Raw genomic sequence first — 109,937 nt, 5'->3', positions numbered from 1 at the left:
CTGCAGTGTCGCGCTCGACCCGCCGACGCTTCTGGTGTGCCTGCGTTCGGGCAGCCCGACGCTGGACGCCGCCTTGGAGCACGGCGGTTTCACGGTCAACATGCTGCACGAAGGGGCCCGGGACACGGCCGAGTTGTTCGCCTCGGGCAACCCGCGCCGGTTCGATCTGCTTCCGTGGGAGCAGGACCCAAGCGCCCATGGGCCCCACCTCGTGCGTGACGCCCACACGATGGCGGACTGCACCGTGGTCATGACCCAGCCCTTCGGCGACCACGTGACGGTGTTCGGCCGGGTACGCAGGATCGTACGGAGCCGTCCGCAGTCACCCCTGCTGTACGGGCTGCGGCAGTTCCGGACGTGGTCCGCCACATGACGCCCCGCATGTGACCGGCGCCGCGGGCTGTCCGTCCACACGTCGCGTAGCCGGGCCCGGGCGGAACGAATTCGCCTGCCGCGCACCGTACTTGACCGACCGTGCTGCCGCCCCGGCCGTGTGATCGAGGGCTGGGGTCCGCTGCTCTCGCGGCTTCCGCTACGGAGTGCCTGCACGCATCCGCCGGGACGGCCCCGGGCCGTAGCCGACGGCGGCCGTGTATACGCGAATCGCACACAGTCTCTGGTTTCGCCTGCGTACCGTCGCCACTATGACGGAAGCTAGCCCCCCTGGCCCGCTCAATCTTTCTGCAGCAGCGGCGGGCCCGTAGCCGGCGAGGCGACCCGGGGGGTCGGGCCATTCGGTGAGCTGGTGCTTCGGCGGCTGCGGGTACGTGCGCAGAGGTGTGTTCGCTATGACTCAGCCACCTGAGGACCGCTACGGCAGCCCTCGGTACGGAGCGCCTCCCCCACGGCACGTCCCCGGGCGGCCGCCCGGGCAGTTCCAGCCCGGACAGGCGCCGACCCCCGGGCTCGGATACTGGGATTCACCGGAGCAGCTTCCTCCGCTGCCGGAGCCCGGATGGCAGTCGTCTCCGCAGACGTCGCCGTACGGGTATGGGAACCGGTACGAGGAGGAGCCGCCGGAGTCCGGGCGGGGCGCTCCCCGGCGGGGCCCACGGCGGGCCCCCCGTTCGCGGACGAAGCGGATGGTTCTCATCCTCGGCGTCTTCGTCGTGCTGCTGATCGCGGCGAGCGGTGCCTACCTCCTCGTCGGGGGGCTGGGCCGCGGTGGTTCCGGCGGCGCGAACGCGCAGGGGGACGCCCCACCGGCACAGGGGAAAGCAAGCGAGCGGCCGGGGGACGGGAAGCCGGACGGAGCCCAGGGCGACGGCTCTCCGGGAACCCCCGAGCCGGGTGCCGGCGGGAAGGACTTCGTGGGCAAGTGGCAGTCGGGCGGCGGGGAGGCGCTGACGATAGGCAGAGCCGAGCGGGGGAAGGCCGCCGGCAAGAGCGCCGTCTCCTACGACCGTCCCGGCCGCCTCAGCACCTGCACCGGCGTCGGCGAAGCGCGCGAGTCGGGCAAGACGTTCCGGCTGGCGCTCAAGTGCCCCAACGGGAAGGCCAGAAGCGACCTCGGGGGCGACGCGGTCCGGTCCGGAAAGAAGCTCACCGTCGAATGGGACGGCGGCAGCCGCCAGACCTTCGCGGGAAAGGGCCCCTAGCGCGCCGCGCGGAGAAGGTGCGGACGGCGTTCGCCGTCTGAGGGCCTCCTCATGCAGAGGCACGCGAGCGTGGGAACCGGAACCGGGTCCCGCCCTGAGCTTCGCGCGGCGATCGGTGCGGCCGGGAGATCGACTGGGCGCCGGGCTGGAGCGGTGCGGCGAGACATACGGCTGGTCACGCGTGGAGGGCAAGCCTGTGTTCTCTCGCGAGGAGCCCGCAACCGCCTGCCGCCGCTCCGCGAACACGGTCGGGACGGCTGCGGTACCAGAACTCCGGGGGCCAGCACCCCCCTAGCGACTACTACTGCGTCGGCGCCGACGGCGGAGGCGCCGGAGCGGCGTCTCCGCAGTCGCCCGGCGCCGCGCGCGGGTCGACGGCGAACGCTGTGGTCAGCCGGCGCCGCCCTGCATCGGGGCCCAGAACTCCTCGAAGGACATCGTGCCGTCGCCGTCGGTGTCGAGCACGTCGATGAACTGCTGCGCCTGCTCGTCGGTGAGGTGCTCGCCGCGCAGCTCGGCGACGACCTGCTGGTACTCCTTGGCGGTTATCTGCCCGTCGCCGTCGAGGTCGTACGCATCGAAGACCTTGCGCGCGGCCGCTTTCATGTCCACCACGTGAGTTCGCCTTTCCTCGTTGGATGTCGGGCGATCCTACTGGTCGCCGATCGCCCGCAGCGCGGTCGGCATTCGGCCTCGTGCGGGCGTGAAGAGGCCGTGAGAGAGGCGTGGTCGGTGGCCGCGCCGGAAGAGTCCCGTCCGCAGTCCGTCCCGGACGGCGAGATGTTGATCGCGTCGCATGTCATGACCGGCGCGGGTTCCGCGGCAACAGCGACACCCGGTCGTACGTGCGCTTTTCACCGGTTCTTGACGTGTTCTTGACACTGACTGTGAAAGCGGTCACTCTCTTGCCTTCCATTCGGTGCCACCGCTCAAGGAGAGGCAACCCCACATGAGTTCACGTTCTGTCAGAGCCCTGTTGTCGGTACTGGCGGGTGCGGGCCTGGTGCTCGCGTCCCCCGCGGCCGTACCGGCGAACGCAAGCTCCGCACCGGCGACAGCCTCGAAGGCGGCCGTCGTCGACGGTTGCTACACCTGGAACGGAGCGCTCAGTGAAGGCTCGTCGGGCGAAGCGGTACGGCAGCTTCAGATCAGGGTCGCCGGTTACCCGGGGGCGGGCAGCCAGCTCGCCATCGACGGCCAGTTCGGGCCGGCCACCAAGGCCGCGGTGACGCGCTTCCAGTCGGCGTACGGGCTCTCCGCCGACGGCGTCGCGGGCCCGCAGACCTTCGAGAAGATCTACGCGCTGCAGGACGACGACTGCACCCCCGCGAACTTCACCTGGGGCGAGCTGAACCGCTGCAACTCCGACTGGTCGGGCGGCAAGGTCAGCGCCGCGACGGCCCGCGCCAACGCCCTGGTCACCATGTGGAAGCTGCAGGCCATGCGGCACGCGATGGGCGACAAGCCGATCACCGTCAACGGCGGCTTCCGCAGCGTCTCCTGCAACAGCGCGGTCGGCGGCGCGGCCAACAGCCGCCACATGTACGGACACGCGGCCGACCTGGGTGCGGGCTCCCAGGGCTTCTGCGCCCTGGCGCTCGCCGCGCGCAACCACGGCTTCACGGAGATCCTCGGCCCGGGCTACCCGGGTCACGACGACCACACCCACGTCGCCGGCGGCGACGGCCGGTTCTGGTCGGCTCCCAGCTGCGGCATGTGAGCTGAGACCCGGTCCCCCGGGTCCTTCACAGACGTCCGCCCGGTGCTCACCGGGCGGACGTCCGCTGTCCGCTGCCCCGTGGTCCGCGCGGACACGCATCGGGCCCGCCCCTGTCTGGCCGTCCGGGCCCGCGAGTTCAGTCTCCGGTGAGCGTGCGGCGGCCGGCGGCGTCTCTGCGGGTCAGGCCTGACCGGTCGAGGTGTTCCAGCAGCGGTACGGCCACGCGTCTGCTCGTCTCCAGCGCCCTGCACGCCTCACCTACCGTGAACGGGGCCCGCAGGTTCCGCAGTCGGGCCAGCGCCAGACCGGCCGCGTCATGAGGCAGCCAGACGTCGGCGTACCGGGCGAGCCGCCCCTCGCGGACCAGGAGCGCCAACGTCCCGCGGGAGAGGCCGAGTTCCTTCAGGCGCCCTTCGGTCGGGGCGCAAAACGGCGCGGCGCGGAAGTCCTCCAGCAGCGCCCGGGCGGCCTCGCCGACAGCCGGCGGCAGCGGGTCCCGGTCTCTCCGGGTATACAACCGCCCTTCGCTCACGCGCAGTTGACCCAGTGCGAGCGCCTCGACGAGGGCCGGCTCCGGGAGGCCGAGCTCCCGCTGCGCCTCCGTCACGGGGAGGCCCGGTTCGAGGGGACGGGCGATGCCGCAGGCCCTCACGGCGTCCAGGAGCCTCGCCCGCAGCCCGGCCGCGTGTACGGGATCGACCAGCCAGTCCCGCACGGCCACCACGCCTTCTGAACTGCCCGGCGCGGTACCGGGCGCGCGCACGGCGCCCGGTACCGGTGCGGCTCCGTCGTCGGGTATCCGCACGCCCATCGCCCGCAGCTCGTCCCTGCGCGCCATGCCCAACCGCCGTAGCTGCACGGACAGTTCGGTGCTCGCCGTCATGGTCGCCAACTGCCCGGCGCGTGCTGCCGCCGCGCCCCTGCGAGCCAGCGGCGGCGGCGCGACGTCCAGCACCACGGCGCCGGTCAGCAGCCGGGAGCCCGGGTCGCGTATCAGCAGCCGGTCGCCGATATGCAGGTCCAGCGGCGTCCGGAGCCGGAGCCTGGCGGCCGACCGCCCCAGCGGGCGGACCCGGGCACTCGTCATGGCCGTGCCGCAGTGGACGAGCGGTTCGGCGGGCAGCACCGCCGCGTCCGCGTCCAGCCGTACGTCCACGCTGTCCGTCCGCCGCCAACTGCCGGGCGTCACCAGGGCGTTGCCCCGCTTCACCGCCTCGCGCGGGGTGCGGCGCAGGTTGACCGCGACGCGGGCGGGCGCGGCCACCTCCTCCGTCGCGGCGCCCAGGCACTGGAGTCCCCGTACGGTCACCGGCCTGCCCTGCGGGGCGAGTTCGAGTTCGTCGCCGACCGCGAGACGGCCGGCGGTCAGGGTGCCGGTGGCGACGGTGCCCGCTCCGTCCGCTGTGAACACCCGGTCCAGCCACAGCCGGACGGGCGCGGCGGGGTCGGGAGGAGGGCCGCTCGCGTGCAGCGCGTCCAGGCGTTGCCGGAGGGTGTCGAGCCCGGCGCCCGTGCGCGCGCTGACGGCCACGGACTCGATGGAGGCGAGACCGGTGCCCGAGAGGTGCTCGCGGGCGTCGGCGAGGGCGCCTGCCGCGTCGGCGAGGTCCGCGCGGGTGATGGCGAGCAGGCCGCTGCGGACCCCGAACGCGCCGAGAGCCGCGAGGTGTTCACCGGACTGGGGCTTCCAGCCCTCGTCAGCCGCCACGACGAACAGGACGGCGGGCGCGGTGGCGATGCCGGCGAGGGTGTTGGCGATGAACCGGTGGTGGCCCGGCACGTCGACGAACGCCACCGGTGCCCCGCCGGGCAGCCGGGTCCACACGAATCCGAGATCGAGGGTGAGGCCGCGTCTGCGCTCCTCGTCGAGGCGGTCCGGGTCGCTGCCCGTGAGGGCGCGGAGCAGGCTGGACTTGCCGTGGTCGACGTGTCCGGCCGTGGCGACGACGAGCACGTCAGCAACTGCCGGGCTGCGCGGCCAGCACCGCGGCCGCGAGGGCGTCGTCGTCCTCGGGCTGGACCGTTCGGAGGTCGAGAAGCAGCCTCCGGCCGTGCCGTCGCCCCACCACCGCGGGACGGCCCCTCCGCAGGGGCGCGGCCAGTCCGGAGGGCAGGCTGACGGCAGCGCTCGGCAGGACGGCGGCGGGGGCTCCGCCGCCCCCGACGCGCGCCTCGCACGCCGTGGCGTCGGCGTCGACGCCCTTGTCGCGCAGCACTCGAGCGACGCTTTCCGCCCGGGCGCGGAGCCGGGCGGGGTCCGCGGTCAGCGCCCGCTCGACAGGCGGCGCCGGGCCGCGCAGGGTGGCCTCCAGCGCGGCCAGGGCCAGCTTGTCCACGCGGAGGGCCCTGGCGAGGGGGTGCCTCCGCAGCCGCGACACGAGTACCTCGCGGCCCAGGACGATGCCCGCCTGCGGTCCGCCGAGCAGCTTGTCCGCGCTGGCCGTGACGAGGTCCGCTCCCGCACGCAGCGCTGACGCCGCGTCGGGCTCGTCCAGCAGGACGGGGTGCGGCTTCAGCAGGCCGGAGCCGATGTCGTGCACCACGGGTACGCCCAGCGTGGCGAGCCGCGCGACGTCCACGGACGAAACGAACCCCGTGGTCGAGAAGTTGGACGGGTGCACCTTGAGGACGAACGCGGTGGCGGGGCCGATCGCGGCGGCGTAGTCGGCGAGATGGGTGCGGTTCGTCGTGCCGACCTCGCGGAGGCGGGCACCTGTGCACTCCAGGAGTTCCGGGATCCTGAACCCGTCGCCGATCTCCACGAGTTCGCCGCGGCTGACGACGATCTCCCGGTCCCGCGCGAGCGCCGTCGCGGCGAGCGTCAGAGCCGCGGCGTTGTTGTTGGTGAGATGCACGGCTTCGGCGTCGGGCACCGCGTCCGCGAGGGCCGAGAGGGCGCCGCCGCCGCGCGGGCCCCGCCTCCCCGTGGCCAGGTCGAACTCGACGTCGGTGCAGCCTGCCGCCGCGGCCAGCGCCTCCCGCGCGGCGGATGACAGTGGGGCGCGCCCGAGGTTGGTGTGGACGACGACGCCGGTGGCGTTGACGACCGACAGCAGCCGGGCGGCTGTCGGCGGGAGCGCGGAAAGGGCTGCCTGCGCAGCCAGTTCGGCATCCAGGCGGCCGTCGCGGACCAGCCCCAGCGCGGCGGTGACGGCCTCCTTCACCAGGGGCCTGCCCAGCCGTTCGCACGCGGCGGCGAGCACCGGGTCCGCGAGTACGGCGTCGGTGCGGGGCACGCGTCTTCTGTCGTCGTCCATCGGGACCTCCGCGGAGGCGTACGGGAATCGAACCCGCCTGACCGGGGTTCCCGGCCACATCGGTGTTGAAGACCGTGAGGGCCACCAGGCGCCTACCCGCCTCCGCCGCGCAGTATAGGTGCTGCCGCACAGCCGCTGACCTGCTGCCCCCGCACCCCGGGCGCGGGGTCGACCTCCGTGCTGCCGGACGCAGTTGAGAGAGCGCCGGAGGCGGGACGCGCGGGCGCGCCGTGGTCGTACGCGGAACGGGACGCGTCTGCCGCGCGGGCGCCGGCGGCATTAGGTTGAGCGCCCATGAGCGACCCGACATCCGAGAACCCGCCGCGCCTTACCCAGTTCGCCCACGGGGGCGGCTGCGCCTGCAAGATTCCGCCGGGCGAGCTGGACGCGCTGGTGGCGTCCGTGTCCCAAGGGCACGGCTCCGCCGTGGATCCGGCGCTGGAGCTGCTCGTCGGGCTCGACGGGGGCGGTGACGACGCGGCTGTCGTACGGCTCGACGGTGAACGCGCCGTCGTCACGACCGCGGACTTCTTCACGCCGGTGGTCGACGACCCGTACGACTGGGGCCGCATCGCCGCCGCCAACGCGCTCTCCGACGTCTACGCGATGGGCGGGACGCCTGTCGCCGCGGTGAATCTGCTCGGGTGGCCGCGGGAGAAGCTGCCGATGGAGACGGCCGCCCGGGTGCTGAGCGGCGGACGGCACGTCGCGCACTCGGCCGGTTGCCATCTCGCGGGCGGGCACAGCGTCGACGACCTGGAGCCGAAGTACGGCATGTCCGTCGTCGGAATCGTCGACCCGGAGCGGATGCTGCGCCTCGACGCCGCGTCGCCCGGTCTTCCGCTGACGTTGACGAAGCCGCTGGGGACGGGAGTGCTCAACGCACGCCACAAGGCGACGGGGACGGTCTTCCCGGAGGCGGTCGAGACGATGGCGGCGCTCAACCGCGACGCTTCGCGCGCCGCCGTGGAGCGCGGCATCAGGTCCGGCACTGACGTCACGGGGTTCGGACTCCTCGGCCACGCCTACAAGATGGCCCGCGCGGCGGAGGTGACGCTCGTGGTCGACTCCACAGCCGTGCCCTTGCTCGCGGGCGCTCAGCAGGCCGTCGCGGACGGCTACGTCAGCGGCGGCACGCGGCGCAACCTGGACTGGATCACGCCCTTCACGGACTTCGGATCCGCGTCCGGGTACGACCGGCTGCTGCTGGCCGACGCCCAGACCTCCGGCGGGCTGCTCCTCGCGGGCGAGCTGCCGGGGCATCCCGTCATCGGCGAGGTCCTCCCGCGAGGGGACTTCCCGCTGGTGGTACGGGGCACGGTCAGCACCGAGAATTGACAGTACATTGACAACCACTGACGGCTCTCATTACCCTCCGCTCACAATCGTCACAGAGGAGGGACATGGCATCGACTGCCACCGTCGACCATCGCGCCCTCGACGGCACCGCATACCGGCTCGCGTCCGCGCTCGACCTGGAACTGCCCGCCACCTCCGTCGCCGAAGTCACCGTCGGCGGACGGCTGTTGGAGCTGACCGCAGGACCGGCCAGGCTCGGTGAGGACATCGCCGCCTCTCTCGGCATCACCGAGTTCGAGTCGGAACTCTCCTTTCAGGGCGGCACACTTCGCACCGCGGTCAAGAGCGAGTACGACGCGCAGACCAAGACCGTCGAGAAACCCATGCTGGTCGTGTGGCAGGGCAAGCGGTTCTCCCTGGTGACCCGCCTGTACAGGCTGAGCCTGCGCGACGTGCTCGGAATGCTGCGGACCCTCAACATCGCCGAACACGACGAGGGCATCGCCTTGGCTCCGGAGCGGGCCGCGGGCAGCAGGTTCGCGCGTCCGGCGAGCGTCATCAAGGAGGTCCCGGGCGTCGGCCTCGTCGAGATGTCCAGGGTGACGGCGGAGCACACCGCGCAGCTCCCGCCCTGGAAGGGCGTCCAGGTCGAGAGCGGGGAGCTGTACCGCGACACCCTCTCCGACGGCAGCCCCTTCTTCGTGCTGTCCAGCCGCGACGTGTGGGCGACCGTCGTCCCGCTGGCGGACACTGACGTCGAGCGCGTACCGGACCGGGTCGGCCGGCTCACCCTGCGCCTCGCGGACTGACCGCATGACGACGTTCCTCGCCCCCGTGGCAGCCGGCATCGTGCTGTTCAGCCTGCTCACCGGCTGCGCCTCCCACGTTGCCGGGCCGCGCACCCTGCGCGACGCGCTGCGGAAGCACCGGGTGCTGCCCCGCCGTGCGGTCCCCGTCATGAGCGCGGCCGTGCCCGCGGCCGAAGGGCTGCTCGGAGCAGCGGGCCTGGCCGCGGTGGCGGCCGGCAGCCGGACGGGTCTTGTCGCCGTGATGGCCGCGAGCGCCGTGCTGTTCGGCAGCTACGCGGGCTATCTCCGGTACGTCCTGGCCACCGGCCGCGGCGGCCCCTGCGGATGCTCTCGGGCGGACATCCCGGTCAGCGGCTGGGCGGCGGGCCGCGCGCTCGTCTACGCGCTGCTCGCGGCGGGCGGCGCTGTCCTGGCCGGGTCGGCCGTGCCGTTGCCGTCCGGCCCCGCCGAGCTGACCACGGTGGCGCTCGCAGCCGTGACGTTCACCGGGCTGCTGTGGATCCTGCCGCTCGCCCTGCACAACCCCGCCGAAGGAGACACCTCGCCGTGGACTTCGTGACCAGCGCGCTCCTCGCCTCGTGGATCGCGATCGCCCTGCTGGCGTTCGTGGTCGCCGGGCTCGTCCGCCAGGTCCATCAGCTGTCCAGGGCCGGGACGGGCCCCGCGGGCGCGCCCGCGCGCCGCGCGGGCATCGAGCCGGGCCGCCCCGCCCCCAGGATCGGCGAACTGGCCGGCACCGGCCGGCCCGCCGTCCTGCTCTTCCTCAGCGACACCTGCCGCACCTGCGACGAGGTCCTGGAGGCGGCGGAAGGCTGGGCCGGGCGCGCTGGCGGCGAAGGCCCCGCGGTGCGGGCCGTGTACGCCGAGCAGTCCGTCACCGCCTCGGGCTCCGCGGTCCCGGTGCTGGCAGGCCGCGTGGACCTCTTCGAGGAGTACGACGCCCTCGCCACTCCGTACGCCGTGATCGTCGACGCCGCCGGCCGCGTGGCGCGCTCGGAGCCGGTGGGCTCCTCGTCGGCGCTGCTGGAGCTGCTCGATTCCGAACTTCCCGGCCCGGTTAGGAGCTCCTGATGCCCGCTCTCGACGAGATCCCGATGCTGCGCAAGCCGGGCGCCCCGGCGGCCGGCTCTCCCGCCGCGTCCCGGCCCCGCCGGACGGGACGCATGCGTGCTCCGGCGGGCTTCACGCTGCCGAGACGCCGCTTCGTGCAGGCCGTGACGGCCGTCGGCTTCGCCGCGCTGGGGGTCTTCTCCGTGACGCGGGAGGCGTACGCCGACGGCTACGACATCTGGACCGGCGACTGCCCCTCCTACGCGTCCGACCACGACTGCTCGCCGGGCTGCGGTCCGAGCACGGTGTTCGCCGAGTCCTGCGAGGAGAGCGGGGAGCACGCCGGCTTCCACAAGAACGACGGCGTGACGTGGACCCTGCGCCCCAACCAGTGCTATTCCGGCTCCTACGACGGCTGGCTGTGGCGCTTCACCGGGGCGTGCGGCGCCTGCGGCTGCGGCACGGAGCGCCGGTGCCACGACGGCTACCGCAGCACCGAGTCCGGCTGGGTCAAGTCCATCTGCCGCTACACCACCGACTGCGGCTGCCCCGGCAGCGTCACGTGGCCGAAGGTCGCGAGCGGCGCCAAGGGACCGGACGTCTACACCGTGCAGCACCTGGTCACCCACGGCGGCTTCTCCACCGAGGCCGACGGCATCTTCGGGGCTGACACCGAGGCACAGGTCAAGGCCTTCCAACTCGCCGCCGGACTCGCGGATTCGGGGACTGTCGACGCGGCCACGTGGCCCGAGCTGGCGGTGACCGTTCGCAACGGCGACAGCAACCACGCGGTGCGCGGAGCACAGCGGCAGCTGAAGAAGCACGGCTACGACGTCGCTGTCGACGGCGTGTTCGGACCGGCCACGGAGGACGGCGTCACCAAGTTCCAGACCCGGCACGAGATCGGCGCCGACGGCATCGTCGGCCCCGAGACCTGGCGCACCATGACGGGCTCCGCCTGATGCCCGAACGCGCGGAGCGGGCCGGCGGCCCGGTCGCCGTCTGGCGCGAGCGGGCGACGGACCCGGCGGCCGTGACCGGCGTGCTGGCGCTGGCGGCGCTCTGCGCCGCGCTCTACTCGCCCGCGCTGACGTGGGCCGTCACCGGCGGCCTCGCCGGGTTCTCGCTCTCCGGCTCCGTTTGAACCCGCAACAGCGCGTACGCGCTGGCCACGCCAGGTTGGCGGGCACTTCACCGGCAGGCCACCGTACTGGCCGTCCTCACCGCGGGTCTGCTCCTCGGCGCTCTGCTGTCGGCCGCGGTGCTCTGGCTGCTCTCCGGTCTGTTCGCACCGGTCCCCCGGGAGTGGCGGCACGCGCTGATCGTCGCGGCGGCCCTGGTGGCGCTGCTGCGCGACGCGGGCGTGCTCCGCTTCCCGATGCTGCAGAACGCCCGGCAGATACCGCAGGACGTCCTGCAGCGCGCCCTCATGCGCGGCACGCTGCAGTTCGGCTTCGAGCTGGGCACGGGTGTGCGCACCTACGTCTCGGCGAGCGCGCCCTACGTGATCGCGCTGGGGGTGCTGCTGACGGGCGGCGGCGTCATGACGGCGGTCGCAGCCGGTGCCGGCTTCGCCCTCGGGCGCGCCCTGACGCCGGTCACACGGCTGGCCTCGGGCGACGTCGCGGCCTGGGACGCCCGTTTGACGGACCGTCTGCCCGCGGTGAAGGTCGCGATCTGCGCGACGACCGCCGCGGCCCTCGCGTTGACGGGGTGGACGGCCGTGTGGGGCGGCTGACCGGAGGGGCGGGGCTCATGGGACCGCGCCCGGAGCGCGCCGAGACCGGCGGATCTTCCCTCTGTCGCACAGACGTCTGCGGGCTGTCGAGGGATCGGACGGTGGTCACCATCCGGTCTGCGGCTCGCCCAGAACCTCACTGCCGATGTACGCGGCGAGCTTTCGAACCCGGGGCAGGTCACCGGCCTCCCCCACGTGTACGAAGACGGTGTGGTGTTCGGCCCCCTCGCCCCAGTCATTGTGATCGCCGTGGAAGATGACGTGGACGCCGTCGTACTGCTTGATCCTCTAGAGGCTCGATTCCTGTTCGTCCGGCCACAGGCCCGCCCGTTCGACGGTGGCCATGCCTCGGCCGAGAGCCCTGACGAAGAGTCCCTCCACGCTCCCTGGCGTGACGTCCGCCATGACGTGCGGAGGCAGGTGCCGCTCCAGCGTGGTGTCGTCCGCCGCCGTCTCGTCGAGGTCGAACCGGAGACGCTCACCCGCCGGACCGACACGCGTGAAGCCCGCGTAGTCGAAGTGCGCCTCCGGCAGGACCACGGCCATGCGCCGGACGTCTGCGACGGTCCGCAGGTCGGCCATGAGCGCACCTCGCCGTCACACTTCGCCAACAGGCCCCGCAGGCGGACGGCTCGGGTGTAAGCCGAAGTCGCATCGGTGGTCCGGAGAACGGGATACGCCACGGAGTTGCCCATGCGCCCGAACCGTCCCACGGTCCCGCACGCCTGCGCCAGGGCCCGTCCCGGCCGATTCCGCCCGAGGGGCCCTGCGCGGGCGGTGCCGGGCGCGCGGGCCTCGAAGCCCCCGCGCCCGGAGCGCCCTAAGTCACCGTCCACAGCGCCGCCGCGACGACGAACGCCGCCACGCCGAGCGTCGTCTCCATCACGGTCCACGTCTTCAGCGTCGTCTTCTCGTCCATCCCGAAGAAGCGGCTGACGAGCCAGAAGCCGGAGTCGTTGACGTGGGAGAGCACGGTGGCGCCCGCGGCGACCGCGACGACGAGGAGAGCGATCTGGAAGTCGCCCAGGTTCGCCTCCCCGACAGCCCCGCTGATCAGCCCGGCCGTGGTGGTGAGGGCGACCGTCGCGGAGCCCTGGGCGACCCTCAGCAGCGTCGAGATGATGAACGCCTGGACGATCAGGGGCATCCCGAGACCCGCGAGCGAGCCGCTCAACGCGTCCCCGATGCCGCTGAGTTCGAGGATTCCGCCGAACATGCCGCCCGCACCCGTGATCAGGATGATCGAGCAGACCGGTCCGAGCGCCTCGTCCAGGAGCTTCGTGATCTGCGGCAGCGACGCGCGGGGGCGGCCGAGCACCACGATCGCGACGAGAACGGTGACCATGAGGGCCACCGGGGTGTCGCCGAGGAGCCCCAGGAACGCGACCCACGCGGCGTCCTTGTCGACGCTCTTCGCGGTGACGAGGGTCTCCATGACCGTGCCCAGGGAGATGAGCACGAGCGGCAGGAGCAGCAGGAGCAGCACCGTGCCGAAGGCGGGGGCCCGCCGGGCGCTCCCCTTCCCTCCGCCCTCGCCCTCCGGGCCGTCGGTCCCGTCCGCGTCCGAGTCGTCCCGGCCGTCGTTGATCTCGCCGAACAGCACCTCCGGTACGGAGACCTGGATGCGGGCTCCGAGGTAGCGCGCGACGGGCATGACGCCGGCGTACCAGGCGACCACGGCCACGGGGATGCCCACGAGCATCGTCACGGCGATGCTGCCGCCGAGGGCCTCCGCGGCCGCCACGGGTCCCGGGTGCGGCGGCACGATGGCGTGCATCGCTGCGAAGGCGCCCGCGGCGGGCAGCGCGTAGTACAGCAGCGAGCCGCCGAAGCGCCGCGCCACGGTGAGGATGATCGGCAGGAAGATGACCAGCCCGGCGTCGAAGAAGATCGGGAAGCCGAACAGCAGGGACGCCACGCCGAGGGCCAGCGGTGCGCGCTTCTCCCCGAACCGGGTGATGAGCGTGTCCGCGAGCGCCTGCGCGCCCCCGGTGACCTCGAGAAGCCGGCCCAGCATGACGCCGAACGCCACGAGCAGGGCCACGGGGCCGATCGTGTCCGCGAAGCCGTACATCAGCGCGTCGGGCACGTCGGCCAGGGGGAAGCCGACCGCCACTGCCGTGATCACACTGACGAGGACCAGGGCGATGAAGGCGTGCAGCTTCACTTTCATGATCAGGAACAGCAGCAGGGCCACCGCCCCCGCCGCTATCAGCAGCAGCGTGGCGGTGCCGTATGCCGGCTCGATCGCTTCCATGTGCAGGGGGCTCCCATTCCGGCGTCGCGAGTTCGTGACGCCCGCACGCCACTGGACTGCGCGCGGACCGTCGTGACTGGGCACTGTGCTGCCCCGCCGGGTGCCTAGGGAAGGGGTCGTGCGCCATTGATCGCTCGGGGCCGGAAGAAGGCGCCTCCGAGAGCGGGCATGACGGGCATACCCGGCAGGGGTCCGGCCCCGACCAGGCAGGGGAGCGCACGGCGCGAGGCCCGCGGACGCGCTCGGCCCCCGGCCGGCTCCCGCCGTCGGCTCTCCTGGTCAGCTCTCCCTGCGGCGGCGGCTCGGGCGGCCGCGGAACGGGATGGCCTGCGCGATCCGGGCCAGCCTGGGGGACTGCTCGCGGGTGTAGCGGTCGAGCTCCTCCGCGAGGCGCTGGGAGCGGTTCTCGACGGACAGCTCGTCGAGGATGCGGTCGATCTGGGCGAGCAGCGCTCCGCGCAGCTGCCACTGCTCCGGGTCGCGCCGTACGCGCTCCAGCAGAAGCAGCGCGAGCCGGTCCCGGGCGAGGTGCGCGCCGGACAGCTCTTCGACCAGCCGGGCCTCCGCGGTGTCCGCCTGTGAGCTGACGTCGGTGGTGACCAGCACGGTGAAGGCCCGCATCGCCCCGTCCAGATGGGAGTACACCTCGCCGAGGACGGCGGACTCCTCCTCGGTGACGAGGCGCTGCGTCTTGTGGGTACGGGCCAGGTCCGTGAACGTCCTGGCCATGACACGCAGGACGACCGCGCAGATCTCCAGGGTGTCCAGGCCGGTGCGCAGGACCACGCGGGACAGCAGGCCCTCCTTGACCCGCGGGTTGAGCTTCAGGCTCTCCTCGGCCTGGACGAGGGCCGCGTCCACCTCCGTGACGTCGTGGTCGAGCCGGCGGGCTTCCGCGAGCCGGCCCGCCGCGTCCTCGACCGGCCGGTGGCTGTCGAGCTCCTCGCCGATGAGACGCAGCAGGTGGCGGAGCCTGGCCCCGAGGTCCTCGATGGACTCCCCCGCGCTCTCGGTCCACACCGGCGGCACGAAGAAGACGTTGAAGAGGAGCCCCACGACCGCGCCGATCACCGTCTCCAGTACGCGGTCCAGTGCCGTGTCCGCCACACGCGTCACGCTGACGCCCAGGACCAGCATCGCGCTGATGGCCACCTCGGGGACGAACTCCTTCACCCGGACGAGGTGGCCGACCGACAGCGACGCGAGGATGAGCACCCCCAGCGACCACCAGCTCAACCCGACGAGGGAGCTGAACCCGACGGCCACCAGCACCCCTGCGACGACGGCGTTCACCCTGCGGATGCCGCGGGTGAGAGTCGCGTAGAGCGTGACCTGGACGACGAGCAGCGTGGTGAGGGGCGCGAGCAGGGGCACCTTCGCGTCGCTCAGCCAGAGGGCGGCGAGGTAGCTGAGGACGGCTGCGGCGGTGGACCGGACCGTCTGTACGACTGCGGGGTCGTGGCGGCGCCGGGCGAGGTCGGCGAAAGACTGGGGAAGATCCGGCACGCGCTGCCCTTCCCGGTCAGTGGAGGGGTCCGTGGGGTCCGTGAGATCCGTGAGGTCCGTGGCGGCAGGGAACAAGGCGACAAGGCGAGGGCGCACTGCCCGGCTGCCGCCGGGAGCGGTCGGTGCGGCCGTCCTTCCGGGGGCGCCCGGTCCGCACGGCTTCCGCGGCGGGCGCCGGCTCCGGACTAGCCGCTGAGCTCCGGACTAGCCGCTGAGCTCCGGACTAGCCACTGAGCTCCGGTTTGCCGAACAGGGGCGCGAAGCCGGACGGAAGCTGGCTGAGGACCTGGTTCAGCTCTCCGCCGGAGACCGCCTCCGCGAGCGTGGAGAGCACGGCGCTGGCGTCCCACTCGGCGGTCCGCGGCCGTGCGCCGGTGAGGCGGCCCACCCGCCGGAGGAACTCCTCGACGCCGAATATCCCTGCCTGCGTCCCGGCGCCGTCGATCAGCTGCCGGTCCAGCGGTTCGGGGAGCTGGGCGGCCAGGTCCTCCGCCTCGCTGCTCGTGATGCGGGAAGCGAGCACACGGAGGACGGACGCGGTGACCTCCTCGGCCTCCTCCTGGCCGTGGTACTCGCCGCGCTCGCGCATCTTGGCGAGGAACTCGTCGTGCCTCATGGCGACCCTCCTTCTCCCGGGACCCACTGCGTCGCGGGCGGCCGGGTTCCCTCCGCTCCCCCGCTCACGCCCCGCCGCGTCCGGCTCACCCGTGTGCGTGACGTGCGGGAGCGGGACGCGGCGGACCGGCCGATGCGCACCTCACTCGTTTCACCCGCCCACCGGCGCGCCATCGGCGGGCCTCCCCCGCACCAGGAGCCACGGTGGACTCCTGTCCCCGCTCCGGCTCTCCGCGGGCCGCGCGCTGGCTCTCGCGGCCGGGCGGTGCGCCGGACGGAGCCCGGCCTGTCGTCTCCAGCGTCCCCGCTGGGAAGGAGTCGTCGTGAGGCATCAACCCACCGGATCTCCCTGCGCCGCCCCCCACGGCTCCCCGCCCCGCTACCGCCTGCCCCGCGGCCTGCGGCCCCCGCTGCCACCGGGCCGGGGGAAGCGCGCGGGGGCCCGCCGATGAGAACGCTGCGCGGACGTACGGACCATGTCGTGATCGTCGGCGCGGGCCTGTCCGGGCTCTCGGCGGCGCTGCACCTCGCGGGCGCGGGCCGGAGCGTGACGGTGCTGGAGCGCGCGGACCAGCCCGGCGGGCGGGCCGGGCGCGTCGAACTCGGCGGCTACAGCCTCGACACCGGGCCGACCGTGCTGACCATGCCGCACCTCGTCGAGGAGGCCATGGCCGCCGCCGGATCGCGGATGTCCGACCACATCGAGTTGGTGCCGCTGCATCCCGCGTACCGCGGACGCTTCGCGGACGGCACCCACATCGACGTCCACACCGACGCCGAGGCGATGGAGGCCGAGGTCCGCCGGGCGGCGGGCGGCAAGGAGGCGGAGGGCTACCGGCAGCTGCGGCAGTGGCTGGAGCAGGTCTACCGGGCGCAGATGCGGTCCTTCATCGACGCCAACTTCGACTCCCCGCTCGGCCTGCTGACGGCCGACCTGGCTCGGCTGGCCGCCCTGGGCGGGTTCGGCACCTGGTACGGGCGGGTCGCGCGTTTCGTGCAGGACGAGCGGCTGCGCCGGATCTTCTCGTTCCAGGCGCTCTACGCCGGGGTACCGCCGCACCGGGCCCTCGCCGCCTACGCCGTCATCGCCTACATGGACACCGTCGCCGGCGTGCACTTCCCCCGCGGCGGCATGCACGCAGTGCCCCGGGGCATGGCCGCCGCGGCGCGGCAGGCCGGCGTCACGTTCCGCTACGGCGCGACCGTCACGGCAGTCGAACGCTCGGCGTCCGGGCGGGCGTCCTCCGTGCGGACGGCGGACGGTGAGCGCTTCTCCTGCGACGCGCTGGTACTCACCTGCGACCTGCCCGTGGCGCACCGCTTGCTGGGCGGGGCGCCACGGCGCGTGGTGCCGCTGCGCTACGCGCCGTCAGCCGTCGTGCTGCACACGGGAGGGAAGCGCCACTGGCCCGGTCTCGCGCACCACACCCTGTCCTTCGGCAGCGCCTGGCACCGCACGTTCCGTCAGCTGACGCGCTCCGGGGAGCTGATGAGCGACCCCTCGCTGCTGATCACCAGCCCGACCCGCACCGACGCGTCCCTCGCTCCGGAGGGCCGCCACCTGCACTACGTTCTGGCCCCCTGCCCCAACCTCGCGACGGGGCCCCACAACTGGCCCGCCATCGCGCCCCGTTACCGCGACAGCCTGGTGTCCGTGCTGCGCAGCCGCGGCCTGGACGGCTTCGGGGAGGACCTGGAGGTCGACCGCCTCGTGACACCCGCCGACTGGGCCGCGCAGCACCACGCGGCGGGCACCCCCTTCTCCGCCGCGCACACCTTCGCGCAGACGGGCCCCTTCCGGACGCGCAACCTGCCCGCCGGCTGGGACAACGTCGTACTCGCCGGCTGTGGCACCACTCCCGGCGTCGGCGTCCCCACCGTCGTCATCTCGGGGAAGCTGGCCGCGGCCCGCGTCACCGGCGTCCACCACCGCGCGCCGACGAGCCCCGCGGTGCCGGCACCGGCCACCCCGACGGCGGCCGGCCCCCGGAAGGCGGGCGCCCGATGACGTCGCGCGAGCTGACCGCCGCGGGCATCGGGGACCCGGCGCTGCGCTCCGCCTACTCGCGGTGCCGCGACCTCAACTCCGGCCACGGGAAGACGTACTTCCTCGCCACGAGGCTGCTGACGCCCGTCCAGCGCCCGGCGATCCACGCGCTGTACGGGTTCGCGCGCTGGGCCGACGACATCGTCGACGCCCCCGACCCGGCCCTCACCGCGGAGGAGCGGGGCGCCCGCCTCATGCGGCTGGACGCGGAGCTGCAGTCGGCGCTGCGCATCGGGCACAGCAGCCACCCCGTCGTGGCGGCGCTCTCCGACACCGTCCTCCGGTACGGCATCGACCCCCGCTACTTCACCGCGTTCATGCAGTCCATGCGGATGGACCTGCACGTCACCGAGTACGGCACCTTCGAGGAGCTGCGCGGCTACACCTACGGTTCGGCCGCCGTGATCGGGCTGGAGGTCCTTCCCGTCCTCGGCACCGTCGTTCCCGGGCCGGAAGCCGAACCGCACGCCGAATCCCTCGGCCTGGCCTTCCAGTTGACGAACTTCCTGCGGGACGTGGGCGAGGACCTGGACCGCGACCGCGTCTACCTCCCGCAGGACCTGCTCGCCGCGCACGGCGTCGACCTGGGCCTGCTGCGCTGGTGCCGGCTCCACCGCCGCACCGACGCGCGGGTACGCGCCGCGCTGCGCGACTTCAGCGCCACCACCCGGGGCGTCTACGGGCACGCCGCCCTCGGCGTCCCCATGCTCCATCCCGTCTCCCGGCCGTGCGTGGGGACGGCACTGGTGCTCTACCGGGCGATCCTCGACGAGATCGAGAAGGCGGACTACGCGATCATTCACCGGCGCACCGTCGTCCCGCGCGGCCGCAGAGCGCGCGCGGTGCTGCCCGCACTCGCCAGGATCGCCGCGCTGCGCACCCGGCACGCGCTGCAGGCCCCGCTGCCGGCGCCGCCGCCGTGGAGCGGCGCACCAGCGCTCCAGGCGCCGTCCGCCGCACCGGCGCCCGGGAGCGACGGCGGGAGGAGCGGCGACGGGGACGGCGACGCTCCCGGAACGAGGGTGATGTCGTGAGCGGCGGTCAGATCCGAAGCGCCCGCGGCGAGAGCAGGACGGCGCTCGTCCGCCCGCTCTCCGTACCGCCCTGGGAACGGCAGCCGCCCACCTGGCAGGCGGCCAGGCCCTCCGTCATCGCCGACGCGCTGAAGAGGGCCGTCAACCGGCCCTCGGGCAACTGGTACGTGATCGGCGCCTCGCGGGACGTCCCGGCGGGCCGCCCCAGGGGCCGTACCGTCGCGGGCGTCGAGCTGGTGGCGTGGCGCAACGCCGCCGGGGAGCTGGCGGTCGCGCCCGGGGCCTGCCCCCACCTGGGGGCGCCGCTGTGGGAGAGCGCGCTGTGCGGAGGACGCCTGGTGTGCCGCTGGCACGGTCTCGCCCTGGACGAGCGCGGCATGGGCGGCTGGCAGCCCTTCCCCGCATACGACGACGGCGTCCTGGCCTGGGTGCGCCTCGACCGCGCCGGCGGCGAGGAGCCCACGCCCGCGCCGGTGCTGCCCGCCCGGCCCCGGCCCGGCCGCACCCTCGACGCGGTGACCACGCAGGTGGGCCGGTGCGAACCGGAGGACGTCGTCGCCAACCGCCTCGACCCGTGGCACGGCTCCTGGTTCCACCCCTACGCCTTCACCCGCCTCACGGTGGTGGAGGAGCCCGACCCGCGGGACGGCGACCGCTTCGTCGTCGACGTCGCCTACCGGCTGCCCGCCCGGACCGGGGTCCCCGTCCGCGCCGCGTTCACGGCTCCGGAGCCGCGGACCGTCGTGATGCACATCCTCGACGGGGAGGGGGCGTCGTCCGTGGTGGAGACCCACGCGACGCCACTCACGCCGCCCGGGGACCCGCGGCCGCGGACGGCCGTCGTCGAGGCGGTGCTCGCCACCTCGGACCGGCGGGGCTTCACCGCCGCGCGCCGCATGGCGCCGCTGCTGCGGCCGCTGGTGCGGCGTGCCGCCGCGCGGCTGTGGCGCGACGACCTCGCCTACGCGGAACGGCGCTGCCGGCTGCGCGCCGAGGGCCGGTTCCCGGGATGACGGCGCCCGGGCGGGACGCGCGCCGGGTCCGGGCGGCGGGCCCGGCGCAGGAGGCCGACGTCGTGGTGGTGGGCGCCGGGGCCGCCGGACTGTCACTGGCCTGGCGCCTGGTCGCCCCCGCCCGGGAGGCGGCGGGCCGGGCAGGTCGCAGGGCCGCGGCACGGAGTGCGCCCGAGGTGCTGCTCGTCGAACCGCCTCCCGGGCCGGTGAGCAGCCCGGCGCGCACGTGGTGCTTCTGGGAGGAGGGCGCGGGCGAGTTCGACGAGCTGGTCACCGCCTCCTGGAGGCGTATGTCGGTGACGGGCGCCGACGGGGACACGACGGCCGGCACCTGCGCTGCGGCGTACAAGATGCTCCGCTCCTCGGACTACACGCGCCGGCTGGAGGCCCGTCTGGCCGCGTCGGGACGCGTACGGCGGGTGGCGGGGACGGTCCACGCGACCTATGACGTGCCGGGCGGCGCCGAGGCCGCCGCCGTGGACGCGGGCGGCAGGCCGTTCCGCGTACGCGGCAGGTGGGTCTTCGACTCCCGTCCGCCCCGCCGGCTGCCGCCCGCCCGCACCACGCTGCTGCAGCACTTCCGCGGCTGGTTCCTGCGGACCCCCAGCCCCCGTTTCGACGCCTCCACGGCCCGGTTGATGGACTTCCGCACCGGACAACCGCACCAGGGGCTCGCGTTCGTGTACGTGCTGCCGCTCGCGGCCGACGCGGCCCTCGTCGAGTACACGGTCTTCTCGCCCTCGCTGCTGCCGTCGGACGCCTACGACCGCGCCCTGCGCCGCTACGCCGAGGAGACCGGTCTCGGCCCGTACGCCGTGACCGGCACCGAGCAGGGCGTCATCCCCATGACGGACGGGCGCTTCCCCCGCCGCCCGGGCAGACGCGTGCTGCGCATCGGAGGCGCCGGCGGAGCCACACGGCCCGCGACGGGCTACACCTTCGCGGCGCTCCAGCGTCAGACCCGGCACGTCGCGGCGTCCCTGCGCGCGGGACGCTCACCGGTGCCGCCTGACCCGCACCGCATGCGCCACCGCGGCATGGACGCGGTGCTGCTGCGGGCTCTCGCGGCCGGACGCGTCGACGGGGCCGCGTTCTTCACCGGCCTCTTCCGCCGCAACTCCCTGGAGAGCGTGGTGCGTTTCCTCGACGGACGCTCGACCCTGGCCGAGGAGTGGGCGATCGGGCTCCGCACGCCTGCCGCGCCGATGGTGAGGACGCTGGCCGAACTCCCTTTCGTCCCGCGCCGCTCAGGCCCGCCCCTGCCCGTCATGCCCGCGGTGCCCGCCCCGCCGGGGTGCGGACCGGGCGCTCCGTCCGCCGGAAACGAGCACGCCGGGGCCGAGCACGCCCGGGCCTGCGAGACAGGGGAGGACCGGGAATGAGACGTGCGGCGGCGGGGCAGCGGCGGCCCGTCCACGTGCGCGACAGGCGCGCCGTCCTGTGGCCGGCCGCGCCGGGCGCCGCACGTGCGGGCCGGCCGGTGCCGCACGCGGCGGTCGTCGGCGGCGGCATCGCCGGCATCGCGGCGGCGACCGCACTGGCCGAACGGGGAGTACGCGTCGACCTGCTGGAGCGGCGCGCGTCGCTGGGCGGACGACTCGAAGGCTGGCCCGACCGGCTGTCCGACGGCACCTCCGTGACGATGAGCCGCGGGTTCCACGCCTTCTTCCGGCAGTACTACAACCTGCGCGCTCTGTTGCTCCGGGGCCACGGGGCCGCCGCGTTCGTCCCCCTCGACGACTACCTTCTGCAGCGGGCCGGAGGTGCCCGCGAGAGCTTCCGGCGGGTGCCGCGTACGCCCCCGTGGAACCTGCTGGGCTTCGTGGCGCGCAGCCCCGCCTTCTCGCTCTCCGCCATGGCGGGCCTGAGCCCCCGTGCGGCGCTCGCGCTCCTCGACGTACGGGTGCCGCACGTCTACCGGCGGCTCGACGGCGTCAGCGCCGCCGACTTCCTGGACAGGGTGCGCTTCCCGGAGGAGGCACGCGATCTCGCGTTCGAGGTCTTCTCCCGCAGCTTCTTCGCCGATCCGCGTGAACTCTCCGCCGCCGAACTGGTGCTGATGTTCCACATCTACTTCCTGGGGTCGGCCGAGGGCCTGCTCTTCGACGTCCCCGGCGAGCCGTTCCCAGCCGCCCTGTGGGAGCCCCTCGCCCGCCACCTCGAAGCCCTCGGCGTGACGGTCCGCACCCGACGGCGCGTGCACTCCGTATCGCCCGACGGCGAGGGCTTCACCGTGACGTCCTCCCCCGCCGGGGGCGGCCGCCGCGAGGAGGCGCACTACGACGCCGCCGTCCTCGCGCCCGACAGCGGCGGGCTGCGAAGCCTCGTGGACGCCTCGCCCGGCCTCGGACACCGCGACTGGCGTGCGGGCATCGCCCGGCTCCGCCAGGCCCCGCCCTTCCTCGTCTCCCGCTACTGGCTGGACCGCCCCGTCCACTCCAGGCGGCCCGGTTTCCTCGGTACGAGCGGCTACGGCCCCGTCGACAACGTCAGCGTCCTCGAGCGGTGGGAGGGCGAGGCGGCCCGCTGGGCGGCGCGCACCGGCGGCTCCGTCGTGGAGCTCCACGCCTACGCGGTGCCCGAAGGCTGCGACCGGGGCGCCGTCGAAGCGCGCATGGTGCGGGAGCTGCGGCGGATCTATCCCGAGACGGCGCGGGCCGCGGTCCTCGACGTACGCCACGAATGGCGCGCGGACTGCCCGCACTTCCCCGTCGGCGGATATCCGCACAGGCCCGGCGTGCGGACGAGCCATCCCCGGCTCGCCGTCGCCGGCGACGCGGTCCGCACCGAGCTGCCGGTCGCGCTGATGGAACGCGCCGCGACGACGGGGTTCCAGGCCGCCAACGCGCTGCTGGAGACGTGGGGAGTGCGGGGGCACGACCTCTGGTCCGTGCCCGTGGCGGGCCGTTCGGCGGCGCTGCGGCTCCTCGCCCGCCTGGCGTGACGCACCGGGCGAGGAACCGCCCCGCGTGCGGCTCAACCCGCGGGTGCGGCGGCCGGAAAGCTGCCGCACTGTGGACGGATGGCAGACGCAGAACGGCGCTGGTGCTTCGCGGACCAGCTCGGCCCGCACTTCCTCGACCGCGGGGACCAGCCGGTCCTCCTCATCGAGTCGCGGGCGGTGCTGCGCCGCCGCCGCTTCCACCGGCAGAAGGCGCACCTGCTGCTGTCGGCGCTGCGCCACCGGGCCGCCGAACTCGGCGAGCAGGCCGTCTTCCTGCGCACGGACACCTACCGTCAGGCCCTCGGCCGTGTGAAGGAGCCCCTGAGCGTGTGCGGGCCGACGTCCCGTGCGGCGGCCGCCTTCGTGCGCGGCCTCGACGGGGTGACGGTGCTGCCTTCCCGTGGATTCGCCACCTCCCGCGAGGAGTTCGAGGAGTGGGCCGGCGGGCGGGACTCGCTGCTGATGGAGTCCTTCTACCGCAGGGCCCGCGTGCTGACGGGCACCCTCGTCGACGGTGACGACGCGCCGGCCGGCGGCAAGTGGAACCTCGACAAGGAGAACCGCGAACCCCCGCCCCGTGACGGGCGGCTTCCGCTGCCCGGGCCCTACCGCCCGGAGGAGGACGAGATCGACGAGGAGGTCCGCGCCGACCTGGACGCGGCCGAAGCGGACGGGGAGGTCTCCTTCGTCGGCCGCGACGGCCCGCGGCGCTTCCCCGCCACCCGCGCCGAGGCCCTGGCGGCGCTGGCCCACTTCGTCGAGCACCGGCTCGCCGACTTCGGTCCGTACGAGGACGCCATGCTCTCGGGTGACCCCGCCATGAGCCACAGCCTGCTCTCGGCGGCGATGAACCTCGGGCTGCTGGACCCCGTCGAGTGCGCGGCCGCCGCGGAGACCGCGTGGCGCGAGGGCCGCGTCCCGCTGCGCAGCGCCGAGGGGTACGTCAGGCAGCTGATCGGCTGGCGCGACTACATGTGGCACACCTACTGGCACTTCGGGCGCGCCTACGCACGGAGCAACGCGCTGCGTGCCAGGCGCAGGCTGCCGCAGTGGTTCGCGGAACTGGACGCCGACAGCGTCCGGGCGCACTGCCTCTCCAGCGTGCTCCGCGACGTACGCGACCAGGGCTGGACGCACCACATCCCGCGGCTGATGGTCCTCGGCAACTACGCCTTGCAGCGCGGCTGGCACCCGGCGGCCGTCAGCGACTGGTTCCACCGCTGCTTCGTCGACGGCTACGAATGGGTCATGGCCACCAACGTCATCGGCATGTCCCAGTACGCGGACGGCGGCCGGATCACCACGAAGCCCTACGCGGCCGGCGGCGCCTACATCAACCGGATGAGCGACTTCTGCCAGGACTGCGTCTACCGTCCCAAGTCCCGCACCGGTGACGACGCGTGCCCGTACACGGCCGGATACTGGTGGTTCCTCGCCCGCAACGAGGAGCGGCTCGCGGACAACTGGCGGCTGGCGCCCCAGCTGCGGAACCTGGACCGCATCGACGACCTGGACGAGGTCGTGGCACGCGAACGCAACCGGAAGCGGCCCTGATCCGCCGCCGTCCGCGCACTCCGCCTTGCGCGCACACGCCGTCCGCGCCGCGCGCCCGCCCGGCGTGAGGGGCAGGCACGGCGGCGGTCCGGGTCAGCCGTCCCGGCGGTCCAGCCAGCCGGTGACGATGAGGTACTGGCCGAGGAGGTATCCGGCCATGATCAGCGTCTCCTGCGACGGCAGTTCATGGCCCGCGGCCTGCAGCCCGATCAGCAGGTCCGACCCGAGAAAAGCGCCGGCGCCCGCCCCGACCCGGCCCCCCACGCCTATCGCCGCGGCGCCCATCAGCGCGAGGGCGAGGCTGTAACCGGCCACGGGGACGCGCAGCCGCTTGTCCAGCGACGGCCCGAGCAGGGCGTTCGCCGCGGCCCATCCGGCGAGGCAGCCGACGGCCGGCCACGGCTTGCGGCGTATCCCGCGGAGCGCTCCGAGCCGGGCGTATCCGGCCGTGTAGCTGACCTGGGTGCCCAGGAAGGCCGCCATGCCGAGCAGGAACGCCGGTTCGTGCTCGTCGAAGAGGAGCGCGGTGTCGCCCGCCGTCGCGCAGGCGAGCCCGGCGAGCAGGGTCTTGGGCACCTCCGCGTCCTGCCCTGTGCGGCGGCGCAGCGCGTACGAGGCGAGCGCCGGCATCAGCAGCGGTTTCGCGGCGCGGCTCATCCCGCGCGGCCGCCCTCCCGCGACGGCAGCGAGGTCGGCGGCGGCCAGCGCGCCGAACGCGACGAGTGAGCTGCGGCCCCCGCCGTCGGGTCGGCCTGCCCGCGAGGCGGCGGCTCTGGCGGCGCCGAGGATTCTCTGCCGTGCGGGACGTCTGGTGATCGTCATGGCGGGAAGTCTCCAGCCCCCGCTCACAGCCGGTCAACAGGGCCCGCATCACCCGGACGGGCGGGCGGCGACGGGCGCCGTCGCCGCCCGTACCGCGCGTGGGAGAAGCCCGCCGGGATGCGAAGCCCCGGCGTCGGGAGCAGCCTGGAGGGCATGACACCTCCGATCGTCGTGCATCCACCGTCGGAAAAGGGCGGCAGGCGGGTGACGGCGCACGCCGAGCAACTCGGCGTGGCGTACCGCCTGGAGGACGTCGCCGAATTCCTGCGGCACGCGGGCCTGAGCGACGACGAGATCCAGCTCGACGACCCGAACCTGATCGAGTGGCGCGGCGGCGGCCCCGACTCCTGGCGGTGACGGCCCGAGGACGGTGGACGGGACGGCGGCGGCCGGTCCGGCACGTCCGTGATGAGAAACGGCGCAGCGACGAGTCCGCTCCCTCGGGACACGCGGAACGGATCCGGGACGGATTCAGACGCGATGCACAACGGAATCCGGGACGGCTTTCCCCGGACGGCTTCCTCGGACGGCTTCGAGACGGTACGGGCACGGCGGCCAAGGAGAGGTACATGCAGAAGATCACTACGCACCTGTGGTTCGACGACCAGGCGGAAGAGGCGGTGCGGCACTACACGTCCGTCTTCCCCGACTCGCGGGTACTCGACGTCCAGCGCTACGGGGAGGCCGGGCCCGGCGAGCCCGGCACGGTCATGACGATCTCCTTCGAGCTGGCGGGGCAGCGCTACATCGCGCTCAACGGCGGCCCGGAGTTCCACTTCAACGAGGCGGTCTCGCTCTACGTGGACTGCGCCGACCAGGACGAGGTCGACATGTACTGGGCGAAGCTCGGCGAGGGCGGCTCGGAGGGCCCGTGCGGATGGCTGAAGGACAGGTTCGGCCTCTCGTGGCAGGTCGTCCCCCGGGCGCTCCCCGACCTGCTGAGGGACCCGGACCCCGCGCGGTCGGCACGCGTCATGAAGGCGATGCTCGGGATGGGGAAGATCGACGTCAAGGGCCTTGAGGACGCCTACAACGGTGAGGCCGCGCCGGTGAGTTGACCTCCGGCGCCGGTCCCGCGCGCGGGGCCGGCGGCACAGGGCAGATGCGGAGCCCCCAGCCGGGGGACGAAGGCGCGGGACCGGGCCGGGCCCGGTCCCGCGCCTCTATGCTCGTGCAGCCCGCCCCCGGTGCGCCGGGGCCGCCCCGCTCCGCCCCGCTCCGCCCCGAGAGGACGAGACCGATGACCCCAGAGCAGTGGGCCACCGTCCGCCGCCTGGTCGACTGGCTGGACGCCGCGAACGGCCGCGGCGAGCAGGAGACGGCGGCGCGCCTGCTGAAGCTGGGCGAGGAGACGGGCGAGGTGATGCAGGCGTACATCGGCACGACCGGTCAGAACCCCCGCAAGGGCCGCACCCACGCTGCCTCGGACGTCGCGGACGAGCTGTGCGACGTCATCCTCACCGCCGCCGTCGCTCTGCACCGCTTCACGGACGACCCGGCGGCGGCGCTCGACCGGAAGATCCGCCAGGTAGCGCTCCGTTCGCTCCCCTCCGCCTCCGACGCCGTGGACTGAGGCGGGCGACGGCGGGCCGGCCGCGTCGCAGCCGTACGGCCCGCTCCGCCGTGCCGTTGACGTGCCCGTACCCCCTGCCTAGGTTCGCCGGGGCGGAAGCCTCGTTGCGAAGGAGCGCCGAATGGAAGTCAGCGGCCGTACCGGCACGGGCTCGGTGACCAGCAGGGCCCTCCGCGTGCTGGAGGTGTTCTCCGCGGCGGAACCGGTGCTCACCCTCACCGAGATCTCCCGCCTCTCCCAGCTGCCGCTCACCACGGCGCACCGGCTGGTGAACGAACTGGCCGAGTGGGGCGCCCTGGAGAGGTCCCCGGACGGCGGTTACCGGATCGGGCTGCGCCTGTGGGAGGTCGCGGCCCTCGCGCCGCGAGGTCTGGGCCTGCGGGAGACCGCGCTGCCGTACCTGTCGGACCTCGCCCGCGTCACGGGCGAGAACGTCCAGCTCGCTGTGCGCGAGGAACTCTCCGTCGTTTACGTGGAGCGGCTGGCGGGCCGCGGATCGGTGCCCGTGCTCACCCGCGTGGGCGGACGGTTCGCGCTGACCCCGACGGGCGTGGGGCGCGTGCTGCTGGCCCACGCTCCGGCGGAGGTCCAGGAGAGCGTCCTGGCCCAGCCCCCGGCCCGCTACACCGAGCGCACCGAGTGCGACGCGGGGCGGCTGCGCCAGGCCCTGGCGGAGGTGCGGAGGACCGGCGTCGCCGTCTGCGAGCGGCAGGTCACCATGGACAGCGTCTCGGTGGCCGCCCCCGTGCACGGGACGGGGGCCGAGGTCGTCGCGGCGGTGTCCGTCGTCGCGCACGTGGACGCCGTCGAGGCGCACACGCTGGTCCCGCTGGTGCAGGTGGCCGCCTCGGGCATCTCGCGCAGCCTCGGCGCGCCGTCACCGGCGCCGCCCGCCCGTTCCCGGCGCTGAGAGCACACGTCGGCACGTGGGGCGTCCGGCCGGTCGCCCCCGTCCCGCCGCAGGTCAGCGGCCCGCCGGGGCGCCGCCCGTCAGGGACCGGCGGGCGCGTCCCTCAGGCGCACCGACAGGCACGTCACGCAGCCCTCCAGTTTCTCGAACTCCCCGATGTCCACGACGACCGGTTCGTAACCCCGCTCCGCGAAGAGCTCCGTCGTCCTCGGCGCGCTCGCGGCCATCAGCAGCCGGTCCTCGCCGAGGAGCACGACGTGCGCCCCGGTCTCCTCCGGTACGGCTTCGAAGCGGGGGAAGACCTCGCGGAGTCCGGTCAGCGCCGGATGTCCGACGACGGTGCCGTCCGGCAGCGCCGTCACCGCGGACTTCAGGTGCAGCACCTCGGTGAGCGGTACGGGAACGACCCGCGCGCCCAGCGGTTCGAAGGCGGCGCGCAGTTGCCGTACGCCTTCCTCGTTGGTGCGCCCGCCCGTCCCGACGTACACGGTGCCGCCGGTCTTCAGCACGTCGCCGCCGTCGAGCGTGGCGGGGGCGTGCATCCGCCGGACGGTGTACCCCTGCGCGCGGACCGCCTCCTCCACGGCCTCCGCCTCCGCCCTGCGCTCCGGTGCGCCGGAGCGGCACAGAAGCGCGACGTCGCGGAGCACGACCACGGCGTCCTCGACGAACACGCTGTCGGGGCAGTCGTCCCGGGACGGCACGTGGAGGGTGTGCCAGCCGTGGTCCCGCAGCGCCGCCACGTACTCCTCCCACTGGCGCACGGCGCGCTCCACGTCGACCGGGACCCGCTCCACATGGGTGACGAGCCCCTCCGCGAGCCGCGGGCCTGGCGCGCGTACGAGGGCTTTCCGGGTGGCCATCTCGCTCTTCCTCCGGGAGACGTCGGTGCGGCGGTGCGGGCCGGCGGTCAGTTCCCGGACGGGGCGGGTACCGGCAGGGGGCTCTCCCAGTCCAGCTGCGCCGTCAGCAGGTCGTCGGCCTGGGACGGGGACGGGCCGGGGCCGGGCTTCTGGAAGCGCGCCCGGTAGTTGCGCACGGTCCTGCGGAGGCGGTTCGGCGCCTTGCGCGTCGTGAGCCGGGCGCTGCTGACGATGTTGCGCTCGACGCGCGGGCGGCGGAGCTGCTCGTACGTGTCCAGCGCGGCCTCCGTGGTGGGGGCGTCCCTCAGCGACTTCGCCAGGACCACCGCGTCCTCCAGCGCCATGGACGCGCCCTGGCCCGTGGCGGGCGAGGCGGCGTGCGCGGCGTCCCCGATCAGCAGCATCCGGGAGGTGCGCCACCGTGTGACCGTCGACAGGTCGCTGGCGTTGGTCACCATCAGGCGCTCCCCCGTCGCCGCGACGATCTCGGCCGCGGCCGTCGCGTCCGGGCGCAGCATCGGCAGGAGGTGGTCGCGCCACTGCGCGGGGGTGGTTCCGTCGATCTCGGCGCGGCTCAGCTCGTCGCCGGAGACGCGGGCGAACCAGTAGGTCTCTCCCTGGGGCGAGACGGCGTAGCCCATGGCGGCGGTGCTGCCGCGGAGCATGTCGATGCGTCCGGGCTCGCTGGGCGGTGCCGCGTCGGTGGTGTAGCCGTAGAACACGCGCTGGCCCGCGTAGCGGGGCGCCGGGGCGTCCGGGTCGGTGAGGGAGCGTACGGCGGAGCGGATGCCGTCGGCTCCCAGGAGCAGGTCCCCGCGGGCTGTGCTGCCGTCGGCGAAGACGGCGGTGACGCCCTCCTCGTCCTCCTCCGCGCTGACGAACCGCTTGCCGTGCTCGACGGCGATCCCCCTGCGCACGGCCTCCGCCCGCAGGGCCGCGGCGAGTTCGGCCCGGCGCAGGCAGCGGTAGCGCCGCAGCGGGTCCTCCGCCTCCCCCAGCGGGACCGTGGAGACGACCGTGCCCGTGTCGCCGGTGATGCGCATCGTCGTCAGGTCGAAGCCGACCCGGGAGACGGCCTCCGCGGCGTCGAACTGGGCGAGCGCCAGCATGCCGTTGCTCGCGAGAGTGAGGAAGGCGCCGATGTCCGCGCCCTCTTCCGGATGGGCCTCGTGGACGGAGACCGCGATGCCGGCCTTGTCCAGGGCAAGCGCGGCTGCGCTTCCGGCGATACCGCCACCGATGATCAGGATCCGCATCTTCCGAGCCCTCGTTCGCTGGTCGGTATCCCCGGGTCGTGCACCGTCAACGCGCCCTGCACGGCGGCGAGTTGACCGCTCTGCCGGTTCGGCGGCGGCCCTTGCCGGGTGCGGGCCCGAAGTCGTTCTGGTGAACCGTACCCGCTGCCCGCCGCGGCAGTCCGGGGGCCCGCCGTCACTGCTGTGCGTACGCTCCCGTCACGCTGCGTGGTGCGGCTCCCCGCGCCGGGGGTCACCACAACTTGCGTGCCACGCCGCCCAGCACGGGAAGGTCCGCGCCGCCCGCCGGGGGCTCTCCCGGCGAAGGGCGCCACTGCGGGACGGGGACGACGCCGGGCTCGACCAGTTCGAGCCCGGCGAAGAAGCGGGTGATCTCCTCCGGGGAGCGCAAGCGGTAGGGCAGCGCCCCGGACTCGCTGTAGCGGCGCATCGCGGCGCTGTACGCCTCGTCCGTGTCCGTGCCGTCCCGGATCGCGAGGCAGCTGCCCACGGGGAGGTCCTGCATCAGCCTGTGCACGATCGCGCGGGCCTCGGTGTAGCGCTCGACGTGGGCGAGGATCCCCATCAGCAGCACGCCGACGGGTTCGTCCAGGTCCAGCGTCGCGGACGCCTCGGCCAGGATGCGGTCCGGGTCGTGTGCGTCGGCGTGGAGGTAGGCGGCGGCGCCCTCCTCGGAGCACGTCAGCAGCCGGCCCGCGTGGGCCAGGACGAGGGGATCGTGGTCGACGTAGACGATGCGCGCCTCGGGCGCGAGCCGCTGCGCGACCTCGTGGGTGTTGCCGGCGGTGGGCAGCCCCGTCCCCACGTCGAGGAACTGCCGCAGGCCTTCCTCCACGACCAGGTGGCGCACCGCGCGGCCGACGAACCCCCGCGAGGCGCGGGCGACTTCCGTCATGGCGGGGAAGTCGGCGAGCACCTGCTCCCCGGCGCTGCGATCGGCTTCGAAATGGTCCTTGCCGCCGAGCCAGAAGTCGAAGATCCGGGCGGAGTGGGGCACGGTCGGGTCGATGGATGCGGCTTCGGAGGCTGCTTCGTTCTGGCCTGTCAACGCGGGGTCCGTCCGTGTGCGAGGGGGATCGGGGCGGGACGGCGCTGAGGCGTGTGCTCCCGGGTCCGGTGAACTGCCGCAGGGCGGGGTCCCGGGGTCAGGAGTGAGCCGGGAGGCGTGCGCGAGGTCGCACTCCCCTGCAGTGCGACCTCGCACGCCCCCCTCCCCGGCTCGACGGCGGAAGGCTCCCGTGCTCGTTTCCGCACGCCGGTGAAGAGCATCACGGAGCCACTATGTCCCTGTGGCCTTCAGGCCGCAAGCATCGTTCTGATAATTTCAACGGTAAGTCGCAAAGAAATCAGCTGTGTTGAGCACTGCCGGCTGAACGAGAGCGGCCTGCTGTTGTGCGTGCCGAACCCCCGGCCGTAACGATTCACCTCCGTAAGGAGTCCGACGATGAACCCCGAGGCTGTCACCGACACCACAACCGGCCGTGTGTACAACGGCATGCCCGCCCGGGAGCTGGGCACCGAGGGCTGGCACAAGCCCTGGAGCGGACAGAACGGGGGCGCCTGCCTGGAGGCGAAGAAGCTTCCCGACGGGCACGTCGCCCTGCGCCAGTCCACGGACCCGGAGGGGCCCGCCCTGCTCTACACCCCGGAAGAGATCAACGCGTTCATCCAGGGGGCGAAGGCGGGCGCGGCCGACTTCCTCACCAGCTGAGACGGCCTGAGGGTGAGCGCGCCGTCCCGCCCCGGAACCCCGCGGACGGCGCGCCCTCCCCTGCCGCCAGGGCCTGCCTCCCGGATCTCCTGGGACCCGCGGGGTGCCGGACGACAGGCCTTGCCCTGGAGCGCACTCCAATTCGTAGCGTTCCGTCCATGACCACACCTCAGCAGAGCATCGGCTCGGGCTTCGGAGCCCGCAGCACCGCCGCGGACGTCCTGCGGGGCCTCGACCTGACCGGATCGCTGGCCGTCGTCACCGGCGGCTACTCGGGGCTGGGCCTGGAGACGACACGTGCGCTGGCCGGGGCGGGGGCCCGCGTCGTCGTGCCGGCGAGACGGCCCGAGGCGGCGGCGAAGTCCGTCGGGGGCATCGACGGGGTGGAGGTCGACACGCTCGACCTCGCCGACCTCGGCTCCGTGCGTGCCTTCGCGGACCGCTTCCTGGAGACCGGCCGCACCATCGACATCATGATCGACAGCGCGGCTGTGATGGCCTGCCCCGAGACCCGGGTGGGCCCCGGCTGGGAGGCCCAGTTCGCGGTCAACCACCTGGGGCACTACGCGCTCGTCAACAGGCTGCGTCCGGCCCTCGAACCGGGCGGCGCCCGGGTCGTCTCGGTCTCCTCGGCGGGGCACCGGCACTCGCCCGTCCGCTGGGACGACGTCCACTTCGAGAAGGGCTACGACAAGTGGAAGGCGTACGGGCAGGCCAAGACCGCCAACGCGCTGTTCGCCGTCCGGCTCGACGCGATCGGCCGTGACCTGGGCGTACGGGCCTTCTCTCTCCATCCCGGCGGCATCCTCACGCCCCTGCAGCGCCATCTGCCCGTCGAGGAGATGGTCGCCGCGGGGTGGATCGACGAGTCGGGGACTCCGGTGAACCCGTCCTTCAAGACGCCGGAGCAGGGCGCGGCGACCCAGGTGTGGGCCGCGACGTCTCCCCTGCTGGACGGCGAAGGAGGCGTCTACTGCGAGGACTGCGACATCGCCGGACTCGCCTCCGAAGACCCCTCGGCCCCCGGTGGCGTGCAGGGCTACGCCGTCGACCCGGAAAAGGCCGCCCGGCTGTGGGAGCTCTCCGCGGAGCTGACCGGGCTCGACGCGTTCGGCGGCTGAGCGGAGGGGCGGGCGGTACGTGTCATTACCCGCACCGCCGCGCGAGCGGCTGCCCACCTCAACTCCCTCACCTGCTCGGTGAGTTCAGGCGCAACGGGGTTCCGGCGGCCTCGGCCCGCCGCACGCCCGGCGCGCCGGCCGGGAATGCCGGGGCGGGCGCGACTGCGGGGAGACGGGCCCGGACCGCCGCAGAGGAAGAGGACGGTCGACGGGGCCGACGTCCGCGGAGCGGGACAGGCGACTGCCGGCATCGGCGTCTGGCGCCCTGTCACCTGACGGAGCAATAGCTCGGAGCATCCGGCAGCGGTGAACTGCTGTGCCGTGCCAGGCCGTTGCCGTCTCCAATGGGCGCACCACGGGAGGCGGAGCCCGGTTCGCTCTGCTACAGGTGATTCGTGGCCTGTTCCCGCTTTCAGAATCCGAGAAAGTCGCGACGCATCCCCTCCTTGGGGTTGTCGCGTTCATGGCGGACTGCTTTTACTGGCCGGGCGCGGAACCCGATTTCAGCCCGTGCGGGGACGGGCGCGACTGCCCGTCCCCGCACGGGTCCCCCCACCCGTCGGTGACGGAACTCCGAGCGAGCGAGCCGCCGTTGCCACTCCCGAAGGAGATCGAGATGGCTTCACAGCCAGGTTTCGACCGCCGCTCGCTGCTGCGCGGTGGCGCGGCCGCGACCGCCGCGGGCGCCATCGGCCTCAGCGCCGCCGGCACCGCACACGCCGCCGGGCCGGCCGCGGCCCGCGGCTCGCGGAGTGCGGCACGCGCCGAGGTGGCCGAGCCCCGCATCTACAGCACGGAGGAGTGGGGGGCGCGTGCGCCGTCCAGCGCGATCGTCGTCGAGGACCACCGTCCGACGTTCATCGTCGTCCACCACACCGCCGAGCCCGGCAACAGCGAGGACTACTCGCTGGAGCACGCGAAGAAGATCTGCCGGGACATCCAGAACTTCCACATGGACGGCAACGGCTGGGCCGACAGCGGCCAGCAGTTCACCAACAGCCGCGGCGGCTTCCGCCTCGAGGGCCGCCACCGGAGCCTCGAAGTGGTCCGCGGGGGCACCCAGCACGTGCAGGGCGCCAACGTCGGCAGCCACAACAGCGAGGTCATCGGGATCGAGAACGAGGGCCTCTACACCGATGTGGACGTGCCGCAGGCCCTGTGGGACTCCCTCGTGCAGCTCGTCGCCTGGATCGCCGCGCAGTACGGGACGGATCTCGCCAACATCAAGGGGCACCGCGACTTCAACTCCACCGAATGCCCCGGCGAGGTCCTCTACGGGCGCCTGCAGGAGCTGCGGGACGCCGTCGGCAACGCCCTCGGCGTCTCCTCCCCCGTCGACCGGCTCCTCAACTGGCCCTTGCTGAAGCCCGGTTCGGTGGGCCCGCAGGTACGCGCAGCCCAGCACCTGCTGCGCGCCAAGGGCCACTCGGTTCCTGTCGACGGGATCTTCGGGACGGCCACGAAGCGCGCCGTGGCGGAGCTGGCGGACACGCACAACATCGACCGGCACACCTGCTCGGCGATGCACCACAGCAAGGTCGACGAGACGGGCTTCCTCGGCTCCGACATCTGGCCGCTGCTCACCCCGGGCGACCGCCGCAGGCCCGAGGGCGGCGAGATCGAGGAGGCCGTCGGAACGCTGCTGCGCAGCAAGCGCGGCAAGGCGCCCGACGTCGGCGAGCTCACGGAGACCGCCTGGAAGCGGCTGCTGAACTGATGCGGCAGCCGTGATCCGGTGACCGCGGCCGGGCCCTGGGCCGGGCCGCGGTCAGCCGGAAGCGGGGTGCACGCGGACGCGGACGCCCGCTCCGGGCGGGCCCGGGAGCCTGCCAGGGGCGGCTGCGGACGCGGTGGTCCGCCTGTCGACCGCCGCGGGCCGCACCGCGTCCGCCGCACCCGGCGGATCCCGGGGTGCCGGACCGGTACACGGGCGACGGACCGAGGGGAAGCCCCAGAGCCGTCTGCGATGCTGGCCGGGTGCCGCTCACGCCCCACGACCCGCACTCCGCGCCGGAGCCACGGCCCATAACGGCCGATCCTCCGCACCGCACGGCCCGGCCGCTGCTGACCCAGTCGTGGCTCGACCTGGCCTTCGTGCACTGGGCGGCCGATCCCGCGGACGTGGCGCCGCTGCTGCCCGGGGGCACGTTCCCCGACGTCCTGGACGGCAGGACGTACGTCGGCCTCGTCGCCTTCCGCATGCACCGGGTGGGGTGGTTCCGGCTGCCGGGCATCCCCTACCTGGGCAGCTTCCCCGAGACGAACGTGCGGCTGTACTCCGTCGACGGGCACGGGCGCCGCGGCGTCGTCTTCCGCTCACTCGACGCCTCGCGCCTGATCCCGGTGACGGTGGCGCTCACCCTCTTCCGCATGCCCTACCGCTGGTCGCGGATGTCGGTGCGGCACTGTGACGGCCACGTCTCCTACGCCAGCAGCCGGCGGTGGCCCGGGCCCCGGGGTGCGCGGTGCCGGATGTCCGTGCGGATAGGCGAGCGCATCTCGCGGCCCACCGAGCTGGAGCACTTCCTCACGGCCCGCTGGGGCATGCACAACACGTTCTTCGGACGGCCGGTGTACCTGCCCAACGACCATCCCCGCTGGCCGCTGCACAGGGCCGAACTGACCGAGTGCGACGAGGACTTGCTGACGGCGGCCGGGCTGCCGTCGCCGTCCGGGGAGCCGGTGAGCGTGCTGTACTCGCCCGGCGTCCCGGTGCGCTTCTCCCGCCCCTCGCGACCGGCGGGCGTGCCGACTCCCTGACCCTCGGGTGTGCCGGCTCCCCGGCGGCTCCCTGACCTCCGCCGCGAAGACACCGCGGCCGCGGGCCGGAGGACCGCCGGCGGTCCGCGGCGAGGGCTCGTGCTCCCGGAGGCGGGCCGCACGGAGCGGCCTTATCGTCGAGGCATGCGAGCCGGTGAACCGCACTACGACATCGTCCTCAAGCCGCAGACCGCCGACGCCGAGGGGCACCCGGTGCACGGCCCCGTCCTGCGGGTCATGAGCGTGCGGGCGACGGGAGCCCTGGGCGAGACCGGCTATCCGCGCTATGCGGGAGAGGGCGTCGAAGCCGACATCGACCCGCGTACCCGGACCGTCGAGGCCGTGACCGTCGACGGCGAGGAACTCCCCTACGGCTGGGTCGCCCTGATCGCGGAAGAGCACGACTTGGAGGGTGAGAACGAGGAGGAGGGCGAGGGCGAGGCCAGAAGCGCCTGACGCCCGTACGCCTCATCCGCACCCCCGTCAGCCGGCCCCTTCAGCCGGGCCCCTCGTCGCCGCCCCGTCAGCCGCACCCTCAGCCGGCCTTGTCCGCTCGGATCCTGACCTGCTCCGCGAGCCTGTCGAGACTCTCGTCCAGCGCCGCGGTGATGCGGTCGTCCGGCGGGGCGTCCCCTTCGTCGAAGAACGAGAGATGGACGGTGACGGAGCTGGCGCCGCCGCCGATGCCCTCCACCTGCAGCCATCCCGCGTAGCGCCCGTCCTCTCTGGTGCCCCACTCCAGGCGCAGCTGGTCGCGCCGGGCGCGCAGCAGCGCGGCTTCGTCCCGTCCGGTGTCGTCGTCGTGGACGGTGACGGCCGGCATCTCCTCGGGATGGACGTGCAGCTCCCTCGGCAGCCACGTGTCGATCTGGCCGACGTCGCAGGCCTGGTCGAAGACCTCCTCCGGCGGGGCGGCGACCGTGCGGGCACGTTCGTGTTCGCTCATCGGGCCCGCGTGCCCCGGCGCCGCGCGGCGAAACGGGCGGAAGGCGCGATGCCCCGGGAGGGCGTCGCCCGCCTGCCCGCCCGGCGCCGGGCCGTCTCCGCACCGGACCGTCTCAAGTCCGCACCCCCGCCTGGGCGATCTCGGCGATACGCTGCGCCGCGTCCGCGCGGAAGATCGCCTTCCCGCACGAGACGCGCTTGTCCCGTACGGGTCCCGGGCGCAGCACCCTCCCGAGCGCGTCCGACAACTGCCCGTCGTCGAGGGTGAGTTCGGAGACGCCCGCGTCGGCCATCGCCCGTACGCCCTGGATCCCGTGCCCGGGCAGCGGCCGGTGGCCGATCACGGGCAGGCCCGCCGCCAGCGCCTGGACCGCTGTCTGGCCGGCGGCGTTGTCGACGAGGGCGCCGGCCGCCTGCATCAGCCCGGCCATGTCGGAGACCCAGCCCAGCGCCAGCACTCCGGGCAGCCGTTCCGCCCGCCGGCGCAAGCGCTCGTCACGGCCGCACAGCAGGACGGGGAGGACGGCGGGCCCGTCGGCACTTCCTGCCAACTTCCCTACCGTGCCGAGCAGTTCATCCCCCACACCCCAGGCTCCCGCCGAGACGAGCACGACGTCGCGTCCCCGCGCCGCCGCTCCGAGCTCGTCACGCCACGCCTGGCCCCCGGCGGCGGGCCGCCCCTCCCCCGGCGTTGCCCCCTCGTTCGCGCGCAGGAACGCGGCCGGGACCACCGGCCCCGTGGCCTCGGCCGCCCTGCCGGTGATCGCGCCGACCGTGCGGGCCGCCGCCTCTGTCACGCACAGGTGCGCGTCGTTGCCCGGGTGGAGCCAGCCGCGGTGCACCCCGAAGTCGATGACGCTCACCACGCTCGGCACGCGCAGCGCTCCCCGCTCCCGCAGTCGCCCCGTCACCTGCGCGGAGAGGTGGAAGGTCGAAACGACCGCGTGCGGCTGCCAGTTGGCGACGATCCTCATCAGCGGCCGTTCCGCGAGCACCGCCAGCGGAGCGCTCCCCGGCCGTGCCGCTGCCGGGCCGTCTGCCTTGCGCTCCGGCTCCGGATCGAGGAAGCCCCGGTAGACGGCCCCGTACAGCGCCGGTACCCGCCGCACCGTGCCCCGGTAGGCGGCCCGCAGGGCCGCGCCCACCCCCGAGGGGAGCAGCGCGAGCACATCCTCGGTCCGCACCTGGTGGCCGCGCGCCCGCAGCCGGCCGGCGAGCTCTCCCGCGACCGCGTCGTGGCCGGCGCCCATGCTGGCGCTGAGCAGCAGGAACCGTTGGCGCATAAGGCTCCAGAAGTCGGATGGTTCAGCGCCGGACCGCGGCCCGTACGCCCGTTCCGAGTGGCTGTGTGCCGCGGTACGGCACCGGCGAACCGGGCCCGTTCGAGTGATCGCAGCCGCCTGCGGGGCGGCCCGCGCAGAGGCGGCGCCGGACGATAGCCAGCATGCTGAAGGTCCTGCTCCTGATCACCCGGAGGGTGTCATGTACGACAGTTCTGGGCGGCAAGTGCGGAACGGAGCGCAGAGACCGGTCGCGCTGATCACCGGTGCCTCCTCGGGCATCGGCACGGCCGTCGCCGAACAGCTCGCCTCGGAGGGCAGCTGGCGCCTGCTGCTGAACGGGCGGGACGAGGAGCGGCTCTCGGACGTCGCGGTCCGAACCCGCGGCACCGCACTGCCCGCCGACATCACCGACCCCCAGTCCCGCGCCCGGCTGGCCCGTGAGGCGCTGGCGCACGGCGGGCGCGTCGACGCGCTCGTCGCCGGGGCGGGCATCGGCTGGGCGGGCCCGTTCACGAAGATGCCCGCCGAGTCGATCGACCGACTGCTGGAGGTCAACCTCACCGCGGTGATCCATCTTGTGCGGCTCGTCCTGCCCGGCATGATCGCCCGCCGCAGGGGCAGCGTGGTGCTGCTCGGCTCCGTGGCCGGCTCCGTCGGCGTGCGCGACGAGGCGGTGTACGCGGCCACGAAGGGCGGGCTGATCGCCTTCGCGGACAGCCTCCGCTACGAGCTGGCCGCGTCCGGCGTGCGGGTGTCCGTCGTGATGCCGGGCGCCGTGGACACCCCCTTCTTCAGCCGCCGCGGCGTCCCGTACGGGCGCACCCGGCCCCGGCCCGTGCCCGCCGGGCAGGTCGCGGCCGTGGTGCGCAGGGCGCTGGTCACGGGGCGCTCCGATTCGTACGTGCCGGGCTGGCTGAGCATGCCCGCCCGCCTGCACGGGGTGGCCCCGGGGCTCTTCCGCAGCCTCGCCCAGCGCTTCGGCTAGGAGTCAATACGACGTGTTGCTGCTGATCGTCTCTGTCGTGCTGGCGCTGATGGCAGCGCTGGCCAACGCCGCTGCGTCGGTGCTGCAGCGGCGTGCCGCCGCGACGGAAAAGGCCGTGTCCACCGGCAGGCGGTTCTCGTGGCTCACCCACCTCCTGCACCGCCCGGTGTGGATGTGGGGATCCGCGATGCTGGGGCTCTCGGGCATCTGCCAGGCCGGTGCGCTGGCTACGGGGCCCCTGGCCGTCGTCCAGCCCGTCATGGCCACGGAGCTGCTCTTCACCCTGGTGGTGGGCAGCGTCTTCTTCCACCGGCGGCCGGACACCCGGGCGTGGTGGGCGTTCCTCTCCATGGTCCTCGGGCTGGCGGCGTTCCTGGTGCTCGTCCATCCGACGGCCGGTACGACCCGTGTTCCGGTGGGCCGATGGCTGGCGGCCGGAGCGGGGCTGCTCACCGTCGTGATCATCCTGCTGGTGGTCGCCGCCCGTCTGCCGTCGGCGCCGCGCGCCACCGTGCTGGGAGCGGCCACGGCCATCGGGTTCTCCGGCACGGCCGCCCTGATGAAGGACGCCATCGCCCGCCTTTCCGACGGGATCGTCGCGCTGCTGACGGCGTGGCAGACGTACGGCGTCGCCGTCCTCGGCCTGGCCAGCTTCCTGCTGCTGCAGGTGACGCTGCGCGCCGGAACCCTGGTGGCCTCCCAGCCCGCGCTCACCCTGGGGGACTCGCTGACGAGCGTCGTGCTGGGCGCGGTGCTCTTCGACGAGAAGCTGACCCTCGGATGGTTCATCCTGCCGGAGCTCGCCGCCATCGCCCTGGTCGGTGCGGGAAGCGTGCAGCTGGCCCGTACCCCCGAGGTCTCCGGAAAGGGACAGGAGGGGGTGTGGTGACGCCGTCCGCGAACCGCCGGAGGGGGAACCAGGCGGGCCGGGGCCGGGCGGCCGTGCTGGGCGGCGCCGGAGCCGCCGCGGCCGCGCTGGCCACCGCCGCCTGGCATATCGGCCCCGCCGCGACCTGGCTGCCCGGCCTGCGCCGCGTCATCAGCCCCGCGCTGGACGGCCGCGGCGACCCCGGCCACGTCGCCCTCACCTTCGACGACGGGCCCGACCCGCGCACCACCCCCCACTTCCTGCGGGAACTGGACCGGCTCGGCGCGCGGGCCACCTTCTTCGTCCTCGGCAGCCAGCTCGAACGCCACCCGGAACTCGGCCGGCGCATCGTCGAGGGAGGTCACGAACTGGCCGTGCACGGATGGCTGCACGAGAAGTTCTGGCGCCCCCGGCCCCTCGCGGACCGGCGGGACCTCGCACGGACGGTCGACGCCGTGGAGCGGACGTCGGGGCGGCGTCCCCGCTGGTACCGGCCGCCGTACGGCGTGCTCACCGCGACCCGCCTCAGGGCGGCCCGGTCGCTGGGGCTCCAGCCCGTGCTGTGGACGGCCTGGGGCCGCGACTGGACCTCGCAGGCGGACGCCGAGAGCGTGCTGCGCGAGCTGGACCGGCGGCTGTGCGGCGGGGCCACCGTCCTGCTCCACGACACCGACCGGTCCAGCGTCCCGGGCGCCTGGCACTCGGCGCTGGACGCCCTGCCGCGCCTGGTGATGCGCTGCCGTGCCGACGGGCTGCGCGTCGGCACCCTCGCGGAACACGGAGTACGGGGCGGCCGGAGCGGAGCGGCGAGCACGTCCTGAGCGCCGCGCCCCGCCCCGGGCCCCGCGAGACCCGCCGCCCGCCCTCCCGCACCGGTCCAGCGGCAGCGGCGGTTCAGCAGATGCGCGGCAGCTGCTCGCCCACGGGAAGGTCGACCACCCGCGTACCGCCCAGGCCCGTACGGGCGACGACCATGCCGGGATGCGTCTCGACGCACTCGCCGATCACCGCTGACTCCCTCCCCAGCGGATGCTCCCGCATGGCCTGCAGCACCGCGTCGGCGTCCGCCCGGGGGACGAAGGCGACGAGCTTGCCCTCGTTCGCCACGTACATGGGGTCCAGGCCGAGCATCGCGCACGCGTTGGCGACGGGGGCCGGTACCGGCACCGCGTGCTCCTGGATGACGACTCCCACCGTCGCGGCCACCGCGATCTCGTTCAGCGCGGCCGCGAGACCGCCCCTCGTCGGATCGCGCAGCACGTGGAGGTCCGGTGTGACGGCCAGCATCGTCTCGACGAGTCCGCCCAGCGCGGCGCAGTCGCTCTCGACCTCGACGCCGAATTCGAGACCGTCCCGCACGCTCATCACCGCGACCCCGTGCACGCCGATCGCGCCGCTGACGATGATCACGTCGCCGGGTTCCGCGCGCTGGGGGCGGATGTCGACCCCGTCCGGAACCAGCCCGATCCCGGCGGTGTTGAGGTAGACGCCGTCGCCGCGGCCCGCCTCCACCACCTTGGTGTCGCCGGTGGCGATCTCCACGCCCGCGCTGCGCGCCGCGGCGCCCAGGGCCTCGGCGACACGGGAGACCAGCGGCACCTCGACACCCTCCTCCAGGATGAAGCCGCAGGAGAGGTACGCGGCGCGGGCGCCGCTCATGGCGAGGTCGTTGACCGTCCCGTTCACGGCGAGGTCGCCGATGCTGCCGCCGGGGAAGAACAGCGGCCGCACGACGAACGAGTCCGTGGAGAAGGCGAGCCGCGCCCCTCCCAGCGTGAACGCCGCCGAGTCGCCGAGCCCTGCGAGCAGATCTCCCCCGAAGGCGGGGGCGAAGATGTGCTGGACGAGTTCGGAGGAGAGCGCTCCGCCGCCTCCGTGGCCCATGACGACGCGCGGCTGGTCCCGCAGCGGAGCGGGGCAGGTCACGCCGGCGAAGTCGGGCGCCGCGGGCATCGGCCCGGCGATGTCGGTGATCTCAGACAACGGGGCTCCCCTCCAGCGGTGCCGGCTCGGACGTGCTGCCCGCACTCCCGGACGTGCGGGCGGCCATGGTCGCGGTGCCGCTTGGGATGACGGCCCCGCTGGTGGTGCCGAGCCTGCGGTAGAGGTAGTACGCGGCGCAGGCGCCCTCGCTGGAGACCATCGTCGCGCCGAGCGGCGTACGGGGAGTGCACGTCGTCCCGAACGCCTCGCACTCGTGGGGCTTGATCAGGCCCTGGAGGACCTCGCCGCTGCGGCACTCGACGGGCTCTCGCGTGTCGATGCCCGTGACGGAGAAGCGGTGCTCGGCGTCGAACTCCCGGTAGCGCTCGGCGAGTCGCCAGCCGCTGCCGGGGATGACCCCGATCCCCCGCCACGCCCTGTCGGTCACCTCGAAGATGTCGGCGAGCATGGCCTTCGCCGCGGGGTTGCCCTCCGGGGGCACGACGCGCGCGTAGGCGTTGTCGACGGTGTGCTCGCCGCGCTCGAGCTGCCGGACCGCGCGACGCACGCCCTCCAGGACGTCCAGCGGCTCGAACCCCGTCACCACGATCGGCACCCTGAACCTCTCGGCCAGCGGCGGGTATTCGCCGGTCCCCATCACGCTGCACACGTGACCGGCGGCGAGGAAGCCCTGCACCCGGCACGACTCGGACTGCATGATCGCCTCGATGGCCGGAGGCACCCGCACGTGGCTGACGAGCAGGCTGAAGTTCCCGATCCCCAGCTTCTTCGCCTGGTGCACGGTCATGGCGTTGGGCGGCGCCGTCGTCTCGAACCCGATGCCGAAGAAGACCACTTGGCGCTCCGGGTGCTGCTGGGCGATGCGCAGGGCGTCCAGCGGCGAGTAGACGACACGCACATCGCCGCCCTCGCTCCGCACCTGGAAGAGGTCCCGGCCGGTCCCGGGCACCCGCAGCATGTCGCCGTAGCTGCAGAAGATCACGTCCTTGCGGGACGCGATCTCCAGCGCCTTGTCGATGACCTCCAGCGGCGTGACGCACACGGGGCATCCCGGGCCGTGGATCAACTCGATCCCGTCGGGGAGCAGTTGGTCGATGCCGTGCCGGATGATGGAGTGCGTCTGCCCGCCGCACACCTCCATCAGCGCCCAGGGCCTCGTGACGATCGCATGGATGTCGTCCAGCAGCCTGCGGGCGAGTTCCGGGTCCTGGAACTCGTCGATGTACTTCACTTCGTAGCCTCCCGTGCAGCCAGCTCCCACGGGTCGCCGAACTCCTCTTCCAGCAACCCGAGTTCTTCGAACAGCGCGAGCGTCTGCCGCGCCGAGTCCTCGTCCAGCCGCTGCAGCGCGAAACCGACGTGGACGATGGTGTATTCACCGACCCGCAGGTCGGGCAGGTATTCGCAGCACACTTCCTTGGCCACTCCGCCGAAGTCGACGGTGGCCATGCGGGTTCCGTCCCGCTCCTCGATGTCCAGCACCTTGCCGGGTACCGCCAGGCACATGGTCTGCTCCTCGCTCTGCGTCGTCTCAGGGGATGGCCGTGGTACGGCCGGACTCCGGCTCGCTCTCCCCGCGCTCCCGCGGCCGTCCGGAGAGCAGGCCGGGAACGGCCGGATCCGTACCGTCCGTGCGGTCCCGCCGGGCCGCGATCATCAACTGGCCCAGGGCGAGGCCGCCGTCGTTGGGCGGGACGAGCCGGTGCCGCAGCACGGTGAACCCGTCGTCGCCGAGGGCGCGGGCGCAGGCGCCGGAGAGCAGGGAGTTGGCGAAGACGCCGCCGCTGAGCGCGACCGTCCCGAGACCGTGCCGTTCGCGGGCGGCGCCGCAGACCCGCCGCACGAGGTCCGCCACCGCGCGGTGGAAGCGTGCGGCGATCAACTCGGCGGGCACGCCGTCCCGGACGTCGGCGCTGATCCTCGCGAGCATCGGCGACGGGTCGCCGGCCAGGGAGCCGCGTGCGGTGGGGCACATAGCGAACTCGTAACCGTGGGCGTCCTGTTCGTCGTGGCAGCCGGCCGCCGCCGCTTCCAGCTCCATGGCCGCCTGGGCCTCGTACCCCGCGTGGTGGCACACCCCGGACAGCGAGGCGACGGCGTCGAAGAGCCGCCCCATGCTGGTGGTCGGCACGCACCCGAGGCTCCGCTCCAACTGGACGGCCAGCGCCCTGCGTTCAGGCTCGGGGCAGGCCACGGTGCACGGCAGCGCGGGCGACCATTCGATGCCCGCCGCTCGCAGGTGGGCGAGTGCCATCCGGTAGGGGCGCCGTACGGCGGCGTCACCCCCGGGGAGCTGGACCGGGCTGAGGTGCGCGAAGCGCCGGTAGCCGTCGTAGTCGGCGAGGAGGAACTCGCCGCCCCACACGGCGCCGTCGTCGCCGTAACCCGTCCCGTCGAAGGCGACGCCGATCACCTGCCGTCCGCCGTCCAGGCCGTGTTCGGCCATCACGGAGGCGATGTGGGCGTGGTGGTGCTGGACGCGCCGCAGCGGCCTGTCGCCGGCGTTCCGCAGCGCCCACCCCACGGAGCGGTATCCGGGATGCCTGTCCGCGGCGAGGACCCGGGGGCGCACTCCGGTGATCTGCTCCATCTGGCGTTCGGCCCTTCCGAACGCGGTGAGCGTGGCCAGGTCGTCCATGTCGCCGACGTGCGCGGACAGCCAGGCATGGTGGCCCTCGCCGACGCAGAACGTGTTCTTCAGGTCGCCGCCGACTGCCAGCGCGGCGGTGACGGGACGGGGCAGGTTCACGGGGAAGGGCGCGTAGCCGCGGGACCGCCGTACGGGCAGCTGTTCGCCGTTCGCCACCCGCACGACCGAGTCGTCGCACGGCACATGGATCGGGCGGTCGTGCAGGAGCCAGGCGTCGGCGAGCGGAGCGAGCCTCGTGAGGGCCTCGTCGTCGTCGGTGACGATGGGCTCGCCGCCCAGATTGCCGCTCGTCATCACCAGCAGCCGTGGCCCGGGCGAATCCCCCGGCAGCCCGAACAGCAGGTGGTGCAGGGGGGTGTACGGCAGCATCACCCCCAAGTCAGCGCTGTGCGGGGCCACTTCGGCAGCGACCGTCAGCTCGGGATTCCGCAGCTCGACGCCCGTGCGCCTGCGCAGCAGCACGATGGGACGCCGGCCGCCGGTCAGCAGATCCCGTGCCACGGCGTCGAGATGGACGAGGCGCCCCGCGTCCTCGATGTCCCGGCACATCAGCGCGAACGGCTTGTCGCCGCGCGCCTTGCGCTGCCGCAGCAGCCGTACGGCCGAGCTGTTCGACGCGTCGCACGCCAGGTGGTATCCGCCCAGCCCCTTCACCGCGACGACGGCACCGGCGGCGAGCAACTGCCGTGCCGCGGCGACCGGTTCGGCGTTCCGTGGCGGAGGGTCCGCGGCCGCGCCGCCGGGTGCGTGCAGCCGCAGCCGGGGACCGCAGTCGTGGCAGGAGACGGGCTGCGCGTGGAAGCGCCGGTCGCCCGGGTCGCCGTACTCCTTCTCGCAGGCGGGGCACATCGGGAAGCGGGCCATCGTGGTGTGCCCGCGGTCGTACGGGAGCCCCGTCACGATGGTGAAGCGCGGACCGCAGTGCGTGCACGTGATGAAGGGGTGCCGGTAGCGCCTGTCCGCGGGATCGCGCAGCTCGGCGAGGCAGTCCGCACAGGTCGCCGTGTCGGGGGCGACGAGCGTACGGGCCGTGGCGTTGCCGGTACGGGACGGGGCGATGGTGAAGCCGCTGGTACCGGCGGCGGGCAGCGGCTCGTGGGTCACGGACTGCACCACGGCCAGGGACGGGGCGTCGGAGCTGATCCGTCCGCAGAAGGCGGTGAGCGCCCCCGGGTCTCCCTCGACCTCGGCGACGACGCCGTCTCCCGTGTTGGTCACGTGCCCGGAGAGGCCGAGCTCGCCGGCGAGCGCGTAGACGAACGGCCGGAAGCCCACGCCCTGTACGACTCCGCGCACGGTGACCCTGCGGCGCTGAGCCTCTGCGGTGGCGACGGCCGTGCTCTGCTGCCCGCTCACGGGTGGCTGCGGACAGGCACGTCGGACAGGTGAGCCTGCACCGGTGCGCTGCCGGACGCACCCGCGGCCCCGTAGGGCAGCGTCACCGAAGGAGCGTGTGCGTGCGTGTGCCCGTGCACATGAGCGTCCGCACCGGGACCGCCGGTGCGTGCCATCACCGGCCGGTGCGTCTCCGCCCCCGCCGCCACGGCCTCGGCCCGCTCCAGCAGCAGACCCACCCCCCGGTCGCGGCGTGCCGAGGTGCAGACCACCTCGACGCCGGGGTTGACCTGCCGCACGTTGGCGCGGAACTCCTCCTCGTCGAAGCCGACGGCGTCGGCGATGTCGTCCTTCGTCACGATCACCAGCTGCGCAAGCCCGAACGCCGTCGGGTACTTCAGCGGCTTGTCCTCCCCCTCGGTGACGGAGGCGAGCACCACCCTCAGCGACTCCCCGAGGTCGTACGTGGCCGGGCAGACGAGGTTCCCCACGTTCTCCACGAACAGCAGCCGCACGCCGTCCGGCAGCCAGCCCTCCAGGTGCCCGCGGAGCATGTCCGCCTCGAGATGGCACAGCCCGTCGGTGAGGACCTGCTTGACGGGTACGCCCGCCCGGGACAGGCGCTGCGCGTCGTGCTCCGTGGCGAGGTCGGCCGTCAGCGCGGCGACGGGCACTCCGCGGGCCGCCGCCAGCGTCAACTCCGCTTCCAGCAGTGCCGTCTTGCCGCTGCCGGGGCTGGAGAGAAGGTTGACCACCACGGTCCCCCGTGCGGTCAGCTCTTCACGTAGCGCCCGGGCGCGCTCGTCGTTCTTGGCGAGCACCGCCTGCTGCAGATCGACGACACGGCACATGTTCTTCAGCTCTCCTCGTTTGCCGGTACGGATTCGGGACGGGCGTCGGCGCGGGGCTCGTCCCCGGACCACCGGACGCCGACGATCTGCAGCTCGCGCCCCGAGACCAGCTCGGCCCGGCCGCCCTCGCACCGCGGACAGCACAGCTGCGGCGGCATCCCCGTCGCCCACTGCGCGCCGCAGGGCAGGCACCGGGCGCGGCCGGGTACGTGGTCGACGAGCAGTTCGGAGCCCTCCAGGGCGGTCCCCGTGCAGGCGAGCGAGAAGCAGAAGTGCAGCGAATCGGGTACCACGCCGGACAGCTCGCCCAGCTGCAACCGCACGGCGGAGACGGTGCCGGAGCCGACGTCGCCGGTTGCTTCCGTGACCTGCTCCACCATCGCCACGGCGATGGACATCTCATGCATCCGGGGTCCCTCCGCTCGCGGTTCATTACAGAGCGGGCCCCTGCGGGCGCTTCCCTGACACGCCGCCCCCCGGGGCAAGGTGATCCGTTCGGCTCACCGCCCCCGGCGCGGTGCCGTTGTGGCTTGTGATCCGATATGTCAGATTTATCGGCAATGCTCTGACAGCTGTCTCCGCCGGTCGGCGACCGGCCGTGGAAGGGACCGTTCGCATGGACGACGAGGCGTCAGCAAAGGGATTCGACGAGATCCATATCCTGTGGACCTCGGAAGGCATGAGCTGCGACGGCGACACGGTCTCTGTGACGGCCGCGTCCCTGCCGAGCCTCGAGGACGTACTGCTGGGGTCCGTGCCGGGCCTTCCCAAGGTGCATCTGCACAACAAGGTCCTCGCGTACGAGACCGGCGAGGACTTCGTCGAGGCCTTCCGCAAGGGGGCCCGGGGTGAGCTCGGCCCCTTCATCCTGGTCGTCGAGGGGTCCATCCCCAACGAGAACATCAACGGCGACGGCTACTGGACGTCCATGGGCAACGACCCGGACACCGGCGAACCGATCACCCTCAACACCTGGATCGACCGCCTCGCCCCGCACGCCTGGGCGGTCGTCGCCATCGGCACCTGCGCCACCTACGGCGGCATCCACGCCATGGCCGGCAACCCGACCGGGTGCATGGGCCTCGCGGACTACCTCGGCTGGGACTACCGCTCGGCCGGGGGCATGCCGATCGTCAACGTGCCGGGCTGCCCCGTCCAGCCCGACAACTTCACCGAGACGCTGCTCTGGGTGCTCCACCAGGCCGCCGGGCTCGCTCCGACCATCCCGCTCGACGAACAGCTCCGGCCGACATGGCTGTTCGGCAAGACGGTGCACGAGGGGTGCGACCGCGGCTCGTACTACGAGCAGGGCGACTTCGCCAAGGACTACAACTCCCCCAAGTGCCTCGTGAAGGTCGGCTGCTGGGGCCCGGTCGTCAACTGCAACGTCACCAAGCGCGGCTGGATGGACGGCATCGGGGGATGCCCCAACGTGGGCGGCATCTGCATCGGCTGCACGATGCCCGGCTTCCCCGACAAGTTCATGCCGTTCATGGACGAGCCGCCCGGCGGCACGCTCTCGTCGTCCCTGATGAGCCTCTACGGGCCGTTCATCCGCAGCATGCGCTCCATCACCAACCGGTCCGCCAACCGGGAACCGAAGTGGCGGCACAACGAACCCGCCCTCACCTCCGGCTACCAGCGCCGCTGGACCGGCCGCAACTGACACAAGCGAACTGCGAGAGGAACGACCAGTGGCGACCGCTCAGGACACTGCCAAGGCGTCCGGCCCGGACCAGCGCGAGCTGACCGAAGTGGCCTTCGACCCGATCACGCGGATCATCGGCAACCTCGGTATCTACACGAAGATCAACTTTCCCGGCCGTGAAGTCGTGGAGTGCCGCAGCACGTCGTCGATCTTCCGCGGATACAGCGTCTTCATGAAGGGCAAGGACCCTCGGGACTCGCACTTCATCACCAGCCGGATCTGCGGGATCTGCGGCGACAACCACGCCACCTGCTCCGTGTACGCCCAGAACATGGCGTACGGGGTGAAGCCGCCGCCGCTGGCCGACTGGATCATCAACCTCGGCGAGGCGGCCGAGTTCATGTTCGACCACACGATCTTCCAGGACAACATGGTCTTCGTCGACTACTGCGAACGCATGGTCAGGGAGACCAACCCCGAGGTGCTGGAGCGAGCGGAGCGCACTCCGGCACCCCGCGGCGAGCAGCACGGGCACCGCACGATCGCCGACATCATGCGGTCCTTCAACCCGTTCGAGGGCGAGACGTACAAGCAGGCGCTGGTGATGAGCCGGCTGACCCGCGAGATGTGCTGCCTGATGGAGGGCCGCCACGTCCATCCGTCGACGCTCTACCCGGGCGGCGTGGGGACGGTCGCCACTCCGCAGCTCTTCACCGATTACCTCGTACGCCTGATGCGCTGCATGGACTTCGTCAAGCGCGCGGTCGCCATGAACGACGACGTCTTCGACTTCTTCTACGAGGCGCTGCCCGGCTACGAGGAGGTGGGCCGCCGCCGCACCATGCTCGGGTGCTGGGGCTGCTTCCAGGACCCCGACGTCGTCGACTACGACTACCGGACGATGAACACGTGGGGGAACTCCATGTTCGTGACCCCCGGCATCGTCGTCGACAACGAGCTGGTCACCACCGACCTCGTCGACATCAACCTCGGCATGCGCATCCTGCTGGGCAGCAGCTACTACGAGGACTGGACGGGCGAGGAGACGTACGTCGAGAAGGACCCGCTGGGCAACCCCGTCGACAAGCGCCACCCGTGGAACCAGACCACGCTGCCCGCCCCCCAGAAGCGCGACCTGGACGGCGGCAACTACAGCTGGGTCGTCAGCCCCCGCTGGTACGACAAGCGCACGGGCGACCACCTGGCCCTCGACACGGGCGGCGGCCCCATCGCACGGCTGTGGGCGACGGCACTGGCCGGCAAGGTCAGCACCCCGTACGTGCGGTCGACCGGACGCAGCGTGCAGATCGACCTGCCGAAGACCCCGTCGACGCCCGAGACGCACCTGGAGTGGACGCCGCCGCCGTTCCCCAACACCCTGGAGCGCAACCGGGCCCGCATGTACTTCGTCGCCTACGCGGCCGGCATGGCCATGTACTTCGTGGAGCGGGCGCTGGCGGAGGTGCGGTCGGGGCACACCAAGGTCTTCGAGGACTTCAAGGTGCCCGAGGAGGCCATCGGCGTCGGCTTCCACGAGGCTGTGCGCGGCGTGCTCTCCCACCATCTCGTCATCCGCGACCGCAAGATCGCCAACTACCACCCGTACCCGCCGACCCCGTGGAACGCCAGCCCGCGCGACCACTACGGCACGCCCGGACCGTACGAGGACGCCGTGCAGGGCATGCCGATCTTCGAGGAGAACAGCCCCGAGAACTTCAAGGGCATCGACATCATGCGCACGGTGCGCAGCTTCGACCCTTGCCTGCCGTGCGGCGTGCACATGTACCTCGGCGGCGGCAGGACGGTGCGCGAGCACCACTCCCCCACTTTCGGCGCGCTGGCGTAGGGCGCCGCGATGGTCTGGGAAGAGCGCGAAGCACGCGAACACGTCGCCCGTACCGAGAAGTTGCTGTCCGCCCTCGGCGGGATCGCCGACGCCGGCGCCCGCGAGCAGGCACTCGACGCGCTGCACGCACTGGCGGAGCTGTACGGCGAGTGCCTGGCCAGGGTGATGCGCTGCGCGGACGAGAAGACCACCGATGCCGTCGCGGCGGACGAGCTGGTGAGCCATCTGCTCCTCGTGCACGACCTGCACCCCGAACCTGCCGGGGAGCGCGTACGCCGCGCCCTCGACGGCATGCCGGGGGTGACCGTACTGGCGGTGGAGGAGCCGGCGGTCCGCGTCGCCCTGCGCCCCCAGGGCTGCGGCGCCCCCTCCGGTGAGCAGCTCGCGGATGCCGTGCGGGAGGCGGTGGCCTGGGCGGCGCCCGAGTTCGAGCGGGTGGAGACGGAGAAGGCCGGCGGGGACGCCGAGACCCTGATCCCGGTGGACTCCCTCTTCCGCGGGCCGGTGCAGCCGGCCGGGAACCGGTGAGCCGGGTGGACCAGGTCAGCCGGGCGGACGAGGCGGGGCGGGAGACCGCGCCCGTCGCTGGGGATGCCGCGAGCCCGCGCGGCCTGCGGGAGCTGCTGCGCAGACCGCGAGCCGGTTCGCGCGCGGTGCCCGAGCGGTGCGACCTGTGCTCCGAGCCGCTGCCCGAGGGCCACCGCCACATGCTGGACGTGACGCAGGACGCCGTGCTGTGCGCGTGCCGGGCCTGTGCGCTGCTGTTCGACCAGAGCGCCGCCGGCGGGAGGCACTACCGGCTCCTGCCCGGGCGGCGGACCGCACTGAGCGGCCTGCGCTTCGACGACGCGCTGTGGGCGGCCCTGGGCGTGCCCGTCGGGCTCGCGTTCTTCGTACGCGACGGCGCGTCCGGCGAGGTGAGCGTCGGGTATCCGAGTCCGCTCGGCGCGACGCGGGCCGCGGTGGACCCGCAGGTCTGGGAGGAGGTCGTGCGGGGGTACCCGGGCCTGGTGGATCTGACGGACGACGTGGAGGCGCTGCTGGTGCACCGCTCCGGCACCGTCCAGGAGCACTGGATCGTGCCGCTGGACGACTGCTACCGGCTCGTCGCGCTGGTCCGCTCCCACTGGCGGGGACTGTCCGGCGGCTCCGAGGTGTGGGAGCACATCGGAGCCTTCTTCGCCGGGCTGCCCGAGAAGGACTGAAAACGCACAACCGAGGAGTTGGCATGGGCGACATCAAGATCGGCAAACCGGACGTACGGCTCGACAAGAGCGCGCACACACCGGGCGTACGGCAGGGCAACCACGAGGGCGGCTACAAGCACCAGCCCGGGCACCTCCCCGACGACACCTCCACGGCACGCCGGTCCACGGGCATCCGCGCGAAGCACATGGACCCGATCATGCCCGGCATGCCCAACCTCTCCCCGGCGTGAGCGCCACCGCTGCCGGGCCCGTCCACAGCGGCGCGGGCCGGACGGACGACGAGGGCCCCGAGCTGGACTTCGCCGTGACGTCCGTTCGTCCCATGCCCGGCCAGGCCGTACCGGCGCTGGCCTTCCGGATCGCCGTCTCCCGCAGCGGCGGCGGGCCGGTTCGCTCCCTCAGCCTCACGACGACGGTGCGCATCGCGGTGGCGCGGCGCCGCTACGAGCACGCGGACCTGCTGACGATGGCGCGGCTCTTCGGGCAGCCCGAGCAGTGGGCGACCAGCATGCAGCCGCTGACGTGGGCCAGGGTCACGACCGTGGTGCCGCCGTTCGACACACGGACAGAGACCGATCTGCCGGTCCCCTGCACCCGGGACGCGGAGCTGGCGGTGACCTCCTACTTCCACTGCGTACGCGACGGCGAGGTGCCGCTGGACTTCCTGTTCAACGGGACGGTCTTCTACGAAGGCCCAGGGGGCAGGCTGCGCACCGCCCAGATCGCCTGGTCCAAGGAGGCCTCCCACCGGCTGCCCGCCGGCATGTGGCACGAGACCCTGGGCCGCTACGGGCAGGGCACCAGCTGGGTGCCGCTCTCCTCCGACGCCCATGACGCGCTCGTCGCACACCGCGACCGGCACGCGCTCCCGGGCTGGGAGGAGACGGTCAGAGACCTGCTCGACCGTGCGGAGACGCCCGGCGGGGCCGGACAGCGAGCGGTACGGGGAGCCACGTGGACGCCGTAGAGAAGATCGCCCGCACCTGCCTCTACGAGGGCTACCTGCTCTGGCCGTACCGGCGGACCGCGCTGAAGAACGCGCAGCGGTGGACGTTCGGCGGGGTCTACCCCCGAAGCTGCGCCGACGGCCTCGGCGAGCCCTCGCGGATGCGCACCCAGGTCCTGCTGGAGGCGGGACCCGCCGCGAAGCTGACCGTGCACCTGCGGTTCCTGCAGGTCGTCGACCGCCAGGTGTTCCGGCACGGACCCTCCGGGCCCGTCCCCGTCGACGAGCTGCGCGTCGCGGGAGAGCGGCACCTGACCTGGCAGGAGGCGACCGAACGGCGCTGGGTCTGCCCTCCTTGGTCGCCCCGGCGCGGCCCGCGCTCCTCCACCGTGGACATCGCGGCGGGCACGGACCGGGAGGCGCTGCGCGCGGAGTCGGGCAGCGTCGCGGGCACGCTGGTGCGGGGATGGAAACGGCTCACCGGCACGGTGCGGCTGGAGACGGAGGCGGTGACGGACACGGTGCAGCGGGTGACCGTGGAGGTCGAGAACACCACTCCCTGCCCGCTGCCCGTCCCCGGCGCGCGCCGGGCCAGAGACGCGGCCGCCCCGTACGCGTTCGCCTCCACGCACGCGGTGCTGCACACCGACACCGGCGCCTTCGTCTCCCTCACCGACCCTCCGGGCGAACTGCGGGAGGCCGCCGCCGCGTGCCGCAACACCGGCGTCTGGCCGGTGCTCGTCTCCGACGACCCAGACGCGGCGGCCGTCAGCCCGCACCGGGCCCGGGACGTGCTCTCCTCGCCGATCACGCTGTACGACTATCCGGCGGTGGCCCCGGAGAGCCCGGGGGACATGTTCGACGGTGGGGAGATCGATCAGCTCCTGATCCTCGGAATCCTCAGCCTGACGCCCGAGGAGCAGGAAGAGGCCCGTGCCACCGATCCCCGCGCCCGGGAGATCCTCGACCGCTGCGCGGCGCTCGGTCCGGGCGAGCTGTCCGCGCTGCACGGCACCATCCGCGGATTCCGGCCCGTCCTGGAGGAACGATGAACGAGGTGCGCGGCCGCACGGTGCTGACCGGGGGCGCGGAAGTGGGACGCGGCAGCCGGGTGCGGCTGCGGCCGCGTCACACGTCGGAGATCTTCGACCTCGAACTGAGCGGCCGCACCGCCGAGGTCGAGGCGGTGGAGGAGGACATGGAGGGCCGGGTCCACCTCGTGGTCACCCTGGAGGACGACGACGGGCGCGACTTCCGCACCGGCCTCGGCCACCGCTTCTTCTTCTCGCCGGACGAGGTCGAGCCGCTCGCCGGCGGCCGCGCGGGGCCGCGGATCCTCATCGCGGGGATCGGGAACGTCTTCCTCGCCGACGACGCGTTCGGGCCCGAGGTCGTCGCGGCGATGCGCGGCCGGGAGGTGCCGGCCGGGGTGCACGTGGCCGACTTCGGCATCCGCGGCATGGACCTCGCCTACCGGCTGCAGGACGGCTACGACGTGGCCGTCCTCGTCGACGCGGCGCCCCGCGGCGGCACGCCCGGGACGCTGTACGTCATCGAGGCCGGTACCGAGGCGGACACGCGGGCGGAGACGGCGGACGGAACGGGTGCCGGCGGCCTGCCGGAAGCACACGGCATGGACCCCGTGCAGGTCCTGGCGCTGGCGAGGCAGCTCGGCGGAGAGAGGCTGCCGCGCGTCGTCGTCCTCGGATGTGAGCCCGCCGTGCGGATGCGCGGCGACGAGCCCGACGTCCTCGTCGGGCTGAGCGAGCCGGTGCAAGAGGCGGTCGGCGAGGCCGTCGTGCTGCTGGAGGAGCTCACCGGCGAGCTGCTGCGCGATCCGGGCGGCGACCTGAGCGGCGGCCTGGACGGCCGTCCGGGCCGTGACCTGAGCAGGCGGACAGTGAGGAGTTGAGGGCATGAGGAGAGGGATCTTCGTTCCGGCGCTGGCGGTACGCATCGCTGTGGGGACGGTGGCGGTGGCGTTCGTCGCCATGGCCGCGGCCAGCGCACCCGACGCGGTGCGCTACTTCAAGATGAAGACCATGTAGCGCCGTCCCCGTAGAGCGGGAGCATCCAGGCGCAGCACGGCGGTGCCCGAGGAGATCTCCTCGGGCACCGCCGTGCTGCGCCTGGAGTGTGTGGTCAGTCGCGCCTCAGGCGCCTCCGGGCGCGTGGGAGTGCACGGTGAACAGGCCGCCCTCCGGGTCGAAGAGGCGGGCCGTCCGTCCGAAGGGGTTGTCGGCAGGACTGCTCGCGATGGCGCCGCCGGCCGATACGGCCGCCTTGGCCGCGTCGTCCACGTCGTCGACGAAGAAGGACACGTGCCATCGCGGGCGGATGTGCGGGTCCGGCGCCGACTCGACGGCACCGCCACGGATCGTGGCCACGGCCCGCCCGTCGACGCGCACGACCACCGCCTCGTGCTGGTAGTCGACCTCGCAGCGTCCGCTCTCCGAAGCCCAGTCGAAGACCTCGGCGTAGAAGATGGCCGCGGCGAAGGCGTCACGTGTACGCAGCTCCAGCCGCGCGGGCGGAGCGACGCGGGAGACGTCCCAGGCGGGCAGTACCAGGCCCTCCCAGAAGCCGAACGTGGCACCGGCGAGGTCGGCTGCCAGAGCGGTGCGGCCCTCGCCCATGCGGATGGGGCCGACCGCCACGGTCGCGCTCCGCTCACGCACCCGGGCGGACGCGGTGTCCGCGTCGGGTACGGAGAAGAAGGGCGTCCACTGGACGGCCACACCCATGGTGCGGACGATGGCGCCCATGCCGGCGACGGGAACGTCGCCCGAATAGGCGACGCTGAAGTCCTCGCCGAGGCTTCCCCGCCGGAACGTCCAGCCGAGCACGTCGGCGTAGAAGCGCTGGGCAGACTCCAGATCGGCCGTGGCGAGGCTCACCCAGCACGGCGCTCCGTCCACGGGCGCGACTCCGGAGTGCACTCCCGCCCTCCTCGCTTCGTTCGCGTAGCCGATCAGCGGTTGAGCGCCTTCTCGAGCTGCTTCTTGTTCATCGAGGAGCGTCCCTGGATCCCGCGCTGCTTCGCCTCGTTGTAGAGCTGCTCGCGCGTCGGGCCGCTCTTCGGGGGCATCCGGTTCCCGGAGCGCTTGCCTCCGCGCTCCGAGGCGGACTTGCCCCTTAGGGACGTCCGGCTCTTCCGGTCGGCCTCGCCGGTGCGCGCCCGCTCCTTGTTGACGGTCCGCGCGGCTATCTCCTTGGCACGGCCGGTGGAGGCGCCGCGCTTCTTCGCGCCCTCCTTGACGTGCTCGTACTGCCTCTCGCGCTTCCGGTTCGATCCTGCGGGCATGACTCCTCCTCTTCCGTTTCGGAATCAGCCCCCCGATTACCCCTCCAGTCCGTTTGCTAACAACAGCGTGCGAAACGGCACACACGACCGCAATCGGCCGGCGGAGAGGTTGAACGCGCGACGAGTTCGCCGCCGGGCCCTACGGCTTGCGCGCGACGGCTGCGTAGCAGGCGGCCTCCGCGTCGGTGACCTGGTACATGTCCTGCTCGGCGTCGGGGCGCCAGCGGTGCGTGACGGTCACACCCGGCTCCAGCAGCTCCCAGCCGTCGAAGAAGCGGGTGAACTCCTCGCGGTCGCGGGCCTGCACGGGAGAACCGGCGGCCTTGTAGGTGCTGACCGTGCGGGCGATGGCTTCCGGGTCGAACTCGGACGTGACGTGGCTGACGGTGAGCGTGCTGCCCGACGGCAGGACGTCCTTGAAGTACTCGACGACCTCGTGCGCGGTGCGCTCCCCGGGGATGAAGTGGAGGAGGGCGATGAGGCTGAGGGCGACGGGACGGCCCAGGTCGAGGGTGTCCATCAGCTCCGGGGACTTCAGCAGCGCCTCGGGGTCCCTGGCGTCGCCCTGCGAGTAGGCCGTGCGCCCCTCGGGGCTGCTGCGGAGCAGGGCCTGGGCGTGGGTGAGGACGATGGGGTCGTTGTCGGTGTAGACGACCCGCGCCTCCGGCGCCGTGCGCTGGGCGACCTCGTGCAGGTTCGGCGACGTGGGTATGCCCGTGCCCACGTCCAGGAACTGGCGCATGCCGAGTTCGGCGAGGTGGCGCACGGAGCGGTGCATGAACTGGCGGTTCGCCCGCGCGGCGACGAGGACGGCAGGGAAGACGGACATGGCGCGGCCCGCCTGCTCGCGGTCCGCGGGGAAGTTGGTGGTACCGCCGAGGAAGTAGTCGTACATCCGCGCCGGATGGGCCCGGTCCAGCTCCAGATCCACAGCGCCTTCGTCCACGGCCACGGGGTTCCGCCTCTCTCACCTCACCGAACGGATGGGGCCGTCATGGTGCGTCATACAGGCCGGATTGCCCAGGCGGGGCCCCTGACAAGGGAGAAGTCCGGCCACTCCGGGGCATGGTGAAGCAGCGAGAGCGCGGGGACCGCGGGGTAGCCACACATTCACCCTGTGTAGTATTTTCCCGGACTCCCACCGCCCGCTGAGGGAGCGTCAGCGGAGCTTCCAGTCCGATCCGCCACTTCTCCGCGAGAGGGCTCCTGCATGGGCGCCGAGGACGACCGGCCGCGAGGTCTGACCGAAACCGATGCCCAGTCCTGCGACGACCGCCGCCGGTTACTGCTCTCCTTCGACGCCTTCGACACCGCACACCACCGCCTCTGGCTGCGCTACGCCCACACGCAGGTGGGCAGCCGCGAGGCCGCGCACCGCGTCGTCGAGGACGCCTGCCGGCACCTCCTGGAGCACTGGGAGCACGCCCTGCGGCAGGAGTCGCTGCCGGCATACGCCTGGACGGTGCTGAAGGAACATGTCGCAAAATGGCTGGCCGAGCGCCGTCAGCGGCCCCTGCTGGCGGAGACAGCCGCCTTCCACGCCGCGGCCCGCAAGCCGCTGCTCTCCGAACTGCGCGACGAATTCGCCGTGCTGGAGGGTGAGATGGGGCTCTACGCCGCCATCGCCCGGCTCCCGGAGCGGCAGTACGACGCCGTCGTGCTGCGGTATCTGCTGGGGTGCACCGAGGAAGAGGTCGCCGACTACCTCGGATTCGAGACGGCGACGGTGCGCTCGCACATAAGCTATGCGAAACGGAAGCTCGCCCGGGAGCTGCGCACCCCGCCCGGGCCCGGGACGGGGAACGCTTGATGCGGGGCCGGCACGAACGCCGCACCATCGACGCGCTGTTGAACGAGGCGGAAGTCCTCGCGGACGACTACGGCGAACGCGACGTGGCGGCCATGAGGGAACGGGTGCTGGCCAACCCGACGCTCTCTCCCGCCACTTCGGAGCCGGGCGGCACAGAAGGCTCCGCCTCCCCCGCTGACGGCCCCACCGGCGGAGACGCGGCCCGCCCCCCGGCGGTACGGACGCCCCGGTACTACTCCACCGAATGCGAACAGGCCGCCCACGACCTGGACTTGGCGGTCTCGCTGGTGCTCAACGCACCCGAGGCGGCGGCGAGCCTCTCCCGATTCGTCGAGGACGAGGAGTGCGCCGCCCCGCAGGGCGCTCTGGTCTTCGCTGGTCTGCTGCACCTCGCCCGGTACCGCGAAGCGGCCCAGTTCTGGTGGCAGTTCGCTGCCGGCGGCGGTTCCCGTACCGCCGCGTTCTGCCTGTACCTCCACCACCGCCGGCACGGTGAGTTCCGCGACGCGGATCACTGGCGCGCCCACTCGGAGCGGCTGCCGCGGCGGCCCCGTACGGAGGGGCTTCCGCATCCGCGGGGCGGCACGCGGTCGCTGCTTCCCGACGGGGTGCTGCACGGGCTGCTCAGTGAATGCCATGGGGGCGGCCGTCCGCGGCTGCCGCATGCGCTGGAGAGCGTCCTCCACCGTCTTCCGGTGACGGACGACGACGAGGACTTCGGTGAGATTCCCCAGCCGGCCCGGGATCTGACCCGCCGCCTGACGGCGTCCCGGCCGCGTCACTGACCGCCCCCGGCATCCTTCTGAACTCCTGTGACCGACACCGGCGGACCGGCCACGGCGTCCCGTCCCGCGCGGGACGGAGAGCCGGTGGACATGGCGAGCCGGTGTGCCGTCGCCTACAGGCGCCCGCCGGTCATCCGGGTGAAGGGCCCCGCCGCCCGCTTCGCCGAGTAGCGTCCGGCGGCGAAGGACGCGGCGACCGCGGTGACGGCTCCGGTCCCGATGCCGGCGACGATGCCGCGGCGGTTCTTCACGAGAGTCCACGTCGCGGACGCCGCCGTGGCTGCGGTGCTGGAGACCGACGCCAGCTTCTGGCGGCCCAGTTCGGCGCCCTGGCTGGCGACGCTGCCGACGCGCTTGGTCGCGGCGCCGACGCTGCGGCCGCCGCCCTCGACGGCCTCGCCCACAGAGTGGGTGGCCTCACCGGTCTTGCCGGCGGCCTTGCTGATCCCGCTACCCGCCTTGGCCCCGGCCTCCGAGGGCTTCTTGGTGGCGTTCGCGGCCTTTCCTGCGGTTCGTGTGCTCTTGCCGTTGTCAGTCATGGCCAACGGGTTGCCGAGAGTGGCGCCGTTGAAACGTCCCGTACTCCGGCGGCTCGCTGCCCGGCCCCGGAGGAGCGCGGACAGCGCCGCGCGTCAGCCCTCGTCACGCGGCAGGAGCGAACCCAGCGGCCCCAGATCGAGGTTGAGGTCCGCCATGGTCAGGCCGTAGCGCTCGCACAGCTCGGTCATGCGCTCCTGGAGGATCATCAGCGTCATGCCGATGCGTTCCTCCTGGTCCTCGGTCAGGTCTCCCTGGTCCACACGGTTCAGCGCGGTGCGTTCCATGAGCTGGCGCAGCAACTCGACGATCGTCAGGACGAGCTTCATCAGGTCCCGCTCGACCGTGTCGGGGTCGGTCCTCAGCCGCTGGGCCAGCTTGCCCTCGCCCCGCGCCGCCGCCTCCTCCGGGCCCGCCGGGAGCAGGTCGAACGCGCGCGCCGCCGAGCGCGCGACGTCGTCCAGCCTGCTGCCCGGGGAGAGCGCCTCGGGAAGCTCCTGCGGGGGCCGTGAGGCCTCCTCGGGCTGCTCGTCGGTCATGGCTGCTTCTCCTCTCCACCGCACCGCGGAGAGCTTCCGCCGGCGCGGGGGGACGGCGCGTCGGACGTCACCACGGTGCCGGGTCGTCCGGTGTGACCGAGTGGATGACCGCGCGCAGGTTGACGCGTACGAGGTCGACGTCGGCGATCGACAGCACGAGGTCGCCCGTCAGGACGGCCCCGCCGGTCAGCAGCCGGTCGAGCAGGTCGATGAGGGCGACCTGACGTCCCGCGAGCGAGTCCTCCTCGCCGAAGCCGTTCGAGGCAGACCGCGCGCCTTCCTCGACGGCGTCGGCGAAGCTCCTGCCGGTCAGGTCACTCTCCATCGGCGTCCGGCTCCCCAGGACCGCCCGGCTGCCGCGGAGTGGAGGGCGGCGTGGCGAAGGAGTACGGCGCCCACGGGCCCGTCAGCTCCACCCGCACGCCCGGGACGTCCTCCGCGAGGCCGCCGACCGCCGCGCGGAAGTCGTCGCTGCGCGCGGCCGGAACCAGATAGGCGTCGTTGACGATGTTCTCCCCCGGCCCCGAGGCGAGCTCGCCCTGCTGCGGCCGGTGGGAGACCTTCGCGGTGGCGATGGCGTCCGCGAGTGCGGCGGCCCGTTCGGCGACCGCTCCTGCGGTGCGGTAGGTGTCACGGTGGGTGTTCCGCTGCTTCCTGCGCTGCTGCAGGTAGGCCCGCCCGGGGCTGCTCCCGCCGCCGGACGTGCCGGAGCCGCCGGGGGCGGCGGGCGCCTCCGAGAGGTTCGCCGCCGAGGCGCCCCGGGGGTCGGCGTACACCTTCACGCCCCACTCGACCTGGCCCTCCAGGCGGCTCAGCAGGGCGGCGAACTCGTCCTTGCGCTCGGTGAGCATCGCCTCGACGCGGCCGTCGTCGAGGTAGACGGTCGCCAGCCGCATCGGCAGCACCGTCGTGTGCTCGTACGCGGACGCGACCACCGCGTGGTGGGAGCGGGCGAGGGCCTCTAGCCGCTCCATGTCCTCGAGTTGGGCCTTGAGCCCTTCCTCGTCGTACAGCCCGGCCGGGACGCTGCTGACCAGCGCGCCGAGCCCGGCCGCGTACACCGCCCGCACCCCGGCGCCGGTGGGCCCTTCCAGGCCCTCGGCAGCCGTCTGGAGCGGTGCGTCCCCACGGCCGACCGCGAAGACGTAACAGACCTGCGCGGTGTCCTGCTCCTCCACACCGGGGGCACGGTCCGCCATCAAGCTCGTCCTCCGCGCTTGCCGTCGTCCTCAGCGCCGGCGGTCTCAGCACCGGCGGTCTCCGCGCCCGCCTCGTCCGCGGCGGGCAGCTCGGCCTGCGTGCGCAGCCGCTCGATCTCCTTGCGAAGACGCTCGTTCTCCGCCGCCAGCTCGCCCTGCCCGTCCGGCTCGGCCTGCACGGCCGTGGGGGCCTCGCGGCGAGGCTGCCGCGCGCCCGACGAGAGCGACGGGTCGTTCTCCCACCAGTCGATCCCCATCTCCTTCGCCTTGTCCACGGAGACGACCAGGAGGCGCAGCTTGATGGTGAGCAACTCGATGTCGAGCAGATTGATCTGGATGTCGCCCGCGATGACGACACCCTTGTCGAGTACACGCTCAAGAATGTCCGCCAGATTGGCGGAAGTGCCTTGCTGCTGGCCGTATGGGACCGCCCTGCTGGAGGACGGTCCCATACGGCCGGCCAGTGAATCGGACACGTGGTATCAGCCTTGCCTGCTGGGTATCGGTGGTCTCCGGACCGCCGCGCCCGGACAGGCCCTCAGGGGGTCAGCGCCGGGCGGCAGCGGCACGGCTCTCTTCATTGTCGTCCATGTCGCTGTCCTCGTCATCGGCCTCGAAGTCGTCGTACCCGGCTTCGGGGTCCTCCTCCGCTTCTACCTCGTCGTCGTCCTCGTACTCGTACTCGGCGTCCTCGTCCTCCATCTCGGACTCGGCGTCGGCTCCGTCCTCGTACTCGGCGTCGCCTTCGAGGTCCTCGGGCTCGTCGCCGTCCTCGTACTCGGCGTCGGCCTCGTCCGGGTCCTCGTCCTCCTCGGACCGCGGGTCCCCGGTGGCTTCCTCGGCCTCGTCCTCGCCGTCTTCCTCGGAGGACTCCTCCAGGGCGGCCTCTCCGGACCCTTCGGCTTCCTCGGCCTCTTCCGCCTCGACGGCCTCGTCGTGGTCGAGGACGACCTCGCCGTCACGGATCTCGCCGCGCCAGCCGTCCGTCGCCTCGCCGCGCATCATGATGAACTTGCGGTACAGCTTCAGATCCAGCCGGGCCCGGCGGCCCTGCGCCCGCCAGATGTTGCCCGTCTTCTCGAACAACCCCTTGGGGAAGTACTCGAGGACCAGCAGCACCCGGGTGAGGTCGTCGGTGATGCGGTGGAAGGTCACGACGCCCTTGACGGTGCCCTTGGCACCCTCGGTGGTCCAGGCGATGCGCTCGTCAGGGACCTGCTCCGTGACGTTGGCCTTCCAGCTCCGCGTCGACTTGGCGACCTTCACCTTCCAGTTGCTGCTGACGTCGTCCGCCTTCTCGACGCTGACGACGCCCTTGGCGAAGGTGCTGAACTCCTGGAACTGGGTCCACTGGTCGTACGCCTCGCGAACGGGCACGCCGACGTCGATGTCCTCGACGATGGTCACGCTCTTGGACTTGCCTCCGCCGCTCTTGCGTCCCTTGCCGAACAATCCCTTGACCTTGTTCTTGAGCATGTCCTTGACGTGCGACGAACCGACGGCCATCGCCGCCTGTGCGGGGGACTTCCCCTCGCTGAGGGCCTGGCCGCCCTTCGCCAGGCTCCCCGCGAGTCCCGCGCCGGGGAGCCCCTGGCGCGGGTCGGCGAGCTTGCCGACGCCCTCCCCGAGCTTCGAGCCGAGGTCGGTGACAGCCTTGTGCGCGCGCGCCTGGAGGTACGCCTGCAGCTCCTCCTTCAGACGGTCGGTCGCGGGGTTCCTCGCCACCTCGTCCCTGAGTCTGTCCAGGGTGGAGTCAGCCATCGCGTCCTCCCCGGTCCGCTGCCTTGCGCGTTCCCGAGGCCGCCTTGCGCGCGGTCCCGCCCGAGCGGCCGCCGCCTGCCGGCTTCGCGGCCCGCTTCGCCGTGCTCTTCGAACTCCGGCCTGTAGCCGCTGACTTGGCGGCGGGCTTCGCGGACTTCGCCGTCCCGGCGGGCTTCCGGCCGGCGGCCGGCGCCTTCCGCCGCGGGCGGGGACGCTCCTCCGGCTCGTCGGCGTCCGCCTCGTCCTCGGCGTCCGCCGCGTGCTCGTCCTCGGGAAGATCCTCGTCGGGCTCGTCGAAGTCGTCCTCGTCCCGGCCGCGCCGTCCGGCGGGGTCGCTGAGGCCCCGCGTGCGCTCGTGCAGGGAGTCGGCGAGTCCGTTGGCGCGCTTGGTCACCGCCGAGGTCAGCGCGGACTTCGTGCCGTCCATCAGGTCCTTGCGGACCTGGTCGCTCAGACCGCCGAGGACGGGCGAGTTCGCCGCCATCTTCAGCAACTGCTGCGGGCTGAGGTCGAGCTTCTTGCCGGCCAGGACCATTCCCAGGCCGATGGCCAGTTTGGCCTTCTTCGTGCGCCCGAGCAGGTATCCGCCCACCAGGGCCATGCCTATCTTGCCGTTGTCGTTCATCTTGCGGTCACCTCGGTCTCCCCGTGCGCGTCGACGGGATCGGTCTGCGGCGGCTCATGAGCGCACTCCCATCTGGCGCTGGTACGCCTGTCGCCACTCGAGTTCGTCCAGCAACTCGTCCTCGCGCCGGTCGAACTCCTCTTCCGTGATCAGTCCGTCGAGCAACTCCTGTTCCAGCTCGGCGAGTTGACGGCGTACGGGCGCGGGGTCGTAGTACTGCTGCTCGGCAGTGAGAACGACCTGGTCCATGACCCAGACCGCTCCCCTCACAGGGGCGAGCGGCAGGGTCAGGAGCTGGGTGATGAGGCCCATTGCCAGGCTCTCCGATCACATCTCTCAGACGAAGCTGTACGGGGGGAGCGGACCGTAGAGGGTGAGCTTGTACTCCTCGCCGCGCCGCTGCGACTCCTCGTCCACCGCCTGAGAGAAGGCCGCGGCCTTCTCACGGCGGACCAGGAACGAGACGTTCAGGAAGTGCTGCTGCGTCGGCTCGCCCATGCTGTACTGCTGGGCGCCGCCGGCCAGCCGCTCCACCAGTTCCTTGCCCTCTGCCTCGTTCCGGGCCTGGACCTCGTTGGAGACCAGTTCGCCCAGGCGCATCTTCTCGTCCTGAGCCTCGGGGTGCTCCCTGGTGAACTCGCGGAGGCGGCGGATCTCCTCGGACTGGCCGATGATCTCCCGCAGCAGGCTCTCCTCCTCGCGCGCGGCCTTGAGGTTGTACTCCAGGCAGCCGTCGAGCTCCGACAGCCGCTCGGTGTAACCGCTCTGGCTCTCCTCCAGCACCGAGACGACGGAGTCGTCGTCGGGTCCGACCAGGCCGAAGCGCATCGGCAGGGTCGCCCCGTCGGCCATCAGCGTCTCCAGGACTGCCTGGTGCGCGGCGAGGTCACGGCGCTTGGCGCGCAGGTCCTCGGGCGCGTCGCTCACGACGGCGCTCAGGGCCTTCGTCTTCACAGAACGCAGCTCCCCGCCGGGGTCGCCCACTCCGGTCAGCCCGTCGAGCTTCTGCGGGTGGTCCGCCGCGGTGATGGCGTAGATGTAGGTGGCCACGTTCAGTCCTCCTTGCGGCGGGCGGTACGGCGGCTGGACGAGCTGGAGGAGGCCTTGCGCGGCTCGCGCTCTTCCTCTTCATCGTCGCGGCCCTTCTGCAGGGACTCGCTGAAGGCCTCGACCGCGCCGGTCAGTGCGCCTTTCGACTTTCCTTTGGCACCGCTCTCCATCGACTCGCCGACGATGTCGGTGAGCTGCGTCGGCTTCTTGCGGCCCGCCTCGAGGTCCAGCCGGTTGCACGCCTCGGCGAAGCGCAGGTACGTGTCGACGCTCGCGACGACGACGCGGACGTCGATCTTGAGAAGTTCGATGCCGACGAGGGAGACGCGGACGAACGCGTCGATCACCAGACCGCGGTCCAGGATCAGTTCGAGAATGTCGTACAGGTTGCCGCCGCCGGCACCACCGGTCGACTGGGGGGAATTCGTCTGCGGGACTACAGTCACGCTCTTTCTCCTTTCGGGATTGTGCGCACAGCGGAGACGCCCGGTGATCGCGGAACAGTGGCCGGATCACCGGCGAGAGTCATTTCCGCTGATCGATCTGACCGCGTGCGTAACGGCGGGTCCGCTCGTAGCCGAGCAGGTTGCCCTGGCCGTCCAACTGCACGCGGTAGGAGCCCATGACGCTGGTCGTCTCCGGAATCCGCTCGACCTCGACCACCTCGACATCGGCCGTCCAGCCCTCGGAGGTGGCTTTGACGGACGAGACCGAACCCGGTTCACACTGAAGGAGTTCAGCGAGCTGGCCTGCGGCGAGCCGCATGGCCTTGGCGATCGGGACACGGCCGTTCTGCGCACCGCTGCTGCTCTCGGCCCGCTTCTCTTCCTTACGATTACGACCGTCTTCGTTGGTTTTCTCACCAGTTGTCGCCATGGTTTCACCCCTTTCCGATCGACCGAGTTGTACACGTGTGTTCCGGATCTCACCTTGAAAGGCGAGAGGTCTGGTTGGGTGCCCCGGGTGCGCAGACCTATGCGCAAAGCTTCGCGGCGGATCGCGACGTACGGGTTCCGTCTCGTTTCCGTAGACGGACAGGGAGGCTCAACACCCGCAGGTGAAAGGCGCGTTGGAAGCTCGCGGAGACGGGCGACCCGCATTCCGGAACCCGTCGCGACAGGTGTCCCGCGGGAACGGGTCTCGGGTCAGACGGCGCTCTCGCGGACGACCAGGCGGTGCGGGACGGTCACCTGCCGGGCCGGGTGACTGCCGAGCCGCCCGTAGACGCGGTCGGCGAGGCACTGCAGGGCGCGCTCGGCGATCTGCGGCTTGTCCGGCGCGACGGTGGCCAGGGACGGCACGCAGTACCGTCCGTCCTCGATGTCGTCGAAACCGATCAGCGCGACGTCCGACGGGACGCGCAGACCGTGGTCGTGGCAGGCGCGCACGGCGCCGAGCGCGAGTTCGTCGCTGAAGCAGAAGACGGCGTCGGGGCGGGGCCCGGCCTCCAGCAGTTCACGCATCGCGCGGACGCCCTCCGCGCGGTGCAGCGAGGCCACCGTCTTCACCAGCGACGGCTCGGCGGGCAGCGCCGCGGCGGCCAGCGCCTCCCGGTAACCCTGCGCGCGCTGCTCGGCCGTGCCGTTGGTCAGCTGCGGCTGCAGGCCGATCGCCGCGATGCGCCTGCGGCCGAGCCCGGCCAGGTGGGCGGTCGCCTCGCGGGCGGCCGCGACGTTGTCGATGGCGACGTGGTCGGCGGTGCCGCCCGTCTCCTGCTCGCCGAGGACGACCAGGGGCATCGAGGCGCTGTGGCGCCCCAGTTCCTCGGGCGTCAGCGACCACGGGCTCATGATCATGCCGTCCACCGTGTGCCGCTCCGAGCCCTCCAGCAGGCGGCGTTCGCGCTCGGCCGTGCCGTCCGTACGGTCGATGAGCACCGTCCAGCCGCGGTGCTGGGCCGCGTCGATGAGCAGCTCCGCGATCTCGCCGAAGTAGGGGGAGCTGACCTCGGGGACGGCGAGGCCGATCAGGCCCGTGCGGCCCTGACGCAGGTTCCGGGCAGCGAGGTTGGGGCGGTACTGCAGCTCCTCTATGGCGAGCAGCACGCGCTCCCGTGTGGCGGGCGCCACAGCCGGCGCGTTGTTGACCACGTTGGAGACGGTGCGCACGGACACCCCGGCGCGGGCCGCCACGTCCTTGAGCTTCGCCGCCACCTGGAACCTTTCCTTCCGCCCTGCCCGTCCCGCGTTGTCCGCGCGGGGCGGCACCGATCATCCCACGGCACGTCCGGCTTGCAGAAAGTTTGTTCCATCCTATTGCCACGCTGCATGCAACGTTGCAAAGTGGCTGGTCACGTAGACGGCCACCCGAGAGCCGCACCGAGAGAGGAGAGCGCCATGACGACCGTGAGCACCGGCCCGGCCGGTGGGACCAGCGCCGCGCAGACCCCGTCGACCGCGCAGAGCGACGCCCCGGACGTCGACTTCGCCACAGTCGGCGACGTCGTACGGGACCTCTACACCGACGGCGTCAGCGCCCGTAAGGGAGCCTTCTCCGCGGAGTGGGCGGACCGCATGCGCGAGGACATCGAGGAGGCCTTCGAGGAGGCGCGGCACCGCCCCGGCGGCGCCGTGGGACGTGGCCCGCACCGCTACTACGTGGAGATACACCCCGAGCAGCTGCGCGACTTCGTCGACCTCGTCGACCACCCGTGGGTGCGGGCGGTGTGCGAGGCGGTCCTCGGCCGCGACTACTCGATCGTCGAGCTCGGCTTCGACATCCCCTTCGCCGGGGCGGTCAACCAGCCCTGGCACCGCGACTTCCCCATGCCGGACGTCACGCGCGAGCGGCGCCGTCTGAACTCGCTCGCCTTCAACCTCACCGGCGTCGACACCACGGAGGACATGGGGCCCTTCGAGATCGCCCCCGGCACGCAGTGGGACCTGGACGACGGCTTCGAGCACGCCATGTTCCCGCCCCGGGAGGACTACCCCCGGTACCGGGAGCTGGGCGTGCGGAAGTTCCCGCAGCGCGGTGACGTCTCCGTACGATCGGCACTGACCATCCACCGGGGAACCGCGAACCACTCCCAGCTCTCGCGCCCGGTGCTGGTGCTCGGCGTCGACGCCCCCGGCGCCGGCAACGACGGCCACCACGACATGGCCGTCACCCACGAGTACTGGCGGACGCTTCCGGAGCGCGTGCGGGCGCACCTGCACTGCCCGGTCGTCGACGAACTCACTCCGATCACGCAGAAGCACACCATCGAGGGCCTCGTCATGGGCGACGCCGAGCCCGACTCCCCCGACGCCGGCATGGGCGGCGGCATGGCCGGACCGGCCCCCGAAGAGCCCGAGGGCGACGACAGCTGACGGCGTGACGCCGTGTACGACCGCAACACGAAAGAAGGGCCGCACGTGACCACGCCCGCACCCCCGCAGACGGCAGGCTCCGCCGCTGCGGTACGGCAGCCTCCGCTGCTCTACGCCGTCGCCGCGATCTCCGCGCTCGGAGGTCTGCTCTTCGGCTACGACACCGGCATCATCGCCAGCGCCCTCGTGGACCTCGGGCGTGACCTGCATCTCTCCTCACGGGCACAGGAGATCGTGGTCAGCGCCATCCTCGTGGGCGCCATGGTGGGAGCGCCGGTCTCCGGGACGCTCGTCGCCCGCTACGGCCGCAAGCCCGTGGTGACCGGCGTCGCCGTCTTCTTCGCCGTCGGCGCCGTCGCCGCGGCCGTCGCGCCCGGGACGGGCACGCTCATCGCCGCCCGGTTCGTACTCGGACTGGCCGTCGGGGCGGCCTCGAACACCGTCCCCGTCTACATAGCGGAGACGGCGCCCGCCGCGATCCGCGGACGGCTCATGGTGCTCTTCCAGCTCATGGTCGCCATCGGCCAGCTCATCTCCTTCCTCGTCGGGTACGCCCTGGCCGGGCCGGGCGGCTGGCGCTGGATGTTCGCACTGGCCGCGATCCCGGCCGTGGTGCTCGCCGTGGGCATGCTGCCGCTGCCCGAGAGCCCCCGCTGGCTGGTCGGCAAGGGGCGGACGGACGAGGCCGCCGCCGTCCTCCGCAGGCTGCGCGTCCCCGGCTCGGACATCGACGGCGAGATCGCCGAGATCGTGGACGTGCGGACCAAGGAGCGCGGCGCGGGCTGGCGCGCCCTGCGCGGAAACTGGGTGCGTCCGGCGCTGGTCGTGGCGCTCGGCATCGCCGCGTTCTCGCAGCTGACGGGCATCAACGCGATGGTGTACTACGCGCCGAAGCTGCTCACCGACGCGGGCTTCGGAGACAGCACCGCGCTGCTCACGGGTGTCGGGATCGGCGTGATGCTCGTCCTCGCCGGTATCGCCGGGACCCTCCTCGTGGACCGGACGGGGCGGCGCCGGCTGCTGCTGTGGCTGCTGCCGGGGTCGGGCCTCGCCATGGCCGTGCTCGCGCTGGCCTTCCTCGGCGGCGACGGCACGGCGGGGCAGAAGTGGACCGTGATCCTCTCGCTGTTCGCCTACATCTTCCTGAACGGGGCGAGCATGCAGGCCGTCGTGTGGCTGATCGGCCCGGAGGTGCTTCCGCTGGCGGTGCGGGGTCCGGCCATGAGCCTGGCCACGACCGCCGTGTGGGGTTTCGACCTGGTCATCGCGCTGACCGCGCTGACCGCCGTGGACACCTTCGGGCGCACGGCGACCTTCATGGTCTACGCGCTGATGAACGCCGCCTGCTGGATCTTCGTGCTGCGGCGGGTGCCCGAGACGCGGGGCCGGACGCTCGAGGAGATCGAGAAGGCGCTGCGCAAGCCCTCGGCCAGGGCCGAAGAGCCGGTGAACGCCTGAGGGTGCCGTTCCGGTCTCCGCGGCGCGGACCGCGGAGACCGGGGCGGCGGCGCCCGGGGCGGCCCGCGGGTACCGGTGGGGACCGGCGGGCTCGCGGCCGGACCGCACGGCGCTGCGGCCCGGCCGTCGGCGTCACTCCTTGACCGCGCCGGTGAGCATGCCTTCGATGAACCGCCGCTGCAGCACCACGTAGACGATCACGACGGGCAGGGCGATCAGCACGGACGCCGCGGCGAGCAGCGCCGTCTCCGAGGTGTGCTGCCCCTGGAAGAAGGCGAGCCCGAGCGAGACGGTGCGGTGCGCCTCGTCGCTGACCATCACCAGCGCCATCAGGAACTCGTTCCACGTCCACATGAAGACGATGACGACCAGGGTGGAGATGGCCGGGCGGCCCATCGGGACGAGGACGCGCCACAGCGTGCCCCAGCTGGACGCGCCGTCGAGCCTGGCCGCCTCGATGACGGAGGCGGGCACGCTGCGGAAGTAGCTGCGCATCCAGAAGACGCCGAAGGCGAGGGACTGCGCGGTCTGCGGCAGTATCAACGCCCAGTAGGTGTCGGTCAGTTGCCAGTACCGCAGGTCGAAGTAGAGCGGTACGACGAGGGCTTCCTGCGGGAGCGTGAGCCCCAGCACGAAGGTGTAGAAGAGCAGGCCGGAACCCGGGAAGCGCATCACGCCGAAGGCGTAGGCGGCCGGCAGCGCCAGGAGGGACGTGACGAGGACGACCGCGACGGCCACCAGCACCGAGTTGGAGAGGTAGCTGCCGAAGTGCCCGCGGGTCCAGGCGTCCGCGAAGTTGGCCCAGTTGAGGCCGTCCGGCAGCGAGAAGCCGGTGTCCAGCGACGACTGCCTGCCGAAGGCGGTGGAGAGGATCCCGGCGACGGGCGTGAGGCTCAGTGCGGCGAAGAGCAGCAGGATGCCGTAGGTGACGGTGCGTTCGAGGCGTCCGGTCATCGGTTCCGTCCTTCCACGAGGCGGGACACGGTGACGGTCAGCACGAAGATCAGCACGGTGAGCCCCATCCCCATGGCGGCGGCCGCTCCGACCTCGTTGGTCTCGAACGCCCGGTGGTAGACCTCGTACGCGGGCACCGACGTGGCGTTGCCCGGCCCGCCGCTCGTGGTGATGTAGATCAGGTCGAAGTTGCGCAGTCCGGCGACGATGGTCAGCGTGAGCGCGACGGCGATCTCGGCGCGCAGCCCGGGCAGCGTGACGGCGAAGAACTCCCGCAGCGGGCCCGCCCCGTCCACGCGCGCCGCCTCGTACAGCTCGCGGGGGATGCGCTGGGCGCCCGCCAGGAAGAGCACCACGCACAGTCCCGTCTCCACCCAGGTGCCCACCGCGCCGACGGACGGAAGCGCCCACGTGTAGTCGCCGAGCCAGGACCGCGTCAGGGAGTCCAGCCCGACGGCGCGCAGGGCGTCGTTGAGCAGCCCGTCCGGCGCGAGGATCGAGCGCCAGGCCACGCCGACGACGACCATCGCCAGCACCTGCGGCAGGAAGAGCACCGTGCGGAAGAAGGCGGCTCCCCTGACGCGGAACCGGGAGAGCGCCGAGGCCAGCAGCAGGCCGAGTGCGACGGGCAGCGCGGAGTAGAAGAGCAGCAGGACGATCGCGTGCAGGAACGGCCCGCGCAGCGACGGATCCGTCAGCAGGGCGGTGTAGTTGTCGGCTCCGGCCCAGGTGGCCGCCGTCAGCCCGTCCCAGTGCAGCAGCGACAGCCAGGCCGTCTGGCCGAGGGGGACGAGCAGGAAGAGGGCGTACAGGACGAGCGCGGGCAGCACGTACAGGTACCCGACGGCACGCGGCCGGCCCGGCGCCCGGCTGCTGTGGCCCCCGGCCGCGCGGGACGGGAGCCGGACGCGCCGGGACGCTCGCGTGCCGGGGCGGTCCCCGGTGGACACGGCGCTCACGGCTTCGGCTTCCGGCCGGCCTGCTTGTCCTGGAAGGACGTGTACGAGCGGTGCATGCGCGTGGAGAGCTCCCCGGGTGAGAGCTTTCCGTCGATGACGCCCTGGAGGTCGGCGGAGAGGGAGTCGTAGAACGTGGGCGTGGTGTAGTCGAGATACGGGACGAGGCCGTCGCTGTCGTTCAACTTCCGCCATCCGTCGACCATTTGCGCGTCGGCGCTGCCTTCGGGGAGCCGGCGGGCGGCCTTCCCCGGCAGGGCGGGCAGCACTCCCTCCTCGGTCATCACGTCGGCGGCGTGTGCGCTGGTGATGAAGTCGAGGTAGGCGGCGGCCACTTGGGGGTGCCGTGCGCGCGAGGTGACCGACCAGGCGAGCCCCTGCCCGCCGGTGGTGACCGGTGGCGCTCCCGACTCGGCCGGCGGTGGCGGCATGAAGCCGAGCTTGCCGCCCATGGACTTCTTCAGATCCGCGAGCTGCCAGGTGCCGGTGATGAGGAAGGCGCCCTCGCCGTCGGCGAACTTCTTCGCGGCGTCGTCGTATCCGGTGCCGTTGGCGCCTTCGGGGACGTAGCCGCGCTTCTTCCAGTCGGCGAGCGTCCGGGCGGCCTCGCGCGTCGGGTCGTCGTCGAAGCCCTCGCCGCGGCCGAAGACGCTCTCGCGTGCCTCCTCGGCTCCGCCTGCCTGGTTCTGCAGCACGCCGAACGTGTGGATCGCCGGGTACTTGTCCAAGTTGCCGAACTGGACGGGCAGTTCGCCCTCTTCCTTGAGCTCGGGCAGGGCGTCCGTCAGATCCTTCCAGGTCTCGGGGGGTTCGACGCCTGCGTCGTCGAGGACGTCCTTGTTGTAGTAGACGCCGATGTACTCGCCCGTCTGGGAGATGCCGTACAGCCGCCCGGTGCCGAAGTTGCGGGCGTCGGCGGAGACCCGGTTGAGGTTGAGCAGGGTGGCCGGGTAGCGGGTGTTCCAGGCGTAGATGCCCGCGTAGTCGTCGAGCGGGCGCAGCAGGCCGGCCTTCACGAATGCGACCATGTCGGGATAGCCCTGGTTGGCCTGGATGACGTCCGGCGGCTTGTTGCCGGATATCGCCAGCTTCAGGGTCGTCTTCAGATCGGAGAAGCTGCGGGCGACGCGCTTGATGCGCACGTTCGGGTACTTCTCCTCGAACTCCCTGTTGAGGCGCTCCAGTTCGGCGTTCTGACCGCCGCGGATCTCCTGGTCCCAGACCGTCAGCGTGGCCTTGCCCGCCTTGGCGGGGTCGGGCACCTCGCTCGCGGCCGCGCCCGAGCCGCCCGCACCGGGTGCGGCGGAGCCGTCCGTGCCGGGAACGCAGGCCGCCGCGAGGAGCGCGGCGGTGAGGGCGGCCGTGAGCGCGGCGGCACGCCGGGCGGCGCCGCGCCGGACGGCCCGCGGTGCGGGGCGGTGCGGAGCCGCGGCTCCACGTCCGGGGACACTCCCGCCGGCCGGCGGGCTCACAGAGCGCATGGGGTCTCCTCTCGGCGTCCCGGACGTTCGGGCCGCGTCCCGCTCCTCGCCGCCGGCGGCCGGACGGAGCGCGCGGGGAGTGCCGGTGACGGTGGTCGGACGCTGGTCGGGGCGTTCGGGACTGGGCTTCGGGAACGTTCAGGACGGTGTGTCAGGCACGGACGGTGTGTCAGGGCGTTCGGGAGGGGCGCCGGGGCGCGGTCAGGACGGGCGGAAGCCGATCGTGGGGGTTGCCCTGCGCAGCGACGACCCCCTGCCGGCGCCGGGCAGCAGGTCCGACAGGAAGGCGTAGCGGCGCATCACGTCCTCGCTCTGCCCCCCGCAGCGCGTGGCGTACTGCCACCACGCGGCGACCTCGGGCCACCCGGGCGCGGACAGCGAGCCCCCGAAGTGCTGTACGGACAGAGCCGCCGTGAGGTTGGCGAAGGCGAGCCGGTCGGCGAGCGGCCAGCCCGCGAGCGTCCCGCTGATGAACCCGGCGACGAACACGTCGCCCGCGCCGGTCGGGTCGAGGGCCTGCACGGGCAGCGCGGGCACGTCGGCGCTCTCCCCGGTGAGCGAGTCGACGGCGACGGCGCCTTCGGAGCCCTTGGTGACCACGGCGATGGGGACGAGTTCGGCAAGTGCCCGGACGGCCTCCTCGGGTGAGCCGGTGCGGGTGTAGTGCTGGGCCTCCACGGCGTTGGGAAGGAACGCGTGGCAGTACGAGAGGTCGGCGAGGGTGTCGGGGTCCCAGGCGCCGGTGTCGTCCCAGCCGACGTCGGCGAAGATCTTGCTGCCCTCGTCATGGGCGTCACGTGCCCAGCCCTCCAGCCGCCCGGGCGACAGCGCGGTGAAGCAGGCACGGGAGCGCGGGCGCTGGGCGGCGCTCACGCAGGGCGCCGGTGCCTCGTGGCCGTGCGAGACCATCGTCCGCTCGCCCTCGTAGGCCATCGAGACGGTGACCGGCGAGTGCCAGCCGGGGGCCCGGTGCGAGGGCGCGAGGTCTATGCCCTCGCTGTCGGCCAGGGACTCCCAGCAGTAGTCGCCGTACACGTCGTCGCCGAACGCCGCCGCCAGGGAGGTGCGCAGGCCGAGGCGGCGCAGCGCGGTGGCCATGTTCGCGACGCCTCCGGGGCTGGAGCCCATGCCGCGCGCCCAGGACTCCGTGCCGCGCACCGGGGCGTGGTCGAGCCCGGTGAAGACGATGTCCAGGAAGACGGTGCCGGTGAGGAAGACGTCCTGCTCGGGGCCGCCGTCGTCGCGCAGCGCGGCCAGCGGGTCCAGTGCCGCCGACGTCGGCGCGGGCTGTGCGCTCCCGGTCGTACTCACTGCTCTTCCCGCCCCTCGTGCCGCCTGCCTGCCGCAACGCCCCGCCATAACGGCCGGGGGGGCCTTCGCCTCCCCAGGCGTCATGCGTTGAGCGGTACCTTGCACGTCAGACCCTGAAAGTGCAAGAGGCCGGTCACACTCGCGCAAACTCGCTCACTCAGGCTAGATTGCCGGGCATGTTGCGCGAGCACCGCCACGAACAGCTGCTCCGGCTCCTCCGCGAGGAGGGCGTGCTGCCCGTCGGCCAGATCGCCGAACGGCTGGACATCAGCGAGGCCACGGCGCGCCGCGATCTCAACGACCTCGGCAGGGCGGGAAGGCTGACCCGGGTCTACGGCGGTGCGGTGGCCCGGCAGGCCGCCGAGCGGCCGTTCGAGGAGGAGGCCGTCGACGACCTCGCGGACAAGGACGCCGTCGCGCGGCGGGCCGCCGCCACCGTCGAGGACGGCGAGGTTGTGCTGCTCGACATCGGCACCACGACGCTTCAGCTGGCCCGCCAGCTCCACGGCCGGAAGATCACCGTGGCGACCAGCAACCTGGCCGTGTACGAGGAGCTGCGGGACGACCCCGACGTCTCCCTCGTGCTGCTCGGCGGGCAGGTGCGCCGCAACTACCGCTCTCTCGTCGGCCACTTGACCGAGGCGAGCCTGGAGGGCCTCTACGCCGACCGCCTCTTCCTCGGCACCAGCGGCGTACTGCCGGACGGCCGCGTCCTCGACACCACCGACGTCGAAGTGCCCGTGAAGAAGGCGATGCTGGGCTCCGCCCGGCAGGTGGTGCTGCTCGCCACCGCACGGAAGTTCCCCGGCACGGGGACGGCCCGCATCTGCGGGCCGCAGGACATCGACGTACTGATCACGGGTCAGGCGTCCGACCCCGGCACGCTCGCGGTCTTCCGCGAGGCCGGAGTGGAGGTAGCTGTGGAGGTGGCGCGAGCATGAGGCTGACCGTGCTGGGCGGCGGGGGTTTCCGCGTACCGCTGGTCCACCGGGCCCTGCTGGAGGACGCCGGGGACCCGGCGGGCCGCATCACCGAACTCGTCCTCCACGACACCGAGCGGGCGCGGCTGGACGCCGTCCGCGCCGTTCTCGCGCACCAGGCGGAGCGGCACGCCGCACGAGGTGAGGGCTCGGGCCGGCCGCCTGCCTCGCCTCCGCCGTCGGTACGCACGACGACCGACCTCGACGAGGCCCTGCGCGGCGCCGACTTCGTCTTCTCCGCCATCAGGGTCGGCGGTCTGGACGGCAGGACGCGCGACGAGCGCCTCCCGCTCGCCGAAGGCGTGCTGGGCCAGGAGACCGTGGGTGCGGGCGGCGTCCTCTACGGCCTTCGCACCCTGCCGGTCGCGGTGCGCATCGCGGAGCGCGTCGCCGAACTCGCCCCAAGCGCCTGGATCGTCAACTTCACCAACCCGGCCGGGATGGTCACCGAGGCCATGAACAGGACCTTCCGCGAACGGGGCCTGGGCGAGAGGGTGATCGGCATCTGCGACTCCCCCGTCGGGCTGTGCCGCCGCACCGCCCGCGCGGCGGGGGCGGACCCGGACCGGGCCGACTACGACTACGTGGGGCTGAACCATCTCGGATGGCTGCGCCGCGTCGTCGAGGACGGGAGCGACAGGCTTCCCGGACTCCTCGCCGACGAGGCCCGGCTGACGTCCTTCGAGGAGGGCAGGCTCTTCGGCGCCGAGTGGCTGCGCACGCTGGGCGCGGTGCCCAACGAGTACCTGCACTACTACTACTTCAACCGGGAGGCCCTGGCCGCGGTGCAGGACGCGGAGGCCACCCGCGGGGAGTTCCTGCGGCAGCAGCAGGCCCGCTTCTACGAGGCGTCGCGCTCGTCGTCACCGGCAGAGGCCTACACGGCCTGGGAGCGCACGCGGCGGGAGCGCGAGGAGACGTACATGGCCGAGAGCCGGGAGGCCACCGGCGGCTGGGAGCGCGACACCTGCGACCTGGAGGGGGGCGGCTACGACCGCGTCGCGCTCGCCCTGATGCGGGCGATCTCGCGCAACGAGCGCACCAAGCTGATCCTCAACGTGCCCAACCGGGGGGCGGTTCCGGGGCTCGGCGAGGACGCCGTGGTGGAGGTGCCGTGCCTGGTCGACGCGGGCGGCGCCCGGCCGCTGTCGGTGGGGCCCGTCGCAGATGACCAGCTCGGGCTGATGCTCTGCCTCAAGGCCGTGGAGCGGTCGGCCATCGAGGCGGCGGCGGACGGTTCGCGCCGCGCTGCGGTGCGTGCGCTCGCCCTGCACCCGCTGGTGGACTCCGTACGGGTCGCGGAGCGCATCCTCGACGCGGACGGCTTTCCGGCCGGGTGACCATGCCGGCCCGCCCGCCGCTTCCGCGCGGGCGCCGGGCCCGTGGACAGTGCGTACGTGATCCCCGCGTGCCCCGCCGGGCTCGCGGGGGCCTAGCTCAACCCCCTTTCGTGCAGGGGTGGTTGCGGTAGACGAGCAGGTAGCGCCAGAAGAGCAGCCTGCGGATGCGGCACCCGGGCAGCAGACCGGCGGCCTCACGCTGGATCTGCGGCAGCGTCACTTCCGGCTCCCTGGTGGGCGCCGAGACGCGTCCCGCGTCCGGGGAGGCCGCCTTCCCGTCCGAGGCGGTTGCCTTCCCGGGCGACCGGAACCGCTCCCGTACCGCCACCGCGAGCCGCGCGACGGCGTTGACGGGTACGGCGGCCACGAACCACGCCCAGTCCCACCAGGTTTTCGCCGGATAGCAGCCCAGGATCACCAGGACGCCGCCCGGCGCGAGGGCGTCACGAAGGGCTCCCGCCGTCGAGAAGGACATGTGGTGGATGCTGGCCAGGCACGAGATGAAGTCGTAGTGCCACGGGGGCAGTTCGAGCTCCGTGACATCGGCCTGGCGGTAGCGGGGAGCGGGGGCTTCCGGGTCGCGGGCCGAGAGGGCGCGCGCGCAGTCGACGGTCTCCCCGGACGGGTCGATCGCGTCGACCTCCAGTCCGCGTCCGGCGAGCCGCCGCGCGAACCGTCCCGTGCCGCAACCTACGTCCAAGGCCGTGCGGGCGCCGTGCGGGACCTGTGACAGCAGCAGCCGGTGGTAGTGGTCGTTGTGGTCGAAGGGCATGGCTCCGACCCTCCCACGCGTCCGCCTGACGCCGCCGGGACAAGCGCGTTCCGGTCACACGCGCTCAGCGCGTCCAAGGCATCCGGACTGCGGTGCGGCTGCTCTCCGTTGACGGAATCCGAACGCGTAGCCCCGCCTCGGCATCGACGGAGCTGACGGCACGTCAAGGCAGCACGGAAAAGCACCAGTTTGCGACATGAAGGAACAACACCCCCGAGCAGCACAACCGATGACAGATGCCGTCGGTCACATCACCGCCATCCCCCGTTCCGTCGTCGACACGCACCGGAGAGACGAATGAAGCTCCGTACTTCCGCCGCCGCGGCCACGGCCGCCGCCCTGGGGATGGCCCTCGCCCCCTCCGCCGCCGTGGCCCACAGCGGCAGCCACCCGTTCGAGAACTGTCCGGCCGCTTACGCCGCCGGCTACTCCGAGATCGCCGAGGGGGACGAGCACTACGGGACGCACCTGGACCGCGACGGCGACGGCATCGGCTGCGACCGGCCCCCGGCGGGCTTCGTCCCCGCGAAGGGCCGGAGCGGGGACGGCAAGGCCGGCGGCGGCAGCGATGACGGGGGCGCGCTCGCCGAGACGGGCGGCACCAGCGCCACGCCGTACCTGGCGACCGGGGGCGGCCTCGTGCTGGCCGCCGGGGCAGGCGTGCTCGTCGCGACACGGAAACGCCACACGGAACGCTGAGCAGCTCACGCGCGAGCGCCGCGTGCGGGGGCGGGCCCCCGCACGCGGCCTCCGTCAGCGGACCCGTCCGGTCACGGCCGCGGGAACGCGTTGAGCAGCGGCTCACCGGCGGCGTAGCGGCGGACCTGCTCGACGATCAGACGCTCCGCACGGGGGCGGAACGCGGCAGAGCCGCCCGCCACATGCGGCGTGATCAGCGCTCCGGGGCACTGCCACAGCGGGTGCCCGGCGGGGAGCGGTTCGGGGTCGGTGACGTCGAGCGCGGCACGCAGTCTGCCCGCCCGCAGCTCCGGCAGCAGCGCCCGCGTGTCGAGCGTACGTCCCCGGCCCACGTTGACCACGAGCGCTCCGTCAGGCAGGGCAGCCAGCTCGGCCTCCCCCAACAGCCCTTCCGTCGAGGGGTTTTCGGGCAGCACGAGCACCGCGACGTCCACGTCGGGCAGCAGCTCGAGCAGGTCGGAGACGGCATGCACGTCCTCCTCGGGCCTGGCCCTGCGTGCGACGCGCACCACCTGCGCCTCGCACGCCAGCAGCCGCCGCTCGAGCGCCGCTCCGATGGAGCCGTAGCCGATGACGGCGACGCGGCAGTCGGCGAGCGACCGGGTGAAGTGCGGTTCCCAGAGGTCTTCCCGCTGGTTCGCGGCCCACCGCGGAAGGTCGCGCTGGGCGGCGAGGATCAGGCCGAGTGCGTGCTCGGCCGTGCTCGCGTCGTGGAGTCCGCGCCCGTTGTGCAGCGCCGCCCCCTCGGGCAGCACCGGCAGGAGCTTCTCCACGCCCGCACTCAGGGACTGCACGGCACGCAGCGCGGGCATGCGCGGCAGCAGGCGCTCGACCCCAGGGACCGCGTAGGGCATCACCCACAGGCCGGTCGACTGCAGTACGTGCGGCGGCAGTTCGTCCTCCGGCGTCGTCCCGTCCCAGACGTGGACGCGCACGTTCGACGGCCAGGGCCCGTGCCTGTCCTCGAGTCCGTCCCAGGGCAGGAGCACGTCGAGAGCGGAGGCGGAATCGGTGTTCGCGGGGGTCTCGGGCATCGGTGCACGGCCTCTCGGTCGTCGGCGGCTCGCGGGCGGGAGCCGCGGGGTCCACGGTCGGGCTGGCGGACGGCGCGAGCGCATGTGGCGGTGACCACGCCCTCGGCTGTTGACCGGCGAGGGAGGACACTCGTAACGTCCTTCCCGCCCAGTGAAACACTTTCCATCTCACGGAAAAAAGGGGGTCGGGAATGACAGGGTCGCCTTCATCCCGCCTCGGCGGCGGGGGCTTCTGGTCCTCGACCCGAGCCCGGTACCTGATGCCGATCGCGTTCGTCACCTACTCGCTCGCCTACCTCGACAGGTCGAACTACGCGATCGCGTCGGCAGGCGGCATGGCCGAGGAGCTGAATCTCTCGGCGGGCACGGACTCGCTCATCGCCGCGTCCTTCTTCCTCGGCTACTTCTTCTTCCAGATCCCGGGCACGATCTACGCCGAGCAGCGCAGCATCCGGCGTCTGGTCGCCGGATCGACGATCGCCTGGGGCGTCCTCGCCACGGCGCAGGGCATGCTCAGCAGCCCGGAGCAGCTCATCCCCGTGCGCTTCGCGCTCGGCGTGGTCGAGGGAGCGGTGCTTCCCTCGCTGGTGGTGCTGCTGAGCCGCTGGTTCACCAAGGGCGAGCGCGGCCGCGCCAACTCCCTGCTGATCCTGGGCAATCCGATCACCGTGATGTGGCTGTCGGTGCTCTCCGGATGGCTGATCGAGGTGTCGGACTGGCGGATGATGTTCATCGTCGAGGGTGTCCCCTCGATCGTGTGGGGGCTCGTCTGCCTCCGGGTCATCAAGGACCGCCCCGGAGAGGCCCGTTGGCTGCCCCAGGCCGAGCACGACAAGCTCAAGGCCGACCTCGCCGCCGAGCAGCGCGCCGCCGTGGCCGCCCCCGGTTCGGCCCTCACGGCGGCCGACGTCGGCCGGACGGGCGAGCCCGCCGCCGCGAGCGGCACGCAGGCCGGCGCGACCACCGCCGACGCCCCGCGCGCGACCAAGAGCGACTACGCGAGGGTGCTGCGCTCCCGGCCCGTCGTCGTCCTCGCCACGCAGTACTTCTTCTGGTCGTTCGGCATGTACGGCTTCGTCTTCTGGCTGCCCTCGATCGTCAAGCAGGGCTCCGGCGAGGGCATCGGTACGACCGGGCTGCTCTCGGCGATCCCGTACGCCTTCGCCGTCGTCGCGATGATGCTCAACTCCCGTGTCTCCGACCGCAGCATGCGCCGCCGCGTCGCCGTGTGGCCGTGGCTGGGCGCGGGCGCCGTGGCGCTGTACGCCTCGTACCTGTCCGGTTCGAACTTCCCGCTGGCCATGACGCTCCTCGTGGTCGCCGGACTGTGCATGTACGCGCCCTACGGCCCGTACTTCGCGCTCGTCTCCGAACTCGCCCCCGCCGGAGTGGCCGGCGCCGCAGTCGCTGCGGTCAACTCCTTCGGCGCGCTGGGCTCGTTCGCGGGCACCTACCTCGTGGGATGGGTGCGGGGCACGGAGCTCGGCGACGCCGGGGCCTTCGGGTTCATGGCGGGCTGCACGCTGCTCTCCGCGGCGCTGATGTTCGGCGTGAGGGAGCCGCGGCCCGCCGTCGCCGCCGGTACGGTGAGCGTCGACCGGACCGCGACCGCCACCGGCGGTAAGCGCGACTGACCTTGCCGCGCACGACCATCGAAGGAGCACCGACGGTGACCGCACCGCCCGGCGACGACATGCTGAGCCGGGGTCTGCGCCTGCTGACCGTACTGGCCGACAACCCGCCGGGGCTCGGCGTCAGCGCCGCCGCGCGCATCGCCGGGCTGCCGGTCAGCAGTGCGCACCGACTCCTCGGGCGCCTCGCCGCCGAACGGTTCGTCGCCTACGACGAGGACACCCGGCGGTACGCGCTCGGCGTACGGGTACTGGAGTTCTCCCGCGGCTTCCAGCGCTCCCCCGCCGGGTACTCGGCCGCCGCCGACCCGCTGCGCCGGCTCGCCGCGCGTACCGGGCTGCCGGCGATCGCGGGCATCCTCGACGGCGACGAGGTGCTGCTGGTGCTGAGCGTGCAGGGCAGCCAGCATCTGCAGCTCCGCAGCGCCGAGGGCACCCGCAACCCGTGGCATGCCACGTCGATGGGCCGGGCGCTCGTATCGACGCTGCCGGCCCCGGAGTTCGAGGCGCTCCTCGCCGGAGACCTGCCCGCCACCACCTCGCGCACCCTGACCGACCCCGGGGCGCTGCGCGAGGAGGTGGCGCGCGTACAGACGCGCGGCTGGGCCGAGGTGGACGAGGAGAACGAGATCGGCGTCCGCTCCGTCGCCGCCGCCGTGCCGTACGCCGACGGCTCCCGCAGACCGCGGCTGGCCGTCTCGCTCGGCGCCGCCGTCGTCCTCACCTCGCGAGAGGAACTGCACGCCTGCGTACCGGCGTTGCTGGCCTGCGCCGAGGAGATCGCCTCCCTGACGGCCTGAGTCCCGCCACGGCATCTCCCGTCCGTCGCGAGCGCCCCGCCACTCCTTCGCGTGATCGTCCGCCGTCCCGGATCGATCACGGCCCGCGAGGGTAGTGAGGGGATGCGACCGGGAAGCGAGTGGCCGGGGAGGGCCGCGGGGGAGGAAGAACTGTGCGTACGGGCATCAAGACCCTGACCTTCGTCGTCGGCACGGGGCGCAGCGGCTCGACGGCGCTGTCACGGGTGCTCCGGCTCCATCCGGACGTCCTCAGCCTCAACGAGCTGTACGCGTGCGTCGACGGCCCTCCGGCGCTGAGCCACGAGCCGTTGACGGGACGGGACTTCTGGCGGTGCCTCACCGAGCCGATGGAGGTCTTCGACCGCATGATCCGCAGCGGTACGCCGCTGCCGGAGTTCCTCTACAACCGCCACCCGGAGTGGCGCTACTCCCCGGAGACGACGGGCATCCCGGCCGTCAGCATGATGGCGCTGCCGCACCTCACCGACGACCCCGACGCGCTCCTCGACGCGCTGGAACCCGAGGTGACGGCCTGGCCCGAACGTCCCGCGCCCCAGCAGTGGGAGGCGTTCTTCGGGGCGCTCGCCTCCCGGGCCGGAGGGCGGGAGGCGGCGGTCGAACGCTCCGGCTACTCGCTGCACCGCGTGGAGCTGCTGCACAGCCTCTTCCCCCACGCCCGCTTCGTGCACCTCTTCCGGGACGGTCCCGACTGCGCTCTGTCCATGAGCCGCCACAACGGCTACCGCATGATCGCGCTGCTGCGGGAGATCCACCGCCGTACCGGCGCAGGCCGGGACGAGCCGCTCGGCAAGCCGACGGAGGAGCAGCTCAAGCAACTGCCCGAAGACTTGCGGCAGTTGCTCAAGTCGGAATTCGACCCCGCGCTCGTACTCGACCGCACGATGCCCGTACCGGAGTTCGGCACGCTCTGGTCGGAGCTGATCCGCGAAGGACTCGGGCAGCTCGCCGCCGTCCCGCAGGAACAGCGCACGACCCTCAGCTACGAGAGGCTGCTGGACGCGCCTCGCCAGGAGCTGGCGAGGCTGGCGGACTTCATCGGCGTGCAGCCGTTCGCGGAATGGCTCCAGGAGGGCGAGGAGCTCTTCGACGGCGCCGGCAGGCGGGGTTCCGCGCTGCGGCTGCCCGCAGGCGAACTGGCCGAGCTGCGCGAGAACTGTGCGCCGGGAGAGGAGGCGTTGGGCGTCCTGCCCCGGACGGCACCCTGAACTCCGCGCTGCGGCGGGCACGTTCACGGGGGCCGGCACGCGACCTGGCGTCATCGAAGGGCGGTAGGCGACGGGGACCGCACCCCGGCCGTCGGAGACCGCTCCCGCTGCCAGGAGTGCACGGGGGTGCCCGGCACCGCGTCCATTCCCCCGTCTCCGCCCCGGCCCGGGACCCGCTCGACGGGTCCGCAGATCTCGCATCGTCCGCGCTCCCGGCACGGGCCGCCGCGCGCGACCGGCGGAACCCTCAGTTTCCGCGCACCGCCCCCGGGTACCTGCGCCGTGCATTCGCACTGTGCCCGGGTCCGTCACTCGTACGGGCCGCGGGACGGCCCACCGCCGGCTGAGGAGGAGCTCCATGGCTGAGAAGGACCAGTCCGGGAAGAACGACAGCGGGAACGCCGCGGACCCCGCGGACCGCGGGCCGGGCGCCCACTCCGGGCGCGAGGAGCAGGCCCGGCCGCACGTGGTTCCCGGCGTCGCCAGCGGCTCCGAGGGTTACTCCACCGGCGGCACCGGCGCGGGCGACCCGCTGCAGGGCGTCCGGGCGGAGGGCGACGGCGAGAAGGAGGCCGAGGACCGGGCACGGGAGGCAGAGGCCGGCGGCGGCAGCGGAGCCGGACGACGCCCCGGCCGCCGGGACGATTCGGAGGCCGGGGAAGAGAGCTGAGCCCGAGGGGCCGGCCCCGGGGAGGGACTGGCCCCCAGCGGACGGGCTGACCGGTGACGGGCCTGTACGGCTAGGGGCCCCACCCGCGGGTCCAGCCGGAACCCCGCCGGAGACCGCGCCGGACTCTGGGCGGATGTGCCCCTCCACCCGCGCGGCGTCACCGCATGCCTCGTGACTCCGGGGGCGTGGAGCGGCGCCGGGACCGACGCGTAAGCTGCTGAAGGCGGGCCGGGCCGCGGCGTACCGGCCGCCCGCGCCGCAGGTCACCACGTTGCCGGTCACCGCACAGCAGGTCACCGCTTCGCGAACGGGGCGTGCAGAGCGCCGCGTATCAGCACCAGTTCGTACCGGGGGGTTCGAGGCGGCCGCCCGGGTCCGGCAGGAGCAGAGTGAAAGCACACGACCCGGCCTCCGGCCGGCAGCGAGGCGCGGGCCGCTACAGACCGCTCGCCGCTGTGCTCGCCGCGATGGGCGTGGCGCTGACCGGCACGCGGATATCGGTCATCGCCCTGCCGTGGTTCGTGCTCGTCACGACCGGAAGCGCCACGCAGACGGGCCTGGTGGCCTTCTGCGAGATGGCCCCGTACGTCGCCGTCAAAGCCTTCGCCGGACCGCTGGTGGACCGGACGGGCCCCCGCGTCATCTCCTGGACCACGGACGTGGTCAGCGCCGCGGCCGCCGTCGCGATCCCGCTCCTCCACAGCCTCGACAGGCTCGGCTTCTGGCTGCTGCTGCCCCTCGTCGCCCTGATCGGAGCCGCCAGGGGCCCCGGCGATCTCGCGAAGGAGATCCTGATCCCGGAGGCGGCCGAGCGCGCACACGTGCCGCTGGAGCGGGCGACGGGGCTCTCCGGCGTCACCGAACGGCTGGCCTCGACGGTCGGCCCGGCGGCCGGGGGCTCCCTCGTGGCGCTGCTGGGCCCCATGGCGGGGCTCGTCCTCATCGGGGCGTGCTTCGCGACGGGGTCGGCCGTCATCGCGCTGGCGCTCCCCCGCGGCATGGGGGTGGCGTCCGGAGCGCGCGACGACGGCCGGGAGCCCGGCTACTGGACGCGCTTCGGGCAGGGTTTCCGCTTCCTGCGCGGCGAACCCCTGCTGCTCACCGTCATCGTCATGGTCGGCATCACCAACCTGCTGGACGCGGCGTTCGCGACCGTGCTGATGCCGGTCTGGGCGAAGGAGTCGGGGCAGGGGCCGAGCGCGATCGGGCTCAGCAGCAGCGTCATGGGTATCGGAGCGGTCGGCGGAAGCCTGATCGCGGCGGCTGTCGCCCACCGCCTTCGGCGCCGTCCGGTCTTCTTCGCCGGTTTCCTGCTCGCGGGTGCGCCGAGGTTCCTCGTCCTCGCGGCGGACGTGCCGATGTGGACGGTGCTGACGGTGTTCGCCGTGGCGGGGTTCGGCGCCGGCTTCCTCAACCCCATACTCGCGGCGCTCACCTTCGAGCGGGTGCCGCGGCCGCTGCTCGGCCGCGTCAACGCGCTGGGTGACTCGGTCGCCTGGAGCGGCATACCGCTCGGCGGGATGGCGGCCGGAGCGGCGGTGGCAGCTTTCGGGCTCCTCCCCGCCCTGCTGACCGCGGGTGCCGCGTACTTCCTGACCACCAGCCTCGCCGGACTGCGCCCCGAATGGCGGCAGATGGAGCGGTTGCGCGCCAAGTCCGTGCCGCAGCAATCCACTTCACCCGGCGAGGCGCAACCCACCATGGCCGCCGGCCCGCCGGGACACGGTGCGCCCGGGCCTTCACGTCTGCCCGGCGGACCCTCCGGCGACGCTCCGCCGGGCTCGGACGACGGCGGCTCGGCCGCGTCATCCGGGCGCACGGTCGACTGAACCGCCGGATACCCGTGAACACCCCGAAGCCGGTGGGACGTTGCCCGTAGGGCGCGTGAACGGGCGGCACGGACACCGTGACGAGCCGTCGCCGGAACGATCCCAGCCGGTCTCCGAAGGCGAAGACCCGTGCGCCGACCGGGAGTTCAGCCGCCTTCGGCAGACGGCCGACGACGGGCCCTGACCCTCCACACGACGAGCGTGCCGAGCGCCAGGGCCGCCGCCCCCGTCGTCACGATCCAGACAGGCACGTCTCCCCAGGTCAGGATGCGGGAGTGGTACACGACAGTCCGGTACTCGGCGTCCGAGTGGGCGCGACGCAGTTCGTGGTCCCCGCTGATCCGGCCCGGCACCGGGAAGTCCTGCTCGTACACGGTCAGGAAGGGGTCGCCGTCCGCGGTGTCCCCGCCTCCCGGCCGGGCGAACGCGCGGACCTCGTCCGCCGGCTTCTCGACCCGCCCGGCGAACCGCACTTGCGGTGCCTCGCCGCCGATCGCGCTGCTCGGGCGCATCCGGTGCGGAGCCAGCACGTACAGCCGGAGGTTCTGCGGCTGCTTCGCCGCGCGGGAGAGCCGCATCGGGTAGACGAACCGCTCGGACTCGAACGTGAGGTGCAGCGGCTGCAACGTGCCGCCGAGCACCCTCCTCCGCTCGTCGTCGCCCGGGGCCAGGCGGACCGCCACGTACTCCCATCGGAGGTCGACGTACGGTTTCAGCTCGCGGTGCAGACGCTTCGGCAGAGCGAACCCATTGTCGTCCAGCCAGTCCTTCAGCGCGTCCGGGTCGGTGGCCTTGAGACTGGCGACGTCGAACGGGCCGAGCCTTTCCCTGCCGACGACGTCCACGCCTCCGCCCCGCGCGCCCCCGCCCGGTGCGTAGGCACCGTCCACGTCGTCGTACGGCCAGTCCCCGGAACGCGGCCAGAAGTAGTGCCGGTCACGGTGCTCGGGCGCTGCCAGCCGCGCCAGCTCCAGGAACAGCCGCGAGCTGCCGAGCCGGACGTCCGCCCTGTTGGGCACCGGCATGATCCACGCCGCCTCTTCGGCGTCGCCGCTGACGTCGAGGCTCATCAGGATCCGCTCGGTACGCCCGTCCCAGCTCACTGCCGAGGCCTCGTGGTCGACCGCGATGCGCGAGGGGTCCCGCGCGATCATCCCGCCGCATCCGCACGCGTACGCGGGCCATGCCAGCGCGACGAGTTGCGCCGCCAGCAGCATCACGACCACCGCCAGCGCACGGCTGGCCCTGCTCCCCCGGTTTCTCTTCACAAGGGCCGGGACGACCGTCCGGGGCGGACGGTTCCTGCCCCCGGCCGTCAACTGCCCCTCCGTCGCGCCGGTCCGGTGCCCGGCCGCCGGCAGGGGCGAGGGGCCTCCCGCGTCCCCCGAGCGGGACTGGTGCACGCTGCGGACGGGCGGTATGGGATCATCCGCGCGGGGCCCGACATCTCAGGACGCTTCGGCCGGCCGCCCGCCTTCTCCGCGCACACCGCCGCCAGTTGACGCGTACCGGCCCGCGTACCGGCCCGACCTCGGAGGTCACGTTGTTCTCAGTACCCCTGCGTGACGGCGGCGCGCGGCTGAGGCCGCTGGAGCCCCGTCACGCCGCCGAGTTCCTGGCGCACATCGACCGTGGGCGCGAGTTCATCGGGCGGTACGTCGGACTCCCCGACGTCGTCGAGGACTTGGAGTCCGCCCGTGTCTTCCTGAAGTCGTATGCCGAGAAGGCGGCGGCCGACACCGGCCGGATCTACGGCATCTGGACGGACGAAGGGCTCGTCGGCGGCGTCCTCTTCCGGACGATGGACGTCGGGCAGGGCACAGCCGAGGCGGGCTGCTGGCTGGAGCCCGCGGCGGTGGGGCGGGGCCTGGTGACCGAGGCGGTCGGCGTCATCGTCGACTGGGCCGTCGAGGAGCGGGGCATCCACCGCGTGGAGTGGGTGGTGTCCGCCGGGAACGAGGCCAGCATCGCGGTGGCGCGCCGGCTCGGAATGACGAAGGAGGGCGTGCTGCGGGAGAGTTACCTGCGCCGGGGTGAGCGGCACGACATCGAGGTCTGGTCGGTGCTCGCCCCCGAGTGGCGGGCGGCCCGGCGCGAACGCCGGTAGGCACCCGTGCGGGGGCGGTACGGGTCGCCCCGTACCGCCCCCGCCGGGGATCGGCTCAGCCGTCCGCCTTGATCTTCGCGAATTCCGGGGCGTCCTCAACGAGTCCGCTTGCCTGATGGAAGCGCCGCGCCGTCTCGTACGGTCCGCGCTCGACCGACGGCGACTCCGGCATCTCCTTCCGGAGGATCGGCACCAGCGCGTCCAGCGCCTTCGCGTCGGTGTCCTTGAGGTACTTCTCCAGCAGCTCCCGCACCTTGTCCGGGTCGCCCTGCACGTCGGCCTGGGCGCGCTTCATCGCGCTCTGGAAGCCCTCGGCCTCCTTGGCCTTCTTCTTCAGCAGCTTCTGCGTGGAGAAGACGACGCCGTGCAACGCGCCCTTCATGTCCGGCACATGGCCCGCGGCCGGGGATATCAGGATGCGGCCGGCACCGTCGGCCTCGGCCTGCTGCCCGATCGGCTGGAAGAACGAAAGCGCGTCCACGCGGCCCGACTTGAGCGCTCCGAGAGCCGAAGTCGCAGCGCTGCCGAGGTTGACGAGCGTGGCGTCGGTCTTCGCCTTCTTGCCTATGCCGTCGAAGAGATGCCCGATCAGGGCCTCCGTGCCGCTGCCCGGACCCGTGATGCCGATCTTCTTGCCGACGAGCGCCTTGGTGCGCTCCTCCAGCGGGGCGCCGGCGTCCGGCCCGTCGAACGACTTCCCCACGACGATGTCCACGTAGTACTCGGTGACGAGGCTGGAGAGCACCCGGGCGCTCGGATCGTTCTGGGCGAGGTTGAACGCGTCGGTGAGCACCCCCGCCCCCAGGTCGATGGAGCCGGACTTGAGGGCGGCGGCCACCTTCGCCCCGGTGCCCAGCCGCGGCCTGTCGCCGAGCTTGATGCCCTCGTCCTTGAAGTAGCCCTTCTCCTCCGCGATGAACAGCGGGAAGAACGCCACGGAGTTGCTGATCTGGCCGATGTTGAGCGTGCCGGCCTTCGTGGTGGAGCCGTGCTCGGCACAGCCGGCGGCCAGTGGCGAGAGGAGGAGGGGGGCCGCCGCGAACGACTTCAGCAGCGCCCTGCGCTCGATGTGAGAGTTCATGTCTGCAGCTCCAGTCGCTGGGTTCGCAGCGGATCAAGGATCGGGGGCCGACAGCCGGGGCGGCGGTCAGCCTCGTGCTTCGACCGGCTTCCACCGGTTGACCCGGCGGCCGATGAGGCCGACGAGGACGTTCAGGACGGCGGCGATGACGCTCAGCACGACCAGCGTCGCGAAGACCCCGGCGGTGTCGAACTGCGCGGCGGCGTCGTTGATGAGGTAGCCCAGGCCCTGGTTGGAGGCGACCAGTTCCCCGATCACCGCACCGATCAGCGCGTAGGGGATCGCCACCTTCAGGCCCGTGAGGACTCCCGTCATCGAGGAGGGGAGCACGACCTTGAGCGCGATGTCCTTGCGGCTCCCGCCCATCAGCCGCACCGCGTCGACGAGCCCCCGGTCCACCTCCCGCACCCCGGCGGCGGTGTTGAGGAAGACGAGGAAGAAGACGGTCGCGGCGGCGAGCAGCACCTTCATGTGCATGCCGATTCCGAACCACACGATGAACAGCGGGGCCAGAGCCACCTTCGGAATCGAGTACAGCGCCATCATGAACGGGTCGATGACCCGGTACGCCAGTTGCAGGGACGCCAGGACGAAGCCCACGACGGCGCCCGCCACCGCTCCCAGCAGGAAGCCGTAGACGATCTCCTGGATGGTCACCAGGCTGTGCGTCCACAGAGTGCCGTCCGCGGACCACTCCCCGAGACGTCCGGCGATGGCGCTGGGTTTGCTGGTGAAGGTGATGTCGAAGAGGCTGCCCGCCGTCATCTGCCAGCCGGCCAGCAGCACCGTGACGAGCAGCAGACGCAGCGCCCACACGGTCGTCGTGCGTCCGTGCCGCTGCCACCAGGTCCGCTCGACGGGGATGCGGACGGGGCCGCCCGCGGAGGTCTGCCGCCCCGGGCTCACGAGCTGTTCCGTCATGACGAGCCCTCCTTGAGCGCGGCGGCCATCGCCGTGTGCAGTTCGACGAAGGCGGGGTCGACGCGCAGGGTGTCCAGGGTGCGGGGCCGCTCCAGGCCGACCTCGCGGTCGGCGACGACGCGGCCGAGCTGCCCGAGCACCACGATGCGGTCGCCCAGCAGCAGGGCTTCCTCGATGTCGTGCGTCACGAACACCACCGTCTGGCCGCTGCCCTGCCACAGCCGCAGCAGTTCCTCCTGCAGTTCGGTGCGCAGCTGCGCGTCGAGCGCGCCGAACGGTTCGTCCATCAGCAGCGTCCGCGGCGTGCCGGCGAGCATGCGGGCCAGGCTGGCGCGGCGCCGCATACCGCCGGAGAGTTCACGCGGATAGTGCTTCTCGAATCCCTTGAGGCCGACGCGTTCCAGCAGTTCGGCGGCCGTGCCGCGGCGCTCCTCCGCGCGCACGCCGCGGATCTCCAGCGGCATCTCGACGTTGCGCTGCACGTCCCGCCACGGCATGAGCGTGTCGGACTGCGTGAGGTAGCCGATGTCGATGTCCGGGCCGCTGAGCTTCCTGCCGCGGTACGTCACCGCGCCGTCGGACGGCTCGGTGAGCCCGGCGAGAAGGTTGAGCATCGTCGACTTGCCGCAGCCGCTGCGTCCGAGGACGGTGACGAAGCTGCCCTCCTCGACGGTCAGGGAGAACTCCCGCAGGGCGACGATCGCCTGGTCGTCCTTGGCGAACTGCTTCGTGAGCCGCTCCGCCGCGAGCACACCTGTCATGAGGGCCCTCCCTCGTCGGCCGCCCGCAGCCCGTAGGCGTCGTAGCTGAACTCGCCGGCCGCCCAGCGCTCGCGCAGACCGTCCTCCTTGGCGATGCGCTGCCGCACTGCCAGCACGGTCTCCTCCACGTCGGAGGACGCCACCGCGGTGACGCCGTCGTCGTCGAGCACCACGACGTCCCCCGGCGCGACGGTCGTGCCGCCTATCTCCACCGGCACGTTCACGCTGCCCCGCTCGCTCTTCGTGGCGCCACGGGCCCGGCGCCAGCGCGTCCACGTCCCGTAGCCGAGCCGCGCCAGGTCGGCGCTGTCCCGGACCGCCGCGTTCACCAGCACGGCAGCGGCTCCACAGGCGGCGGCCTGGGTGGCGAGAAGGTCGCCGAAGAGGGCCACCGGTTCCGGCTCGGGCATCGTCAGCACCAGCACCTCGCCGGGCCGTACGTGCGGCATCAGCTCGTGGACCGCGCGGTTGTCGCCCTGCCCGCAGTAGGCGATGCGGGCGGGTCCGGCCGTGCGCCATCCCGGGGTGAGAGGCGTCCAGTCGGCGTCGAGCAGGCCGCGGCGCCCGTACGCCTCGTAGACCGTCGCCACTCCGGCGTCGGCGAGTTCGGCGAGCGCGGCCTCGGAGCACGGCGTCCCCGTGCCCGGGGCGCTCACAGCCCACCGACCACGTGGGGCAGCAGCCGCTGGAAGGCTTCCGCCTGGCGGATCTCCTGATTGCCGGTGACCTTGCGCGCGTGATTGCCGCGCTGGTCGGCCCGTTGCGCGTAGTACTCCTGGAGGTACTGCTGAGCAGCCATGCAGCTCATGGCGTCGACCTTACGTTTGAATACGGGCGTTATATCCACGTAGACGGTGGGTGTGAAACCGCACAGCTCGGGCTGGTGCGGCTCGAAGACCAGGAACTCCGAGGGCGGCGCCGTACGGAAGCCGCTGGCGACCCCCGCCCCCGAGGTCAGCAGCCGGGCCCGGGCGACGGCCTGGTGCGCCACCGGGTGGTCGGGGTTGAAGGGGTCCTTCTCCGGGTGGGTGAGCACGACGTGCGGGGCGAAGTCGCGCATGAGCTCCGCCAGCCGCTCGACGTCCTGCGGGGTCACGTTCAGCGGGTAGTCGCCGAGATCGAACGCCCGGAAACCGGCCCCGACGGCGGCGGCGGCCTTGGACGCCTCCTCGTGCCGGATGCGCTTGACGTTCTCCTCGGTCTGGCCCTCCTGCTTCCAGAGCACCCCGGACTCGCCGCGCTCCCCGTAGGACAGGGCGACGACCAGGGCCTCGCCGCCCGCCGCAGTGTGGGCGGCGACGGCACCCGCGGCCCGCCAGACGAAGTCGGCGCTGTGCGCGCCGACGACAAGCATGCGTCGCTCAGTCATTCGGTGTCGGCCTTCCGGTGTGCGGCGGGAGCGTCGGGCAGCGCCTCGGCGCCGACGAGCCAGCGGCTGTTGTGCACGGTCATAATGCGCACTTCGCCGTCGTCGAAGCCTTCGGCGAGCAGGCGGTCCGCGCACAGGGCGAGACCGTCCTCGACCGGCGGATTGAAGGGCTGACCGAGGTCGCTGGAGATCACGGAGTTCTCGGGGCCGGCCTCCCGGACGGCCCGGAACCACACGTCCCACTCGACCTTGCCGGTGTAGGGCGTGGTGAAGCACCGCTCCAGCAGTGCGCCGCGCGCGGCGAGCTGCTGCTGGCGCTCGACGGCGACGCGCTGCGAGGTGAACTCCGGATGTGTGACGACGATCCGCTCGACGCCTTCGTCCGCGGCGGCGTCGACGACCGCGGCGATCTCGTCCGCGTGCAGATGGCCTGTGGCCAGGACCATGTCGTGCCGGGCGATCAGACGGAAGACCTGCCGGGCGGCGTCTACGACAGTGCCGTCCGGCGCCACGACCTCCACGGGCTCGGCGGCCATGCCGTCCGCGCGCAGATCGTCCTGGAGCTTCGCCCACATGGGAGGCGTCGCCCCCTCGGGCTCGGAGGCCCGGCACTGGCGCTGGTTGGCGCTGTCGACCGTGGGGAGCCAGACGAACTTCGCTCCGCCGCGCCCGGCGATCTCGACGGCGACGGGGTTGAGCCCTCCGACCGAGGCGTTGAGCGTGATGGCTCCCAGCGCGGAGGCGCCCGGCGCGGCTCTGCGCACGACTTCCGCGCGCTCCGCGGTCGGGGCGTAGTGCGACTTGAGGACGAAGCCGGCCAGACCGACTGCCGCGAACCGCTCGGCGAGCGTGACGTCGTCGATGCGACGGCGCATCACGTCCGGTGCCACGTGGATGTGCACGTCGTACGCGCCTTTGACGAGCTCCCTCGCGTGGTTCGACGGCTGGGGGTGATCGGCCATGTCTCTCCTTAGCGATCCTTTGCAGCCATAATCTCCGTGCAGATTGTCAACAATCTTGGCTACAGCAGTCAAGGGGTCGGTCGAAACCGGACGGAAGGGAGCAGGGGCGTGGAGCTGCCGCGCCCGCCGGAGTCACCGGGACCGGCGAAGGGTGAAGGGCCTCGGAGCCGAGGGGCCGCCGGTGCGCCGGGCCTCCGGGCACGCACCTCCCGGCCCGCAGACGGAAGCGCCGGACCCCGGCGCATCCGATCACTGGGAGCGGATAAACCAGGGCCCGGCGCGGTCCGTACGGGACGGGCGGAAGTCCGGCACCCGGGCGGGGGGCCGGCGGTGCGAGTTCGCGTCAGGGTCTGTGCCCGGGCTGGGCGTCGACCTCGCGAAGTGCCTCGATGACGCTGCGCAGATGGGCACGGGCCGCACGCTCGGCGGCCTCCGGGTCGTGCGTGCAGATGCCGTCGATGATCGCCAGATGCTCGGGCAGCGAGACCGAGGGCCGCCCGGGGTGCATCGCGAGCCGGAACTGGTGCCGGACGTTCTGGCCGCGCAGCCGCTCCAGCACCCGCGAGGCGGTCCGCTGACCGCCGATCTCGCGCACGCGGCGGTGCAGTTCCTGGTTCAGGGCGGAATATCCGAGCAGGTCCCCGCCGGCCACGGCTTCGCGCATGGACTTGCCGATGCCCTGGAGTTCGCGGACCTCTTCGCCCGTGACCGCCTCGGCGGCCTTGGCGGCGCAGAGCCCTTCGAGCACCATCCGGACCTCGGAGATCTCGATGGCCTCGTCGAGCGGGACCGCGCGCACCCGGGCACCGCGGTTCTGTATGCGCTCGACCAGCCCCTCGTTCGTCAGCTCCAGCAGCGCGGAGCGGACGCTGGCGCGGCTGGCGCCGAACTGCGAGGAGAGATCGGCTTCCACGAGCCGCTGGTTGGGCACGAACTCGCCTCTGATGATCGCCTCGCGGATGGCCTCCACCAGTGGCGCCCCGGCCCCGTTGCGTGCCCCGTCCTCAGCCACGATCTCCCCGGTTCCTCTCCGCCGCACAAATACGCACCGATATTGTCAACAATTTTGTCCGAGCTTAGTGTAGCGGCATGCCCTCGGACACCTCATCGGAAGAAGACGCCCGGACCGTGGTGGCAGTCCTCGGTCTCGGCGAAGCAGGCGGTTCCCTCGCCGGGGACCTGGCGAGCGCCGGCGCCGCGGTACGCGGTTACGACCCGGCCGCCGTACCGGTGCCGGAAGGCGTCACCCGCACGGGCAGCGAGGCCGAGGCGGCGGCGGGCGCGCACGTCGTGCTCAGCGTCAACAGCGCCTCGGCAGCCCAGGGGGTGCTTCTCGCGGGCGTCGGCTCGGTGGGCCCCGGCGCGGTGTGGGCGGACCTCAACACCGCGTCACCGGGCGCGAAACGCGAGTTGGCCCATACTGCCGCCGAACACGGAGTGGACTTCGCCGACTTCGCCATCATGGCCCCGGTCCCCCGGCGCGGCCTGCGCGTGCCCATGCTCGCCAGCGGGCCCGGTGCCGCCGCGGCCGCGCGGCTGCTGTCGGATCTGGGCGCGTACGTCGCACTGATCGAGGGGCCGCCCGGCCGCGCAGCCGAACGGAAGCTGCTGCGCAGCGTCTTCTTCAAGGGTCTGGCGGCCGCCGTGGTGGAGGCCCTCGAAGCGGGGCGCGCGGCGGGCTGCGAGGAGTGGGTCAGGGAGAACATCGTCAGCGAGTTGAGCCAGGCGGACGCCGGCACAGTCGACCGGCTCGTGCAGGGCACGCACCGCCACGCCGTGCGCCGCACAGCCGAGATGTCGGCGGCCGCGGACATGCTCGGCGAGCTGGGCGTCCAGCCGCGCGTGGCGGCGGCGAGCCGCGATCTGCTCGCCGAATTGGCCGCCGGTAAGTCCGCGCAGCGGGACGCCTAGCCGGACGGACGGCGGGCGGCCAGCGGGCGGACCGCCTCCGCGAGCAGCCCGAGTTCGCCGGAGGACGGCGGCGCACCGGCGGACGGAGACGCGCTCCGGCACACGGCCGAGCCCCGCAGCGGACTACGCGCAGTGCAGGCACGCACCGCACCGGCCCCGGCAGAGACCGCCGCCCAGGGGTCAGCCGACCGCCTTCGCCGCGGCCCGCCCTGCCGTACGTCCCGAGAAGAGGCACCCGCCGAGGAAGGTCCCCTCCAGGGACCGGTATCCGTGTACGCCGCCTCCTCCGAAGCCCGCGGCCTCCCCTGCCGCGTACACGCCCGGCAGCGGCTCGCCGCCCTCGGCGAGGACCCGCGCGTCGAGGTCGGTCTCGAGTCCGCCGAGCGACTTGCGGGTGAGGATGTTGAGCCGAACGGCGATGAGGGGCCCCGCCTTCGGGTCGAGGAGACGATGGGGCGAGGCGACCCGGATCAGCTTGTCGCCGATGTACTTCCGCGCGCCGCGGAGGGCGGTCACCTGAAGGTCCTTCGTGAACGGGTTGAGGATCTCCCGGTCCCGGGCCTCGATCTCGCGGCGCAGGGCGGTCTCGTCGATGAGGCCTTCGCCGGTCAGCTCGTTCATCCGCCGTACGAGCGGGCCCAGTTCACGCTCGATGACGAAGTCCGCACCCTTGTCCATGAACGCCTGCACCGGCCCCGGCGCGCCACCGCCGGCCCGGTTCAGCACGCCCCGCACGTCCTTGCCCGTCAGGTCGGGGTTCTGTTCGGAGCCGGAGAGTGTGAACTCCTTCTCGATGATCTTCTGGCTGAGGACGAACCAGGTGTAGTCGTGCCCGGTGTGCATGATGTGGTCGAGGGTGCCGAGGGTGTCGAACCCCGGGTAGAGCGGCACGGGCAGCCGCTTGCCCGTCGCGTCGATCCAGAGCGAGGACGGGCCGGGCAGGATGCGGATGCCGTGCAGGTTCCAGATCGGGTCCCAGTTCTCGATGCCCTCCGTGTAGTGCCACATCCGGTCGCGGTTGACGATGCGCCCGCCGGCCTTCTCCGTGACGCCGAGCATCAGCCCGTCGACGTGGGCGGGCACCCCGGAGAGCATGCGCGCGGGCGGAGTGCCCAGCCGCTGCGGCCAGTTGGCGCGTACGAGGTCGTGGTTGCCGCCGATGCCCCCGGAGGTGACGACGACGGCCTGGGCCCGCAGCTCGAAGTGGCCGGCGACGTCGCGGCTGCTCGCCTCTCCCCGCTCCACTCCGCTGGGTTCGAGAATCTCGCCGCTGACCGTGTCGACGGTCCCGGCGTTGCGCCCCAGCCCGGTGACGCGGTGCCGGAAGCGCAGTTCGACGTTCCCGCGCTCGGCACCCGCGCGCACGCGCCGCTCGAAGGGCTCGACGATGCCGGGTCCGGTGCCCCACGTGATGTGGAAGCGCGGCACCGAGTTGCCGTGGCCGCTCGCGCCATAGCCGCCGCGCTCCGCCCACCCGACGACGGGGAAGATCTTCAGGCCCTGCTGCCGCAGCCACGCCCTCTTCTCCCCCGCCGCGAAGTCGACGTACGCCTCCGCCCAGCGGCGCGGCCAGTGGTCCTCCTCGCGGTCGAAGCCCGCGGTGCCCTGCCAGTCCTGCCAGGCGAGTTCGCGGCTGTCGCGGATGCGCAGGCGGCGCTGCTCCGGCGAGTCGACGAGGAAGAGCCCTCCGAAGGACCAGTGGGCCTGGCCTCCCAGCGACTGCTCGGGTTCCTGGTCGAGGAGGATCACCTTGCGGCCGGCGTCGGCCAGTTCGGCCGTCGCCGCGAGCCCGGCGAGGCCTGCCCCGATCACGATGACATCGGCGTCGTACGCCATTGTGTCCCACCTGTTCCACACCCGGCTGTGCGCGCGGACGTTCACCCGGAAGATCTCGTGACCGGAGAGTAACCCCCTGCGGAAGCGGGCGGCACCCCACCGCCGGTGATGGAATGTGCACCATGGCAGACACCATCGGCCGGCAGCCGGCGCCCGAGGACGAGCTGCTCGACATCGTCGACGCCGACGACCGTGTGACGGGACGGGCCCCGCGCGGCGAGGCGACAGCCCGGCGGCTGCGGCACCGCTGCACGGCGATCCGGGTACGCGATCCGCAGGGGCGGATCTTCGTCCACCGGCGCACTCCCGGCAAGCTCGTCTTCCCCTCCATGTACGACGTGGTGGTCGGCGGTGTCGTCGGCGCGGGAGAGAGCTACGACGAAGGCGCGCTGCGGGAGGCCGAGGAGGAACTGGGCGTGACGGGGCTGCCGCAGCCGGAGCACCGCTTCACGTTCCTCTACGAGTCACCGCTGCACCAGTGGTTCATGGGCGTGTACGAGGTGGAGTGCTCGCTGCCCGTGCGGCCGCAGCCCGAAGAGGTCGACTGGTGGGACTTCGTCGCGGAGGACGAACTGGAACGCCTGCTGCCCGGATGGGACGTCGTTCCGGACGGGCTGGAGTCCCACCGGCGGCTCCAGGCATGGAGGGCGTCGAGGCAGCCGACGGACCCTGCCTCCGGCTGAACGGCGCGCGCGGCGAACCCGGTCGGCGGCACGCCGGGCGGTCCGGCCCGTTCCGCGGTCCCGCCCGCCCTGCCCTGCTGAGCGGCCGCGGAGCGAGCGGCCGCACCGGCGCGGGCGCAGCGCGAGCCGGAGGGAGCCGCGGGGACAGACGCCCGGCACCGCGGGGGCCGTAGGCTCGGTGCCATGATCGACCGGCTCCTTGCGACGCTCCGGCTGTGGTTCGCCCCGCAGCGACTGCGGGCCGAGGGTTCCACCCCCGACTACCGCTTCTCACTGGCGAACGAGCGCACGTTTCTCGCGTGGATCCGTACGGCGCTGGCGCTCGTCGCGGGCGGCATCGCCGTGGACCAGTTCCTGACCGGGCTGCGCTGGGCCGTCCGCACGTCCGTCTCGGCAGCCGTCCTGGCGTGCGCGGCGGCCTGCGCGTTCCGTGCCGTCAACCACTGGATGCGCTGCGAGCGCGCCATGCGCCGCGGCGAGGACCTCCCCGTCTCCCGGTTCCCCGTGCTGCTGGCGACGGCGACCGGTGTGGCGGCGCTGCTGGTGCTCGTCGCCGTCGCGCTGGGAGCGGGCAGCTGAGCGGCGGAAGCGGGGGACGGACCCGCGATCCGGCGGCGCAGCCGGAACGTACCCGCTTCGCCTGGCGCCGCACCACGCTCACGTTCGCCGTGGCCGTCGCCTTGGCCATACGCGACGTGCTCTACGGCGGCGGCGGTGCGTCTCCGGTGGAGGCAGCCGCCGCGGCGGTGGGGGTGCTGTCCTGGCTGGGGTTCCTCGTGCTCGCACACCGGCGGATCGCCGCGATGGCCGCCGGCCGTCCGTCCGCCCCGGACCCGGGGGTGGTGCGGGCGGCGGCGCTGTGCACACTGGCTATGGCGATGGTGGGAGTGGTGCTGCTGTGGTGAACGAGGAGCAGGGACGACAGACGGAGTCCCAGGTGCCGTTGGTCGTGGTGATGGGCGTGGCCGGGTCCGGCAAGTCCACGGTGGGCTCGCTGCTCGCGGAACGTCTCGGCGTGCGGTACGCGGAGGCGGACGACTTCCATCCGCCGGCCAACGTGGCGAAGATGTCGGCCGGTACGCCGCTGGACGACGAGGACCGGCGCCCGTGGCTGGACGCCATCGGGGTGTGGCTGGCCGAACACTCGGACCGGGGAGGCGTCGTGAGCTGCTCGGCGCTCCGCCGCCGCTACCGCGACCGGCTGCGCGAGCAGAGCGGTGCGCGTCTCTTCTTCCTCCATCTCGACGGCTCCGAGGAGCTCGTCTCCGCGCGGATGGCAGGCCGCAAGGGGCACTTCATGCCTCCGGCACTGCTGCGTTCGCAGTTCGAGACGCTCGAACCCCTGGAGGAGGACGAGCGCGGGGCGGCGGTGCCCGTCGGAGGACCTCCCGGGGAAGTCACCGACGAAGCGCTCGCCGCACTGACGCCGTAGCCGGGACGCCCGGAGCCTGACAACCTGTGCGGCACCGGGCTGCACGGCGTCGCGGCCGCACCACCCGGACGGCCGGGGGAAGTTCACCGGGCAGGGACGAACGAGGGGGAGAACGGGCGGATGGCTTCTACGGCAGTGGCGGAAGACGGCGTGAGCGGCCTGCCGGCCGGCGAGCCGTACACCGAGGAAGTGGCGGACGGCGTACACGCCTACATCCAGCCGGACGGCGGCTGGTGCCTCAACAACGCCGGCTGGGTCAGCGACAACGGCACGACCCTCCTCGTGGACACCGCGGCGACGCGTCCGCGGGCGCTGCGGCTGCGTGAGGCGCTGCTGGCGAGCGGGGCGCCGGCGCCGTCCACGGTCGTCAACACCCACCACCACGGCGACCACACCTACGGCAACGCCGTCTTCAGTCCCGGCGCGACGGTGATCGGGCACGAGTCGTGCCGGGAGGAGACCCTGCGGGCAGGACGCCAACTGCACGCGATCTGGCCGGAGGTGGAGTTCGGCGACATCCAGGTCACGGCGCCGTCGCTCACATTCCGCGACGAACTGACGCTGCACGTCGGCGAAGTGGAGGTGCGCTGCCTCCATCCGGGAGTCGCGCACACCACCGGTGACACGGTCGTGTGGCTGCCCGGGCAGAGCGTCGTGTTCACGGGCGACCTCGTCTTCCACAAGGGGACGCCGTTCATCCCGATGGGCTCCCTCAGCGGGTCGCTGCACGCACTGGACCGGCTGCGTGCGCTGGGCGCGCGGACGGTGGTCCCGGGGCATGGGCCGCCGGCGGGGCCGGAGGTCTACGACACCGTGGAGCGCTATCTGCGCTTCGTGGAAGAGCTGTCGCGCGACGCGTACGACCGGGGGCTCACGCCGCTGGAGGCCGCACGCGCGGCCGACCTGGGCGAGTTCGCCGAACTGGCGGAGAGCGAGCGGCTGGTGGCGAACGTGCACCGCGCCTACGCGGAGTTCGCGGGACGTCCGCTGGGCGAGCCGCTCGACGTCCCCACCGTGTGGGGCGACATGGAGCAGATGAACGGCGGCAGGCCGGTCGCGTGCCACGCCTGAGCGGCAGCGCGTGCGGAGGCACGGCGTCCCTCCCCCGTGCGTGGCACCGTCCGCGTGTACGTGGATCGCGTCACATGCGGGGCCTCCGGGGCGCCCGGAGGCCGTCCACCCCTAGACGCCATACCGACTAGTCGGCATGATCGATGCGACTGCGGTTGCCCGTTGCCCGCCGCCCGTGGAGGGGCAGCTTGTCGGTGTGGATCGCGTCCCGGCCGGGACGCGGCCGCCCGCACCAGCCCGTCCCGAACGTCCCGTCCGAGCAGTGGCGTCCCCCATCACGCAGAGGAGCGCGCAGGCATGACCAAGGAGAATCCACCCGGTCTCGATCTCGGGCGGCTCGCCGGACATCTGGACCGGGAACGCCCCGGCCTTGTGCGGGGGCCGCTGAGAGCCGAGGTCGTCCAGGGCGGCAGATCCAACCTGACGTACAGGGTGACCGACGGGGAGAGCCGCTGGGTCGTACGGCGTCCCCCGCTCGGCCACGTGCTCGCCACCGCCCACGACATGGCCCGCGAGTACCGCGTGATCACGGCGCTGCGGGAGACGGACGTACCGGTGCCCGGCACGGTGCTGCTGTGCGAGGACCCCGATGTGCTCGGGGCGCCGTTCTACGTGATGGAGCACGTCGAGGGCACCCCGTACCGTACGGCCGGAGAGCTGGCCGCCCTCGGACCGGAACGCACGCGAGCCCTCGCGCTCGCACTGCCCGACACCCTCGTTTCTCTGCACGCCGTCGCCCCGGAGAGCGTCGGCCTCGGTGACTTCGGACGCCCCGAGGGCTTCCTGGAGCGGCAGTTGCGCCGCTGGGGCAAGCAGCTGGAGGCGTCCCGCAGCCGGGAGCTCAGCGGTATCGACGATCTGCGCGACTCACTGGCCGGGCAGCTCCCCGAATCACCCCAGCCGGCCGTCGTGCACGGCGACTTCCGGCTCGACAACGTGCTGGCGACCGCCGACGACCGGATCGCCGCCGTACTCGACTGGGAGATGTCCACCCTCGGCGATCCGCTGACGGACCTCGGGCTCCTCGTGATGTACAGCGAGCGCCTCGACATCCCCGACGCCCCGATCAGCACGACTGCCGAGGCCCCCGGCCACCCCGCGGCCGAGGAGCTCGTAGAGCGCTACGCGGCGGCCTCCGGACGGGACGTCTCGCGCATCAACTGGTACACGGCGTTCGCCTGGTTCAAGCTCGCCGTGATCCTGGAGGGCATCCACTACCGCTACACGCTCGGGCAGACGGTCGGCCCGGGCTTCGACCGGATCGGCGACCTCGTGCCGGTCTTCATCGACAACGGACTCACCACGCTGCGGAAGGGATGAGGTCAGATGGACTTCGCATTCGACGGGCGCACGGAAGAGCTGCGCCGGCGGCTGACCTCGTTCATGGACGAGCACGTCTACCCGGCCGAAGCGGTCGCCGACGCGCAGCGCGAGGAGCAGGACTCCCCCTGGGAGACGGTGCCGGTGGTGGAGGAACTGAAGGCCAAGGCACGCAAGCACGGCCTGTGGAACCTCTTCCTGCCCGACCGCACCTACGGCGCCGGGCTGACCAACCTCCAGTACGCCCCTCTCGCCGAGATCCTCGGCCGCAGCCCCCGCCTGGCGCCCACGGCGGTCAACTGCAACGCCCCCGACACGGGGAACATGGAGGTGCTCACGGAGTTCGGCAATCCGGAGCAGCGCAGGCAGTGGCTCGAGCCCCTGCTGAGCGGCGAGATCCGCTCCGCGTTCGCGATGACCGAGCCCGACGTGGCCTCGTCCGACGCGACGAACATCGAGACGCGCATCCGGCGGGACGGCGACGACTACGTCGTCTCGGGCCGCAAGTGGTACATCTCCGGGGCGATGAACCCCGACTGCAGGATCTTCATCGTGATGGGCAAGACCGACCCGGACGGCCCCGACATCCGCCGCCAGCAGTCGATGGTGCTGGTACCGCGCGACACCCCCGGTCTCGAGATCCGGCGGGCGATGCAGGTCTACGGGTACGAGGACCACTACCACGGCGGGCACGCCGAGGTCGTCTTCGACGGCGTGCGCATTCCGAGGTCGAACCTCATCGGCGAGGAGGGCGGCGGATTCGCCATCGCCCAGGCCCGGTTGGGTCCCGGGCGCATCCACCACTGCATGCGGCTCATCGGCATGGCCGAGCGCGCGATCGAGCTGATGTGCCGCAGGGCGGTGGAGCGTTCGGCCTTCGGCAGGCCGCTCGCCGAGCAGGGCGTCGTCCGGGAGTGGATCGCCGACGCGCGGGTCCAGGTGGAGCAGCTGCGGCTGCTGGTCCTCAAGACCGCCTGGCTCATGGACACCGTCGGCAACAAGGGCGCCCACACCGAGATCCAGGCCATCAAGATCGCCACGCCGCGCGCCGTCGTCGGCATCCTCGACCGTGCCGTCCAGCTGCACGGTGCGGGCGGCGTCAGCCAGGACTTCCCCCTGGCCGAGCTGTGGGCGGCGGCCCGCACGCTCCAGCTTGCGGACGGCCCCGACGAGGTCCACCAAAGGTCGCTGGCACGCCGGGAGTTGAAGCAGTACACCGCCGCAGCGGAATGATGCGCCACGCGAGCTGAACGGGCTGCACCGAGCCGGTCTGCGGGCCGCCGACGCTCTCCGGAGGTCGTCGGCGGCCCGCAGACGCTCTAAGCCGTGCCGGGCTGCGCCCGCAGGCAGGGCCGGCTCAGCCGCCCGCCCTGCTGTTCGCGACGAGGCGCCTCATGGACTCGGTGAACCGGTCCACTTCCTCCGGACTCCAGTCCGCCGTCAGTTCGGCGAACACCTGCTCCTGCCAGGCGTGCGCCGCGTCGATCAGCTCGCGGCCGGCCTCGGTGACCTGCACGGCACGGCGACGGGCATCGGCTGCGCGGCTCTTCACCAGGTACCCGCGGGCGACCGCCTGGGCGACCATGCGGCTCGCTCCCGACTGGTCGATCCCCAACTCGCGCGCCACGTCGTTGACGGATGCCCCTCCGCCGTCCGCCAGGGCCGCGACCGCCTCCGTGACCATGACGTCCCTCCCCCGCTCGGCCTCGATTCCCGAACCGGCGCCGGTCCATCGTCGCGCCCAGAACCTGACGAACTGGAAAAGCGTCCTGCCGGGCTGCACGCGCTCACTCACCGGTACCTCCTCGTCCCCACCGATTTGCATGCGATACGCATATAGAGTGTATGCGTATCACATAGAAAGGAGGCCACCGTGGCAGCCGACTGGGCACCAGTGCGCGAGTGGCACCGGGCAGTGAACGAACGGGACGCCTCCGCCGCGCGGGCGGTGGCGGCGGAGGACATCGTCATGAGCGGCCCGAGGGGCGAGACGTCCGGGGTGGACTCACTCGCCGGATGGGTCGAGCACGCGGGCATCCACCTTCGCGCCGTCTCCTGGCACGCGGTTGACGGATCGACGGTGATCGTCGAGCAGGACGCGACGTGGCCGTCGGCTCCGCACGCGGATCCGGACGCCGCACCCGTCCGCCTGGCGACCCTCTTCCGGCTCCGCGACGACCACATCACTGCCGTCCTCCGATACGACGGGCTCACTCAAGCGCTGACAGCCGCAGCCGGTCACGGTCCCGCTCTCGACAGGCCGTCCGGCAGCGGCGGTTGACGCCTTCCCCCGAAGCTCCACCCTGCCGCTCCCGTCGCCCATCGCCCGTCGTCCGCGGCCCGCGGTCCGGCCGCGAACCCGTGCAGCGTGCGCGGCGGATGGCGCTCCGGGCGCGGCCGCCCGGCCGCATAGAATCCTGAGGCGCCCATGTGCGTGTCCGACCGGAGCGGTGTACCGAAGGGTGAGGGATGCCGAGGAAACCCGAGAGGGAACCCGACGGTTCAGCAGGGGAGTTCGCGGATCCAGAGGGCGTCTCCGCCGCTGGCGGTGGCGGTGAACTCGCCACCATCGGGACGACGGTGCGGTCGACGCGGCGCCTCCTGGGCATGACCGTCGAAGCGCTCGCGTCCCGCGCGGGCGTGAGCACCGGAGCGCTGAGTCAGCTCGAACGCGGTCAGGGCAATCCCTCCCTCCAGACGCTGCAGCGGCTGGCCTCCGCGCTCAGCCTCCCGCTGGTGCAGCTGCTGCAGGGTGCGGCGGAGCCCGAGCACCACGTCGTCCGCGCCGGTCACGGGCCCCGGCTGCCCGCACCGAGCGACGACACGCGCGAACCGCAGGTGCTGCGCGAGTTGCTGACCCCTTCGGGCGGGCGCCTGCAGGTGATCCGGAGCGAGGTGCCGCCGGGCTTCAGCAACGAGGGACGCTCCTACCGCCACCTGGGCCAGGAGTGCGTCGTCGTGCTGTCCGGGCGGCTGAGGGTGAGCATCGGCCAGGAGGTCGTGGACCTGTCGCAGGGCGACACGATCACCTACGACTGCACGGCCGCGCACTGGTGGGCCAACCCCGGTACGGAGACCACGGTGGTACTGGGCGCGGTCACTCCTCTGGCCTTCTGAACTACGCCCCGCGGGCGGTCCGTTCGGCACCCTTACGCTGAACCGCCCGCCCGGTAGGGCGTGTTCGAGCGCTGACGCCGAGCGGCCCGGCGTCCGCGGAACCGCCCTCAGCGGCCGTGCCCGGACGGATCGACCGCGCCGGTGAAGGCTTCGTGCAGCGCCAGGAGCCGCCGCAACTCGCCCACCGGGTCTGGGTGGTCGTCCACCCGCAGGTCGACACGGGTGGCGTTGCGGAGGCTGCCGTCGTCGTCGGGGGCGACGACGCGCAGTGCGGCGCTCTGCCGGCCGCGGCTGTCCCCGCCCGCCTCCTCGCCGCTGGCCAGCGCCGCGATCAGGCGCCGGGACAGCGGGCCGGCCGAGGCCAGGAAGGTGTCCCGCATGGCGTTGAGCACCGGCGTCCCGGTCAGGCAGTTCCCCGTGGCCACGCATCCGGGGCCGAGGAGGTGGCCGGCGGCGCCTGTGCAGTCGGGGCCCGTCCACGCGGCGGCCTCGCCCGCCGCGCCGAGCACCGCGAGCTGCCGCAGCGATCGTCCCGGGTCGGAGGAGATCAGGCGCTCGACCGTCTGAGCCGCGCCACGTCCGCCGCGGAGCTCCGCGATGCCGCGTTCGGCGAACGTCGTGTTGGTGTGAGCCTGCGTCACGAGGGCGCCCGCGCCGGCGGCGACGGCGGGCACGGTGGCGCCCACGGCCAGGGACTTCGACGCGGTGACGACGCCGAAGCTTCCGTCGCCGTCCCGTACCACCAGGGAATAGGTCACAGGTCTTCCTCTCTGACAGCCCGGTGGTTGCCCGAGTCAACTCCGGGTAACGGTTACGGACCGTGTCTTGACCTCACCCGCCGGGGTTCGTAACGTGCCCGTACTTCGCGATAATGACGCTCCTTCATCATAATGAAGAAGGGGCGGCGATGACCAGACGATCGAAGCGGGGGAGGCAGGCATGGGACGGCTGAGCCGTTGGACGTGCGTGGCACTCGCATCTGCCCTGCTCGGCGCGTGTTCGCCCGGCACGGGCGTGGACCGCGGTCTCAGCAAGGACGGCTCCGGCGTCGTGGCGGCGATCGCGGGCGAGCCCGATCAGCTCGATCCGCACCGTACGTCGGCGTACTTCTCCTTCCAGGTGCTCGAGAACACCTTCGACACCCTGGTCGAGCCGGACCGGAACCTCGACATGAGACCGGCGCTGGCCGAGCGCTGGAAGGTCAGCAAGGACCGGCTCACCTGGACGTTCACCCTCCGGAAGGGCGTCACCTGGCACGACGGCTCCGAGTTCGGCGCGGACGACGTCGTCTACTCGTACAGGCGCATCATCGACGAGAAGCTGGGCAACGCCTGGCGGTTCGACGGCGTCGAGGACATCTCGGCCCCCGACGACTCGACGGTCCGCCTCGAGCTCGAGAAGCCCATGTACAACCTGCTCTCCAGGATCGGCGGGCACAAGGGGCTCGCGATCGTCAACAAGAGGAACGTCGAGAGCGGGAAGATCAAGACGCGGCCGGTCGGCACCGGGCCCTTCTCCTTCGACGACTACAACCCCGGCGAGTCGATCCGCCTGAAGGCCAACTCCCGCTGGTGGGGCGGCGCTCCGAAGATCCCCTCGCTGACGTTCCGGTTCATACCCGAGCCCACGACGGCCCTCGCCGACCTGGAGGCCGGCGAGATCAACTGGACGGACAACATCCCGCCCCAGCAGGTCGAGCGGGTCTCGCAGAACGAGGACCTGGAGCTGGACACCGAAGTGGGCAACGACTACTGGTACCTGGCGGCCAATCAGGACCGCAAGCCGTTCGGCGACCCGCGGGTGCGGAAGGCCATCGCCTACGGCATCGACCGCAAGTCCATCGTGCAGGCCACGCAGTACGGCAACGCGAGCGTGAACCAGCTGGCCATACCGAAGACCAACCCCTGGTACACCGCGTACTCGCCCTACTCGCACGACCCGCGCCGCGCGGCCAGGCTGCTCAGGTCGGCGGGCGTCCGCAACCTGAAGATCGACATGCTGGTGACCAAGGAGTACCCGGAGACGGTCATCGCGGGCCAGGTCATCGCGTCCCAGCTGGAGAAGATCGGAATCACGGTCAAGCCGCGCGAAGTCGACTTCGCCACCTGGCTGGACAAGCAGGGCAAGGGCGAATACGACATGCTGATGCTCGGCTGGCTGGGCAACCTCGACGCCGAGGACTTCTACTACGCCCAGCACCACTCCAAGGGGAACTTCAACTTCCAGAAGTACTCGAGCCGCAAGGTCGACGAGCTGCTGGAGGCGGGACAGAAGGAGTCCGGCCGGAAGGCCCGCAAGGAGCGCTACGCGCGGGCCGCCCGGCAGATCGCCGACGACGCCAGCTACATCTACCTCTACAACCCCGACGTCGTGCAGGTGTGGGCACCGCAGCTGCGGGGATACGAGGTCCGCAGCGACGGCGCCATCCGATTCCGGGACGCGAGGCTGGCCGACTGATGCTGCGCTTCACTCTGGCCCGCGCCGGGCACGCCGCCGCCGTCCTGCTGGGTGTGACGGTCGTCGTCTTCGCCCTGATGCACCTCGTGCCGGGAGACCCCGTACGGGTCGCACTGGGCACGCAGTACACGCCCGAGTCCTACCAGGCGCTGCGTTCCGCCTCGGGACTCGACCGCCCGCTGATCAGCCAGTACTTCCACTACGTGGGCAGTGCGCTCACCGGTGACCTGGGCGTGAGCTTCCGCACCGGGGAACCGGTCACGCTCGTGCTGCTCGAACGCCTCCCCGCGACGCTGTCCCTGGCGTTCGCGGCGATGGTCATCGCCGTCGGTCTCGCCATCCCCCTCGGCGTCTACGCGGCGACGCACCAGGGCAGGATCAGCGACACGATCGTGCGCGTCGTAAGCCAGTTCGGGGTCTCCGTACCCGACTTCTGGCTGGGCATCCTCTTCATCCTGCTGTTCTCCAGCACGCTGGGGTGGCTGCCGCCGTCCGGCTACGTGCCGCTCACGGAGGACCCCCTCGGCTGGCTGTCCAGGGTGATCATGCCCGCGACGGCGGTGGGACTGGTCTCCGGAGCGATCATCACCCGGTTCGTCCGCAGCGCCGTCCTCGAGTCGCTCGGCTCCGAACACGCACGCACCGCCAGGGCCAAGGGCCTTCGGCAGCGCATCGTGAGGAGCCGGCACGTGGTCCGCAACGCGATGGTCCCCGTCGTCACCGTGATCGGCGTGCAGGCGGCGATCCTCATGGGCGGGGTCATCGTCATCGAAGTGGTCTTCGCCTGGCCCGGGTTGGGGCGGCTGACGTTCGACGCCGTCTCGGCACGGGACTACCCCGTGGTGCAGGGGGCGGTGCTGCTGGTCGCGGCGCTGTTCCTGCTCGTCAGCATGGCCGTCGACCTGCTGTACGCGCGAATCGACCCGAGGATATCGATCCGATGAGCGCACGTCCTTTCTCCGCGTGGAACCACCTGCTGCGGCGCCCCGTCTCGGCGGCCGGGCTCGGCGTCGTCGCCCTGCTCGTCGTCCTCGCCGTCCTGGGCCCGCACCTCGCCCCCTACGGTCCGAACGCCGTCGACGTCACCCGGGCCCTGCGCCCGCCGAGCACCGAACACTGGTTCGGCACCGACGACTTGGGGCGCGACATCCTGAGCCGCGTCGTCCTCGCCGCCCGCATCTCGCTCCAGGTCAGCCTGGTCAGCGTGGGCATCGCACTGGTCGCGGGGGTACTCCTCGGCCTGCTCGCGGGCTACTTCCGGGGATGGGCCGACACCGTGATCATGCGGGTCGTCGACGTGGTCTTCGCCTTCCCCATCATGCTGCTGGCCATCGCCATCGTCGCCGTGCTCGGGCCCGGCGTCACGACCGCGACCGTCGCCATCGGCGTGGTGTACGTACCGGTCTTCGCCCGCGTCACCCGCGCGAGCGCCCTGGCGCTGCGCGAGGAGCCTTACGTGAAGGCGGCCGCCGCCATCGGCGCCGGGCCGCTGCGCATCATCCGCACCCACATACTGCCCAACGTCTCGGCGCCGGTCATCGTCCAGACCTCGCTCAGCCTGGCCTTCGCGATCCTCTCGGAGGCGGCGCTCTCCTTCCTCGGCCTCGGCGTACAGCCGCCCCAGCCGTCATGGGGGCGGATGCTCTTCGACGGCAAGGGCTTCACCGACGCCTGGTGGATGAGCGTCTTCCCGGGGCTGGCCATCTTCGTCACGGTGCTCGCCTTCAACCTCGTGGGAGACGGGCTGCGCGACGTCCTCGACCCCCGCCAGCGATCCGCCATGGAGTCCAGGAGGGGCCGATGAACGCTCCGGGTTTCGCCGTACAGGACCTCACGGTCGTCCTCGGCCGCGGCAGGCGCGCGGCCCGCGTCGTACGCGGCGTGTCGTGGTCCGTCGAAGCGGGACGGACGCTCGGCGTCGTGGGGGAATCGGGATCGGGCAAGTCGATGACGGTGCTCGCCTCGGCGGGACTCCTTCCTCCGCCGGCGACCGTCACGGGCAGCGCCCTGCTCGGCGGGCGGGACCTGCTGAAGCTGTCCCGGCGCGAACTCGAAGGCATACGCGGCCGGCGGCTCGGATTCGTCTTCCAGGACCCGATGACCTCGCTCAACCCGCTCCTCACAGTGGAACGGCAGATCACCGAGGGCATCGAGGAACACCTCGGCGCGACACGGCGGGCCGCGCGCGACCGTGCGCGCGAGCTCCTCGCGACCGTCGGCATCGCCGACCCGGACCGACGACTCGACGCCTATCCTCACCAGCTGTCCGGCGGGATGCGGCAGCGGGTGATGATCGCGATCGCGCTCTCGTGTGAGCCTGACGTCCTCGTGGCGGACGAGCCCACGACAGCGCTCGACGTCACGACGCAGGCGCAGATCCTGGACCTCGTGCGCGAGCGGCAGGAGCGCATGGGCATGGCGGTCGTCTGGATCAGCCACGACCTCGCCGTCGTGGGCGGACTCGCCGACGACGTCGTGGTGATGTACGGCGGGCAGGTCGTCGAGCAGGCCCCCGTCGAGACGCTGCACGGAGCGCCCGCACACCCCTACACACGGGGCCTGCTGGGAGCGCGTCCGGTCCTCGGCAAGCGACGCGACCGCCTCACCGCCATCCCGGGAACGCCCCCCGACCCCCGCGCGCTGCCGCCCGGCTGCGTCTTCTTCGACCGCTGCCCCGTCAAGGGGGACCCGCGGTGCGAGACCGAGGTCCCGGACCTGCTGGAGGTCGGCCGGCGCCACTACACCCGCACGTTCTGCCCGGAGGACCAGTGAGCAGCACAGCAGGTCCGGGCGAGGCCCTGGACAACCGGACCGGACCGCTGCTGGACGTGCGGAACCTGTGCGTACGGTTCCCCGGCCCGCGGGAAGGCCGCCACCGCTCCTGGGTGCACGCCGTCGAGGACGTGTCCTTCACGATCGAACGCGGCCGGACGCTGGGCCTGGTGGGCGAGTCGGGGTCCGGCAAGTCGACGATAGGCAACGCGCTGACCCGCCTCGTCCAGCCCACGTCCGGCACGGTCCGCCTCGACGGCCAGGACGTGCTGGCCGCCCGCGGAGCCCGGGCGCGCGAGCTCCGCCGGCGCATCGCCATGGTCTTCCAGGACCCGTACGCGTCGCTCGATCCGAGACGCACCGTCGGGGCGACCGTGCGCGAACCCCTGGACGTGCACCGCATGCTCTCCGGACGCGCCGGACGCAAGCGCAGAGCGGCCGAACTGCTCGATCTCGTAGGGCTGGTGCCGGAGACGGCCGCCCGGTACCCGCACGAACTCTCCGGCGGGCAGCGCCAGCGCGTGAGCATCGCGCGCGCCCTCGCGGCGGATCCGGACCTGATCATCCTGGACGAGTCGACCGCGTCCCTCGACGTCTCCGTCCAGGCGCAGATCATGAACCTGCTGCGGGAGCTGCAGGACGAACTCGGCCTGACCTACCTGTTCGTGTCCCACGACCTCGCCGCTGTCGAGCACATGAGCCACCACGTCGTCGTGATGTACCTCGGCCGCCGCATGGAGACGGGCACGACGGACCACCTCTACAGCAGGCCCGCGCACCCCTACACGCAGGCGCTCATGTCCGCGGTGCCCGACACGGACCCGGCCACGGAGAGGAACCGCGAGCGGATCCTCCTCGGCGGCGACCCTCCCAGCCCGCTCGACCCGCCGTCCGGCTGCGTGTTCCGCACCCGCTGCCCCCTGGCAGCCGGCGAATGCGCGGAGCCGGTCCCGAAGACCGCTGTCTCCGGCGACCACGACGTCTGGTGCGTACGCACCGAGGAGTCGCTGTCGCCGGAGCGGCTGCGCCGCTTCGTCCACTGAGCGCGAGTCAGCGCATCACGACCGGAGTTCCCGACCGGCCCCGAACCAGAAGGGAGCAGCATCCGAACGACCGCGGCACCGCGGGGAGTCGAGGCGGCCGGCCCCGCCGGATGTCTGCGGCGAAGCACGGCACATCAGACCCGTAACGAAACACACCCAGAACCGGCTCCGACGCCGGCCGAGGAAAGGAAGACGAATGGCAGGACGTCACCGTCGTCCGTCAGCGGCATTCCATCGTGCCTTGCCGAGATCCATCGGAAAGCGCGGCGGCTTCATCATCGCGAGTGCCTTCGCGGCGAGCCTCGCGGCCGCCGGATCGGCCGCCGCGGACACCGGGCCGGGTTCCGGGCCCGACTCCAGCACGAGCGCGCCGGACCAGGGCCCGGCCGACGACGATCCCGGCCCGGGCGCGGGACCCGACAACGGCCCCGGGCCAGCACCCGGCCCCGACAACGGCCCCGGCGCAGGACCGAACAACGGCCCCGGCCCCGCCCCAGGACTCAGCAACGGCCCCGGACCGGCACCCGGCCCAGGCCCCGACAACGGTTCGGACATGGGCCCCGACAACGGCCCCGGCGCAGGACCGAACAACGGCCCCGGCCCCGCCCCAGGACCCGGCGACGGCCCCGGACCGGCACCCGGCCCAGGCCCCGACAACGGTTCGGACATGGGCCCCGACAACGGCCCCGGCGCAGGACCGAACAACGGGCCAGGCCCCGCCCCGGGACCCGGCAACGGCCCAGACACAGGACCCAACAACGACCCCGGACCGGCGCCCGGCCCGGACAACGGCCCCAGCCCAGGACCGAACAACGGGCCAGACCCCGCCCCGGCACCCGTCGAAGAACCCGAACGACACGCAGCCGACGGCCTCCCCGACACCCCAACACCCCCCGCACCGGCCCCGCCCACCCCCGGCCCGGACAACACCCCGGACACGGGAACAGCACACGGCCCCGGCCCCGCCCCGGGACCCGGCAACAGCCCGGACACAGGACCCAACAACGACCCCGGACCGGCGCCCGGCCCGGACAACGGCCCCAGCCCAGGACCGAACAACGGGCCA

The 109,937-nt window shown here is 72.6% G+C and carries 116 protein-coding genes and 1 tRNA gene (1 of these 117 cut by a window edge); 65 read left to right on the top strand and 52 right to left on the bottom strand.

Annotated features, from left to right (window positions below):
• Window positions 1-373 carry the 3' portion of a flavin reductase family protein gene (locus tag IEY56_RS06010; protein WP_189036028.1) on the top strand. 152 nt of this gene lie to the left of the window's left edge, so the window shows 373 of its 525 coding nt (coding positions 153-525); the start codon falls outside the window, past its left edge; the stop codon is at window positions 371-373.
• A gap of 709 nt (window positions 374-1,082) precedes the next feature.
• Window positions 1,083-1,598, top strand: coding sequence for a hypothetical protein (locus IEY56_RS06005; RefSeq protein ID WP_189036027.1), 516 nt, complete (start codon window positions 1,083-1,085; stop codon window positions 1,596-1,598).
• Between the two features lie 390 nt (window positions 1,599-1,988).
• Here the strand turns inward: IEY56_RS06005 and IEY56_RS06000 are convergent, their stop codons facing one another.
• The gene (locus IEY56_RS06000) at window positions 1,989-2,204 is read right to left on the bottom strand and encodes an EF-hand domain-containing protein (RefSeq protein WP_373292044.1); all 216 of its coding nucleotides are present in this window, start codon (window positions 2,202-2,204) and stop codon (window positions 1,989-1,991) included.
• Window positions 2,205-2,547: 343 nt separating this feature from the next.
• On the opposite strand from IEY56_RS06000, the gene IEY56_RS05995 reads away from it, so the two are divergent.
• Complete coding sequence (locus IEY56_RS05995) at window positions 2,548-3,318, top strand: M15 family metallopeptidase (protein ID WP_189036025.1); 771 nt, start codon at window positions 2,548-2,550, stop codon at window positions 3,316-3,318.
• Window positions 3,319-3,454: 136 nt separating this feature from the next.
• On the opposite strand, the gene selB is transcribed toward IEY56_RS05995, so the two are convergent.
• From selB to IEY56_RS05980, 3 genes are all read right to left on the bottom strand, one after another.
• Window positions 3,455-5,272 carry a selenocysteine-specific translation elongation factor gene (gene selB, locus IEY56_RS05990; protein WP_189036024.1) on the bottom strand — a complete coding sequence of 606 codons (1,818 nt, stop codon included), beginning with the start codon at window positions 5,270-5,272 and terminating at the stop codon, window positions 3,455-3,457.
• 1 nt (window position 5,273) lies between these two features.
• A complete protein-coding gene (selA, locus tag IEY56_RS05985) occupies window positions 5,274-6,575 on the bottom strand; it encodes an L-seryl-tRNA(Sec) selenium transferase (RefSeq protein WP_189036023.1) in 1,302 nt (433 codons plus the stop codon).
• 10 nt (window positions 6,576-6,585) lie between these two features.
• Window positions 6,586-6,679: transfer RNA gene (locus IEY56_RS05980), tRNA-Sec, on the bottom strand.
• Between the two features lie 190 nt (window positions 6,680-6,869).
• On the opposite strand from IEY56_RS05980, the gene selD reads away from it, so the two are divergent.
• The 7 genes from selD (at window position 6,870) to IEY56_RS05945 (ending at window position 11,471) form a co-directional block, all read left to right on the top strand.
• The gene (gene selD / locus IEY56_RS05975) at window positions 6,870-7,913 is read left to right on the top strand and encodes a selenide, water dikinase SelD (protein ID WP_189036022.1); all 1,044 of its coding nucleotides are present in this window, start codon (window positions 6,870-6,872) and stop codon (window positions 7,911-7,913) included.
• A 65-nt stretch (window positions 7,914-7,978) separates the two neighbouring features.
• On the top strand, window positions 7,979-8,683 hold the full coding sequence (locus IEY56_RS05970) for a hypothetical protein (RefSeq protein WP_189036021.1): 705 nt from the start codon (window positions 7,979-7,981) through the stop codon (window positions 8,681-8,683).
• Between the two features lie 4 nt (window positions 8,684-8,687).
• Entirely contained in the window at window positions 8,688-9,242 is a 555-nt protein-coding gene (locus tag IEY56_RS05965; RefSeq protein ID WP_189036020.1) for a MauE/DoxX family redox-associated membrane protein, read from the top strand.
• Complete coding sequence (locus IEY56_RS05960; RefSeq protein WP_189036019.1) at window positions 9,230-9,754, top strand: hypothetical protein; 525 nt, start codon at window positions 9,230-9,232, stop codon at window positions 9,752-9,754. The genes IEY56_RS05965 and IEY56_RS05960 overlap by 13 nt, the downstream gene beginning before the upstream one ends.
• On the top strand, window positions 9,754-10,695 hold the full coding sequence (locus IEY56_RS05955) for a peptidoglycan-binding domain-containing protein (protein ID WP_189036018.1): 942 nt from the start codon (window positions 9,754-9,756) through the stop codon (window positions 10,693-10,695). The genes IEY56_RS05960 and IEY56_RS05955 overlap by 1 nt, the downstream gene beginning before the upstream one ends.
• Window positions 10,695-10,877 (top strand): hypothetical protein, encoded by a 183-nt coding sequence (locus IEY56_RS05950; protein WP_189036017.1) that lies wholly within the window; start codon window positions 10,695-10,697, stop codon window positions 10,875-10,877. Before IEY56_RS05955 ends, IEY56_RS05950 begins: the two co-directional genes overlap by 1 nt.
• Before the next feature lie 117 nt (window positions 10,878-10,994).
• Entirely contained in the window at window positions 10,995-11,471 is a 477-nt protein-coding gene (locus IEY56_RS05945) for a hypothetical protein (RefSeq protein ID WP_189036016.1), read from the top strand.
• Between the two features lie 288 nt (window positions 11,472-11,759).
• Here the strand turns inward: IEY56_RS05945 and IEY56_RS28290 are convergent, their stop codons facing one another.
• The 4 genes from IEY56_RS28290 to IEY56_RS05925 form a co-directional block, all read right to left on the bottom strand.
• Window positions 11,760-12,053 carry a hypothetical protein gene (locus tag IEY56_RS28290; RefSeq protein ID WP_229711645.1) on the bottom strand — a complete coding sequence of 98 codons (294 nt, stop codon included), beginning with the start codon at window positions 12,051-12,053 and terminating at the stop codon, window positions 11,760-11,762.
• Between the two features lie 238 nt (window positions 12,054-12,291).
• Window positions 12,292-13,728 carry a GntP family permease gene (locus IEY56_RS05935; protein ID WP_189036015.1) on the bottom strand — a complete coding sequence of 479 codons (1,437 nt, stop codon included), beginning with the start codon at window positions 13,726-13,728 and terminating at the stop codon, window positions 12,292-12,294.
• Between the two features lie 279 nt (window positions 13,729-14,007).
• A complete protein-coding gene (locus tag IEY56_RS05930; RefSeq protein WP_189036014.1) occupies window positions 14,008-15,234 on the bottom strand; it encodes an FUSC family protein in 1,227 nt (408 codons plus the stop codon).
• A gap of 223 nt (window positions 15,235-15,457) precedes the next feature.
• Window positions 15,458-15,850 (bottom strand): DUF2267 domain-containing protein, encoded by a 393-nt coding sequence (locus IEY56_RS05925; RefSeq protein ID WP_189036013.1) that lies wholly within the window; start codon window positions 15,848-15,850, stop codon window positions 15,458-15,460.
• 447 nt (window positions 15,851-16,297) lie between these two features.
• Between IEY56_RS05925 and crtI the strand changes: the two genes are divergently transcribed.
• From crtI to IEY56_RS05895, 6 genes are all read left to right on the top strand, one after another.
• Window positions 16,298-17,857 (top strand): phytoene desaturase family protein, encoded by a 1,560-nt coding sequence (gene crtI, locus IEY56_RS05920; protein WP_189036012.1) that lies wholly within the window; start codon window positions 16,298-16,300, stop codon window positions 17,855-17,857.
• A complete protein-coding gene (locus tag IEY56_RS05915; protein ID WP_189036011.1) occupies window positions 17,854-18,930 on the top strand; it encodes a phytoene/squalene synthase family protein in 1,077 nt (358 codons plus the stop codon). Before crtI ends, IEY56_RS05915 begins: the two co-directional genes overlap by 4 nt.
• 11 nt (window positions 18,931-18,941) lie before the next feature.
• The gene (locus IEY56_RS05910; protein ID WP_189036236.1) at window positions 18,942-19,943 is read left to right on the top strand and encodes a Rieske (2Fe-2S) protein; all 1,002 of its coding nucleotides are present in this window, start codon (window positions 18,942-18,944) and stop codon (window positions 19,941-19,943) included.
• Window positions 19,940-21,325, top strand: a complete 1,386-nt coding sequence (locus IEY56_RS05905) for a lycopene cyclase family protein (RefSeq protein ID WP_189036010.1) — start codon at window positions 19,940-19,942, stop codon at window positions 21,323-21,325. The genes IEY56_RS05910 and IEY56_RS05905 overlap by 4 nt, the downstream gene beginning before the upstream one ends.
• A complete protein-coding gene (locus tag IEY56_RS05900; RefSeq protein WP_189036009.1) occupies window positions 21,322-22,887 on the top strand; it encodes an FAD-dependent oxidoreductase in 1,566 nt (521 codons plus the stop codon). Before IEY56_RS05905 ends, IEY56_RS05900 begins: the two co-directional genes overlap by 4 nt.
• Window positions 22,888-22,965: 78 nt before the next feature.
• Entirely contained in the window at window positions 22,966-24,441 is a 1,476-nt protein-coding gene (locus IEY56_RS05895; protein ID WP_189036008.1) for a cryptochrome/photolyase family protein, read from the top strand.
• Window positions 24,442-24,534: 93 nt separating this feature from the next.
• Here IEY56_RS05895 and IEY56_RS05890 read toward each other — a convergent pair whose 3' ends face one another.
• On the bottom strand, window positions 24,535-25,263 hold the full coding sequence (locus IEY56_RS05890) for a lysoplasmalogenase (protein ID WP_189036007.1): 729 nt from the start codon (window positions 25,261-25,263) through the stop codon (window positions 24,535-24,537).
• A gap of 153 nt (window positions 25,264-25,416) precedes the next feature.
• Here IEY56_RS05890 and IEY56_RS05885 point away from each other — a divergent pair, with 153 nt between their 5' ends.
• From IEY56_RS05885 to IEY56_RS05870, 4 genes are all read left to right on the top strand, one after another.
• The gene (locus IEY56_RS05885) at window positions 25,417-25,620 is read left to right on the top strand and encodes a hypothetical protein (protein ID WP_189036006.1); all 204 of its coding nucleotides are present in this window, start codon (window positions 25,417-25,419) and stop codon (window positions 25,618-25,620) included.
• A gap of 212 nt (window positions 25,621-25,832) precedes the next feature.
• Complete coding sequence (locus IEY56_RS05880) at window positions 25,833-26,321, top strand: VOC family protein (protein WP_189036005.1); 489 nt, start codon at window positions 25,833-25,835, stop codon at window positions 26,319-26,321.
• Between the two features lie 182 nt (window positions 26,322-26,503).
• The gene (locus IEY56_RS05875; protein WP_189036004.1) at window positions 26,504-26,836 is read left to right on the top strand and encodes a MazG-like family protein; all 333 of its coding nucleotides are present in this window, start codon (window positions 26,504-26,506) and stop codon (window positions 26,834-26,836) included.
• Between the two features lie 121 nt (window positions 26,837-26,957).
• A complete protein-coding gene (locus IEY56_RS05870; protein ID WP_189036003.1) occupies window positions 26,958-27,746 on the top strand; it encodes an IclR family transcriptional regulator in 789 nt (262 codons plus the stop codon).
• An 80-nt stretch (window positions 27,747-27,826) separates the two neighbouring features.
• On the opposite strand, the gene ddaH is transcribed toward IEY56_RS05870, so the two are convergent.
• The 3 genes from ddaH to IEY56_RS05855 form a co-directional block, all read right to left on the bottom strand.
• Complete coding sequence (ddaH, locus tag IEY56_RS05865) at window positions 27,827-28,609, bottom strand: dimethylargininase (protein WP_189036002.1); 783 nt, start codon at window positions 28,607-28,609, stop codon at window positions 27,827-27,829.
• A 47-nt stretch (window positions 28,610-28,656) separates the two neighbouring features.
• Entirely contained in the window at window positions 28,657-29,865 is a 1,209-nt protein-coding gene (locus tag IEY56_RS05860; RefSeq protein ID WP_189036001.1) for an FAD-dependent monooxygenase, read from the bottom strand.
• A 232-nt stretch (window positions 29,866-30,097) separates the two neighbouring features.
• Window positions 30,098-30,913, bottom strand: coding sequence for an SAM-dependent methyltransferase (locus tag IEY56_RS05855; protein ID WP_189036000.1), 816 nt, complete (start codon window positions 30,911-30,913; stop codon window positions 30,098-30,100).
• 396 nt (window positions 30,914-31,309) lie between these two features.
• On the opposite strand from IEY56_RS05855, the gene IEY56_RS05850 reads away from it, so the two are divergent.
• The 5 genes from IEY56_RS05850 to IEY56_RS05830 all read left to right on the top strand — a co-directional run bounded on the left by IEY56_RS05850 (window position 31,310) and on the right by IEY56_RS05830 (window position 35,913).
• A complete protein-coding gene (locus IEY56_RS05850; RefSeq protein ID WP_189035999.1) occupies window positions 31,310-31,576 on the top strand; it encodes a DUF397 domain-containing protein in 267 nt (88 codons plus the stop codon).
• 158 nt (window positions 31,577-31,734) lie between these two features.
• A complete protein-coding gene (locus IEY56_RS05845) occupies window positions 31,735-32,697 on the top strand; it encodes an SDR family NAD(P)-dependent oxidoreductase (RefSeq protein ID WP_189035998.1) in 963 nt (320 codons plus the stop codon).
• A 616-nt stretch (window positions 32,698-33,313) separates the two neighbouring features.
• The gene (locus IEY56_RS05840) at window positions 33,314-34,414 is read left to right on the top strand and encodes a peptidoglycan recognition protein family protein (RefSeq protein WP_189035997.1); all 1,101 of its coding nucleotides are present in this window, start codon (window positions 33,314-33,316) and stop codon (window positions 34,412-34,414) included.
• A 260-nt stretch (window positions 34,415-34,674) separates the two neighbouring features.
• Window positions 34,675-35,457: a YqjF family protein gene (locus IEY56_RS05835; RefSeq protein WP_189035996.1), complete on the top strand. Its 783-nt coding sequence runs from the start codon at window positions 34,675-34,677 to the stop codon at window positions 35,455-35,457.
• Between the two features lie 144 nt (window positions 35,458-35,601).
• Window positions 35,602-35,913, top strand: a complete 312-nt coding sequence (locus tag IEY56_RS05830) for a hypothetical protein (protein ID WP_229711644.1) — start codon at window positions 35,602-35,604, stop codon at window positions 35,911-35,913.
• A 79-nt stretch (window positions 35,914-35,992) separates the two neighbouring features.
• Here the strand turns inward: IEY56_RS05830 and IEY56_RS05825 are convergent, their stop codons facing one another.
• Both IEY56_RS05825 and IEY56_RS05820 read right to left on the bottom strand, forming a co-directional pair.
• Window positions 35,993-36,403, bottom strand: coding sequence for an SRPBCC family protein (locus IEY56_RS05825; RefSeq protein WP_189035995.1), 411 nt, complete (start codon window positions 36,401-36,403; stop codon window positions 35,993-35,995).
• A gap of 112 nt (window positions 36,404-36,515) precedes the next feature.
• A complete protein-coding gene (locus IEY56_RS05820; RefSeq protein ID WP_189035994.1) occupies window positions 36,516-37,685 on the bottom strand; it encodes an MGDG synthase family glycosyltransferase in 1,170 nt (389 codons plus the stop codon).
• A gap of 199 nt (window positions 37,686-37,884) precedes the next feature.
• On the opposite strand from IEY56_RS05820, the gene IEY56_RS05815 reads away from it, so the two are divergent.
• From IEY56_RS05815 to IEY56_RS05805, 3 genes are read left to right on the top strand one after another with little or no spacing between them, the layout of a single operon-like run.
• Complete coding sequence (locus tag IEY56_RS05815) at window positions 37,885-38,670, top strand: SDR family NAD(P)-dependent oxidoreductase (protein WP_189035993.1); 786 nt, start codon at window positions 37,885-37,887, stop codon at window positions 38,668-38,670.
• Window positions 38,671-38,689: 19 nt separating this feature from the next.
• Window positions 38,690-39,559, top strand: a complete 870-nt coding sequence (locus IEY56_RS05810) for a DMT family transporter (RefSeq protein WP_189036235.1) — start codon at window positions 38,690-38,692, stop codon at window positions 39,557-39,559.
• A 53-nt stretch (window positions 39,560-39,612) separates the two neighbouring features.
• Entirely contained in the window at window positions 39,613-40,359 is a 747-nt protein-coding gene (locus tag IEY56_RS05805) for a polysaccharide deacetylase family protein (RefSeq protein WP_229711683.1), read from the top strand.
• A gap of 73 nt (window positions 40,360-40,432) precedes the next feature.
• Here IEY56_RS05805 and hypE read toward each other — a convergent pair whose 3' ends face one another.
• From hypE to IEY56_RS05775, 6 genes are read right to left on the bottom strand one after another with little or no spacing between them, the layout of a single operon-like run.
• Window positions 40,433-41,491: a hydrogenase expression/formation protein HypE gene (gene hypE, locus IEY56_RS05800; protein ID WP_189036234.1), complete on the bottom strand. Its 1,059-nt coding sequence runs from the start codon at window positions 41,489-41,491 to the stop codon at window positions 40,433-40,435.
• A gap of 22 nt (window positions 41,492-41,513) precedes the next feature.
• A complete protein-coding gene (hypD, locus tag IEY56_RS05795) occupies window positions 41,514-42,713 on the bottom strand; it encodes a hydrogenase formation protein HypD (protein ID WP_189035991.1) in 1,200 nt (399 codons plus the stop codon).
• Entirely contained in the window at window positions 42,710-42,988 is a 279-nt protein-coding gene (locus IEY56_RS05790) for a HypC/HybG/HupF family hydrogenase formation chaperone (protein ID WP_045866513.1), read from the bottom strand. The genes hypD and IEY56_RS05790 overlap by 4 nt, the downstream gene beginning before the upstream one ends.
• Window positions 42,989-43,013: 25 nt before the next feature.
• Entirely contained in the window at window positions 43,014-45,488 is a 2,475-nt protein-coding gene (gene hypF / locus IEY56_RS05785) for a carbamoyltransferase HypF (RefSeq protein ID WP_189035990.1), read from the bottom strand.
• A complete protein-coding gene (gene hypB, locus IEY56_RS05780; protein ID WP_189035989.1) occupies window positions 45,485-46,318 on the bottom strand; it encodes a hydrogenase nickel incorporation protein HypB in 834 nt (277 codons plus the stop codon). The genes hypF and hypB overlap by 4 nt, the downstream gene beginning before the upstream one ends.
• A gap of 5 nt (window positions 46,319-46,323) precedes the next feature.
• A complete protein-coding gene (locus tag IEY56_RS05775; RefSeq protein WP_189035988.1) occupies window positions 46,324-46,725 on the bottom strand; it encodes a hydrogenase maturation nickel metallochaperone HypA/HybF in 402 nt (133 codons plus the stop codon).
• Between the two features lie 209 nt (window positions 46,726-46,934).
• Here IEY56_RS05775 and IEY56_RS05770 point away from each other — a divergent pair, with 209 nt between their 5' ends.
• From IEY56_RS05770 to IEY56_RS28805, 9 genes are all read left to right on the top strand, one after another.
• A complete protein-coding gene (locus tag IEY56_RS05770; protein WP_045866515.1) occupies window positions 46,935-47,984 on the top strand; it encodes an NADH-quinone oxidoreductase subunit B family protein in 1,050 nt (349 codons plus the stop codon).
• Window positions 47,985-48,072: 88 nt separating this feature from the next.
• Window positions 48,073-49,812 carry a nickel-dependent hydrogenase large subunit gene (locus IEY56_RS05765; protein ID WP_373292043.1) on the top strand — a complete coding sequence of 580 codons (1,740 nt, stop codon included), beginning with the start codon at window positions 48,073-48,075 and terminating at the stop codon, window positions 49,810-49,812.
• Between the two features lie 9 nt (window positions 49,813-49,821).
• On the top strand, window positions 49,822-50,340 hold the full coding sequence (locus IEY56_RS05760) for a NifU-related iron-sulfur-binding protein (protein ID WP_189035986.1): 519 nt from the start codon (window positions 49,822-49,824) through the stop codon (window positions 50,338-50,340).
• Between the two features lie 5 nt (window positions 50,341-50,345).
• On the top strand, window positions 50,346-51,017 hold the full coding sequence (locus IEY56_RS05755; RefSeq protein ID WP_229711643.1) for a DUF5947 family protein: 672 nt from the start codon (window positions 50,346-50,348) through the stop codon (window positions 51,015-51,017).
• A gap of 23 nt (window positions 51,018-51,040) precedes the next feature.
• The gene (locus IEY56_RS05750; protein WP_189035985.1) at window positions 51,041-51,250 is read left to right on the top strand and encodes a hypothetical protein; all 210 of its coding nucleotides are present in this window, start codon (window positions 51,041-51,043) and stop codon (window positions 51,248-51,250) included.
• Window positions 51,247-51,987, top strand: a complete 741-nt coding sequence (locus IEY56_RS05745; RefSeq protein ID WP_229711642.1) for a DUF6084 family protein — start codon at window positions 51,247-51,249, stop codon at window positions 51,985-51,987. Before IEY56_RS05750 ends, IEY56_RS05745 begins: the two co-directional genes overlap by 4 nt.
• Window positions 51,975-53,018, top strand: a complete 1,044-nt coding sequence (locus IEY56_RS05740; RefSeq protein ID WP_189035984.1) for a hypothetical protein — start codon at window positions 51,975-51,977, stop codon at window positions 53,016-53,018. The genes IEY56_RS05745 and IEY56_RS05740 overlap by 13 nt, the downstream gene beginning before the upstream one ends.
• On the top strand, window positions 53,015-53,878 hold the full coding sequence (locus IEY56_RS05735) for a hydrogenase maturation protease (protein WP_308424117.1): 864 nt from the start codon (window positions 53,015-53,017) through the stop codon (window positions 53,876-53,878). The genes IEY56_RS05740 and IEY56_RS05735 overlap by 4 nt, the downstream gene beginning before the upstream one ends.
• A gap of 4 nt (window positions 53,879-53,882) precedes the next feature.
• A complete protein-coding gene (locus tag IEY56_RS28805; RefSeq protein WP_268241314.1) occupies window positions 53,883-54,014 on the top strand; it encodes a DUF6893 family small protein in 132 nt (43 codons plus the stop codon).
• 105 nt (window positions 54,015-54,119) lie between these two features.
• On the opposite strand, the gene IEY56_RS05730 is transcribed toward IEY56_RS28805, so the two are convergent.
• The 3 genes from IEY56_RS05730 to IEY56_RS05720 all read right to left on the bottom strand — a co-directional run bounded on the left by IEY56_RS05730 (window position 54,120) and on the right by IEY56_RS05720 (window position 56,222).
• The gene (locus IEY56_RS05730; RefSeq protein ID WP_229711641.1) at window positions 54,120-54,905 is read right to left on the bottom strand and encodes a VOC family protein; all 786 of its coding nucleotides are present in this window, start codon (window positions 54,903-54,905) and stop codon (window positions 54,120-54,122) included.
• Window positions 54,906-54,937: 32 nt separating this feature from the next.
• Window positions 54,938-55,270, bottom strand: coding sequence for a plasmid stabilization protein (locus tag IEY56_RS05725; RefSeq protein ID WP_189035983.1), 333 nt, complete (start codon window positions 55,268-55,270; stop codon window positions 54,938-54,940).
• Between the two features lie 139 nt (window positions 55,271-55,409).
• On the bottom strand, window positions 55,410-56,222 hold the full coding sequence (locus IEY56_RS05720; RefSeq protein WP_373292037.1) for an SAM-dependent methyltransferase: 813 nt from the start codon (window positions 56,220-56,222) through the stop codon (window positions 55,410-55,412).
• A gap of 258 nt (window positions 56,223-56,480) precedes the next feature.
• Here IEY56_RS05720 and IEY56_RS05715 point away from each other — a divergent pair, with 258 nt between their 5' ends.
• Complete coding sequence (locus IEY56_RS05715) at window positions 56,481-57,080, top strand: sigma-70 family RNA polymerase sigma factor (protein ID WP_189035982.1); 600 nt, start codon at window positions 56,481-56,483, stop codon at window positions 57,078-57,080.
• Window positions 57,080-57,865: a hypothetical protein gene (locus IEY56_RS05710; protein ID WP_189035981.1), complete on the top strand. Its 786-nt coding sequence runs from the start codon at window positions 57,080-57,082 to the stop codon at window positions 57,863-57,865. Before IEY56_RS05715 ends, IEY56_RS05710 begins: the two co-directional genes overlap by 1 nt.
• A 113-nt stretch (window positions 57,866-57,978) precedes the next feature.
• Here IEY56_RS05710 and IEY56_RS05705 read toward each other — a convergent pair whose 3' ends face one another.
• From IEY56_RS05705 to IEY56_RS05650, 12 genes are all read right to left on the bottom strand, one after another.
• The gene (locus IEY56_RS05705) at window positions 57,979-58,404 is read right to left on the bottom strand and encodes a hypothetical protein (RefSeq protein ID WP_189035980.1); all 426 of its coding nucleotides are present in this window, start codon (window positions 58,402-58,404) and stop codon (window positions 57,979-57,981) included.
• A 93-nt stretch (window positions 58,405-58,497) separates the two neighbouring features.
• Entirely contained in the window at window positions 58,498-58,941 is a 444-nt protein-coding gene (locus IEY56_RS05700; RefSeq protein ID WP_189035979.1) for a gas vesicle protein K, read from the bottom strand.
• Between the two features lie 67 nt (window positions 58,942-59,008).
• A complete protein-coding gene (locus tag IEY56_RS29040; protein WP_189035978.1) occupies window positions 59,009-59,266 on the bottom strand; it encodes a gas vesicle protein in 258 nt (85 codons plus the stop codon).
• Window positions 59,256-60,140: a GvpL/GvpF family gas vesicle protein gene (locus IEY56_RS05690; protein WP_189035977.1), complete on the bottom strand. Its 885-nt coding sequence runs from the start codon at window positions 60,138-60,140 to the stop codon at window positions 59,256-59,258. Before IEY56_RS05690 ends, IEY56_RS29040 begins: the two co-directional genes overlap by 11 nt.
• Window positions 60,140-60,592 (bottom strand): gas vesicle protein, encoded by a 453-nt coding sequence (locus IEY56_RS05685; protein ID WP_189036228.1) that lies wholly within the window; start codon window positions 60,590-60,592, stop codon window positions 60,140-60,142. The genes IEY56_RS05690 and IEY56_RS05685 overlap by 1 nt, the downstream gene beginning before the upstream one ends.
• A 94-nt stretch (window positions 60,593-60,686) precedes the next feature.
• Window positions 60,687-61,901: an SRPBCC family protein gene (locus tag IEY56_RS05680; RefSeq protein ID WP_189035976.1), complete on the bottom strand. Its 1,215-nt coding sequence runs from the start codon at window positions 61,899-61,901 to the stop codon at window positions 60,687-60,689.
• Window positions 61,894-62,526, bottom strand: a complete 633-nt coding sequence (locus IEY56_RS05675) for a hypothetical protein (protein ID WP_189035975.1) — start codon at window positions 62,524-62,526, stop codon at window positions 61,894-61,896. Before IEY56_RS05675 ends, IEY56_RS05680 begins: the two co-directional genes overlap by 8 nt.
• A 54-nt stretch (window positions 62,527-62,580) precedes the next feature.
• A complete protein-coding gene (locus IEY56_RS05670) occupies window positions 62,581-62,838 on the bottom strand; it encodes a gas vesicle protein GvpG (RefSeq protein ID WP_189035974.1) in 258 nt (85 codons plus the stop codon).
• Window positions 62,839-62,862: 24 nt separating this feature from the next.
• Window positions 62,863-63,576, bottom strand: a complete 714-nt coding sequence (locus tag IEY56_RS05665) for a GvpL/GvpF family gas vesicle protein (RefSeq protein WP_189035973.1) — start codon at window positions 63,574-63,576, stop codon at window positions 62,863-62,865.
• A 2-nt stretch (window positions 63,577-63,578) separates the two neighbouring features.
• Window positions 63,579-64,022, bottom strand: coding sequence for a gas vesicle structural protein GvpA (locus IEY56_RS05660; RefSeq protein ID WP_189035972.1), 444 nt, complete (start codon window positions 64,020-64,022; stop codon window positions 63,579-63,581).
• 79 nt (window positions 64,023-64,101) lie between these two features.
• Window positions 64,102-64,452 carry a gas vesicle protein GvpO gene (locus IEY56_RS05655; protein ID WP_189035971.1) on the bottom strand — a complete coding sequence of 117 codons (351 nt, stop codon included), beginning with the start codon at window positions 64,450-64,452 and terminating at the stop codon, window positions 64,102-64,104.
• A 269-nt stretch (window positions 64,453-64,721) separates the two neighbouring features.
• Window positions 64,722-65,729, bottom strand: coding sequence for a LacI family DNA-binding transcriptional regulator (locus IEY56_RS05650; RefSeq protein WP_189035970.1), 1,008 nt, complete (start codon window positions 65,727-65,729; stop codon window positions 64,722-64,724).
• Between the two features lie 183 nt (window positions 65,730-65,912).
• On the opposite strand from IEY56_RS05650, the gene IEY56_RS05645 reads away from it, so the two are divergent.
• Complete coding sequence (locus IEY56_RS05645; protein ID WP_189035969.1) at window positions 65,913-66,887, top strand: phytanoyl-CoA dioxygenase family protein; 975 nt, start codon at window positions 65,913-65,915, stop codon at window positions 66,885-66,887.
• 45 nt (window positions 66,888-66,932) lie between these two features.
• On the top strand, window positions 66,933-68,345 hold the full coding sequence (locus IEY56_RS05640) for a sugar porter family MFS transporter (protein WP_189035968.1): 1,413 nt from the start codon (window positions 66,933-66,935) through the stop codon (window positions 68,343-68,345).
• Window positions 68,346-68,477: 132 nt separating this feature from the next.
• On the opposite strand, the gene IEY56_RS05635 is transcribed toward IEY56_RS05640, so the two are convergent.
• From IEY56_RS05635 to IEY56_RS05620, 4 genes are all read right to left on the bottom strand, one after another.
• Complete coding sequence (locus tag IEY56_RS05635) at window positions 68,478-69,299, bottom strand: carbohydrate ABC transporter permease (protein ID WP_189035967.1); 822 nt, start codon at window positions 69,297-69,299, stop codon at window positions 68,478-68,480.
• Window positions 69,296-70,135, bottom strand: a complete 840-nt coding sequence (locus tag IEY56_RS05630; RefSeq protein WP_229711678.1) for a carbohydrate ABC transporter permease — start codon at window positions 70,133-70,135, stop codon at window positions 69,296-69,298. The genes IEY56_RS05635 and IEY56_RS05630 overlap by 4 nt, the downstream gene beginning before the upstream one ends.
• Window positions 70,136-70,254: 119 nt before the next feature.
• Window positions 70,255-71,736, bottom strand: coding sequence for an ABC transporter substrate-binding protein (locus IEY56_RS05625; RefSeq protein WP_189035966.1), 1,482 nt, complete (start codon window positions 71,734-71,736; stop codon window positions 70,255-70,257).
• Between the two features lie 201 nt (window positions 71,737-71,937).
• Window positions 71,938-73,047 carry a carbohydrate kinase family protein gene (locus IEY56_RS05620; RefSeq protein WP_229711640.1) on the bottom strand — a complete coding sequence of 370 codons (1,110 nt, stop codon included), beginning with the start codon at window positions 73,045-73,047 and terminating at the stop codon, window positions 71,938-71,940.
• A 176-nt stretch (window positions 73,048-73,223) separates the two neighbouring features.
• Here IEY56_RS05620 and IEY56_RS05615 point away from each other — a divergent pair, with 176 nt between their 5' ends.
• Window positions 73,224-73,988 (top strand): DeoR/GlpR family DNA-binding transcription regulator, encoded by a 765-nt coding sequence (locus IEY56_RS05615; RefSeq protein ID WP_189035964.1) that lies wholly within the window; start codon window positions 73,224-73,226, stop codon window positions 73,986-73,988.
• Window positions 73,985-75,367: a 6-phospho-beta-glucosidase gene (locus IEY56_RS05610; RefSeq protein ID WP_189035963.1), complete on the top strand. Its 1,383-nt coding sequence runs from the start codon at window positions 73,985-73,987 to the stop codon at window positions 75,365-75,367. The genes IEY56_RS05615 and IEY56_RS05610 overlap by 4 nt, the downstream gene beginning before the upstream one ends.
• Window positions 75,368-75,464: 97 nt before the next feature.
• Here IEY56_RS05610 and IEY56_RS05605 read toward each other — a convergent pair whose 3' ends face one another.
• Window positions 75,465-76,139, bottom strand: coding sequence for a class I SAM-dependent methyltransferase (locus IEY56_RS05605; protein WP_189035962.1), 675 nt, complete (start codon window positions 76,137-76,139; stop codon window positions 75,465-75,467).
• A gap of 297 nt (window positions 76,140-76,436) precedes the next feature.
• Here IEY56_RS05605 and IEY56_RS05600 point away from each other — a divergent pair, with 297 nt between their 5' ends.
• On the top strand, window positions 76,437-76,838 hold the full coding sequence (locus IEY56_RS05600) for an excalibur calcium-binding domain-containing protein (protein WP_189035961.1): 402 nt from the start codon (window positions 76,437-76,439) through the stop codon (window positions 76,836-76,838).
• A 71-nt stretch (window positions 76,839-76,909) separates the two neighbouring features.
• On the opposite strand, the gene IEY56_RS05595 is transcribed toward IEY56_RS05600, so the two are convergent.
• Window positions 76,910-77,872, bottom strand: a complete 963-nt coding sequence (locus IEY56_RS05595; protein ID WP_189035960.1) for a 2-hydroxyacid dehydrogenase — start codon at window positions 77,870-77,872, stop codon at window positions 76,910-76,912.
• A gap of 191 nt (window positions 77,873-78,063) precedes the next feature.
• Between IEY56_RS05595 and IEY56_RS05590 the strand changes: the two genes are divergently transcribed.
• From IEY56_RS05590 to IEY56_RS05570, 5 genes are all read left to right on the top strand, one after another.
• Entirely contained in the window at window positions 78,064-79,506 is a 1,443-nt protein-coding gene (locus tag IEY56_RS05590; RefSeq protein WP_189035959.1) for an MFS transporter, read from the top strand.
• Window positions 79,507-79,541: 35 nt separating this feature from the next.
• A complete protein-coding gene (locus IEY56_RS05585) occupies window positions 79,542-80,303 on the top strand; it encodes an IclR family transcriptional regulator (RefSeq protein ID WP_229711639.1) in 762 nt (253 codons plus the stop codon).
• Between the two features lie 152 nt (window positions 80,304-80,455).
• A complete protein-coding gene (locus tag IEY56_RS05580) occupies window positions 80,456-81,529 on the top strand; it encodes a sulfotransferase family protein (protein WP_229711638.1) in 1,074 nt (357 codons plus the stop codon).
• Between the two features lie 358 nt (window positions 81,530-81,887).
• Window positions 81,888-82,199: a hypothetical protein gene (locus IEY56_RS05575; RefSeq protein WP_189035958.1), complete on the top strand. Its 312-nt coding sequence runs from the start codon at window positions 81,888-81,890 to the stop codon at window positions 82,197-82,199.
• Between the two features lie 389 nt (window positions 82,200-82,588).
• Window positions 82,589-84,028: an MFS transporter gene (locus tag IEY56_RS05570; RefSeq protein ID WP_229711637.1), complete on the top strand. Its 1,440-nt coding sequence runs from the start codon at window positions 82,589-82,591 to the stop codon at window positions 84,026-84,028.
• 146 nt (window positions 84,029-84,174) lie between these two features.
• Here the strand turns inward: IEY56_RS05570 and IEY56_RS05565 are convergent, their stop codons facing one another.
• Window positions 84,175-85,296, bottom strand: a complete 1,122-nt coding sequence (locus tag IEY56_RS05565) for a DUF2330 domain-containing protein (RefSeq protein ID WP_229711636.1) — start codon at window positions 85,294-85,296, stop codon at window positions 84,175-84,177.
• Window positions 85,297-85,571: 275 nt separating this feature from the next.
• Here IEY56_RS05565 and IEY56_RS05560 point away from each other — a divergent pair, with 275 nt between their 5' ends.
• Entirely contained in the window at window positions 85,572-86,135 is a 564-nt protein-coding gene (locus IEY56_RS05560) for a GNAT family N-acetyltransferase (RefSeq protein WP_189035957.1), read from the top strand.
• 55 nt (window positions 86,136-86,190) lie between these two features.
• On the opposite strand, the gene IEY56_RS05555 is transcribed toward IEY56_RS05560, so the two are convergent.
• The 7 genes from IEY56_RS05555 to IEY56_RS05525 all read right to left on the bottom strand — a co-directional run bounded on the left by IEY56_RS05555 (window position 86,191) and on the right by IEY56_RS05525 (window position 92,241).
• Complete coding sequence (locus IEY56_RS05555) at window positions 86,191-87,216, bottom strand: ABC transporter substrate-binding protein (protein ID WP_189035956.1); 1,026 nt, start codon at window positions 87,214-87,216, stop codon at window positions 86,191-86,193.
• Between the two features lie 66 nt (window positions 87,217-87,282).
• Window positions 87,283-88,137 carry an ABC transporter permease gene (locus IEY56_RS05550; protein ID WP_189035955.1) on the bottom strand — a complete coding sequence of 285 codons (855 nt, stop codon included), beginning with the start codon at window positions 88,135-88,137 and terminating at the stop codon, window positions 87,283-87,285.
• A complete protein-coding gene (locus IEY56_RS05545) occupies window positions 88,134-88,898 on the bottom strand; it encodes an ABC transporter ATP-binding protein (RefSeq protein WP_189035954.1) in 765 nt (254 codons plus the stop codon). Before IEY56_RS05545 ends, IEY56_RS05550 begins: the two co-directional genes overlap by 4 nt.
• Window positions 88,895-89,554 carry an RraA family protein gene (locus tag IEY56_RS05540; protein ID WP_189035953.1) on the bottom strand — a complete coding sequence of 220 codons (660 nt, stop codon included), beginning with the start codon at window positions 89,552-89,554 and terminating at the stop codon, window positions 88,895-88,897. The genes IEY56_RS05545 and IEY56_RS05540 overlap by 4 nt, the downstream gene beginning before the upstream one ends.
• Window positions 89,551-90,267, bottom strand: coding sequence for a PIG-L deacetylase family protein (locus IEY56_RS05535; RefSeq protein ID WP_189035952.1), 717 nt, complete (start codon window positions 90,265-90,267; stop codon window positions 89,551-89,553). Before IEY56_RS05535 ends, IEY56_RS05540 begins: the two co-directional genes overlap by 4 nt.
• On the bottom strand, window positions 90,264-91,229 hold the full coding sequence (locus tag IEY56_RS05530) for a DUF6282 family protein (protein WP_189035951.1): 966 nt from the start codon (window positions 91,227-91,229) through the stop codon (window positions 90,264-90,266). Before IEY56_RS05530 ends, IEY56_RS05535 begins: the two co-directional genes overlap by 4 nt.
• Window positions 91,230-91,572: 343 nt before the next feature.
• A complete protein-coding gene (locus tag IEY56_RS05525; RefSeq protein ID WP_229711635.1) occupies window positions 91,573-92,241 on the bottom strand; it encodes a GntR family transcriptional regulator in 669 nt (222 codons plus the stop codon).
• 77 nt (window positions 92,242-92,318) lie between these two features.
• Here IEY56_RS05525 and IEY56_RS05520 point away from each other — a divergent pair, with 77 nt between their 5' ends.
• Window positions 92,319-93,140: an NAD(P)-dependent oxidoreductase gene (locus IEY56_RS05520; RefSeq protein WP_189035950.1), complete on the top strand. Its 822-nt coding sequence runs from the start codon at window positions 92,319-92,321 to the stop codon at window positions 93,138-93,140.
• Between the two features lie 180 nt (window positions 93,141-93,320).
• Here IEY56_RS05520 and IEY56_RS05515 read toward each other — a convergent pair whose 3' ends face one another.
• The gene (locus tag IEY56_RS05515; RefSeq protein WP_189035949.1) at window positions 93,321-94,976 is read right to left on the bottom strand and encodes an FAD-binding dehydrogenase; all 1,656 of its coding nucleotides are present in this window, start codon (window positions 94,974-94,976) and stop codon (window positions 93,321-93,323) included.
• A 122-nt stretch (window positions 94,977-95,098) separates the two neighbouring features.
• Here IEY56_RS05515 and IEY56_RS05510 point away from each other — a divergent pair, with 122 nt between their 5' ends.
• The 7 genes from IEY56_RS05510 (at window position 95,099) to IEY56_RS05480 (ending at window position 100,715) form a co-directional block, all read left to right on the top strand.
• Window positions 95,099-95,659 (top strand): NUDIX domain-containing protein, encoded by a 561-nt coding sequence (locus tag IEY56_RS05510; RefSeq protein WP_189035948.1) that lies wholly within the window; start codon window positions 95,099-95,101, stop codon window positions 95,657-95,659.
• A 183-nt stretch (window positions 95,660-95,842) separates the two neighbouring features.
• Window positions 95,843-96,238 carry a YidH family protein gene (locus tag IEY56_RS05505; protein WP_045866552.1) on the top strand — a complete coding sequence of 132 codons (396 nt, stop codon included), beginning with the start codon at window positions 95,843-95,845 and terminating at the stop codon, window positions 96,236-96,238.
• Window positions 96,235-96,564 (top strand): DUF202 domain-containing protein, encoded by a 330-nt coding sequence (locus IEY56_RS05500; RefSeq protein WP_189036221.1) that lies wholly within the window; start codon window positions 96,235-96,237, stop codon window positions 96,562-96,564. The genes IEY56_RS05505 and IEY56_RS05500 overlap by 4 nt, the downstream gene beginning before the upstream one ends.
• Before the next feature lie 50 nt (window positions 96,565-96,614).
• Window positions 96,615-97,091: a gluconokinase gene (locus tag IEY56_RS05495; RefSeq protein WP_189036220.1), complete on the top strand. Its 477-nt coding sequence runs from the start codon at window positions 96,615-96,617 to the stop codon at window positions 97,089-97,091.
• A gap of 120 nt (window positions 97,092-97,211) precedes the next feature.
• Window positions 97,212-98,162, top strand: a complete 951-nt coding sequence (locus IEY56_RS05490) for an MBL fold metallo-hydrolase (RefSeq protein WP_189035947.1) — start codon at window positions 97,212-97,214, stop codon at window positions 98,160-98,162.
• 297 nt (window positions 98,163-98,459) lie between these two features.
• Complete coding sequence (locus IEY56_RS05485; RefSeq protein WP_189035946.1) at window positions 98,460-99,482, top strand: phosphotransferase family protein; 1,023 nt, start codon at window positions 98,460-98,462, stop codon at window positions 99,480-99,482.
• 6 nt (window positions 99,483-99,488) lie between these two features.
• The gene (locus IEY56_RS05480; RefSeq protein ID WP_189035945.1) at window positions 99,489-100,715 is read left to right on the top strand and encodes an acyl-CoA dehydrogenase family protein; all 1,227 of its coding nucleotides are present in this window, start codon (window positions 99,489-99,491) and stop codon (window positions 100,713-100,715) included.
• Between the two features lie 124 nt (window positions 100,716-100,839).
• Here IEY56_RS05480 and IEY56_RS05475 read toward each other — a convergent pair whose 3' ends face one another.
• A complete protein-coding gene (locus IEY56_RS05475) occupies window positions 100,840-101,277 on the bottom strand; it encodes a MarR family winged helix-turn-helix transcriptional regulator (protein ID WP_229711634.1) in 438 nt (145 codons plus the stop codon).
• A 78-nt stretch (window positions 101,278-101,355) separates the two neighbouring features.
• Here IEY56_RS05475 and IEY56_RS05470 point away from each other — a divergent pair, with 78 nt between their 5' ends.
• Window positions 101,356-101,763: a nuclear transport factor 2 family protein gene (locus IEY56_RS05470; protein WP_189035943.1), complete on the top strand. Its 408-nt coding sequence runs from the start codon at window positions 101,356-101,358 to the stop codon at window positions 101,761-101,763.
• Window positions 101,764-101,951: 188 nt separating this feature from the next.
• Complete coding sequence (locus IEY56_RS05465) at window positions 101,952-102,599, top strand: helix-turn-helix domain-containing protein (RefSeq protein WP_189035942.1); 648 nt, start codon at window positions 101,952-101,954, stop codon at window positions 102,597-102,599.
• A 107-nt stretch (window positions 102,600-102,706) separates the two neighbouring features.
• Here IEY56_RS05465 and IEY56_RS05460 read toward each other — a convergent pair whose 3' ends face one another.
• Window positions 102,707-103,357 carry a DUF1028 domain-containing protein gene (locus IEY56_RS05460; protein WP_189035941.1) on the bottom strand — a complete coding sequence of 217 codons (651 nt, stop codon included), beginning with the start codon at window positions 103,355-103,357 and terminating at the stop codon, window positions 102,707-102,709.
• A gap of 208 nt (window positions 103,358-103,565) precedes the next feature.
• Here IEY56_RS05460 and IEY56_RS05455 point away from each other — a divergent pair, with 208 nt between their 5' ends.
• Genes IEY56_RS05455 through IEY56_RS05435 form a run of 5 tightly spaced genes read left to right on the top strand, consistent with a single transcriptional unit; the run spans window position 103,566 to window position 108,871 of the window.
• Window positions 103,566-105,056, top strand: coding sequence for an ABC transporter substrate-binding protein (locus tag IEY56_RS05455; protein WP_229711633.1), 1,491 nt, complete (start codon window positions 103,566-103,568; stop codon window positions 105,054-105,056).
• The gene (locus IEY56_RS05450) at window positions 105,056-106,000 is read left to right on the top strand and encodes an ABC transporter permease (RefSeq protein WP_189035939.1); all 945 of its coding nucleotides are present in this window, start codon (window positions 105,056-105,058) and stop codon (window positions 105,998-106,000) included. Before IEY56_RS05455 ends, IEY56_RS05450 begins: the two co-directional genes overlap by 1 nt.
• Window positions 105,997-106,860 carry an ABC transporter permease gene (locus IEY56_RS05445; protein WP_189035938.1) on the top strand — a complete coding sequence of 288 codons (864 nt, stop codon included), beginning with the start codon at window positions 105,997-105,999 and terminating at the stop codon, window positions 106,858-106,860. The genes IEY56_RS05450 and IEY56_RS05445 overlap by 4 nt, the downstream gene beginning before the upstream one ends.
• Window positions 106,857-107,828, top strand: coding sequence for an ABC transporter ATP-binding protein (locus IEY56_RS05440; RefSeq protein ID WP_189035937.1), 972 nt, complete (start codon window positions 106,857-106,859; stop codon window positions 107,826-107,828). Before IEY56_RS05445 ends, IEY56_RS05440 begins: the two co-directional genes overlap by 4 nt.
• The gene (locus tag IEY56_RS05435; protein ID WP_229711632.1) at window positions 107,825-108,871 is read left to right on the top strand and encodes an ABC transporter ATP-binding protein; all 1,047 of its coding nucleotides are present in this window, start codon (window positions 107,825-107,827) and stop codon (window positions 108,869-108,871) included. The genes IEY56_RS05440 and IEY56_RS05435 overlap by 4 nt, the downstream gene beginning before the upstream one ends.
• Window positions 108,872-109,937 lie beyond the last annotated feature (1,066 nt).

The organism is Streptomyces daqingensis (assembly GCF_014645895.1).
GTDB lineage: Bacteria > Actinomycetota > Actinomycetes > Streptomycetales > Streptomycetaceae > Streptomyces > Streptomyces daqingensis.
This window is presented reverse-complemented; position numbering and strand designations above follow the sequence as displayed.

Excerpts from the sequence above, each read along its gene's own strand:
- IEY56_RS05690 (WP_189035977.1), bottom strand. The coding sequence starts at position 60,140 with ATGGCGGACCGTGCCCCCGGTGTGGAGGAGCAGGACACCGCGCAGGTC.
- IEY56_RS05790 (WP_045866513.1), bottom strand. The coding sequence starts at position 42,988 with ATGTGCCTGGCGGTACCCGGCAAGGTGCTGGACATCGAGGAGCGGGAC.
- IEY56_RS05995 (WP_189036025.1), top strand. The coding sequence starts at position 2,548 with ATGAGTTCACGTTCTGTCAGAGCCCTGTTGTCGGTACTGGCGGGTGCG.
- IEY56_RS05905 (WP_189036010.1), top strand. The coding sequence starts at position 19,940 with ATGACGGCGCCCGGGCGGGACGCGCGCCGGGTCCGGGCGGCGGGCCCG.
- IEY56_RS05950 (WP_189036017.1), top strand. The coding sequence starts at position 10,695 with ATGCCCGAACGCGCGGAGCGGGCCGGCGGCCCGGTCGCCGTCTGGCGC.
- IEY56_RS05490 (WP_189035947.1), top strand. The coding sequence starts at position 97,212 with ATGGCTTCTACGGCAGTGGCGGAAGACGGCGTGAGCGGCCTGCCGGCC.
- IEY56_RS05820 (WP_189035994.1), bottom strand. The coding sequence starts at position 37,685 with ATGCGCCAACGGTTCCTGCTGCTCAGCGCCAGCATGGGCGCCGGCCAC.
- IEY56_RS05875 (WP_189036004.1), top strand. The coding sequence starts at position 26,504 with ATGACCCCAGAGCAGTGGGCCACCGTCCGCCGCCTGGTCGACTGGCTG.
- IEY56_RS05770 (WP_045866515.1), top strand. The coding sequence starts at position 46,935 with ATGGACGACGAGGCGTCAGCAAAGGGATTCGACGAGATCCATATCCTG.
- IEY56_RS05670 (WP_189035974.1), bottom strand. The coding sequence starts at position 62,838 with ATGGGCCTCATCACCCAGCTCCTGACCCTGCCGCTCGCCCCTGTGAGG.
- IEY56_RS05625 (WP_189035966.1), bottom strand. The coding sequence starts at position 71,736 with ATGCGCTCTGTGAGCCCGCCGGCCGGCGGGAGTGTCCCCGGACGTGGA.
- IEY56_RS05635 (WP_189035967.1), bottom strand. The coding sequence starts at position 69,299 with ATGACCGGACGCCTCGAACGCACCGTCACCTACGGCATCCTGCTGCTC.
- IEY56_RS05440 (WP_189035937.1), top strand. The coding sequence starts at position 106,857 with ATGAACGCTCCGGGTTTCGCCGTACAGGACCTCACGGTCGTCCTCGGC.
- IEY56_RS05615 (WP_189035964.1), top strand. The coding sequence starts at position 73,224 with ATGTTGCGCGAGCACCGCCACGAACAGCTGCTCCGGCTCCTCCGCGAG.
- IEY56_RS05705 (WP_189035980.1), bottom strand. The coding sequence starts at position 58,404 with ATGACTGACAACGGCAAGAGCACACGAACCGCAGGAAAGGCCGCGAAC.
- IEY56_RS05885 (WP_189036006.1), top strand. The coding sequence starts at position 25,417 with ATGACACCTCCGATCGTCGTGCATCCACCGTCGGAAAAGGGCGGCAGG.
- IEY56_RS05655 (WP_189035971.1), bottom strand. The coding sequence starts at position 64,452 with ATGGCGACAACTGGTGAGAAAACCAACGAAGACGGTCGTAATCGTAAG.
- selD (WP_189036022.1), top strand. The coding sequence starts at position 6,870 with ATGAGCGACCCGACATCCGAGAACCCGCCGCGCCTTACCCAGTTCGCC.
- hypB (WP_189035989.1), bottom strand. The coding sequence starts at position 46,318 with ATGTGCCGTGTCGTCGATCTGCAGCAGGCGGTGCTCGCCAAGAACGAC.
- IEY56_RS05680 (WP_189035976.1), bottom strand. The coding sequence starts at position 61,901 with ATGGCTGACTCCACCCTGGACAGACTCAGGGACGAGGTGGCGAGGAAC.
- IEY56_RS05815 (WP_189035993.1), top strand. The coding sequence starts at position 37,885 with ATGTACGACAGTTCTGGGCGGCAAGTGCGGAACGGAGCGCAGAGACCG.
- IEY56_RS05970 (WP_189036021.1), top strand. The coding sequence starts at position 7,979 with ATGGCATCGACTGCCACCGTCGACCATCGCGCCCTCGACGGCACCGCA.
- IEY56_RS05840 (WP_189035997.1), top strand. The coding sequence starts at position 33,314 with ATGGCTTCACAGCCAGGTTTCGACCGCCGCTCGCTGCTGCGCGGTGGC.
- IEY56_RS05450 (WP_189035939.1), top strand. The coding sequence starts at position 105,056 with ATGCTGCGCTTCACTCTGGCCCGCGCCGGGCACGCCGCCGCCGTCCTG.
- IEY56_RS05515 (WP_189035949.1), bottom strand. The coding sequence starts at position 94,976 with ATGGCGTACGACGCCGATGTCATCGTGATCGGGGCAGGCCTCGCCGGG.
- IEY56_RS05545 (WP_189035954.1), bottom strand. The coding sequence starts at position 88,898 with ATGACAGGTGTGCTCGCGGCGGAGCGGCTCACGAAGCAGTTCGCCAAG.
- IEY56_RS05510 (WP_189035948.1), top strand. The coding sequence starts at position 95,099 with ATGGCAGACACCATCGGCCGGCAGCCGGCGCCCGAGGACGAGCTGCTC.
- IEY56_RS05685 (WP_189036228.1), bottom strand. The coding sequence starts at position 60,592 with ATGGGACCGTCCTCCAGCAGGGCGGTCCCATACGGCCAGCAGCAAGGC.
- IEY56_RS05775 (WP_189035988.1), bottom strand. The coding sequence starts at position 46,725 with ATGCATGAGATGTCCATCGCCGTGGCGATGGTGGAGCAGGTCACGGAA.
- IEY56_RS05725 (WP_189035983.1), bottom strand. The coding sequence starts at position 55,270 with ATGCCCGCAGGATCGAACCGGAAGCGCGAGAGGCAGTACGAGCACGTC.
- hypE (WP_189036234.1), bottom strand. The coding sequence starts at position 41,491 with ATGCCCGCGGCGCCCGACTTCGCCGGCGTGACCTGCCCCGCTCCGCTG.
- IEY56_RS05860 (WP_189036001.1), bottom strand. The coding sequence starts at position 29,865 with ATGCGGATCCTGATCATCGGTGGCGGTATCGCCGGAAGCGCAGCCGCG.
- IEY56_RS05880 (WP_189036005.1), top strand. The coding sequence starts at position 25,833 with ATGCAGAAGATCACTACGCACCTGTGGTTCGACGACCAGGCGGAAGAG.
- IEY56_RS05485 (WP_189035946.1), top strand. The coding sequence starts at position 98,460 with ATGACCAAGGAGAATCCACCCGGTCTCGATCTCGGGCGGCTCGCCGGA.
- IEY56_RS05505 (WP_045866552.1), top strand. The coding sequence starts at position 95,843 with ATGATCGACCGGCTCCTTGCGACGCTCCGGCTGTGGTTCGCCCCGCAG.
- IEY56_RS05845 (WP_189035998.1), top strand. The coding sequence starts at position 31,735 with ATGACCACACCTCAGCAGAGCATCGGCTCGGGCTTCGGAGCCCGCAGC.
- IEY56_RS05710 (WP_189035981.1), top strand. The coding sequence starts at position 57,080 with ATGCGGGGCCGGCACGAACGCCGCACCATCGACGCGCTGTTGAACGAG.
- IEY56_RS05825 (WP_189035995.1), bottom strand. The coding sequence starts at position 36,403 with ATGAGCGAACACGAACGTGCCCGCACGGTCGCCGCCCCGCCGGAGGAG.
- IEY56_RS05645 (WP_189035969.1), top strand. The coding sequence starts at position 65,913 with ATGACGACCGTGAGCACCGGCCCGGCCGGTGGGACCAGCGCCGCGCAG.
- IEY56_RS05900 (WP_189036009.1), top strand. The coding sequence starts at position 21,322 with ATGAGACGTGCGGCGGCGGGGCAGCGGCGGCCCGTCCACGTGCGCGAC.
- IEY56_RS05870 (WP_189036003.1), top strand. The coding sequence starts at position 26,958 with ATGGAAGTCAGCGGCCGTACCGGCACGGGCTCGGTGACCAGCAGGGCC.
- IEY56_RS05520 (WP_189035950.1), top strand. The coding sequence starts at position 92,319 with ATGCCCTCGGACACCTCATCGGAAGAAGACGCCCGGACCGTGGTGGCA.
- IEY56_RS05700 (WP_189035979.1), bottom strand. The coding sequence starts at position 58,941 with ATGACCGACGAGCAGCCCGAGGAGGCCTCACGGCCCCCGCAGGAGCTT.
- IEY56_RS05675 (WP_189035975.1), bottom strand. The coding sequence starts at position 62,526 with ATGAACGACAACGGCAAGATAGGCATGGCCCTGGTGGGCGGATACCTG.
- IEY56_RS05550 (WP_189035955.1), bottom strand. The coding sequence starts at position 88,137 with ATGACGGAACAGCTCGTGAGCCCGGGGCGGCAGACCTCCGCGGGCGGC.
- IEY56_RS05480 (WP_189035945.1), top strand. The coding sequence starts at position 99,489 with ATGGACTTCGCATTCGACGGGCGCACGGAAGAGCTGCGCCGGCGGCTG.
- ddaH (WP_189036002.1), bottom strand. The coding sequence starts at position 28,609 with ATGGCCACCCGGAAAGCCCTCGTACGCGCGCCAGGCCCGCGGCTCGCG.
- IEY56_RS05750 (WP_189035985.1), top strand. The coding sequence starts at position 51,041 with ATGGGCGACATCAAGATCGGCAAACCGGACGTACGGCTCGACAAGAGC.
- IEY56_RS06000 (WP_373292044.1), bottom strand. The coding sequence starts at position 2,204 with ATGAAAGCGGCCGCGCGCAAGGTCTTCGATGCGTACGACCTCGACGGC.
- IEY56_RS05830 (WP_229711644.1), top strand. The coding sequence starts at position 35,602 with ATGCGAGCCGGTGAACCGCACTACGACATCGTCCTCAAGCCGCAGACC.
- IEY56_RS05915 (WP_189036011.1), top strand. The coding sequence starts at position 17,854 with ATGACGTCGCGCGAGCTGACCGCCGCGGGCATCGGGGACCCGGCGCTG.
- IEY56_RS05850 (WP_189035999.1), top strand. The coding sequence starts at position 31,310 with ATGAACCCCGAGGCTGTCACCGACACCACAACCGGCCGTGTGTACAAC.
- IEY56_RS05965 (WP_189036020.1), top strand. The coding sequence starts at position 8,688 with ATGACGACGTTCCTCGCCCCCGTGGCAGCCGGCATCGTGCTGTTCAGC.
- IEY56_RS05600 (WP_189035961.1), top strand. The coding sequence starts at position 76,437 with ATGAAGCTCCGTACTTCCGCCGCCGCGGCCACGGCCGCCGCCCTGGGG.
- selA (WP_189036023.1), bottom strand. The coding sequence starts at position 6,575 with ATGGACGACGACAGAAGACGCGTGCCCCGCACCGACGCCGTACTCGCG.
- IEY56_RS06005 (WP_189036027.1), top strand. The coding sequence starts at position 1,083 with ATGGTTCTCATCCTCGGCGTCTTCGTCGTGCTGCTGATCGCGGCGAGC.
- IEY56_RS28290 (WP_229711645.1), bottom strand. The coding sequence starts at position 12,053 with ATGGCCGACCTGCGGACCGTCGCAGACGTCCGGCGCATGGCCGTGGTC.
- IEY56_RS05610 (WP_189035963.1), top strand. The coding sequence starts at position 73,985 with ATGAGGCTGACCGTGCTGGGCGGCGGGGGTTTCCGCGTACCGCTGGTC.
- IEY56_RS05890 (WP_189036007.1), bottom strand. The coding sequence starts at position 25,263 with ATGACGATCACCAGACGTCCCGCACGGCAGAGAATCCTCGGCGCCGCC.
- IEY56_RS05495 (WP_189036220.1), top strand. The coding sequence starts at position 96,615 with ATGGGCGTGGCCGGGTCCGGCAAGTCCACGGTGGGCTCGCTGCTCGCG.
- IEY56_RS05575 (WP_189035958.1), top strand. The coding sequence starts at position 81,888 with ATGGCTGAGAAGGACCAGTCCGGGAAGAACGACAGCGGGAACGCCGCG.
- IEY56_RS28805 (WP_268241314.1), top strand. The coding sequence starts at position 53,883 with ATGAGGAGAGGGATCTTCGTTCCGGCGCTGGCGGTACGCATCGCTGTG.
- IEY56_RS05925 (WP_189036013.1), bottom strand. The coding sequence starts at position 15,850 with ATGAGGCACGACGAGTTCCTCGCCAAGATGCGCGAGCGCGGCGAGTAC.
- IEY56_RS05445 (WP_189035938.1), top strand. The coding sequence starts at position 105,997 with ATGAGCGCACGTCCTTTCTCCGCGTGGAACCACCTGCTGCGGCGCCCC.
- IEY56_RS05605 (WP_189035962.1), bottom strand. The coding sequence starts at position 76,139 with ATGCCCTTCGACCACAACGACCACTACCACCGGCTGCTGCTGTCACAG.
- IEY56_RS05535 (WP_189035952.1), bottom strand. The coding sequence starts at position 90,267 with ATGACTGAGCGACGCATGCTTGTCGTCGGCGCGCACAGCGCCGACTTC.
- IEY56_RS05895 (WP_189036008.1), top strand. The coding sequence starts at position 22,966 with ATGGCAGACGCAGAACGGCGCTGGTGCTTCGCGGACCAGCTCGGCCCG.
- IEY56_RS05465 (WP_189035942.1), top strand. The coding sequence starts at position 101,952 with ATGCCGAGGAAACCCGAGAGGGAACCCGACGGTTCAGCAGGGGAGTTC.
- IEY56_RS05955 (WP_189036018.1), top strand. The coding sequence starts at position 9,754 with ATGCCCGCTCTCGACGAGATCCCGATGCTGCGCAAGCCGGGCGCCCCG.
- IEY56_RS05760 (WP_189035986.1), top strand. The coding sequence starts at position 49,822 with ATGGTCTGGGAAGAGCGCGAAGCACGCGAACACGTCGCCCGTACCGAG.
- crtI (WP_189036012.1), top strand. The coding sequence starts at position 16,298 with ATGAGAACGCTGCGCGGACGTACGGACCATGTCGTGATCGTCGGCGCG.
- IEY56_RS05595 (WP_189035960.1), bottom strand. The coding sequence starts at position 77,872 with ATGCCCGAGACCCCCGCGAACACCGATTCCGCCTCCGCTCTCGACGTG.
- IEY56_RS05935 (WP_189036015.1), bottom strand. The coding sequence starts at position 13,728 with ATGGAAGCGATCGAGCCGGCATACGGCACCGCCACGCTGCTGCTGATA.
- IEY56_RS05715 (WP_189035982.1), top strand. The coding sequence starts at position 56,481 with ATGGGCGCCGAGGACGACCGGCCGCGAGGTCTGACCGAAACCGATGCC.
- IEY56_RS05735 (WP_308424117.1), top strand. The coding sequence starts at position 53,015 with ATGAACGAGGTGCGCGGCCGCACGGTGCTGACCGGGGGCGCGGAAGTG.
- IEY56_RS05590 (WP_189035959.1), top strand. The coding sequence starts at position 78,064 with ATGACAGGGTCGCCTTCATCCCGCCTCGGCGGCGGGGGCTTCTGGTCC.
- IEY56_RS29040 (WP_189035978.1), bottom strand. The coding sequence starts at position 59,266 with ATGGAGAGTGACCTGACCGGCAGGAGCTTCGCCGACGCCGTCGAGGAA.
- IEY56_RS05530 (WP_189035951.1), bottom strand. The coding sequence starts at position 91,229 with ATGGCCGATCACCCCCAGCCGTCGAACCACGCGAGGGAGCTCGTCAAA.
- IEY56_RS05555 (WP_189035956.1), bottom strand. The coding sequence starts at position 87,216 with ATGAACTCTCACATCGAGCGCAGGGCGCTGCTGAAGTCGTTCGCGGCG.